Here is a 111,501-nt window from a genome sequence, read left to right as displayed (position 1 = left end):
CCGGGTGCGGAGACGAGGTCGAACTCGTCCACGAGCCGCCGCGATCCGCTCAGCCCGAGTCCCAGCCCCCCGGCGGTGCTCCAGCCCTCGGTCAGCGCCTGATCGACGTCCGGGATGCCGGGCCCGTCGTCGCTGAACACGAGTCGCAGTCCGGGCCGCCGCCCGCCTTCCAGCACCTCGATCAGCACCCGGCCGCCCCCGGCGTGGACGAGGGCGTTTCTGGCCAGTTCGCTGGCGGCGGTCACGATCTTCGTCTGATCGACCAGGGAGAGCCCTATCTCGGCCGCGAGGCTTCTGACCTGCTGACGTACGACCACGACGTCACCGTTGGTGGCGATGGGCAACTCCCGGGGCGCGCTCACCCGGCGGCGCCCCTGACATGCTCCAGCATCGCGACGCCCTTTTCCAGGTTGAGAGCCGTGCGCACACCGCCGAGCGACAGGCCCAGCTCGACCAGTGTGATCGCCACCGCGGGACGCATGCCGACCACCACGGTCTCCGCGTCGAGCATCCGGGTCATCGCCGCGATCGTGGAGAACATCCGGCCGATGAACGAGTCGACGATCTCCACGGCCGTGATGTCGATGATGACCCCCCGCGCTCCCGAGGAGACCACCATGTCTGCCAGGTCCTCCTGCAGGGCCAGCACGCTCTGGTCGTCCAGGTCGATCTGGATCGAGACGATCAGGATGTCGCCGAGCTTGAGAATCGGCACACGTTCCATCAGGCGCGCTCCGCCCTGACCGCGACCCGCGTCCGCGCGGCGCCCGTGATCTCCACCCCGCTCCGGCTCAGCGCGTACGACAGCGCGTCGGCCAGCGAGGCCTTGGTGACGATGTCGCCGAACTCGATGCCCAGCGTGACGATCGTGTGCGCGATCTGCGGGCGGATGCCGGAGATCACGCATTCCGCGCCCATCAGGCGGGCCGCGACGACGGTCTTGAGCAGGTGCTGGGCGACCTGCGTGTCGACGGCGGGCACACCGGTGATGTCGATGACCGCGTGCTCCGAGCCCGTGTCGACCAGGGTCTGGAGCAGCTTCTCCATGACGACCTGGGTGCGGGCCGAGTCGAGCGTGCCGACGAGCGGCACGGCGACGATGCCCTCCCACAGTTTCACCACGGGCGTCGAGAGCTCGAGCAGCTGCTCCGTCTGATCAATAATGATCTTCTCTCGGGCGGCGGTGTAGCTCTCGAAGGTGTACAGGCCGAGGTCGTCGACGAGCCGGGAGAACCATACGAACCCGCGCAGCGCCTCCGGGCCGCCGTCGGCCTCGGCGACCTCGTACAACGCCTCCTTGAGGGAGAACACGAGCCGCGCGGTGTCGGAGGGCGTGTGGCCCTGCCGGACGCGGGCGCGGGAGAGCTCGGCGAGCAGCCCGCGCACGTCGGCGAAGTCTCCGTCCTCGCTGCTGAGCGCGGTGCGCAACGCCTGGTAGAGGTCACGGAGTTCGCCGGGAGACGCTCCGGACAATTGGGTCCACCGCTGGAGCAGCCGCTCCTCGCTGGACAGAAAGAGATCAACTATGCGCCGCCTGGCGGCCTCCGCGGGAACGGTCACCCTCATCTCCTGACGATCGGGGTGGTGCGCCACTCGTCACGCTACCGGCAACAGGGCAAAGCTCCCAAAACGGACCAGAATAGTCAAAGGCGACATTTTCGGCAATGGCCGAAGACGGTGAGATGGCGGACGTCGGTGGCGAAGCCCAGTTCCGCGTCGAGGGTCGAGACGAGGCCGTCCACCATCTCCGGGGCCACCTCGGTGACCTCGCCGCAGCCACGGCAGACGAGGTGGACGTGGTCGGCCTCGGAGGCGAGGTGGTAGGTGGGAGCGCCGTGCCCGAGATGGGTGTGTGTGACCAGCCCCAGCTCCTCCAGGAGTTCGAGGGTCCGGTAGACGGTCGAGATGTTGACACCTCTGGCCGTCTGCTGCACGCGGGAACAGATGTCCTCGGGCGTGGCGTGTCCCAGCTCGGTGACCGCTTCCAGCACGAGCTGGCGCTGGGGGGTGATCCGGTAGCCGCGGGCCCGCAGCTCCTCGTGCCAAGTCTCGGCCATGCCCAGAGTTTAGGCCGTCCGCGGAGAGAACTCCCCGGCTGTCGCGAGAGGGCGCGAACTTCGTCGGATTAATCGTTTGCCCGCGCGTGGGGCGCTCGCATAGCGTGAAGGCACGCAGAAGGGAGGTGGTCCAAACAATGGTTGATCATTCTTGGGCTAGCGAGGTGGCTGTCCGCTAGGACTCGTCCATCTGGACCTTCCGTCTGGATGTCGGACGACGTCCTGGCGAATCCTCAACAGACACCGGAACCCCGGGCAGCCGGCGGCCGTGGACTTCCGTCCCCGGCCATGGTCCAGCCGGCCCGCCTCGTCAGGAGGCGGAGCGCGCCCGGGGTTCTTTCTTTTCCTGCTCTATCCCTCGAAGTTCTATTCGGCGACGTTCTACTCGTCGAAGTCGCCGACCCGCTTGAGCTCCGCCGAGGCGTGCGACTGCAGCGGATGCCCCATCGCCGACATGTCGTAGGCGTACATGAGGTTGCCGTTGACCAGGCCGTAGAGCCGGTGGCCCGCGTTGTACTCCTTGGCCGTCGTGGTCCGCGCGACCACGTCCGTACGCAGCTCGATCTTGTGGAAGACGACCTCCCCCACGTAGATCTCCACGATGCCGGTCGGGTGCGCGAGGCACACCTCGATCTGGCGCTCGGGCTGGATCCGCCAGAACCCCGTCTCCGTGGACAGGGGCCGGACCTTGTTGCCCTCGGCGTCGAGCAGCCACGTACGGCTCTGATAGGTCAGGAACGGCTTCCCGTTGTGCCCGAAGACGATCTCCTGGCCGAAGTTGGCGCTCTCCATGGTGGGATAGCCGATCACCCCGGCCCCCTCCCAGCGGCCCAGGAGGAAGGCGATCGGCTCGAGGTCGGGATGTACGTCCATGGAGACGAGCTTAGAGGCGCGCGGACGGCCCCTCGCACCACGCACGGCATGCGCGGAATGCCCAACTTGTACGGCATGCGCCGACACACCGGCGACCCCGGCGGACTAGGCTCGCAGCATGGCACGATCACTGGTGATCAAGGTGACGGCGGGGGCGGACGCCCCGGAGCGCTGCAACCAGGCGTTCACGGTCGCGGCGGCCGCGCTGGCGAGCGGTGTCCCGGTCTCGTTGTGGCTGACCGGCGAGTCCTCGTGGTTCGCGCTGCCCGGCCGGGCCAAGGAGTTCACCCTGGCCGAGGCCGCCCCGCTGGAGGACATGCTCGACGCCGTGCTCGCCGCGGGCAGGGTCACGCTGTGCACCCAGTGCGCCGCCCGCCGGGACATCACCGTGGACGACGTGATCGACGGCGTGCGCATCGCCGGGGCCTCCACGTTCGTCGAGGAGGCCCTGGGCGAGGGCGTGCAGGCGCTGATCTACTGACCGTCCGGGATCTGCTGAGCAGCCAGGACCTGCTGACCGATCAGCTCGGCAGCACCGCGCGCAGGCGTTCGTCGCGCAGCGCCTGATACCAGCTGTCGTCGATCGGGGGCAGCGGTCCGGTCACCCAGCTCAGCAGCAGGTCGGCCAGCGCGGGGTTGCGGGCGAGCGCCGGCCCGTGCAGGTAGGTACCGATGACGCGGCCCGCGTAGCAGCCCTCCGTGCCGTCGCCGTTGCCGGTGCCGACGAGGGTCCGCGACAGCGGGCGCACGCCGGGGCCGAGCCTGGTCACGCCCATGTGGTTCTCGAAGCCCGTCAGCGTGGGCAGCCCCAGGGCCGGATCCACCTCGGCGGCCAGCTCGCCGACGGCGCGCCGCTCGCCCCGCCCCGAGCTGATGTCCAGCAGGCCGACGCCGGGCACCGGCTGCCCTTCCTCACCGCCGAACACCGTGCCCATGATCTGGTAGCCGGCGCAGACCGCCAGCATGGCCGCGCCCCGCTGGATCGCGGCGTGCAGGCCGCCGTCGCGGCGCAGCCGCTCCGCCCCGAGGATCTGCGGCCGGTCCTCGCCGCCGCCGATCAGGTAGACGTCGCCCTGCTGCGGCACGGGGTCGGACGAGCGTACGTGGACGGTCCTGGTCGGGATGCCCCGGGCCCGGGCCCGCTGCTCCAGCACCAGGACGTTGCCCTGGTCGCCGTACGTGCTGAGAAGGTCGGGATAGATCCAGACGATGGACAATTCAGACTGCACGGCCGAACTCCGCTCGGATCTGCTGGAACGCGGTGTAGTTGGCGATCACGTCGATCTTGCCGGGCGCGAGGAGGCCCATCGCCTGCTCGAACGAGTCGCAGAGCTGGAAGGGGACGCCGGCGACGGCCAGCCGCAGCGCGAGGTCGAGGCGGCGCTCGCCGGTGACGAGGACGGGCCGGCCGCGCAGGATGCGGTAGTCGACGTCCCACAGCCAGGAGGTGTCGCGGCCGTCCGGCCCCTGCGCGTTGACCGACAGGATGATCGGCAGCGCCGGATCGGCGACGTCGAACGCCTCCAGCCAGCCGGCCGGGTTCTTGGCCAGCAGCAGCCGCAGCGACCTGCCGTCCCGCTCGACGGTCGTGTAACGCCCGGCCACGGAGGTCACCGTACGCAGCCGGGGCAGCGCCCGGCCGGGGTCGAGGCCGAGCGTCGCGGCGACCGCCAGCGCGACGGCGGCGTTCGCCCGGTTGGCCTGGCCGGGAAGCTGGATGTCCAGGCGCCAGTGCTGACCCCAGGGGTCGGTCACGTACTCCCCGTCGAGCACCCAGTTGGGCTGGGGCCGGCGGAAGGTGCACTCGCGGCACGCCCAGTTCGTGTCGGCCATCTGGGCCGGAGTGAGCCCCTGACCTCCGTTGCCGAACCCGGCGCGGTCGAGCGGGCCGCCGCACTCGGGGCAGCACCAGGAGTCCTCCCGCCAGCGCTGCCCCGCCGCCACCCAGGTGACCCCGGCCGCGGCGGACGCGGCCCAGGTGACCAGCGGGTCGTCGCAGTTGGCGATCACGTGGACGGGCCTGCCGGCGAGCGCGCGGCGCCACTTCTGGGCCAGCAGCCAGATCTCGGCCGCCCGGTCCATCTGGTCGCGGCTCAGGTTCATGAGGCAGACGATGCCGGCGTTGGTCGTGTCGAGGACCTCGGGAAGGTACTTCTCGTCGACCTCCAGCACGCCGTACGGCGCGTCCTTGTTGGAGGCGAGCGCCGACACGTGCCCGGCGGGCATGTTGGCGCCGAACGCGTTCGTCGCCACGTCGCCGAGCTCCTGCAGCGCCGAGGTGATCAGACGCGTCGTCGTGGTCTTGCCGTTCGTGGCGCTGACCAGGACGAGCTTGCGGTCGGCCGCGAGCTTGCGCAGCAGGTCGGGCTCCAGCATGAGGCCGACCCTGCCGCCGATCACCGAGCCGTCGCCACGCCCGGTGGCCCTGGACAGCGTCGCGGCCGTGCGGCCCAGGGCGCTGGCGAGCTGCGCCCGCAACGGAAGCTGACTCATGCCGCGATCCTAGTCGGCCACGCGGATGTCACGATCCGAAGGACAGCTCCGCGGGGGTGTCGCCGTCGAACGGCAGCACGAACCGGCGCGGCCAGGACAGAACCGTCTCCAGCCAGCCCGCGCTCATCGTCTGGGCCACGTATTTGACCCGCTCACGCGGCTCGACCCCGATGGCGACCGTCGTCACGTCGCGCTGGATGCCCTCGTGCTCGTCGTCGCCCAGGATGACCCGCCAGGCCAGCGCGCGGTTGCGGTCCACCTCCATCGACAGCGGGTGGTGGCGCAGCGCCTTGGCGCGGTGGCCGAGCAGCTCGGTGCGTACGCCGACCGCGACCCCGCCCTCGGCCGGCTCGGCGCCGTTGACCCCCTGGTGGGGGTACGGCCGGCCCGCGGGGTCGGTGCCGAACAGCGGATACTCCATCGCCGGGGCCGGGCTGCGCAGGTTGGGCGCGGGATGCCCGAACGGGAACAGCCGGTCCACCTCGTGCAGCCAGCGGACCTGGGGGATCACCCAGGCCGCGCCCGGCCGCTCGCCCGCCCGCATCGGCGGCTCGCTCTCCGCGCCGTCCGCCTGGCCCGCCGCGAGCAGCCCGGCGGCGACCTCGGCGGCCTTCTCGGTGAGCAGCGCGGGGTCGAACCACGTGCGCAGCGACCAGGCGCGGCGCGAGACCGACCGCTCGACCAGCGTGGCCAGCAGGCACTCGCGCCGCTTGGCCGGCAGCTCCGCCCAGATGTCGGCGAGCACGCGCGGCACGCCCGGCAGCGACCGGTTCGTCACGAACGCCAGGACGACCGTGTCGGTCCAGATGCGCAGCCACGCCCATTCCGGGGCCACCGCGAGCAGGTCGGCCTCGCGCAGCTCGACCAGCGTGCACGCCTTCCCCGTACGGCACTCGCGCCCGCAGGCGGCCGAGCGGCGCCCGCAGATGGGCGGCACCGGGCCGAGCGTCTCGCGCTCGCGGTCCTCGCCCAGCGGCACCTGGACGCGCAGCGGACGGTCCATGCCGTCGGCGAACACCGCGGCGAAGCCCGGCTGGAGCGACACCACCTGGCGCGACTGGTCCTCGCTCAGGTTCATCGCCGCGCCGACGAGCGCGCGGTCGTCCTCGGCCGGGAGCCGGTGCACGACCTTGAGCGCGGTGTTCTTCACCACGTCGGAGACGAGCTTGGTGGGAATCTGCTCGGCCACGATGATGCCCTCGCCGTACGCCCGGATCTCGGCGAGCATCCCGGCCAGCAGCTCGACGGCGTGGGTGGAGGCCCGCTGGGAGCCCCGGTCGCGCAGCAGCCGGTGGGCCTCCTCGATGACGATGACGTGCCGCAGGCCGCCGACGCCGTCCTCGGCCCGCGGTTCCGAGCGGGCGCGCATCCGCAGGTGCTCGACGATGCGGATGATGAGCGTGCCCATGAGGAACGCCTTGTCCTCGTCGTTGGCCACGTCCTCGATCGCGAGCACGACGTTGCGCTGGAGCAGCCCGCCGATGTCGGCCGGGTGACCGCCCTCGAAGAACCGGCCCGCGCTGCCGACGCGCAGGCTGCGCAGGCGCAGGCTGATGAAGCCCTCGACGTCGGCCTGGACCTCGTTGCCGTACCCGATCTCCTGGATGACCTCCAGAGCGTGCTGCTGGAGCTGCTCCAGGGTCGGTACGGCCGGCTGCACGGCGGCCCCCGGGATGCCGCCGCCGGTGACCACGTCCCAGCCGTTGGCCTCGTAGACGCGCTGCAGCGCCAGCGACATGATCTGCGGGAACGGCTCCTCAGCGTCGAAGGCCGCCATGAACAGCGCCCTGACCATGTCGATGTGGGCCTGCACCGGATAGCCGGGCTCGGGCGCGAGCGGGTTGACGCTGATCGGCACGTTGTCGGGTGCCGAGGGGTTGATGACGGTCAGCGGCGCCAGGTGCTCCACCCGGCCGGCCATCGCGGCGTACTCCGACTTGGCCGGCTCGATCGCCAGCCACGGAATGCCCGCCTTGGTGAGCTGTTCAAGCAGGTGCCGCACGGTCTGCGACTTGCCCGAGCCGGTGGCGCCCGTGACGAAGGCGTGGCGGTTCAGCGTGGCCAGCGGCACCCGGAATGTTCCGACGGCGCGGTCCTGCCCGTCGACGATCGCGCCGAGGTCCACGGTCTCCGCCGAGCCCTCGACCTCGGCCTCGCTCGTCACGTCGAAGAAGCCCGCGTCGAGCACCCGGACGCCCGGCACCTCTCGGCGCGGCAGCCCGGCGAGCGCGGCGAGAGCCCCGGCCGTCGCCGCGAACGGCGCCGCCGCGCCGTCGGCCGAGTCCTGCAGGTTGACGGCCAGCGCCTCGCTGAAGCCGTACACCGACTCGCAGGTGCCGTCGCCGCTCAGGGCGGGCAGCGACATCGCGCTGCGCAGCCGGTAGGGGTGGTGGCTCATCTCCACCGAGCCGACCAGCACCGGAGCGATCTGGCGCAGTTCGTCGGGGCCGGCCGCACCGGCGAGCACCCGGACGTTCCACAGCCCGGCCTCGCGGAAGGCGTCGAGCTCCTGCATCCTGCGCTCGGCCCGCTCGGCGTCGAAGCGCGACCGCTCCGAGGCGTCGCCATACTGGCGCAGCACGTTGAGCTGGGTGCGCAGGTGGGCCACCTCGGCGTCGAGCAGGTCGGTCGGCTCGGCGACCACCACCCACGCGAACGGCCGGGACATGAGCGTGACCAGCGTCGACTCGAACAGCGTGGGCCGCTTGGTCTCGTCCGGCTCCGGCTCGCGCCTGCCGTAGAGCGGCGGGGCCTGACGGCCGGGGCACGGCGTCCAGACGAGGTCGGCGAGGTCGGCCAGCCACTCGTCGCCGATCTCCAGGCCGCGCGCGCCGCCGGGGAACAGCAGCGGCTGCGGGCCGGTGACCGGCGGCTCCGGCGTGGTCGCCGCGCGCTTGGGCGGCTTGGGCGGCGTGAGCGGTCCCGCGTTGGTGATGAGCTCCAGCGGCGCACCCGAACCCCGCGACAGCCAGCCGATGACGAACGGCCGGTTGCGCTGCGCGGCGGACAGGACCGCGGGGAGCACCGTGACGAAGTCCCACTCCGCGGACGAACTACGCGATGGGGCGGTGATCGCCTGAATCCGGTACCACGGCCCGCTCAGGGGAAACGGCTGCATCAGACCCCTCAGTTAACGACGAACAGGGGAGAGACTCCTTCAACGATCACGCCCGCACACCCCGGTTGACGATGCCCTTACCGACAGCGGACGGTGTCATGGGCGCGTACGACGTTTCGGGAGCGGTCATGGCCGCTTGCGCCAGTCGAGGCGCGGCGGCGGCGGGCCGAGGTTCGGGGGCACGTCGGGCAGCGCGGGCTCCTCCGGCTCCGGCTCGGGCTCCGGTGGCGCGAGGGCGGCCCGGCGGATCTCCTCGAACTCCCCCAGCGTCGTCTTCGGAAAGGTGAGTATCGCCGGATTCGCGTCCGCGAGGCGCACCTGGCGTCCCTCCGCCGTCGAGTAGGTGACGATCACGGAGGTCGTGGGGAGCTGCTGGAGCTGGTGCGGCTCGACCAGGAACTCCCGCGACCGCTGCAGGACCCCGTCGGCGACCGTGGGCGCGCGCCGCCCCCACTCGGTCGACTCGGTGATGTCCTCCCGCAGGTCGCCCTCGCTCTTCTCCTCCCCCTCCGTACGGCTATCGCCGACGGTGGAGGTGTAGAAGCCGCTCGGGCCGTTGACCGCCGAGCTGAACGTCTCGGTGAGCTGGGCGAGCTCCAGGCGGTGCTCGGTGCCGACGTGCTCACTGGCCACCCGGGCGTCCTCGGCGTTGCCCAGGCGCATGAACGCGACCGCCGCGTGTCCCCGGCCGAGCCGCTCCCGCACGGTCGGGGTGAGGCTGCGGTAGGTCAGCACGAGCCCGGTGCGCGAGGTCTCGCAGGCGTCCATGAGCCGGTCGAGCACGTCGCCGCGCAGTTTGTCCGCGCCCGCCACGATGATCGTGTGATACCAGGGCCGCTCGCTCGCCGGCGACTGGCGCAGGATGTGCGTGAGCGCGGTCGCGACGTACGTCCCGAGCACCCGGTTGCCGAAGACCCCCGCCTGCCGGTCCATGCTGACGACCCGCAGCCGCGCGGGCGGCAGCCGTACGGCCTGCGAGCCGAGCGTCTCCAGCTTGCGCAGCTGCGATTCCAGCGCCCAGGCCCGCTCGATGACCACCCGGTCGGCCACGCCCCGGCCGAACAGCGTGCCGATGCGTTCGAGCTGCGACGCCGTGAGCAGGCCGCCCTTCATGTCGTCGCGCGGGTCGCCCACCTGGGCGAGCGCCCGCAGGGCGGCGGTGACCTGGCTGATCGTCGCGTTCTCGCCCAGGACCTCAAGCACGCGCTCCAGGATCGCGTTGTCGAAGCCGATGTCCCTGCTGGTCTCCTCGCTCACGCTCACCACGTGGGCGAGGACGTCGGCGAACGCCTCGGGCTTGAGCGTCGCGCCCAGGTCGAGCCGGGGCAGGTCCACCGGGAGCACCCAGACGAGCGGGTCGTCCCCGCCCCTGCGCGCCAGCTCGATCAGGTCCTTGGCGATCGCGCCCTCCGACAGGTCGAGCACGGTCAGGTGGCCGCCGCTGTAGAGGCGGGTCGCGCCGATCAGCGTGACCAGCGCCGACCAGCCGGTCAGCGTGCCCCCGGCGACGTCGACCCGGTCGATGTCGTCGGGCACCGCCACGGCATACCAGGTGATCTGCCTGTCGAAGCGGTTCTTCTTCTCGGCCCAGTCGCGGTATTTCGCGGCGTGCTCCTCCTGGGCCGTGACGATCTCCCGCTGGCGGCGCTCCTGCTCCCGCAGCGCCTTGCGGCGGCGCTCGTCGAGCCGCTCGTTCACCGTGCGGTCGCCCTGCCGGATGGCGTAGGTGCAGATGGCGGCCACACCGCCGGCGGCGACCAGGCCGAGCGCCACGAACGACCAGGTGAGCAGGCCGGTCACGCCGAGGACGAGGATCCCCGCGGCCACCACGGCCATGAACGTACGGAAGATCCGGACCGGGCGGTTGAGCAGGTCCTTCTGGAGCCGCTCCCGATGGATCCACTCGGTGTCCACCGGAGGCTCGGTGACGTCCTCCCTCGCGGGTCGCTTCGGCGGCGGCCCGGGATCCGGGTACAGCAGCGCGTACTGCCAGCCCAGGTAGATCCGGTCCGCCTGCAACTGGGCATGCTCGGGGTGCGGGTCGCCCACGGGCCCTCCATGTCCGCCTCGGTCACAGCGTAGGAGCTGGAAGCCCTGTCAGGGCGGGCTTCTCGCCATTCGGACGTATTTCCGCGCGAGGGTCAGAACCATTGCGACCAATGGGGCAACTGTGGTCGTACTACCATCGCTTGCCATGACGTCATCCCCCAATGGCGCCCGCCGACGACGCCCGGTCCTCGTCCCGGTCGCCCTCGCACTGGCCGTGGTGGGCATCGGCGTCACGGCCGCCTTCGGCGGCTTGAAGGAGGCCCCGGAGAAGCCCCCGCCCACGGTCTCGCCCGGGGACATGATCGACCAGGGGCAGTTCCACACCCAGTTCATCAAGGCGATCGACACCACCGAGAAGGGCGACTTCGGCGACACCAAGCGCTACCTGGAGCTCGTCCTCAAGGTCACCAACATGGGCGACAAGACGGCCTCGGTCGGCGTCATGCCGGATGCCGGGAAGTACTCGCCGTTCGGCTCCTTCGCCGGCTCTCTCCTGCGGACCCGTCCGGAGATCAAAACCAAGTACGGCCCCGACGTCTCCGTGCTCAGTCTCGGCGTCGAGAGCCACCAACTGCATCCCGGAATCACCACCACGGTCGTGGTGAAGTACGAGCTCGAGCCCGCCGCGACCGCGCCCCCCGAGATCAGCCTCGACGTGGGCTCGTTCGAATACGAGGAACTCGGACTGCTGAACCAGGGCCATGACTGGATGCTCGTGGGCGAACGCAAGGACGACAAGGGCCCCTTCGAGCCTGAGGTGGCCGCCCGGATCACCCTTCCCGTACGGAAGGAGAGCAGCTGATGACGCTCACCCAGGCGGACAGCCGTACAGCCCGTCGTGCCGCGAGCCGCAGGCCGCCCAGGCGCGGACTGGCGCGGCGTTTCGCCGCCGGGGTGGCGGGGATCGCTCTCGCGGCCGCCGCCGTGTACACACAGCAGAACTTCGCGATGTCCTTCGAGCAGCGTGTCTCGTACCTGACCTACAAGGGCCGGATCGGCGAGACGGTGGAGACCAAACGCTTCACCGTGAAGGTCCTGTCGGTCGCGGCCGCCCGCGCCGTGGACACCACGGACTACTCGAACAAAGTGACCAAGGTGGCCACGAGCAACCTGTTCCTCCTGGTCGACGTCTCGGCGACGAGCGCGCGCGAGCCCTTCAAGCTGAGCAGACTCAGTCCCCCCGTCCTCCTGACGGCGGACGGCCGGCGCTACCAGCCGACGGACAAGGTCAACGACGCGCTGACGCTGTTCAACAAGTACATCCAGCCCGGGTTCTGGTCCAGCGGGCTGCTCGTCTTCGAGGTGCCGCAAGACGCGGTGCCGGGTGCCGACCTCGTCTTCATCCCTCCCGTCAGCCCGTTGGTGAGCGACAACTACGCGCCCGAGGCGCAGATCGACCTGGGGCTGTCCGGTGCCGCCGCCGACCGGTTGATCTCACAGGCGAAGGACTACCACTCTCTCGTGAGCGCGAGCCGATGACCGAGACGCCCATGGACGGAACCCCGCCGAGGAACGGCCCGGACGCCCGCGACTGGTTCGCTCCCCCGGCCGAGCAGCCCTCCGACATCACCTACAGCGGCGCGCTTCCCCCGCCCATGCCGACGGCGCCGCCCTCCGTACCCATCCCCGGCACGCTGAAGCCGCCGACGGACCTGCGCGTGTGGCCGCCTCTGGAGCCCGAAGGCGAGGACAGGTCCACGCAGCCCTTCCCCGCGCTGCGGACGAACCGGCAGCCGCCTCCCGCGGCGCTCGCACCCGCTCGCCCATCCGCGGAGGCGCCCAGGGAAGCGCCCACGGAGCCGCCCGCCGAAGTGTCCGCAGAGGTCTCCGCGGAGGAGTCCAGAGCGCCCGCGCGGCGTACAGGCCTGCTCGTTGGGGGAGCCATGCTGTCCGTCGTGCTCGCCGTCGGCGCCCCCACGGTGTTCGGCTACCAGGCGTACAAGTACGGCCGCCCCGACTACACCGTCCATGTCGTGCCACCCGGCCAGGCCGGAGTCTGGCAGCACGTGTCGTGGCGGGTGACCGTGGAGAAGATCAAGGATCCCACCGGCAAACCGGAGCGGTCCGACCGCCAGTGGCTGAAGGTCGTGGCGACCAGGACCGCGCTCGACGCCGAGGGCGCCATTCGTCACGGGGAACCGGCGGAGGTCGCGTTCACCGACCGAGCCGGGCGCACGTGGCGAGTGGAGATGGTGAACAACGAGACACCGCCCGACACCAAGGACAACGTGATCGGCACGCCGTACCGGCTGGAGATGATGGGGGTGGTCCCACCCTCCGTGGCCGACGAAGTCGAGGTCAGCCTGCGGCCGAGCAGCTACCGGGACGTGCCCGGTCAGTCCGCCGAGGATTTCGTGAAGGACGCCTTCACTCGGACGGAGAGGGACGATCAGGTTCTGCGATTTCGCCGGTGACCGCTGCTCCGCCGTTCGCCCGCACCCGCGCCCGCGTCGCGGCCAGGTCGAACGTGGCGGCGATCAGGCACATCGTCACCAGGGTCACGACCAGGTCCACGACATAGACGACCGGCTCACCGGTCGCCAACCACTGGTACGGCTCCTCGCTCGCCGTGAGATAGCGGCCCGCCCTGAGGAGATAGTCGCCGCCGATGTGCAGGCCGACGTAGCAGAGGGCGAACAGCCCGAACAGCGGGGCGCCCCCGCGCACCGTCAGGCGCAGGGAGTTGAGCAGCGGGATCCACCGGGAGGTCCAGCCGGCGCTCAGCTTCGCGAGGGCGAGACGCGTCCAGTTGTGCGTGCGCTCCAGGTGCACCGCCGCCTGCTCCAGGCGGGTTCCCCTGATCGTGGTCTGGGTGTCCTCCGCGTACGCGCCGTAGACGAGGATGCCGACGGTCAGCCACGCGAGGGGGATGGCGAGGGCGTCGATGACGTGGGGCCAGACGTCGCCCAGCCACTCCGAGACCTGCTTCCACCCCGGGATGCCGTCCTCGGCGCCGGCGGCGAGATCATGCCAGGCGGCGACGGCGGACCGGTGACCGATCCAGTCGGAGCGCGCCCCCACGGCGGCGGCGATCGCGTTGAGCCCGTAGAACGCGAACGTGAGCTCCCCGAGCGTGGCGAGCATGCCGGAAAAGCGCCCCTCGCCCGCTTCGTGGCGGCGGCCGAAGTACCACTTGACCACGTAGGCGACGGCCATCGTCGCCAGGGAGACCTTCGGGTCGAGGTTGATGAGCCCGCGCATCACTCCGCTGTCGTTGCCGCTGCCGGCATCGAGCACGTACCGGTCCGGCTGCCGCATCATGTCGATGCCCGAGAACTCGCGGGCGTCCTCGGCGACGAACCCCCAGGTCGTGTAGATGCCGGCGAAGACGAGCGCGGTCCGGTTGAGGGCGTTCAGGAGGCTCTCCTTGGCCTCGCCCCCCGCGCGCCGGACCTGGGTCTCCAGCAGCGCCTCACGGACGACGTACAGCATGCCGACGGTTGTGGCGAGCGACGTCATCACGACTAGCGTGAAGAGGAACATCACCACGACGAGGCGGGCCTGGTACCACGAACCGTGCGAGATGGTCGCGGCCAGCAGGAGCAGCGCCCACCGCACGAGCCGTCCGGCGGAGAACCAGAAGATCAGCGGCAGGGCGCACTTCGCGAGGATCCGCAGAGCGTTCAGCGGCAGCGCGTACGGCGACAGCGCCCAGGAGGCCCGGCGCGGCGCGGCATCCTGGCGAGGGGCGGCAAGTGCGGACGTTCCGGACACCTGCCGCATGCTATCGGCTCCCGCTCCTCCCTACGGAGCGATGAGCTCGACTGTGGGGAAGTAAGTCCGATATCGAGCGGTGTCACGAGTGAGCAGCCGGTATTTCCGCACCGCCGCGTGCGCGCCGATGAAGAAGTCGGGCAGCGGCGACCTCTTCTCACCCCCACGTCTGCGATAGGCGAGAAATGCCTTCCCGGCTAGAAAGGCCGCCTCGAAGGGGACATCCTCGCGCTCGTAGTCCTCGGGCGGCAACGCCTCGTTCAAGCTCTCGATGCTCTCGTAGCCGACCGACACCTCGGAGTACACGACCGGATTGACGACCAGCCGTCCTTCGTCCAGCGCCCGTGCCAAGGCGTCGGCGGCCCAGGCCGCCCACTTGGGGTCATCGGTGGCGACGTCGAGCAGGACACAGGAATCGACGAGGGTGACCCGCTCACGGACGACGCGCAGGGTGTTACTCGTCACGCAGCAGTCCCATGATCTCGTCGGTCGTCATGGACGTCGTTGCACTGCCCCTGAGCCGCTGAATGGCGCGCTGACCCCGAGTGCTGCTGCTTTCCCGGCGCACGATCTGCAGGGTGTTGCCCACTTCGATCACATCGACCTCGTCACCGGGATGCAGGCCGTACTTCTCGCGCATCTCGGCGGGGATGGTGACCTGTCCCTTGCTGTTCAGCCGCATCGCGCCCGTTCCCGTCACGTATTACATGTAGCACGTAATACTAGCCGTCGACAGGAAAACCGAGAAGGCCGGTGCGTTCGCGGAACGCACCGGCCTTCTCGTGAAGCGGTGGATCAGACGGTGACCGAGAGCTGGGCGACCTCGCCGAGCTTGGCCTCGACGGGGACGTCCTTGGTGACGCCGCCGCCGGCGATGATGCGGACGGTCCACTGGCCGGGCGCGGCGAAGAAGCGGAAGATGCCCTCGTCGGAGACGACGACCTCGCCGGTGAACTCGCCGCTGTGGTCCAGCAGACGGGCGTACGCCGTGCCGGCGCCGGTGACGACGCCCTGGATCACGGCCTGGTTGGACAGGTCGATGCCGGCCGGCAGCGCGACGGTCTGCTCAGGAGCAGCGCAACCCTGGGTGGTAGTCATCAGCGGGCCTCCCCCAGCTCGATCGGCACGCCCACGAGCGAGCCGTACTCGGTCCACGAACCGTCGTAGTTCTTGACGTTGGGCTGGTCGAGCAGCTCGTGCAGCACGAACCACGTGTGCGCGGAGCGCTCGCCGATGCGGCAGTAGGCGATGGTGTCCTTGGCGAGGTCCACGCCGGCGCCCGAGTAGAGCTCGCGGAGCTCGTCGTCGGAGCGGAAGGTGCCGTCGTCGTTGGCCGCCTTCGACCACGGGATGTTGCGGGCGGTGGGCACGTGGCCGCCGCGCTGCGCCTGCTCCTGCGGGAGGTGGGCCGGGGCGAGCAGCTTGCCGGTGAACTCGTCGGGCGAGCGGACGTCCACCAGGTTCTGCTTGCCGATCGCGGCGACGACGTCGTCGCGGAAGGCGCGGATGTCGTTGTTCGGCTCCTTAGCCACGTACTGGGTGGCCGGCCGCTCCACGACGTCCTCGACCAGCTCGCGGGACTCCAGCTCCCACTTCTTACGTCCGCCGTCGAGCAGCTTGACGTTCTCGTGGCCGTAGACCTTGAAGTACCAGTAGGCGTAGGCGGCGAACCAGTTGTTGTTGCCGCCGTACAGGACGACGGTGTCGTCGTTGGCGATGCCCTTGGCCGACAGCAGGGCCTCGAAGCCGGCCTTGTCGACGAAGTCGCGGCGGACCGGGTCCTGCAGGTCGGTCCTCCAGTCGATCTTCACGGCACCGCGGATGTGACCCTTGTCGTAGGCGCTGGTGTCCTCGTCGACCTCGACGAGCACGACACCCGGCGTGTCGAGGTTGGCCTCGACCCAGTCGGCGTCCACCAGAACGGCGGAGCGGCTCATTGGATTCTCCCAGGTTGTAGACGGCGAATGAGCAGGTACATTTCGCAGCCCAGGCAGAAGCCGAACGCTGCGTTGAGGAAGGCGGCCAGCAGTGCCGCTGCTGTCGCACCCAAGGCCAGTGCGGTGATCCCCGCCGCGAACCCGATCAGTCCCACCACAGCGAACCCCAGCCCGACGGCCTGCGCGAACCGCGGCGGCGCCGCGTCCTCCGTCTCGGCCGGCGGCCCCAGCCTCGGCCGCACGAACCGGCGGAAGACCAGCCCGTACGGCGACGCGTCAGCGGCGCCGAGCGCGAAGACGATCGCCTGTGCGGCGAGCAGCCAGGGATTCTGTGTGACCAGTACGACCGCGAGGACCGCAGTGGTCACGGCCGCGCCGAAACGCGGGCCACGAGGGTCTATCTGCATCGTGGGGATGCTCCTGAAGGATTCTTGGAACGCGGCACGAAGCCGCAGGAATCACCCTCAGGCCATGCGACAGAGCGAGGTCGCGACGCGGCAGAAGTCCACCGCGCGCCGCTTCGTGAGCAGCTCTGTCGTGGGAGTCATGGCCACGACAGTACCTTCCGTCTCGGCATCTGTCACACCGTGTCCGATGGATGAGACGCCCCGTGAGACGCGCCGTCCACGGCCGCGCCGAGCGCGGCGATGACGTCGGCCTTGCGCGGCTGGCCGGACGCCCTCTTCACCACGTTGCCCGCGCCGTCGAGGACGAGCACGGTCGGGGTGCGCAGCACGTCGAAGCGCCTGACCAGGTCGAGGCGCGACTCCGCGTCGATCTCCACGTGCCGTACGCCGGGAACCATGCCGGCCACCTCGCCCAGGATCCGGCGGGTCGCCCGGCAGGGCTGGCAGAAGGCGGTCGAGAACTGCACCAGCGTGGCGCGCTCGCCGAGGTCGGCGCCGAGATCGCCGCTCGTCACCGGGGCGTGTTCCACGACCCGCATCCTTCCGTCGCGCCGTCTCACGACCAGCCCGAGGACCACGCCCAGGACGAGCGTGGCTACGAGGGTCGCGATCCCTGCCATCACCGTCTGCAACCGCAGGCCCGGTGCGGCTGATTCCCGGGGTCAGGTCACGGCGAGGTCACAGCCTGGCGGACGCCAGGACGCGACCACCCGAGTCGGCGAGCTCGATCCGGTCGATCTGGCCGGGCCGCAGCGCCGTCGAGCCTTCGAGGACCATCTTCTGCCCGCGATACTCACCTCTGCCCACGGTCCAGCTGCCGAGGGTCGAGACCGTGCCGTCCTTGGCGACCGCGCGCAGCGTGCAGACCGTGCCCGCCGGGACTCCGGCGATCCTGGCGACGACCTGCGTCCCGCCGTCGTGCGGCACGAGCCGTACGGCGATGCGTACGTCGCCGCTGCTCCCGCGTGCCTCGGACGGCACGGGCGACGCGGTGACGGTCGCTTCTGCCGCCGGCGGCTGGACCTTCCTCGCCACCGCCCCGCCGGACGACGTGGCCGACGGCGCGGACGAGGACACGGGCGGCTCGGGCGACGCCATAGTGAAGAAGGACTTATCGGGTGCTTCCGTCCCCGCCTGGCCGGCCTTGTCCGCCTGGGCCTCGAAGATCTGGCCCTGCTCCGCCTGGTCCTGGGGGGCGCTGCTCGCCTGGGCGGCGGCGGCCGACCCCACCGCCGGGCTCTCCGACGCCTTCTGCGCCGCCGACACCCACGCCGTCCCGCCCGCCGCCGCGACGACGACGGACGCGGCGAGCGCCAGCAGCACGCGGGACCGGCGCCCGCGCCGAGGGGACGACACGCCCGGGGGCGCGACCGCCGCCGAGCCCGGACCCTCGGGCGCATTGGCTGGAACATCCGCGGCCACACTCGCGAAGACATCCGCGAACACACCGTCGAGCACGGCGCGCGGCGGCGCCGCGGCGCGCTCGATGTCCTCGGCCGACACGCGGGCCAGCAGCGGCGGCAGCCCGGACAGCTCGGTTAGCTCCGCCCGGCACGCCGCGCAGGTCTCCAGGTGGGCCTCGACCTCGGCGGTCTCCTCGGCGTCGAGCGCCCCCAGCACGTACGCGCCGAGCGAGATCCGCACCTCCTCGCAGGTCATGGCGCCAGCCCCCGTTCCTCCAGGGCGAGCTTCAGCGCCCGGAGGGCGTAGTAGGTCCGCGACTTCACCGTTCCCGGCGGGATGCCGAGGATCTCCGACGCCTCCTTCACCGATCTCCCCCGGTAGTACGTCTCCAGGAGCACCTCGCGGTGCTCCGCCCTGAGCGAGGCCAGCGCCTCCGCCACCCCCCACGACTCGACGGCCCGTTCCAGCTCGTCGTCGGCGGGCAGCACGGCGAGCGCCTCGTCCCCCGTCTCCTGTGGCCTGGACTTGCGGGCCCGGTGCTGGTCGACGACGAGATTGCGGGCGACGGTGAACAGCCACGCGCGAACCGGGCGTCCCTGGAGCCCGGAGGGATGCCGCCAGGCCCGAAGCAGCGTCTCCTGCACCACGTCCTCCGCCCTGCCCGGATCACCGGTCAACCGCAGCACGTAGCCGTACAGCGGCCCTCCGTGATCCTCCCAAAGTGCGCGTATGAGCTCCTCGTCGGCGGTTCCGGCTGGACTCACATCCTCATCACGTACGCCGGGGCGCGGCGGTTCGAGGGTGTGACGATCGTCACGCGAGCCTTCATCGGAGGGGGACATCGGACGCGGTGCCCTGGACCGCGAGCCCTTCGCTCGTCGACTTCACCCGGGTGATCTTGAGGTTGAGCGGCAGGTTCTTCACCGGCACCGTGAACGAGATGAGCCGCTCGGGGTTCGGCACGGGGATGGCGCCGGCGATCTTCACGTTCGCGGGCGTGAGCCGTATCCCGCCCTGGACCACCTGGATCTTCATGTCGGCGGTGACCGGCACCTGGTTGCCGAGCACGGGCACGTTGCCCGAGACGCGGAGTTTGTCGTCGCCGGCGCCCTCGACCTTGATGCCGCGCGGCGCGTGGGCCGACAGGGTCTGCCGGGAGATGACCACGGTCCCCGTCACGCGGTCGGCCCTGATCTCGGTGGCCGCGGCGTTCTGGATCAGGTCGGAGAGCGGGGCGGTGACGCCGTACAACGTGGCGTCGATGCGCTCGAGCTGGACGCCTTCCCGCTCCACCTTCCCGATGCCGATGCTGATCTCCTCGTACCGGCCCGAGATGGCCTGGGTGAGGAACGGTATGCCCTTCACCTGCACCGACGGCGTCTGCGCCAGGTCGTACTTCGCCTCGATCTGCCGGGCGATCTCACGCTGCACCCCGACCACGGCGACCCGGTCGAGCACGACGAGCAGGATGGCCAGCAGAGCCACCGCCACGACCAACTTGCGCATCCGACCCCTCCGAAGGCGCCTTTGTGATCAGAGTAGTGCCTTGACCGGCAAGATTTGCCCGAAACGAGCGGTGTCCAGAGTGGTGCATCGCAAGGCGGAGGAGGAGCTCGTAGCCGGAGGCTACGGGCGACGACGACAACGCAGCGAGGTGCCGCTCTGGGCGACGCGAGGGGCAAAGATTGACGGGAGAGGCACTTGCGGCTCATCCCCCGGCGAAGGGGGGTAAAACCTCGACCACGGCGCCTTCGGGGAGGTCGATCGTCGCCGGATCACGCGTGCCCACCGGGGCGCCGTCGACGAGGAAGGAGCACCGGCGCAGCACGCGCTCGACGGCCGGGTTCCGCGAGATCCCCGCGAGCAGGTCCCCCAGCGTCTCGGCGTCGAACGGCTCCTCCGGCACTCCGGCGGCCTCCTTGGCCGCCGCCCAGTAGCGGATCGTTCCCCTGGCCATGACGCGCCGCTCCCCTCACTCTCACGTCACCCTTCGGAAGCTCTCCGTCACCGTCACGTTACGGCGGTAAACCACGTGACGTGTTGTTCACACGGGTGACGCACATTGGACGCAAACTTCGTGTGGGCTACCCTACGAATTAATGGACTCGGGCGATGTGGCCCCCGGGTCCTTACGTGTTTGTACGGCTGTCGCGGTTTCCAGTGCTGCAAACGGCGCCGAGCCGACATGGTGCGAGGAGGCTCATGTGAGCAATCTGCTCCTGCTGACCAACGCTCTGGAGCCGTCGGCGGAGGTGCTCCCGGCACTCGGACTGCTGCTGCACTCGATGCGGGTCGCGCCCGCCGAGGCCTCCGCGCTGATCGACACGCCCCCGGCCGACGCCATCCTGGTGGACGCGCGCCGTGAGCTCGTGCAGGCCAAGAGCCTGTGCCGGCTGCTGCGCACGACCGGCGTCACCTGCCCGCTGATGGCGATCGTGACCGAGGGCGGCCTCGCGGCGATGACGGCGGAGTGGGGTGTGGACGACGTGATCCTCGACACCGCGGGACCTGCGGAGGTCGAGGCCCGGCTGCGGATGGCGGTCGGGCGGCTGTCGCTGGCCGCCGCCGACGAGGTCCCCGACGAGATCCGCAGCGGCGACCTGTCGATCGACGAGGCGACCTACACGGCCCGGCTGCGCGGACGCGCGCTGGACCTCACCTTCAAGGAGTTCGAGCTGCTGAAGTACCTCGCCCAGCACCCGGGCCGGGTCTTCACCCGCGCCCAGTTGCTGCAGGAGGTCTGGGGCTACGACTACTTCGGCGGCACCCGCACCGTGGACGTGCACGTACGGCGCCTGCGGGCCAAGCTGGGCGCCGAATACGAGGCGCTCATCGGAACGGTCCGCAACGTCGGCTACCGCTTCGTCCCGGATCGCGGCGAACAGAACGAGGCCGAACCCGCCAGACGCTGACGGCCCGCCCCTGACGGGGCGGGCCATAGCTTTCTCCGTGGCTACCGGATGAGGTTGATCCGGCCGGTGGCCGGCGGGGCGATCGGCGAGTGCGCGCCCATGTAGGCGACGAACGCGTCGATGTCCAGCGGGCCGCTCCACAGGTTCGTGCCCTGGGTGAAGACGGTGAAGCCGTCACCGCCACCGACGAGGAAGTTGTTGGCGGCCACCCGGATCTGCTGGGCGTCGGTCACCGCGGTGCCGTTGATCTTGATGTCGGAGACCCGCGAGCCCACCGGCTTCGTCGTGTCGAAGGTGTAGGTCAGCGACGAGGACGGCTGCAGGATCCGCTGGGTGATGCCGCCCGTCGCCGGGTCGACCGTCCAGATCTGCTGCTCGAGCAGCGCCTTGAGCTGGGCCCCGGTGAGCGTGACGACCTGCATGAGGTTGTTGAACGGCTGCACCTGGAAGGCCTCGCCGTACGTCACGACGCCGTCGCCCTCGGAGCCGCTCTGGGCGTAGGTCAGGTCGGTGCGGACGCCGCCCGGGTTCATCAGCGCGATCTCCGCGTTGCCACCGGCCTTGGTCGCCTCGAGCTGCGCGTCGGCGATCAGGTCGCCGAGCGGGGTCTCGCCGACGTTGCTGCCGCGCCCGATGTTGGCCGTGATCTTGCCGATCGGCTTGTTGGCGACGGTCGAGACCCGGTCCTTCCAGGTCTGGATGTACGCCTCGGTGTCGGGGTCGGGGGCGATCGTGCGGGTCACCACGTTGTTCTTGGCGACGACGCTGGAGCGGATGACGTCCTTCGTCCTGCGGTCGACCCGGAAGTCGATCTGGGTGATCGCGCGGCCGAACGACGAGCCCTGGGTGTAGACGCGGTCCTGACCGGCCGGGTCCTTCACCTTGCAGACGTACGCCTGGTGGCTGTGGCCGCTGATGACCAGGTCGACCTGCGGGTCGAGGCCCTTGGCGATCCGCGAGCCGTTGCCGGGGACGACCGGGCACGAGCTGGGGTCCTGGTTCGGGGTGATGTTGTCGCCCTCGTGGACCAGCACGACCTGCGCCTTGACCCCGTGCTTGGCGAGGTACTTCGACACCTTGTTGGCCGCCGCGACCTCCTCGGTGAACTGCAGGCCCTTGATGCCGGCGGCGGTGACGATGTTCGGGGTGGTCTGGGTCACCAGGCCGATGAACCCGATCTTCACCCCGTTGATCTTCTTGACGTAGAAGGGCGGCAGGGCGTAGTCGCCGTTGCCCTCCTTGAGCACGTTCGCCCCGAGGTAGTCGAAGCTCGTGCCCTTCCACTCGCCCGCCGGGGAGCAGCCGTCGACCGGGTGGCAGCCGCCGTTCATGATGCGGTTGAGCTCGTCGATGCCCTCGTCGAACTCGTGGTTGCCGGCCGAGGAGGTGACCAGGCCGAGCTTGTCGAGCAGGGCGGCGGTCGGCTCGTCGTGGTAGGCGGCGGACAGCAGCGGCGACGCGCCGATGAGGTCACCCGCGCCCACCAGGAGGGTGTTGGCGTCGCGCAGCTGCTTGAGGTGGGCGGCGAGGTAGGACGCGCCGCCCGCGATCGAGTACTTCGCGCCGGCGATGCCGGTCAGCGAGCCGTCGGTGTCGGTGTTCGCGCCGTTCGGGTCGAGGATCCGGGAGCTGGACCCGGTCGGGGGCTCCAGGTTGCCGTGGAGGTCGTTGATGGTCAGCAACCGGACGGGAACGGAGGGACCGGGCTTCTGGTCGTGCTTGCCGGATTGGGGAGCGGGAGATGCGGCGGCCGTGCCCATCGTGAGGGCCGCGACGCCGACCACGGCGGCGCCGGCGACGGCCAGTCGCGTCAGGGATGCTCGGGTCATGACCCTCGACAGTAGAGCGGGGACCTAAGCAGGAAATGGCGCAAAGATAACGATTCAGGGAGGGAACCCATGGCGTCTATTGCCGAAGCCCGGTAGGGGGATCGCCGGACCTTCACCTATCGTGCCAGACATGGACGTACGCGTGGAGATCACGGAACGGCTCGATGACGAGCAGGTGGCGGCGGTGCTCGCCCTGGTGGAGGCGGCCGCCGAGGCCGATGGTGTCGCTCCGCTCAACGAGCACGTGATGCTCCAGGTGCGGCACGGCGGCGATCAGGGTGCGAGAGCCGTACTGCTGTACAAGGACGGAAACGTCGCGGGCTTCGCCCACCTGGACCCGGCGGACCCGGAGGAAGGGCCGAGCGGCGAACTCGTGGTGCATCCGGCGTTCCGCCGGCTCGGCCTGGGCCGGCGGCTGCTGGGCGACGTGCTGGAGGCGAGCGGCGGCAGGCTCCGGTTGTGGGCCCACGGCGACCTGCCCGATGCGGCCCGCCTCGCCGCGAGCGCGGGCCTGACCCGGGTGAGGTCCCTATGGCAGATGCGCCGCCCGCTGTCCGAGCCCCTGCCCGCCGCCGCCCTCCCGGAGGGCGTACGGCTGCGCACGTTCGAGCCGGGACGCGACGAGAAGGCGTGGCTGGCGCTCAACGCGCTGGCCTTCGCCACCCACCCCGAGCAGGGCTCCTGGACGGAGACCGACCTCGAACTGCGGAAGAGCGAGCCGTGGTTCGACCCCGCCGGCTTCTTCCTCGCCGTACGGGGAGACGCGCTGGCGGGCTTCCACTGGACCAAGGTGCACGGCGGCGACGAGCCGATCGGGGAGGTCTACGTGGTGGGGGTCGCGCCGGGCGAGCGCGGCACGGGCCTCGGCCGGGCGCTGACGCTCGCCGGGCTCGCGCACCTGCGCGCGCTCGGCCTCGCCCAGGTCATGCTTTACGTGGACGAGGAGAACAGCGCGGCGGTCCGGCTGTACGAGTCCCTCGGGTTCACCCGGTGGAACACCGACGTGATGTACCGGCGCTGAACGCCGACGGGCCGGTCCCCCGCAGGGGCCGGCCCGTCTCGTACAGGGATGTCCTCTATCCGAGGACGAGGTTGAGGATGAAGTAGCCGATCGCCGCGACGATGGCCGCGGCCGGGATCGTCAGGACCCACGCGGTCACGATGTTGCCGGCGATACCCCATCGCACGGCCGACAGCCGCTTGGTGGCGCCGACGCCCATGATGGCGCTGGTGATCGTGTGCGTGGTCGAGATCGGCGCGCCGAACCCGATGGCCGCCGTGTAGAGGACACCGGCCGCCGCCGCCTCGGCCGCGAAGCCCTGCGGCGGGTCGAGGTGAATGATCCTGCGGCCCAGCGTGCGCATGATGCGCCAGCCGCCGGCGTACGTGCCGAGGGAGATCGCCAGCGCCGACGCCGTGATGACCCACTCGGGGATGCTCGCGTCCTTGGGGACGTACCCTCCGACGACCAGGGCGAGGAAGATCACACCCATCGTCTTCTGCGCGTCCTGCAGGCCGTGGCCGAGGGCCATCCCGGCCGCCGACAGCGTCTGGGCGTACCGGAACCCCTTGCCCGCCTTATGAGGGTTCGCCTTGCGGAAGATCCACAAAATCGCGATCATGATGAGCGCGCCCAGGAAGAAGCCCACGACCGGCGACAGCACCATCGGGATGACGACCTTCTCGACCACCCCGTTCCATTTCACGGCCTCGGTCGCGGCCAGGGCTGAACCGATCAGGCCGCCGATGAGAGCGTGACTGGAGGACGAGGGCAGACCGAAGTACCACGTGATGAGGTTCCACACGATGGCACCGATCAGCGCGGCGCCAACGATGATCAGGCCGTGCCTGCCGTCCGGGGGAGCGATGATCCCCTTACCCACGGTCGAGGCGACCGACGTGCCCAGATGCGCGCCGATGAAGTTCATGACCGCGGCCATGAGCAGCGCCAGCCGGGGCGTGAGGGCGCGGGTCGAGACGGAGGTGGCGATGGCGTTGGCGGCGTCGTGGAAACCGTTCGTGTAGTCGAACACCAGCGCGATGACGACCACGCCGATGACAAGCGCGAGCTCCACTTAGCTTTCCTTGACCGCGATCGACTCGATCGTGTTCGCGACGTGCTCGAAGGCGTCGGCCGCGAGCTCGAGCTGCTCGATGACCTCGCGCATCTTCATCACGGTCAGCGCGTCGTACTCGCCGCTGAACAGCTTCGCCAGCAGCCTACGGTAGACCTGGTCGGCCTGGTTCTCGAGCCGGTTGATCTCGATCCAGTACTCGTTGAGGTGCTGCATCCCGCGCAGGCGCGGCATCGCGTCCGCCGTGAGCTCGGCGGCCCGTTCGAGGACCTCCACCTGGCGTACGACCTCCTTGGGCAGGTGGTCGATCTGGTAGAGGACGATCAGGTCGGCGGCGGCCTCCATGTAGTCCATCACGTCGTCGAGATTCGACGCGAGGCGGTAGATGTCCTCACGGTCGAAGGGCGTGATGAAGCTCTCATTGAGCCGGTTCATGATCGCGTGAGTGCGCTCGTCGCCCGCGTGTTCGCAGGCGCGCATCTTCTCGGCCAGACCCTCCCGGTCCGAACCGTCGCTGATGATCTCGACCAGCAGACGCGATGCGGTGACGAGGTTGTTCGCCGAGTCGGCGAACAAGTCGTAGTAGCTGTCCTCACGGGGCGTGAGACGCAGACGCACGTCGTTTCTCCAGATGTGCGGGGACGGTCCGCAGAGAAGAGTACGGGTTACCAGTGGAAATGCGAAGTTCAGGCCATGCAAGCCCGCTTGTAACCTACTCTTCCCCTTCCCGCTGCCCAGAACGTCTCTCGTAACACACTTGTTGCCCGAGACACTTCAGATCTTGGTGCGGTGGAAGTTCAGGAACGACCTGCTCGGCGTCGGCCCCCGCTGCCCCTGGTAGCGCGAGCCGTACCGGTCCGAGCCGTACGGGAACTCGGCGGGCGAGCTGAGCCGGAACATGCAGAGCTGACCGATCTTCATACCCGGCCACAGCTTGATCGGCAGCGTGGCGACGTTGGACAGTTCGAGCGTGACATGCCCCTCGAAACCGGGGTCGATGAAGCCGGCCGTCGAGTGCGTCAGCAGGCCCAGCCGGCCCAGGCTCGACTTGCCCTCCAGCCGCGAGGCGATGTCGTCGGGCAGGCTGATCACCTCGTACGTGCTGGCCAGCACGAACTCCCCCGGGTGCAGGATGAACGGCTCGTCGCCGTCCGGCTCCACCTGCCGGGTGAGGTCCGGCTGCTCCATCGCGGGGTCGATGTGCGGGTAACGGTGGTTCTCGAACACCCGGAAGTAGCGGTCCAACCGCACGTCGATGCTGGACGGCTGGATCATCGCCGGGTCGTACGGGTCGAGCTTCACCCTGCCCGACTCGATCTCGGCACGGAGGTCACGATCGGAAAGCAGCACGGGTGCAAGGCTAGTGGGCCCCCTGACCGGCGGGTATCGGGGATCTTCGCGTCGGGACTGCAGGAGCACGCCCCGGATCCGCTACAGTAGGGGCAGCGACGGGCTCCACAGCCGGTCACGCGGGTGTAGTTCAATGGCAGAACATCAGCTTCCCAAGCTGACAGCGCGGGTTCGATTCCCGTCACCCGCTCCACGTACGAAGGCCCAGGTCAGGAGCAGATTCCCGACCGGGGCCTTGATTGTTTTCGGGGTCATTTCGATCTTCCGTGCCCGTTACGTGCCCGATCCGTCTGGATCTTGCTTGCTTAGCGCCTCCGCGGCGAGCTTCCCGAGCGCGTCGGCGATGGCCCGGTCCCGCTCCATCGCGGTGTGCTGATAGATCAGCGCGGCCCGCGTGGTCGAGTGCCCCATGCGGTTCATCAGCTCCCGCAGAGTCGCGCCGGACTGCGAGGCGAACGTGTTCCCGGTGTGACGGAGATCATGGAAGTGGAAGCCGCTGAGCTTCGCGTCCTTGAGTGCCTTGCTCCATGTCCGGGTGAAGTTCGCCCTCCGGAGCTGGGCACCCTTCGGCCCGACGAAGACGAAGCCCTCATCCCCCGCTTCGGCGTACGTCTCCAGATGCGCCCGGAGGTCGGGGAGCAGCACGGCCGGGACGCTCACGATGCGCTTGCCGGCCTCCGACTTGGGCGGCCCGATGGTGACCGACCCGTCCTTGAGTTCGGTCGTGGTCCCGGTGACGCGGATCGTCCCGGCCTCTGAATCAACGTTCTTCCGCTTGAGGGCCGCGAGTTCGCCCCACCGCAGGCTCGCGAAGGTCGCCAGGAGGATCAGCATCCGGTATCGGGGATCGATCGCGTCGGCCAGGGCGAAGACCTGCTTCATGGTCAGCACCGGCCGTTCCGGCGATTCCTCCTTGCCCGCTCCCTTGATCTTGCAGGGGTTCGACTTGATCAGCCCGTCCTCTATCGCCGTGTTGAAGATCGCCTTGAGCAACCGATACGCCTTCGCCACGGTGACCGCCCCGACGCCGCCGTCCAAGAGGCTCTTGCGCCACTTGCGCACGTGCGCCTCCCGGATCTCGTTCACGGCCTGATTGCCGAAAGACGGGACCAGGTGAAGGCGAAGCAGCCCCTCGTAGAGCTGTGCCGTCTTGGGACGCAGGCCCGGCCGCTCGTCCACCCAGGCCGCGCCGTACTCCTTGAAGCTGACCTTGCCCCGGTCCGGGTTCAGCCAGTCTCCCGAGTGGATCTCGGCTTCTTTCTTGGTCAGCCAGATGTCGGCCTCACGCTTGGTGGCGAAGGTCGTGGGCGCGGGACGGTCGAGGCCATCAGGCCCGGGATAGCGCGCCTGGAACCGGCCCGAGGGGAGTTGCCGAACACGGCCGAACCGCCGCTTGCTCATGCCGCCCTCCCGGCCCTCGTGGTGATGGGCGGCACCATGCCAGCGGCGATGAATTCGTTCAGCACGGATTCGGGGATGCGCACCTTCCTTCCGAGGCGGACGAAGGTGATCCGGCGTTCCTCGATGAGCCGCCGGGGGAAACGCTCGGTCGTACCGAGCCGTTCGGCGACCTCGGCGACCGTGAGCAGGCGGTCAGCTTGTGGCCTCGCCGGGGTCTTGCTCATGCTGCCCTCCCTTCAGTTGCCGAAAGTTCTTGGCCGTCTCCGAGTGCCTGGAGTTGGTTCATGTGGTTGCGCCAGCGCTGGCGTTCGTGGACCGAGCGCAGGAGCCGGACGCCGATGGGGGCGAGGTCGGGATCACCGGGCTTGACCGGTCGCCAGACGTAGCGGTGGGGATCGACCGGCTCGTCTTCGACGCCAAGGGCTTCCAGGACCCAGGTACGGCGGTCCTGCTTGTGCTCCGTCAGGGTCTTGTTCGACCACTTCCGGGAGACGAGGACGCGTCGGCCCGCGTAGCCGAGGTGATCGGGCTTGTGCGCCTTGCCCTTGCACCGGCCCGGGGCCATCCCCGGCTTGGCGCCCTTGGGCTGCACCCCGTACCGCAGCCAGTTCGGGCAGGTCGGCGAGCACGGCTCGAACCGCAGCGCCTCCAACAGCCGTTCGGCATGCGCCTTCCGGCGTGGGTCATCGGTCCCGAGCGCGTCACCGAGGCTCTTGGTCAGGTACTTCGACAGGTACTGAATCAGTTGGTCGGCGTCCGGCGTTCCTGCGAGCACGCTCTGAATGTCGAGCTGGTCGCCGAACCGGAGCACATGCAGGGGTTGCGCGTCCTCGTCGGCGTCGAGAGCGTCGAGGGCCTGTTCCCAGGTCGGCAGGACCTCCCCGGTGTCGGGGTCGAGGTAGCCGGCCCCGTCCTCCCAGACCGGCAGGTGGTCACCCTCGAACCGCACGTCATCAGTCGAGGGCCACCACACCTGGTGATACGTAGCGGCGATGATCTGCCGCAGCTCCGCACGCGGAAGCGTGCCACGGATCGCCATATGCAGGTGTGGCGCGAGCCGCTTCTGAGGCTCGACGGTGGCGAAGTACTGCACGTCATAGCCCGCCACTCGGCGGAGGTTCTGCACGAAGCGGTCCACGAGCCTGGAGAAGTGCAGCGCATCCCGGGCCGCCCGCGCGTAGTCGTACCGGTCCGGGTCGAGCGGCGCACCCTCCAGCACCCGCCCATAGGAGGGGAGCGTGAGCGTGACGAACATCGACGGCCGGTAGGTCTTGCCGTCCGAGCCGGTGAAGGTCCGCCCGAGCGTGGTCTTGGTCATCTGCCGCCTGGGCAGATCCGGGGCGTCCTGCCGCCGCTTGGTCGAGCGCGAGCGCTTGCCGGAGGTACGGCCGACGACGTTGCCGCGCATCCCGGCCCGGTTGATCTCCTCGTCGAGTTCCACGATGGCGGCGTCCAGGTCGGTGGTGTCGCCGCCGGCCTTTTCCACCTCATCCCGCCACGCCTGGGCATCGGCCCGCAGCTCCACGAGATGCCGCTGATACTCATCGGCGTTATCGGGCAGGTTGACCGGCTCGGCTTCCAGGTGCCAGCCCTCCCGGCACTGCGCCCGCCGCAACTGGCGATTCCGCTTGGCACACGGCGGGCACTTGCTCTCCAAGGTGGCCCCGCAGGGCACGTCGATGACCTCAACCTGTCCGGTGAGGATGTCCTGCCGCCGGAGCGGGACCGGGCGGATGCACACGCCGTACTGCTTGGCGATCTCTTCCACGACCTCGCGGGCCAGCGGTTGAGCCATCCGGACGGCGCGTGGTGTGGAGCGGTCGTGCGGGTTGGTCACCGGTCACCGTCCCACGCGCTGAGGGGGTCGAGGAGGTCGGCCGGGCCGAGGCCGTCGACCATCACGGAGGCTTTCTCGCCGCACTCGTGGCACTCGACGATGCCGCGCACCGGGTCGAGCCACAGCACATCGAGAGCGCCGCAGCCCGAGCAGCGCAGGCCGTCGAGGATGTGAGCCAGGCGCATCATCGGCCCACCCCCGCGAACTCGGCGACCATCGCCCGGATATCGGCATCCGAGACGTACGCGGCACGCACCCGCACCGGATCAGGACTGGTTTCGAGCCGGACGTAGCCGACGCCCGCGCCCAGCTCCGGGACCGGTGAGATGTGGTCGGCCAGGGCTCCGCGGTCGCGTGCGCCGTCGCCGAGGACCATGTCCACCTGTTCCGACTCGTCCAATCGGAGGGCGATCTTGTCGGGGAACAGGTTGCGGATGTTCATGACCTCCTTGCGCGGGTCCTGGAGCGCGGCCATGGCCCCGACACCGACCGCGCGCCCTTGCGTGGTCAGGGTGGCCAGGGCCGCAGTGATGCGCTGCCTCAGGTGCTTGTCGGGCTGGTAGGCGGTCAGGAACGCCACCTCATCCACGAGCACCAGGACGAACGGGTCAGCGGGCGTGGGTGTGTGGGAGCGCTGGAGGCCGGCGAACCGGTCGGCCCGCTCCTGCATCACCGAGACCGCCTCATCGAGCAGGTCGGCGCACTCCTTCGGATCGGCCGCATACCGCCCGCTGAACAACGCCCGCCCGAAGGACAGCTCCATCCGCTTTGGGTCGAGCGCCCAGACCTGCACCAGCCCGGCCCGCATCGCCGGGAGGAGGCCGCGGATTGTCGACCACAGGTAGGAGCCCTTACCCGAGCCCGTGGCCCCGGCGATCAGGACATGCGTGCCGTGGACCTTGAGCCGCAAGGGTGTGCCGTCCTCGCACCGCCCTATCTCGACCGGCCCGACAGAGGCGACCTCGGGCACCGGAAGCGCGGGCAGGGGTTCGGCGAGCGGGTCACGCCGGGGGAAGGTGAGCACGAGCCGCCCGGCCCGAGCGACGGCCACACGGCAGGAGGGGGAGCCGAAGCCGTGGGCCAGGTGCTCGATACGGTCGGCCCAGTCGGTGACGGCCTGGCCGTTGAGCATCTTCACGCTCACGCGGTCGGCCCACCCGTCGCACTCCACCCGCACCAGGCGGGGCAGGTAGTCGCGGCCCCGGATGTGCCGCCCGAGGCCGGAGACGACCATCACGGGTTGCCAGTGCCGCCGGTAGACGGCGAGGAGCCGCCACCAGGCCAGCAGGGGCCAGCCGACCAGGCGCAGGAACGAGGCCCGATCCAGCAGCAGCCACGACAGGCCCGCCGAGGGCAGGAACCCGGCCATGACCAGGGCCAGGCGCCAGCCGTACAGGGTCCAGATCACCCCGAAGCCGACCGGCACGGCCACCGCGACCGGATGCCGCACGACCAGGCGGACCAGGCCCGCGAGCAGGCGCGACAGCCAGATCACGAGGGTGACGATGGCGGGGGTTCGGACGACGGCCGGGCGGAAGACCACGGCGGTGTCTGGTGTGGTGGAGACGAGATTGCGTGCCTCGTCGCCGGGAAGTTTCTTGAACATTAGGCTTGGTGTCCTCTCAGGCATTGGCGTGTGTGAGAGATCCCGGGGGCCGCTGGAATGCCAGTTCCAGCGGCCCCGCTCCTGTGTCAGGCCGCCGAGTCGGTGGCCTGGGCGTGTTCGGCGTGGAGGCGCTCGCAGTCGGCCAGGTACCGCGCGGCGGCGTTGAAGATCTCCCGGGCGATGTCCAGGTCTGCGGCGGTGACCGGCCCGGCCGCCCCGGTGGTCGAGACGGTCACGTCCGCCTCGTCGGACTCCAGGACCAGGTACGGCCGCCCGGATTCCAGCACCCGAGCACGCGCCCGAGTGATCGAGGCGTAGAACGAAATCCCGATACGGGGACGCTCACCGGGGTCGATCGACATCGATAGGTGCGTGTACGGCCGCCAGTTCACGCCGCCGCCTCCTTGCCGCCCGCGTGTCCGGACTTGGCCCCACCCGTCCGAGGCGGACGCATCTCCCGAACGCGGATGGAGTAGGCCAGGCGGCCGTTTCCGTTGACGTACGGGGTAACGGTGACGCCGTCGAACTCGACCGGCGTGAAGGGCAGGCCCGCGACCGGGGCCGGGGGCACCGGCTGGACGGGCGCGATGATCTTTACGGCGACGGTCTTCTGAGCGGGCTTGACCTGGGGGTCGGCGTCCATGACGGCGATCTGCCAGACCAGTTCGCCGCTCTGCTTGTCCCGCGCCTGCACGAATCGGCCGTTGGTAGAGGCGTCGAAGTCCTTGACCGCCTCCACCTCACCGACGAGGTAGCAGCCGTGCGGGAAGACCATGTCGAAGCTGACGGGGATCGGACCTTGTAGAGCCATCAGGCATCTTCCTCCCTCGACTGATAGTCACTTAACCTATCGAGTGCCTTGAGCATAAGAGAGCCCACTTGCTAGGTCAAGTGCCTAAGCTAAGTGGGCTCCGAAGGTGAGGCGTTCCTACCCGATGGGATAGGCATCCTCTAGCTCGTGACGGTCGGCAGGCAGCACGACGGCCAGCACGGCAAGGGGCCGGCCACCGGGGTCACGTACAGCCGCATAGACGTCGAGGACCGGCGTGTTCTTGGGCATGCCGAGCTGCTTGACCTCGTCAGGAGTAGGCATCCGTGCCGTGATCTGTTCGATGACGTGATCGAACCGGACGCCCTTACGCGCCTGGATATGCTCGCGAATGCCCTGGGCCAGCGGCTCGGCGCTCGTGAGGTTCGTCCCCTCCGACAGGTCGAGGGGCAGCCACAGCGAGACGACCTCGGAAGCCTCGTCGCCGCGTGAGACCAGTCGGCGACGGAGGAACGCCTTACTCTTGGGTGACAGGTCGAGCAGAGCGGCGATCCTGTTTGGTACGGCTACTGCGCCGACTTCCAGCAGTTCGGCCGAGGGCGTTTCGGCGCTGGTGAGGTAGGCGTGGCCGGGCCGGGGTTGTTCGAGCGAGGCGAGGGCAGGGCGGCCCCGTACGAAACGGCCCTTGCCCTGCTGAGACTCGATCCAGCCCTGTTCCCGAAGCACGCGCAGGGCCGCCACGACGGTCGGACGGGAGACGCCGAACTCATTGATGAGCTGATTCTCGCTCGGCAGGAGGGTTCCGGGAGGGTAATCCCCCGCTTCGATACGCCGCTGAAGCGTCTGCACAAGCTGTGCATACTTCGGAGGCACGGACTCTAGAGACATCACGACCGTCCAGCAGCCGACAGGTTGTTTTACCAAGTTTGAGCCTAGACCGGCTCGATGCTTCTGTCACCTCGTTTGGCTGCACTCGCAGTCCAGGAGGAGAGGTCCGGCAGGACCACACGGGGGGACACGGGGGCGAGTCACTGTGGCCCTGCCGGAGATCAAGGGCGCGACGAGGCAGGGATTGATGGCTGTCGACCGCGCCCCGCCGTCGACTCACTGCCTCGCCGCGCCCGCTCTAACGGCAGATGTAGGCGGCTATCGCCTTGGCGGCGCCCTCCAGATCGGACACCGGGTGCCGCCTGCCTGCCGAGTTCCATGAGTAGTACTGGCCGCCGTAGCCAACGAAGACCCACACGGGCATGCCCCGCCCACTTGGCGGGTTGACCATCAGCGCCGTGTTGTTGTCGCGCAGCTCAGCGTTGATGCTGAGCCGGGTCAGCGCGTCACGCAGTCGGATGAGCTTGTCCGCCTCGTCGCTTCGGTTCATGTAGGCCACCGCCGCAACCTCGATCGGGTTCATGTTCCGCTCCCTTCGGCCCGGCCGTTTCCGAGGCAGTCGAGGCACTCCCGCTCCCCACCCGAGTCGCGATCGTCACTGGTTTCGCCGCCGACGACGAGCTGACGGCGTGAATGGCACTGCTTGGTGCCACGTCCCCGACACGAAGGACAGGGTCTTGCCTCGCTGTTCTCGTCTGGCCGGGTCACCGTCGCCATCTCCTCGTTCATCCGGCGTTCCCTGTGGCGGGAAGCCGCTTGACGTACCGTGGTTAGTTGATGGCAAGTCCACCGGCAAAGCGAGCGCGATAGGACCCCCGAAAAGCCCCCCTCTTAACCCCCTGATGACCCCCCGACGGGAGGAAGACCCCGAGATGCCAGACAGCATCCCGAATGTCCAACTCCGCGCATGGCGCAACGCGCAACAGCTCACCCGCGCCGAATTCGCCGAGCGGATTAACCGGACCCCTGTGGGCATCAAGGAACGCCTCGCCGTCGATGAAGAACGCATCAGGCGATGGGAGGCCGGCGAAGTCTCCTGGCCCCGCGCCCCGTTTCGACTCGCGCTGACGCAAGCCACCGGACTACAGCCCGAAGATCTCGGCTTCTCCCCCACAAAGAGAGGCAACGGCAATAGCCGCCTCATCGAGGCACACGTCATGCCGGTCGACGCGCTGCGGGCCGAGGCCGACCTGTACGGCACGATGGAACTCGCGCAGCAGCTCCAGGCGTCCGACGTCGGAACCGGCACTCTCGAAGCCCTCGCCGAAGCCGTCGACCTGCTGTGCCGCGCCTACCCGGTTGTTCCCGCCGCGACATTGCGCGACCGGACACAAAAGCGCCTCGCCCAGGTGACCCGGCTCCTGTCAGGCAGGATCACACTCGACCAGCACCGCGAATTGCTGGTCATCACCGGATGGCTTACCGCCCTGCTCGGCTGCGTCCATTACGACCTGGGCGAGCGCGAGGAAGCCGAGACGGCCCGCCAGGCCGCCTACGAGATGGGCCGCCAGGTCGGACATGGCGAACTCATGGGCTGGGCACACGAGATGTCCGCATGGTTCGCCCTTGTCGAAGGCCGGTACGAGGACGTTGTCACCGCCGCCCGCCAGGGCCAGGCCCTTGCCGGCCAATCCAGCGCACAGGTTCAACTCACCTTGCAGGAAGCCCGCGGCTTGGCCCGAATCGGCGACCGCCGCGAAGCCGACAAGGCACTCTCACGCGGGGCCGACATCCTCGCCAAACTGCCGATCCCCGAAAACCCGGATCACCACTTCGTGTTCGACCATGCCAAGTGGGTGTTCTACGCCGCCACCGCCTATACGTGGCTGGAGGACAACGACCGGGCCGAGGAACACGCACTGGAGACGATCCAGATGCACACCCGCCCGGACGGCACATCCAACGCCCCCATGCGCGTCGCCGACGCTCACATAGATCTCGGCATCGTCCACGCCCGACGTGGAGACCTTGACGCCGCCGTCGAGCAAGGCATGGCCGCGTTCGACATCGAACGCAAGTCCCTCACCGACCTCGTCAACCGAGCCGGAGACCTCGACCGAGTCCTACGCCAGCGCTACCGACGCGAAGCCCTCGCCAACGATTTCCATGAGCGTTATGCAGCCGCTCGCCAAGCTCTCACGTCCTGTCGTCCAGACTTGCTCGACTGAGTCGGTGATAGGTGGAACTCCCACGGACATGCCATCAAGGCGACCCTCTCATTTCGCCGAATCTAACATCTCTAACGGGAAGAAGCTAGGGCTAGAAATCAGACACACAGACCCTCATCATGTCCATAAAAAGTGGAGGTCACATGCAAACCCTCGTTCCGACGCGGTTAGGCAACGTCGAGGTCTTCGTAGAGGCCGTGCCCGTCCCCGGTAGTGAACCCACATCGGCGCTCGACAATCAAATGGCGCGAACAAAAGAAATGTTCAAACGCGCCCAAGAAGTTATCGAACAAGTTGCGATTTCAGCAAGCGAATTACGGGATCGGATATCTGAACACGCACGCAAGCCTGATCAGATAGAAGTTCAGTTCGGCCTGAAATTCTCAGCCCAGGGACACATTATTGTAGCGAGCGCATCATTAGAGTCGTCCCTAACAGTGAAAATCATCTACGGGGACACTGCCTCATCGAACGACGATTAACAGCCATACCATCCTCCCGGGACAGGAGACCGCAGCTATGACTATAGCCACCGAGTCAGCTCTGAATTTTCTAGGAACAGTTAAAGGATCCCAGGGGGAATCGGTTGGCACATGTTTTCAGGTGGCGCCAGGAGTCCTAGTAACAGCGGCCCATGTAGTCCGCGATGCTGGCGGGCTTGCTATCGGTGGGACAGTCAGCTTTAGCCCCATCGACAGCGATGATGTCTCGACAGCTCGCGTGGAACGCATTGACGAGATTCACGACCTCGCGGTTCTGCGTTCCAGCACTCCTCTGCCTTCGGAAGTATCCATACTATCCTACTCCGACAATCAACTTCCCGGGAGCAACTTTCATCTGATCGGATTCGCAACCCTCAAAGAGGGCTTCACGTATGCTCCACGCAGATATCTCCCAACGATAGGAAGATGGGAAGGACGGGCTGAAGCCCCGGATGGAACCACCCTTGCCCGGGGTAAAGCCGACGGCGTAGAGCATGGAATGAGCGGCAGCCCTATCTTGAGGATCAGCGACGGAGCTGTAATAGGTGTACTAAGCCAGCGCTACACCAGTGTGGACGGCTGGTCCTCGGGCAGGATTTGGATAAGTCGCATCGAAAACCTAAAGCCTCTCCTCAAAGGCTTCGCTGATATACCTTACGAAGACCCTGCCCCCATTCAAAGAGACGAGGCCGCCTGGCTTACTGAAACACCAATTAATCGAATTAATCTTCTTCAGGACGAGTGCTTTTTCAAGCCAGACAAGTGGGACTCGCTTTGGAACACAGCGGCCACATGCATTGAGAATGGCGAGATTCTAGTGATCTCGTCCCCGCAGGGAATCGGAGCCACAACATTTGCTGAACATCTATTAGCCGAAACGGCTCCAGCAGATATGCAGCTGATGCGCTTAGATCCTGGCGACTGGGAGACCCCTACAGCTAAGGCACTCCCCCAGAAGGCGCGCCGTGCTTATATTCTAGATCTGCGAGATCCCGAGCACGATGGTCCATCCCGAGAATTCGTAGCAGATCTGAGTGCATTAGCATCTTGGTATAAATCGGTTCGCTCGCGACTAGTGATTACTGTCGCAGATCAGCTATGGCACGGGCGGTCTTCCAGGCCGATCAATAACCTTCAGGTAATCTCGCTAAAGGAAGGCCCAGATTCTCGCCAACTTGCGGAAAAATATATCAGCACCCAAAAGCCGGAGTTACTCTCCGTAGTACAGCTTCCCCAGGTACAGCGGCATCTTGAGGGGATGACAGCAGTTCAGGCTCAAAAGGCCATACAGACGATTCTTCAGGTAGCAGCTGAGAACAAAGAAAACGGCACTGACTCAAATGCCAATCTCGAAGACCTCATCGTAGCGCGACTCGACGATCACCACGATGAGCTCGATGTGTACTTCAGCGACAGCTCGCGTCCTACATTGACCCCCGGGGGTATCCCGAATCGGCGTGCAGATAACAACCAGCCGCTTTCGTTCGAGGATCGATGTCTCCTAATAACTCTCGCTTGCGAGAAGACCGCGCGTTTCAGTCAGATAGAACGCCACAGCCAAGAGCTGATCAATAAGCTCAATGGTAAGAAGTCATCAGACGTTATCTCCATACCAGCCCATAAGGCACTTGCTGGCGCGGGACTCCGAGGTCGCTTGAATGGCATCAAGGCGACAATCAGCCCCAGCGAGATAGTGACTTTCAAACGGCCCGGTTTCGCTGATGCCGCTGTTCACTATGTCTGGAACAATTATGCCTCAGTACGAAGGCCGCTGATGGCTTGGCTCCTCGACCTAGTTGTGGATGCAACTACAGATGAGGACTCGACCACAGCCTTGATTGCGGATCTCCTCTGTAGCAATCAAGATGTAGACTTCATTCGTAATGATCTAGCTAAACTCGCTGTGGAAAGAAAACAGTTTGAGCTGCTCGCGAACGTTGTCCACCATGCGGTCTTAGACGTTCACATGCGCCGGCGATGCGAACGATTATTGTATGATTGGGCCACAAGAAGCGATATGCAGGGTGTCGTAATTGAGGTATCCCGAAGGCTACTCGATACAGACCGTCGCAGCATTGCGCTACGTCGGCTCCGGCGGGTCGCCGACTCCGATCAGCAAACACCGGAAACAACAGCTGCCATTCTCCGGATTTTCTCGTTGCTGGCTAGCACCAGCAGCACGCGATCATGGTTCATAGCTCAGGTCACTGAGTGGATCCAGGCCGATAGGAGCACACCTGCAGCGAGGCTAGCGTTCATTGCGCTGATGAGTGCGGATGTCGACGGGACACCATGGGTGCTGTCGGCCGAAGCTAACGAAGAAGACGTAACCCGAATGCTCGGGGAGCTGCTCTCCAATATCGAGGGGGTGGGCAGTGCCGATAAAGCGCTAATGCAGTTGATAGAGAAGGTAGGTGCCGATACTGTCTCATACGACAGGCTAATGGATTACATAGCTTCGGCAGTCGTTGCCCATGGGGCCATCCGATCGCTTTTCAGCCTCGGCGCCCGCCTGAGTGAGATCGGACAGAGAATCAACCATGCCCCCCTGAATGATATAGAGGTACGAATGAGAATAGAAAGAGTGCCAACACATAGCAATGAAGGCTCCGCTTAGCGCTTATGTCCTGGTTTCGTCAACGCCTAGTGGAGCTTTCATTCCCAGCAGCCGATTTCCTACCTTCCGCCACCAGCGGTGTCTATTTCAAGGCTCAGATAAACGCACACTATCGCAGAACTCGAGTTTTCCATGAGGACAGAGACAGCTTCGTTAGACACGAAGTCCGCTGCTTTATGTCAGCTATCACCGAACGATGGGCAGCAGACGAGCTTTATACTGCCCAGGATGCAGTCAACGCGGCATTAGGTCGGCCCTCCAAGTGTTCCGAAGGATTCTATACCGACCTAACTGCTCACGTGCAACTCAGTATCACCCAAGACGGAGTTAAGGCCGCACGTATAGAACGAGCGGACCGGGCTCGCATAGAGAGGCTTGAGTTTCTCAAACGCACCCTCTATACCGATCCCAGCCTAATGGCTATAGAGTATTTTGAGCACCATCCAGAGTGTGTGACATCTGAAGAAATAGACATTACCAGCTTCCGCAACCTAGCGAATAATCTGCGTAGTTTTGACGAGTGGTGGTCGCCATTGATGACAGCATGGACCGAGCTATCGGCGAATACTGCGCCGCGGGAGGCGGTTGAGCAATCCATGCGTGTCTTACTGGACGCTATCCAGAGACTTGACGCGAAACTTGCTATGAAATACAAGCTTCCCACCACCAACGATCTTGGGCGCTAACAGTCGGCACACCGTCTTCGGTAGTGCGGTGAACAGCTCAGCGCTATGCCTACCTGCCGAATTGCGCTTATAGGAATCAAGGGCGGCGCTGCGCGCCGCCTCGCGGCCCGTCGCCCGCTCGGCGGCCGGGCATGCGGCCTGGGGGCCGGTCCCGGCCGCCGGCAGCTCGGGCCGCATCTCCGCCGCACACCCATGAGCCGGACGACTCGGTCATGCTCAAACCGCGGAAGTCAGCACCTCCGCTGCCACCAAGGCCACTCAGGCGACGCATGCGGATCCAGCGACGTCCTAGCGAGAAACCGCCTGTCCAGCGGGAGAACCAAGGAGTACAGGTAGGGCCTGGCCCATGGCGGCAAAGCCATGAGCGCCTGCTCAAGCCTCCAGCGTGGGGCTACTCCACAGCACTCAGGGCACATACATGTCGGTGCGATCCGGTCAGCAGATCCGGGGACCACTGCTTGTGTCCACGCGAGCAACGCCTCGGCTACCTCGCCCGGCCGCATTTTGGTGTGTTCTAGCCTGATCACCGCGGCCATGGGACGACGGCCGAGACCAGGGACCTGATGGATCGAGGCTCTGTGAGTTCCGCACACTGACCCATGTGCACGGACCTGAGAGGGGCGCCTACGAGGCATAGCCCTTTCTGATCGACGTCATAGACATGATGATCGCACCCCGGTACCCCGTCCCTCCACATGCCCAAGCGAAACAACCAACGCCTCCGGCGGGGGGCTCCGGCTCCGGGGTGACTGCCAAGTCCCGCGCATCGTCTCTGACCGTAACTGGCTGAGGTAGGGGGCCTGATCACCCCGCCCGCCATCGACCCGGGACAAGCCGAGCAGACCAAGGCCGCCGGGTCCGCTTCCCCTTCGGGCGGGTCGACGGCACACGGGGTGATCAGGAAGGCGAGGCGTACGCGGGTACGCGACACTGTGATCTCCTGTGGACACGACGAATTGATCGCCGTTGTGAACTGGAGCTGGAGCAGTCATGATTAAGCGCTCGATGGATGAACGCTCCACCCCCGAGGTTCAAATACCAGGCCCAGGAGTGACTCTCATCAGGCTCATCGAGTGCGAGCGACCACACGACGATGCCTTGATGTTCTTCTCCGCTCAGGCCGAGTCAGCCGGGCTCCAAGCCGAGGTAGCCGTGGAGACCATCATGGGAGATGGGCTCGCCGACTTCCTTGAGGAACTGGTGACGGACTTCAGAGGGTGGGCCGGAACACGGACATGGACATCTCACAGAGCTGACCTTCAGCTGGAAGCCAGCCACTCAGGTCACTTGGTGGAGCTCCTTTGGACCCTCCGCTTTCCCAATCCGAGCTACGATCCGAACGACATCTGGTCTGTCACAGTTCGCACCTCCATATCGCCTGGAGAGGACTTGACCAACCTCGCACGAGAGGTCCGCAGCTTCCTCTACGACGAGTGAGCTACGGACACTGCGGTCAGCCCCCTTGATCGTCATGCCATTAGCGTGCCATTAGCCGGAGTAACGAGGGGGCAACCACGGTCACTCATGACCGGCTCGATGCCCAGCTCAGTGCCAGCACGGGCCGTGATCCATGCAATTCCCAAGCTGACAGCGCGGGTTCGATTCCCGTCACCCGCTCCACCCACGAGTGCCCTGGTCAGGGACGGAGGGCTTGATCGTTTCCAGGACCATTTCAATCTTCCCTGCCCGTTACGTGCGCCATCCGTCTGAATCCTGCTTGCCCAGCGCCTCCTCGGCGAGCTTCCCGAGCTCGTCGGCGATTGGCCCGGTCCGTTCCATCGCGGCGTGCTTATAAATCAGCGCGGCCCGCGGTCGAGCCAGACTCGATCGACTTCTCAATCTCGTCCCATACTGTACGCATAGAGAGCACTGCCTATCGCCAAAGGTATAAAAAAGATAAGTGCATTTCCCCATGTATAGGCGGAGCCAATTACTATGTTGCCAAGGTATCCTAAAGCAGCCCCTATAAGCAGAGCTCCCAATTCGCTGAGACGCCGGAACTTACTACTCCCCGCTTTGGAGTTGAGCGCCTCACTGGCAAGCCGTATGTGATGCGCGGAGACTGTGTCCAAGTTATTGCCGCGCGCGATTGTACGGCTTGCTTCCTCCAGGCTAATCAAGTAGGCGTGACTTATCCTTGCGAACTCTCTAGCCGCTTCAGGAGAGAATCCGGATGGATTGGGTGATATCAGATTAGGAACAATCCCAGATACTGCAGCTGCAGCTGGCATCGAGTTTGGGGGCGGCAGAGGACCAGCGCTCATGCATCCGCCGCCGTCTCGTTACCCTGACGGCCGTTTGAAGCATCCCGTCTATTACTCTTCAACCGCTCAACATCAGAGGCTAGCGTCTCTTCGAGATCGGCAAGTTCGCGATAGCTATCACGTTTGTCCCGAGCTCTGAATAAAAGACCTGTAGCGGCACCAACTATCGCCGAGAATGTAGCAACGAAGGCATTGAGTAGCGCAGGAAGCTCCAGACCCCACCCATTCAGAGCGATGCCTATGATAACAGCCAGGGCGAGCGCGACCACATACAGGCCTAGAGACTTTTTGCGCGCCCTAGTCCACTCATCCTCCGTGCGAACCGCCACTTCCACTAATGACCTTCTTAAGTAAGCAGCGGCTATCAGGCCTTCATCGCCTTCATGTATCGTTTGAGACGCAGAAGGGAGTTTGTCGTCAGCACCCATTCGACCTCCACCGATTCGAGTCTTTCCACGCAAGGGCGGCCACCTGCTAGAGTATCGCCCCCAGGAGGAGCCCTCCATACATTGAGCAACAAGAGGGGCCGGAACCGACATTCAGGCCGCCCGAAATTGAGCACCTTGAGTTGCGCCTATGAGAAGACAGTCTCACGGCATTACACGAGGTGCGATCAAGTACTGGGACAGCACCGACGTCGCAAATAGGTCGCCAATAGCAGGGGCTCACGGTGCTTCGGCATGCTTCACTCGTGCCCGTTGCGTGCCCGTTCGGTTGGCGAGCACCGGGAAGCTGCGGGGACTCACGGTGACTCGACCGCCATAGGCCCAGGTCAGTGTTTGCCCAGCTCAGATGGCGTGATCTTGAAAGACTTCCCAAGCTGACAGCGCGGGTTCGATTCCCGTCACCCGCTCCACGAACGAAGGCCCAGGTCAGGGACAGATTCCCCGACCCGGGCCTTGATCATTTCTCGCACCTGTTCGATCTTCCGTGCAATTAGCGTGCAATTAGCCCACGGGGACCAGGACGGCCGCCGATCCGTCCTCGTCCTCGTCGCCGGCCCCGCTGATATGCCGGTCGATCGCATCCGTGATCGTCTTGTCGGCGCCGCGTACGGCGTGCTGATAGATCATCGCGGCCCGGACATTGTCATGACCCATCCGGGCCATGAGGTCCTTGAGCCCCGCGCCAGACTCTGCCGCCAGCATGTTTCCGGTGTGACGCAGATCATGGAAATGGAGACCAGGGAGGCCCATCTCCTTGACCACGTCCACCCAGCGCGTACGGGTGTTGAAGCCGCTCCGCCGCAGCGGGCCGCCCTTGGCACCAGGGAAGAGCAGCGCGCCCGGCTCGTCCTGCACGTAGGTAGCAAGGTGCTCCCGCAGCGCGGGGACGATCGCTTGAGGGATGCCCACGATCCGCCGTCCGGCCTTGGACTTGGGCTGGCCGAGAACCAGTTCACCGGTGGAGCGCTCAACGAAGGCGGCCCGAACGCGCACCGTCCCGGAATCCAGGTCGAGGTCACTGCGATGAAGGGCGCTCACCTCACCCCATCGCAGACTGGCGAAGGTGGCGAGCAGCACCAGGGCGCGGAAACGTCTGTCCTGGGTGCAGTCGGCCCGCCCATCCGCGCCCATCTTCCACAGCGCCCGTTCCGCCTCGCCTCGTGTGGCGAATATCTCAGGATGAGTGCGCATCTCGCCGTGCCGCTGGAACCTCAGTCGGTACGCCCCAGTCTTGAGCTTGCGGACGTTGCCGAGCGACGAGCAGCACGTGGCAGAGGCCGGCCAAGCCGCCCTTGCCGCTCTCGGCCAGGACGAGGACCAAAAGCGCGTGTCCGTCGTCTACGCCGACATCGCACAAGCACAGCTCCAGCTCGGCGACGTGACCGAGGGAATCACCTACGCCCGCCGCGCACTCGAAGCAGCCCAGCGCACCGAATCCACCTGGGGCATGCAGCACCTCGCCAAGGTGGAGAAGGCCCTTGCCGCCCGGCCAGACTATGCCGCCCGCGAACTACTCGGCGACATCCGCGCTACTCGTCTCGCTCTGGGACCGTCTCCCGCCTGATCCACTCCAAGTAGTCCGGTGTCCCCTGCACGATCGGAACCGCACGATCTCAGGCACCTCGTACGAGTGCAGCTCACGCACGCAAGCCGCAAGGTCCTCGAAGCGATCAGCAGTCGTCTTCATGAGCAACAACCACTCCTCCGCCTGCTGAACCTCACCCGCCCACCAGTAGGTAGAGGAGATCGGCGCAACGACCTGCGCACAAGCCGCCAGACGCCGAGCCACGACGGCAGAAGCAATCCGCTCGGCCTCGTCCCGGCTGTCACTTCGTCACACGAACCTCGATTGCGTTCATCGTCGCCACCTCACGATCTTCCCTGATTGATTATCTGTACCGGGAGCGCCACCGGTTCCATCTACAGTGGCGGGTCTGATTGCCGCACACAGCGGCCTGGCATACTGTCGATCATGTCGCACGATGATTTAATTCGGCGGCTTCGTCGCCGAGCTTACGATCCCGCCCGGCGCCACGACACCGTTTGGGTGCCGCTGGACTGGCTCAAGCGTGAGTACGGAGACCAGGTCAGGAAGCGGTTCGTATCTCTGCGAAGTCGGACCAAATCGGGTGATACTCGAAGCGAACTTCCACTCGCTCCAGAGCCGAACGAACGGCAGACGATCGAAACGGGGGAAGCGCCTTTCTTCCCCGACAGTCCACCCATTCTTTCCTCTGCAAACATGCAGTCAGCTGAGCCCGACGACAGCCTATGGGAGGTTCCCTTGAGAGCCGGAGCGCCAGAAGCGATAGCGTTTTTTCGCAACAGTCCACATGGGCCGCCCTATTCCCCCGCGTCGTTGGCCGACGTTGTCACTTGCGAACAACGTATCGGCCATCCCCTCCCCCTCCTTCTTAAACGCGTTTACTTGGAGGTCAGCGATGGCGGATTCGGCCCTGGCCCAGAGGACGGGCTTCTGGGGATCACTCCCCAGGGTTGCCGCCTTGGCGGAGTTGGACCAAATGCTGTAGAGGCATACGAGGAGTCGCGCGAGGTAAGCGAGGTCATGGGGTTCCCCATCGCGGGCGGTGGATGCACACTTTACTGGTACGTCTCACTTACTCATCCTGGCAACCCCGTCTCGCTCTGGGATGGTTCTGGCTGGGATTATCCGGAAGGACCCATCGAAGCTGGAATCGTTCTTACGGTTCCCACGTTGGCGGAATGGCTGAGCCGCTGGTCCAACGGACAGGACCTATATGAAGAGATAGACGACAGCCAGCAATGAGATTGCCGGCCGGTACGGTCCGCCCACCATCTGGGGAGACGCCAGCAGCCGATGCCGATGGGAAGAGCAAATCCAAGTTCTGCAGCTTCAGTGGTCTGTCTAGTCCCACGACATGATTGACAGTTCTGTCCCACCAGATGCTTGACGGGCGCCCTAGGAAACATGACCGGCCTTGCGGGGCCGGGCCGCTTTGACGCTGCGGACGGGTTGAGTGGTGGTGCGGCGGACCACGCGGGTGTCGTCGGGCAGTTCGATGGTCAATGTGGTGTCGCTGGCGGGGACGACGCGGTCGAACTCCACCGGCCCGCCCGACCACGCCCTGACCGGCTCCTCGCCGTCGACCAGGTCTGTGGGCTCGGCGAGAGCGGCCGGCGAAGTGGGATCCGGCGACGGGGACGGCTGCTGCGGGGCACACTGATCGACGGCCTGACCGTCGATTGCCTTGAGCGCGCCGGGCAGCCGCAGCGGCAGCAACTCCTCGCGGGGGTCGGCCGTGGGCGTGAACCGCTCGGCCGGGCATGCCATGCCGATCGCCTGATGCGACCGCCGGGTGTTGTACTCGATCACCCAGGCGTCCACCGCGGCCTGCGCCGCCGCCAGGTCCTCAAACGGCACCGCGTCGTCCAGCAGCTCGCGGCGCAGCGTCTGGTGAAACCGCTCGACCTTCCCCGTCGTGGTCGGCGAACGCGGCTGAGTCAGCCGATGCGTGATGCCGTTGTCGCGGCAGATCCGGTCGAACAGCACCTCCCCGCCCTTGCCGAACCGGTCGGTGAACTGCTTGCCATTGTCCGTCAGCACCTCTTCCGGCACCCCGAAGGCCCGCAGCGCCGCCGCGAAGGCCAGGCACACCGCCCGCCCCGTCGGACGAGCCACCACAGAGGCGATCACGCAGTAGCGGGAATGGTCATCGACCCCGGTGACGACCTTCGCCTCGGTGCCGTCGGCCAGGAACACCCCGCCGACGATGTCCATCTGCCACAACTGCATCGGCGCAGGCCGCTCCCACCGCAGATAGTCCTCCCGGCGTTTGCGCCGCTGCCGCGCACTCACCAGCCCGTGGCGCACCAGCGCCCGATACACCGCCATCCGCGACGGCACCGGATCCACCCCCCAGGCGCTGGGCCTCGTGCACCAGCCGGACCGGACCCCACCGCGGATGCTCGCGCCGCAGCTCACACACCACCGCCTCCACCTCCGCCGATAACTGCGACGGCGACGACTTCGGCCGGCGAGAACGGTCGGCCAACCCCGACAAACCGGATTCCCGATAGCGGCGCAGCCAGGAATGCATCGTCTGCCGCGACACCCCAACCTGGGCGGCGGTCTCGCTCACACTCGCCCCGGCGAGGACCGCCAAAACCGCCCGATAACGCTGCTCGACAACTGACAAATCGACCAGGGCCAATCCCGGCCTCCTGACGCGCGCCACCCGCAAACAACGCACGAAAGATCGACCGACACCGGCACCTGTCAAACATGTCCTGGGACTGATGTGTCAAGCATGTCGCGGGACAGGACAGCAGCTTCAGTGGTCGTACTGCCGAATTACGCTCATAGAAGTCAAGGGCGGCGCTCCGCGCTGCCTCGCGGCCCTGCGCCCGCTCGGCGGCCGGGCGTGCGGACTGGGGGCCGGTCCCGGCCGCCAGCAGCTCGGGCCGCGCGGACAGGCGTTCCCCGACCGTGCGTACTTGCCGAGCTATCTTGCCTGGCATGCAGAAAGTGGACTGGAACGAGGTCCGAGCGCGGACCATCGCTCTGTACGCGCGGCGAAGACCCGGCACGAGCAGCGATGACCTCCTGCCTCCAGCCCTTGCCGAGGCGCAGGTGCACCAGGCCGAGAAGCAGTTCGGCGTCACGTTCCCCGATGACTACCGGCAGTACCTGCTGACCGTCAGCGCAGGCGGCCGAGCCCGTACGCTGCGCCTCGGTCAAACAGGTTGGCACTGGGACGGGGACACTTCCACCCAGCATGCCAACCTGCACGTCCCTTTCCCCGATCACGACACCGCTTTGGCAGCCTGTGAAGAGATCTGGTCGAAAGAGCCGCAGTATGAGGACTACGCATCAACCGCGGCCTATCAAGCGGCCCACGACGAATGGGAGAGGGCGGCCGAAGCAGCAGGAGAGGCCCGGACCACAGGAGCGATCTTCCTTTGCGACGACGGCTGCGGCTTCTACACACTCCTCGTAGCCAGCGGACCTATGCGCGGCACCATGTGGTTCGATGGGCGCGCAACATGCGACCGTCTCAACCCACTCCTGAATGACGCCGGAAAGCCCGCGACCTTCGGGGAGTGGTATCTCGACTGGCTCAAACACGAAGAGCCGCTGGTGACGCCAGAGCAGCGCCAAGCCGCCTACCAACGCTGGCAGGCGGGGATAGACACGCCGATCTGGTTCCGCTGGTTCGACGCATAGAGCCTGGTAACGCTTCACATCCCGCTCCTTGCGAGGGCCTTACCAAGCTCTCCAAGTCCGCAGCGTGAGATCGAGGAAGTCCAACGACCAACGCCTCCGGGCGGGGGCGCTCCGACTCCGGGGTGATCGCCAAGGGCCTGCTCAGCGTTGCCGGCCGTAGGTGGAGCCTGATCACCCCGCCCGCAGCTCCATCGTGTCGGTACCCGTCGCCACCGCCGTCGAGGGCCAGGAACCGCACGACGCCGTCTGGCTTCCGGGCAATCGTACGGACGGGCGGCTGCGCCTCGCCGAACTCGCACGGCACTTCGGCCAGCAGAGGCGCGCTTGATCGCAGAGCTCGGGGTCGGCAAATTCACCGCGACGGGCGGTTGCCTGGTGTGCGGGGTCGTCGTCATCGCCGCCATAGGCGGCGGAGCCAAGTACGTCTTCACCGCTGCCGACACGGCCAAGCTCCGAACTGCGATCTGCGCCTACGCCGCCCCACCTGACGCGGTACGGCAAGTGCCCGCTGCCCGCTTCGGGCTCTCCTCGCAGCAGGTCGCGAAAGGGCTGCCCAGGCGAGCCGCCGAGGTCGCCCTCGGCACCGCGATTCAGGAAAGCAGTCTTACCAATTTAAAGACCGGCACCGGCTCGTACGGACTGTTTCAGCAGCAGCCGTCGCAAGGCTGGGGGACGAAGCAACAGGTCACCGACCCCTCCCACGCAGCTCGCTCCTTCTACACGCGCCTGGTCGAGATCCCCGGCTGGGGAGCACATGACGCTCACCCAGGCCGCAGCACTCGTCCAGCACCCCCGCGAGGACCTGCGCGACGCCTACGCCAAGCACGAACCGCGTGCCAAGGCGCTGGTCGCCCTGCCGTGGAAGAGCGGATCACCCAGGCGAGCGGCCGTGGACACCCCCACGAGCGACGACATGCGGGGCAGTATCCAAGCCGCAGCCGGGCTCGGCGTTCCGCGTGACGCGCTCGTCGCCAGTATCGCCAGGGACCTGACCGGCCAGGACTCAAGCAAGCAGCCCGACCTTGACGAGATCAGGAAACGCGCTGATGACATCGTGACCACCGTCGCGGGCCGGCTCTGCGAGGAACTGAAACTCAGGGCGAACAACCCTGCCAACGAGACGATCTCTGACGGAAACGTGCTGATCGAGAGGCCCTCTGAGCGAGGTGCGATCGCTGTCAGAGCCGCGCTTCGAATGATCGGCGTGCCCTACTCCTGGGGTGGCGGCGGGCCAGGCGGGCCGAGCTTCGGCACCGGCCGAGGCGCCAGGACCAAGGGCTTTGACTGCAGCGGCCTCACCGAGTACGCATGGAGCAAGGCAGGCGTCCGCATCGGCTCCTCCACCGGCCCCCAGTGGCACTCGGGCAAGCACGTCGACCGCTCCCAGCTCCAACCAGGCGACCTGGTCTTCTTCGCGTACAACCCCCGAAATCCCGACACGATCCACCATGTGGGCCTCTACATCGGCAAGGGGAAGATGGTCCATGCTCCGTACACCGGCAGCCACGTACGGATCGCGCCGATGTCCCGAAGCGACTACGCCGGGGCCGTACGACCGCCTTAGGGGGTGTTTGATCACGCGTGTTCCGTCTGCTTCGGGTTGTGCGCCGCGCCAGGTGGGAGTGGATTCGCCGGTGAGGCACCTGAAACCACATCAGACGGAACGGAAAGGATCAAACCTGGCTATGCCCCTCGCCGCAGCTTCGGGAGCACTGGGCCGAGATGCGGGGGCGGGGTGGGGCGCCGCGCGGATGCGATTCGCCCAGGCGGAGAGCGGCGGGGTGCCTATCACGCCCCGGGTGTGCTAGGTTGGATGTAGTTGCAGTTGTGGTACCCATGATGAACTTGTGTGCACCTGACGGTATGTAGCCCCTCAGGTGCATTTTTTTTGTTTGCCGGTCTTCTCCGGGTGGGCCTCTATCGCGGCAACGCGGAATTCGTGACAGTGCGGATTTCGGCTACACCTATCAAGAGGAGATCAACATGGCTTCTGGCACCGTGAAGTGGTTCAACGCGGAGAAGGGCTTCGGCTTCATTGCGCAGGACGGCGGCGGCGCCGACGTCTTCGCGCACTACTCCAACATCATCTCTCAGGGCGGCTACCGCGAGCTGCATGAGGGCCAGAAGGTGGCCTTCGATGTCACCCAGGGCCAGAAGGGCCCCCAGGCCGAGAACATCGTCGCCGCCTGACACTGACGCACCACGCAGCTGGGGCCCGCGCCGTAAGGTGTGGGCCCCAGCGCGTTGCTTTCGTGGTACCCGATGCGCCGTGACGGCCTCACAAACCTGTCTGTTCTTCCGCCGCACACCGGATGGACCACTAATGGCTCCGGTTCGGGCATAAGTCCGCTCCAGCTCTCTGATCGGCATCCCAGCCGCCGTTATTCTCGGCGAATGCCGACGATTTCGACACACGACGCCAGGCTGTTTTCCGTCGGCTCGGCTCGTTTTTCTTCGGCTCATGTCGCCATTCTTGCGCCGCTCATCGCGCCGAGAATCCTTGACACGTGCCGCATCGAGGAAGGTTCTGTATGAACCATGCAACTCGCAAGCACGACCGCTACTCCCCCACCCGCACGGGCGGCTCTGCCAACCCCGACAGGGGCGACCGATTCGGCTCGCCGGTTCTGGGTCGTTCAGGCACCCCCAGGCGTTCCGATGGTCACGGGCGGCGTCCCGCCGCGCTCCAAGGGGAGTTCGCACTGCCGGTCACCGTCACCCCGGCCCTGCCGGCAGCCGTGACATTCGCTGAACTGAACATGCCGCCCGCGCTGACGAAGATGCTTACCAGCCTGGGTATGAAGGCCCCGTTCCCGATCCAGGCGGCCACGCTGCCGAACTCCCTGGCAGGCCGGGATGTCCTGGGGCGGGGGCGCACCGGGTCGGGCAAGACCCTCGCCTTCGGCCTGGCCTTGCTCGTCCGCACCGCCGGGCAGCGCGCCGAGTCGCGGCGGCCGCTGGCCCTGATCCTCGTTCCCACTCGGGAGCTGGCCCAGCAGGTCACCGACGCGCTCGGCCCGTACGCCCGGTCACTGAAGCTGCGGCTGGCCACCGTCGTCGGCGGTATGCCGATCGGCCGGCAGGCCCAAGCGCTGCGCGGTGGTGCCGAGGTCGTCGTCGCGACCCCGGGACGGCTCAGGGATCTCATCGAGCGCGGCGACTGCCGCCTCGATCAGGTCGGCATCACCGTGCTGGACGAGGCCGACCAGATGGCCGACATGGGCTTCATGCCTCAGATCACCCATCTGCTCGACCAGGTGCGCCCCGGGGGCCAGCGGATGCTGTTCTCCGCCACTTTGGACCGTAACGTCGACCTGCTGGTACGCCGCTACCTGACCGACCCGGTGGTCCATTCGGTTGACCCCTCGGCGGGCGCGGTCACCACGATGGAGCACCACGTGCTGCACATTCAAGGCGCCGACAAGCAGGCCACCACTGTGGAGATCGCTGCTCGCGACGGCAGGGTGATCATGTTCCTTGACACCAAGCACGCCGTGGATCGGCTCACCGAAAAGCTACTGGACAGCGGCGTACGTGCCGCCGCGCTGCACGGGGGCAAGTCCCAGCCCCAGCGAACCCGCACCCTCGCCCAGTTCAAGAGCGGCCACGTCACGGTGCTGGTTGCGACCAACGTCGCAGCTCGCGGCATCCACGTCGACAACCTCGACCTCGTCGTCAATGTCGACCCGCCAAGCGACCACAAGGACTACCTGCACCGCGGCGGCCGCACCGCCCGCGCCGGCGAGTCCGGCAGCGTCGTCACCCTCGTCCTGCCCAACCAGCGCCGTGCCATGAGCCGCTTGATGGCCGACGCCGGTATCGTCCCGCAGACCAGTCAGGTCCGTTCGGGTGAGGCCGAACTAAGACGTATCACGGGCGCCCAGGCTCCGTCAGGGATCCCCGTGACCATCACCGCACCGGTTGTGAATCGTCGGGTGGGACGCAACGGCCGACGATTCGGGTAGCAGTTGGTGACCGCCCGGCGGAGAAGGACCTCGGAGATGTTGGGATACGCCCGGGTCCTGGGCGTATCCGGGCCTAGCCGGTGTTCCTGCGAGATTGAACGCCAGGTGCCTGTGTCAGGACCTGATGAGTCGTCGTGATCATGCCATTTCGGCTGGGTAGCCGAGAGCCTTCGGATTGCTCGTCGTCTGGCTGTGGCCGAGGATGATGTTCCATGGATGAGGAAGACGGTTCCTCCGAGCGCTTCACCGTCTCGATAGGGCTGCACGAGGACTTCATCGTCGCGCGCGCGGCTGGCGAGGTCGACTACAACTCCGCGGGCCTGCTGCACCGCCAGGTGAAGGACGCCTGGCAGACGACAAGACCGCTGGGCTGGTCCTGGACCTGAGCGGCGTGACCTTCTGCGATTCCATGGGCGTCGGCGTGCTGGTGCTGCTGCTGAAACAGAGCCGCGAACAGCAGAGCAGCTTGGTGTTGTCGAGCATTCCGCCCGTGATGGAGCGGATCTTGATGATCAGGGGATTGCGGAGCGCGTTCCGGGTGGAGCCGTCGGTGGAGGAGGCCATCCAGGTGGTGCAGGCACCGTCCCGACGGGGGACATCGGACGAGGATGTCGACTCCCCATAAACCATGGCGGAGAGGATTGGCCTGGCCCCTTGCGGCGGCCAGGCGCACAGCTCCCACATGCTGGTAACGCGATTGGAGATCAGGCGCAGGGGTGACGAAGCCGCCGGTATCAGTCTCCGGTCGTGCGGGCTTCGTTGATGCGCAGCGCCTCGGCGAGCTGGTCTTCCAAGATGATGATCCGGCAGGCGGCTTCCACAGGAGTGCCCTGATCGACGAGTTCCCGGGCGCGCGCAGCCAGGCGCAGTTGGTAGCGGGAGTAGCGTCGGTGACCGCCGCTGGAGCGTTTCGGCTCGATCAGTTTGGCGGCGCCGAGAGCCCGTAGAAACGACGGGCTGACCCCGAGCATCTCCGCGGCCGTGCCCATGCTGTAGGCGGGGTAGTCCTCATCATCGAACCGGTCTTCGGCGCTGTGCGCGGTGCTGTGTGTGGTCCTGGCAGCAGCGCGCTCGTCACCGGCTGGGTGTGTTTGATCCATAGATTCCTTTCATCATGCGAACAGGGGGCCCCGGCGTCTGTCGCGCCGGGGCCCCGAAGAGTTCAACACCATCTACCGGCCATCTGGCCGGCTCACTGTTTTCCGCATCCGCCGTACTGAGCGGCGGGGGTGCGGGGATCGCGGATGCGTGACCGTAGACCACCTTCCTATCTGTGGAGCTGCGGTACCCGAGCGGCGAGACTCAGCCGGCAACGGGCGATCCTGATGGCGTCAAACACTCCCTTCATCTCTTTTTCCGGACCACTGTCCGGCTTCACCTGCGGCAGCGCGTCCACGATCAGGGCCCCTAACCACTGCGCTGGCCCGTCACGTCCGACCTGCTGCCATCAACTTCCGACTTCATCGTGCTCCGGGCAGTTCATCGTGGTGCCAGTACTTCCGCTGCCCGGCCGAACCGTTCCTTACGATGCGAGAAACACTAGCCCCGGCAGTAACAAATGTCTACTGTCGCGAACACAGATTTTCGGTGCCGAGCGCGGCAGACCTTGTGGTGGCGCCGTCGACCAGCGCGAACGCCACCAACGTCGGCCCTCGTTCCAATCTCTCCGACCCGCCCCCTGAGAGGAGGTTTGATCCTGCCTGTTCCGTCTGATGTGGTTTCAGGTGCCTCGCCAGGTGGGGGTGGATTCGCCGGCGAGGCGGCGGGCCATGAGGTTGCTTACGCGACCTGCCCGTTCACTTCCAGGGTGACACCCGGCTTCTCGGCCCAGAAGGCGAGCCGTCCCCTGATCTGCTCGACCTGCGCGAATGGTTCCGGGTAGGACCAGACGACGTCTTCAACCGGAGCCTCGCCGGTGTCAACCGACCAGTACACCGCATCTCCCTTGTACGGGCAGTGCGACGTCGTCGTCGTCGAACGCAGCAGATCCATCTTCACATCCTCCTGCGGCAGGTAGTACCGCGGTGGGCAGTTCGTCTCGGTGAGCACAAGCGCCCGGGAGGAGGTCGCGACGACCGTGTCATTGACTCGCACCACGACGTGGTCCGACGCGTATGTGAGCTCGATGCGATGTTCCTGTGTATTCATGTGAATCCCGTCAAACATCTCCGACGGTGGCCGATGTTCACCGGCCGTGCGTCCACTGTTCGCGTATTCCACCGTAACACAAATGCATCGCCACGCGGCAAAGAATGCCATGCGTATTAGCTGAGTAATTCCAAGCCGAACGGAGAGCTGATTCAGATTCGCATGCACCGGGGAACCGCCTGAGTGGCCGGCCCGATGAAGTGTCCGATACGGCCAATGTCAGTTATGTGATCGTCACGCTCACCCAGGGTCCGCCTCAGGTACGGCAGATTTCACGACGTCGCGTCGGCTCCCCGGAACATGTCGTCTTCGCGTGGCAGCAGCCAGTCGTACTGTTTGGCGACCAGGCGGGCGCACTCGACGAAGGCTCTGACCTGAGGCGTGTTCTCGACGGCAGGTGCGATCATCATGGCCCAGCTGAACACCGGCACAGGCTGGACGAGCGGGCGGAACACCAGGTCGGCAGGCGGTTCGTTCCAGCGCGTCGTCGGTGTGACGCAGAGCCTCTCGCGCAGCACGTCCGCCGCGCCATGCGAGCCGTAAGTGACGCCCGGCCACCTGCGCACTCGGATGCCCGCCTGCCGGCAGAACTGCGCGACGAACTCGACCCACTCGACGGCCACCTCTTCGGTGGGCAGCAGCAGCTCGAAGTCGGCCAGCCGCGACACCGGCACGACCTCCAGATCCGCGAGCGGATGGTCGGCGGCCATGCCCAGCACGATCGTCTCCCGCCGGATCACCTCGGCTGGAATCTCGATCGGACAGTGAGTGGCCAGCCCGAGCAGCACGTCAAGGCGGCCCTCCTGCAGGGCGACCAGGCCGCGGGTGACACCCTCCTCGATTTGCAACACCGGAATCTGCGGGTGCAGTCGCCGGAAGTGGCGCAGCAGAACTGCCCCGGTCTGCAGGCCACTGGAGGAGATGTCGACCCGCAGCGAGCGCTGATACCCGCCGTTGCCGGCCCGCTGGGCGGTCTTGAGTGCGTCCTCGGCCGCGGCGATCGACTGCCGCGCGGGGCCGAGCATCGCCTCACCCGCGAAGGTCAGCCGCACGCTGCGGGTGGTGCGCTCGAATAGCTTGACGCCGAGCTGGTGTTCGAGCTGCTGGATGATGCGGCTCAGCGCCTGCTGCGAGACATAAAGCCGCCGGGCGGCCCTGGAGAAGCTCAGGTCCTCCGCAACGGCGACGAAATACCGGAGATGCTTGAGTTCCGGTCCCATGTCAACTGGCAACTTTACCCACAAGGGATGATCGGTGCCACCGACCTTCCCAACGGCCACGGCCACGGCCGCAGTCGCGTCGGCCCGGGAGTCGGCGCAGGTCACGGGGAGCCGCCGGGTGGACCTGGCCTTCGTCGCGCGGTCGGGGGCGGGTTGTTCCACGTAGGTGATCAGGGGCAGGGTGCTCACAGTGTCACGCGGACATGCTCGGCGCGTCCGCGTGACATCAGCATGGCTCAGATGCCTAATTTTGCTTCTGTTCTTCGGCGACCGCCTCGGGGGTGTCCATCCGGCCGAGGAGGGTGGCGATCGCGCCGAGCAGTGTGATGACGGTGCCGACGATTGCGCCGACGTGCAGGGCGGGGATGTAGTCGTTCGGGTCGGTTTTGCCGTCGAGCGAGGCGCTCACGCCTGTGGCCACCAGGGCGAGGCCGAGCCCACCGCCGACCTGGAGGGCGGTCTGCTGGATGCCGGCCGCCAGACCCTGCTGTGAGATACCGACCCCGGTCACGCCGCCGATGGCGTAGGTCGGGTAGGCGTTGCCCACGCCGAGACCCAGGCAGATGATCGATGAGGGCAGCAGCACGGTTACGTAGCCGGTGCCGGCGTCGACAAGGGCCAGCATGAGGAATCCGACCGCGACCAGGAACAGGCCGGCGAGGCTGCCGGTGATGCGCATGCCATAGCGGCGGATGAGGGCTGGCGCGATATAGCGGGATACCAGGGCGGACGCCACCGCCGCCGGCAGCAGCGCCAGACCGGTCTTCAGCGGCGAGTAGTGCAAAACCTCCTGTGTGTAGAGGGTGACCACGTAGGAGTAGCCGAACGGGGCGGCCAGCACGGCCAGCGACGAGATGTCGGCGTTGCGGAGGGTCGGCATCCGGAAGATGCCCAGGGGCAGGAGAGGATCGGGGTGCTTGGCCTCGTTGACGACGAACGCGATCAGCAGGACCACGGCGGTGACCGCGGAGGCGATGACCAAAGGCACCGGGACAGTGTGGTCGGCGATCTGCGTGACGGTGAACGCGATGAGCAGTAGGCCGGCGGTGCCGAGCACGCCGCCGAGCAGGTCGTAGCTGCGCGAGCGGTCATGGGGCTCGGCGCTGTGGGGGATGACGCGGACCGCGATGATCAGTGTGGCGGCCACGATCGGGACCTTCACGAAGAAGATCCAGCGCCAGTTGAGCAGGTCGGTGAGGACGCCGCCGAGGATCAGTCCGGCGGAGAATCCGGAGGCGGCGGCCGCGGAGAAGACGCCGAAGGCACGGTTGCGCTCGTGGCCCTCGGCGAACGTGCCGGCGATGATCGCGACGCTGGAGGGCACGGTGAGAGCGGCGCCGATGCCCTGGACGGCGCGGGCGAGGATGACCACAACCGCGTTCGGCGAGAGCCCGGCGACCAGTGACATGACGCCGAAGATGGTCAGGCCGAAGAGGAAGACGCGGCGGGCGCTCAGCAGGTCGGCGGCGCGGCCACCGAAGAGAAGGAAACCGGCGTAGGTGAGGACGTAGGCGTTGACGGTCCACTGCACGCCGGCCGTGGACAAGTCGAGGCTTCTGCGGATGTCGGGGAGCGCGACCTGAGTGATGGACAGATCCAGGGCGTCGAGCAGGATCGCCGTGGACACCACGAGCAGGACCAACGAGGGGTGTCGGCCGGCTCGCTTCTCGGAAGGAACGCCCCTGACACCGCCGCCGGCCGAGGCCGTGCCCTGGCTCATGACAGCTCCTTGTTCACGATATTCCTCGGTTCCAATTGTCGTCGATTTCAAATCTCGGTTGCTGGAAATTGTGTAAGCGAATGTGAATGTCGGGTGCGGTGCCGTGCAGTCGAGGTGAATTCGGGGCTCCTACGCTAGCGGCATGCTCGACCGAGTGCAGCAATCACATGACACGGTTTCGGAGTGAATGAACAGAGGATCATTGTTATTCGCGGGCACGGCGACGGTAGCGTGGCCGGCCGTCGGGAGCATGAAGCGCGGGCATGCCGAACGGGCGTGACCGTGTGGAATTCTGTAGCCGAGTCGCACGCTCCCAGAGCTGTTGGCAAGCAGGCAAGGCACCGGATTGGGGTCATCCGCCCGCGGGGCAACGCACCGGAGAACCCCGCCTTCCCGCGGGGTGCGATCACCATCGACCTGTGGCCCGACCCGCCCGGCCACGTGCGTCTGCCCCGCACGGACGATGAGATCATCGCGCGGGGGGTGGCGTTCCAGGCACTCGCCGGCCGGAAAGTGAGCACGTGCCAGATGCGTGCCAGAACGAGCGGCGATCAGCGGTGAATCGCGGGGACTTACGGTCACTCGGCCAGCTCTGACCTGCAACCCTGTTTTCCCAGGTCAAGGAGTAGAACCCCGCCCGGGCGTTGATTGTTTCCGGGGCGCTTTGATCTCCGCGTACCATTAGCATGCCATTCGGAGCCAGAGCATCAGACAGCCGATGGTGACGCCGGCGAGGTAGCGGCTGGCGAGCTTGTCGAAGCGGGTGGCGGTGGCCCGCCACTGCTTGAGCTTGCCGAAACAGCCCTCAACCAGGTTGCGCTGCTTGTAGGCCTCGGCATCGACTGAAATGCCGATGGGCTTCGGCCGCTGAACCTCGCGTCGACCGCCTACGCCTCAAGACCGAACACCGCGGAGACTCGCCGTCCGAGATCTTCCTCGGTGTCCCCGGAAGCCACCCTGAGCCCGTAGAGGCCCAGATTCCAGGTCTGCTTGCTGAGCCGATCGGTGAACAATGCGTCGCGCTGGAGCAGGTTCTGCAGCGCCCGCTGCGGGTCACCAGTCTTGGCGAGGAATCCCCATGCCGGTCCGCCACGGCTGTCGAACACCGCCTGGCGAAACTGGGGAGTCGGCAGCAGCCACACGGCATGGCGCAATTCGGCGAGCAGGGGTTGGACGAGCTCGGGCAGCAGCCGAAATCCCTCGGCGACCACCGGCAGGTCGGCGGGGAGGGCTAGAAGGTCTTCGACGATCAGCTTGAATCCTTCGCCGTGGAACCAGTGGAAGGTATCGAGCATCTCGCGCGGACTTCTGGCCACCCAGCGTTCGTCCATGTCCATGGCAGCGAACTTGCCCAGGTAAGGAGCTTGTTCCACGGGCATGCAGCGGGCGTGGTCGCGCATGACCGCGTCGGTATCGTACAGACGCATCCCGTACCGATCGGCGATGCGTCGGGCGATGGTGGATTTTCCGGCTCCACTCCCGCCGCCGATCCAGTAGACGTGGCGCAACCGTTCCCTCCAAACCCTGGGAGAAGCACCTTCGTGCGGTTCAGAGTGCATTCGTTAGCTCCTGTCGACTGCTGCCCGGTGAGCGTTGAGGACGAACGCCTGGTGCACAACCGGCCGGCCGTAGCTGGCTGCGGCAGGGGGCCTGGTCACCCCGCCCGCCATCGACCCGGACAAGCCGAGCAGACCAAGGCCCGCTTCCCCTTCGGGCGGGTCGATCGCAAACGGGGTGATCAGGAGGCGGAGGCGTGCGCGCCTGCACATAACATCCTGCCGTGGAGCTTCCCGACCGCGTAGCCCCCGAGGTCCTCAAGGCGTGGCATGAGCTCGCCGACTGCGTTGTTTCCAGACCTCACCGCTGCTGGCCTACCCGTGACGCTGATTCGAACATCTGACGAGCTGCGTCCAGAGGAAGGTGTCAGCGTGGAGATAGATCCATTCGGAGACGCGGCGGGAGGGGTTCGCCAGGTGGAATGCATCACCGGCGCTCACCCGAGCAGCGACAGAGGCCCTCGAACGCGCTGACCATCAAGCCCATGCGTTGCAACATCTGGGAGTAATCGTCGAGGCGATGCGCAACGCTATGAGAGCCATCTTGATCTCGGCAGGGTATGCGGTCCTCGATGAGGACGACAAACATGTTCTGGAGTCCGGATTGTCACCGGACCCATGAGCCCAACAGAGCACGCATGACCAGCACCGTAGCCTTGATCGTCGTGCCGTTAGCGTGCCATTAGGCAGGGTGACGAGGGGTCAACCACGGTCACTCATGACCGGTCTCACACGCAGGTCAGCGACTCTACGGGCCCTAATTTATGCAATTCCCAAGCTGACAGCGCGGGTTCGATTCCCGTCACCCGCTCCACGTACGAAGACTCGGCATCGGAGCGTAGGTGCAGCTCCGAACGTGGCACTGCCCAAGAGGCTAGTCCCACCAGAGATGCCAAATCCGGGAACCGAGAATGCGCTCGGCGTATTCAGGGAACGTCCAAGCACCCACCTGATAGAGGGCATCCGGGCATACCAACAGGTGCTCAAGGGCCAGATGCTCCGCTTGCTCCTTGGTCGTCGGAGGCGCGGCAACCGACACCTTCCAGCCGCCATGACAAGCCGCGATGACGCGGACACCAAAGCGGTCTTCCCAGGACCGCAGGACGGCGGCTAACGCAGCGGGTCTTGGCCCATCGAAGTACCAGCCCATTAGGGCGGGGATGTCCGCGGAACGTGGGGCGGGCACAAGCGCGACGTGCGGAGTAGCGAAGCCGGGGTCGGAGAAGATCTCTGTGGCTACCACCTCACACGCCACAAGATCGGGATCTGCATGCAGCAGGTCGGCCGATGCGAGACCCGGCCACACTGAGTACGGCGGTCCCGGATCGTCTGGGACCTCAACGCCTTCAGGAACCTCGTCGTAGGACACGGGCGTCACCCTTGCTGCCTCACGGTAAGCGCAGTAGGCCTTCCAACTGTCAATGAGGTAGTTCTCCACGTCCACGGCCTCGATGTCGCTCAGCCGTTCAGGAAGCAGTTCGTCATCGACGTACTCCAGCGCAATAGGGCGCAGTCCTGTCAGCTCGCAAGCAGCCTGCAGTCGAGCCCACTTGCCCGGTAGGTCGTCAACCGGTTGATCTGAAACCCAGCACACCGGCCCATCAGTCCACGCACCGTTGCCGCCCCACGCACCACCAGGAGTGAGCAACCGCCCGGGCGGCAGATCAGCAGGAAGATTCCGCAGCGTCATGCCCGTACGGTAACCCTCTGACGCAGCCATCCCAGGCGCCAGCAGCCCCGAATCAGGGACTGCATGCGCGAGCGCCGGCTTGATCGCGGGCCAGATGCGTGCCAGAACGGACGGCGATCAGCGGCGAATCACGGGAACTCACGGTCACTCGGATCTCCCTGACCTGCACCCCTATTTTCCCAGCTCAAGACAGCAAGATCAGTAGCCTATCCCCAAGCTGACAGCGCGGGATCGATTCCCGTCACCCGCTCCACACACGAAGTCCCAGGTCAGGGAGCACGTCCCCGCCCGAGTCATCGATAACTTGGCTCCGCTGTCAGCACCACGTACCTGCCCGCACCCTTCTGCTGCCGCAGCCCGGTGAACAGCCTCGCGTTAGAGGCATCCAACTCGGGGTTAAATCCGTCGGACGACGGATCATTAGAGGAGTGCAAGGGTTCAACGAAGATCGTCGCGGGCCATCGGCTCGACTCCATGCTCACGAAGCCCACCGACGAAGTGCTGGGCTTCCAGCCGTGGGACCTAAGACGTTCGACGACTTGGTCGAGGGCACGGCCGGCGTCCGTAGCGCCGACATCGACGACGAGGATTGCAGAGATATCGTGCTCGCCCTCCCAGTACCATTCGCTGGTGGTATCCGCCACAACCCTACCCAGCGTCCGCATCTCGGCGACGAGATCGGGGTCGACGCGTGTCGTGGTCTGCCAGAAACCGCACGAGGAAATCATTAGCGCGCTGATAGCAAGCGCCATCCCCAGTATGATCCGGGCAAGCATGCCGCTACTGTACCCGTTGCACGAGCAACCGAAGATCAGCCAGGGTTGCAGTTCGAATTAGGCCGTACACCACCACCGAGACACCAGCCAAGCTTGACGCCGACTCCGCGGCCCCCGGTGATCGTGCTGATAAGGAAGAGAAATAATCGTCGAGGCGATGCGCACCGCTATGAAAGCCATTTGGATCTCGGCGGGGTATGAGGTCCTCGATGAGGATGACATCCATGTTCTGGAGCTCCAGATTGTCGCCCGACCCGTGAGCCCAACAGAGCACCCATGACCAGCACCGCAGTCTTGATCGTCGCGCCATCAGCGTGCCATTAGGCAGGGTGACGAGGGGGAATCACGGTCACTCATGAACGACCCCAACGCCAGGTCATCGCCTGTATGGGCCGTGATCCATGCGTTTCCCAAGCTGAAAGCGCGGGTTCGATTCCCGTCACCCGCTCAAATCTCCGGGGGCGATATGCCTTGCCAGTGAATCATGAGCACTACGCCCTGAGCCTCTGGCGCGCATACCGCTGATCAGGCTCTTCGAACTCCATGCCGTTCTCATCTAGAGCGTTGTAAATCGTCACCCGGCCATGCGGGAAAAGGAACCCGACAGCCACCATGCCTTGCGCCATGTCCTCATCCATCCACGTCAGAAGGTCCACAGCCTGTAGCCTTTGCCCCTGTAATCTCGCCAGACGGTCAGGCATGCCCCCTCGCCATGCCAGCCGGAATCCCTCCCCCGCCCAATCCAGCGGCCGAGCCAGATCGACCGTGTTCCACGTGATCGAGATTTCATCGAATTTCTGGTGGACGATCTCGACCTGCTCGCCCTCGAAGTCCAACAGGACCAGGCCATCGGAGAACCAAACACCCTCGTCGAGGTCCCACACCAACAGAGCCCGCGTCAGCCTCCGCCCTTCCAGCATGGCCAGTCTCCGACCATGTGCGGCGGCGACCGCTGAACTCCCCCTCAACCATGCGGGCCTATATCCACTGATCCCGAAGTCGAACATCTGACGATCATGCCGGGAGTCGGCGTGAGAACGTCAAACCCGTACGAGCATGCTGTGGCACCGAAAGGCGAGAGCCGGCGTCCGTGCCAGATAGGTGGATCGCGGGGGCTCAGTGATCGTCCTGTCGGCACCACACCTCGCGGCCGAGTCGGACGCGGGACCCAAGGACCTCATGACCCGGATGGGCGCGACAACTCCGGGCGGCCATGATCCACCAGCACGCCGTACCGCCTACGGGTGTTGAAGCCGCTCCGCCACAGAGGACAGCCGGTGGCGCGGCGTCCTGTACTACACAAGGAGCTTCGGCAGGTCGGTCGTTCCGGGCATGGGACGCGCTCGATCTCCGAGAAGACCCACGCGGGTCACTTATCCGCGGCTTACGGGAACGATGTCCTTGCCCAGCGGCATCAGCGAGATCGGGATCATTTTGAGGTTCGCGATCCCCAGTGGGATACCGATGATCGAGATGAACAGCGGGATCGCGGTGGCGATGTGCCCGATCGCCAACCAGATCCCGGCGACGAGCAGCCAGATGACGTTGCCGAGCACCGACCACGCGCCGGCGGACGGCTTGTCGGCGACGGTCCGGCCGAACGGCCACAGAGCGTAGCCCGCGATCCGGAACGACGCGATGCCGAACGGGATGGTGACGATGAGGACGCAGCAGATGATCCCCGCCACGACGTAGCCTAATGCGAGCCACAGGCCGGCGAAGATCAACCAGATGACATTAAGGACCGTGTTCATAGTGCTCACTGTCCCACCCGGCCGGCTCAGCAGGTAGTGGACCGTCCTTACACAATCGATAGTGACCGCCTGGCGGTCAAGGGGCACTCGAAGCGCGATAAACGAACTCGATGCCTCGGCGGGGGCGCTCCTGCTCCAGGCTGATCGCCCGCGGGTCACTGCCGGCCCGTAGAGGCGAACATCTCCGCAGCGAAGGACTCCAGTTGCTGCCGGACATGAGCGAGGTGCTCGGGGTCAGGCCGGCCCGACCTGACAAAGCGCTACCAGGCGGATCCGCTCCGACGAGCCAGCCGACGCAGGAGGCGCGAGACCAACCATGCCTGGGACCATCCCGCACCCATGAGAAGCATGGTGAGCACGATCGGATTCGTCAGCTCGACCGGCAGCAGGTCCCATGCCTGCCAGATCAACCAGCCGAGGGGGAATGTGAGGTAGATGAGCGCTACCCCAGAAAGCAGAATCGGATCCCGAACCGTCAGCAGGACCACTATCGAGTAGACACCCAGGGCCAGCACAAGGGCGGAGTAGGCGAGAGCAAGGCACCCGACAGGACCGACCTTGCGGGGTTTCGGCATTTCGGCTCCATGCTTTGATCTTGACAAGAGCGCCGAGTGTACCGATCCAGACGATCCCGGACAGGCGGCTGAGCTTCTTTGGTCTCCATCTGCACTTCCGTCGGCTACTGCAACCGGTACTGCAAGACGCGCACTCAACCTCTCACGTCCGCGACCGACAACACTGGTCAGGGGCGGCTTCACATTCGCGTCAGCGCCCCTATGGGCCGTGATCCATGCAATTCTCAAGCTGGAGCCGACTATCGCTTATTCTGCGGGGAACGCTGCGCCCACTGCCGATAAAACCCGTTACGGGCGTACGACATCACGGGCCACCCGAGCGCAGAGCCCTCGATCCGATGTCGGCCAAGAGCCTCGTCGCGGTCGCTCACCCGCCGTGGCCGCGCGGCCGGCGCCGCCGTCCCGGTGACGGGCGCAGTTCGCCGATCGCGGCCACGGTGTGGGCGCCCGCGCCCATGCAGCGCCACACGGCCGCGCCCCGTACCAGTTCGGCGTGCAGGCCGAGGCCGTGGTCCGGGCAGGTGGGCCAGACGCTCCAGACGACCTCCATGACGGCGTCCTGGGTGGCGTCGGCGATCTCGGCGAGCGCCTGCCCGGGATCGCCGCCGGTGCGCGGCCAGATGGGGGGTGAGCCGTGGCAGCCGCGGAACGCCACCCGGGCGCAGCCGCTGTCGTCCCAGTCGGGGACGGTGAGTTCGAGCGAGCCATCGATCCCGGAGGCGCGCAGGTCGGCCCGGACGACGTCCACCGCCGTCTCCAGGGCCGTCCACAGTTCCGGCGCCAGGTCGAAACCCGGCTGGAAATCCAGCGCGGCGAGCAGGGCCCGTCCGAGGCGGGTGACGTCCTCGGCGGTCAGCTCCGCCACCGGGCGTTCCAGGACCTCCCGTACGGGGGGTCGGCTCAGGCCACCCTCCTCCATCAGGCAGGCGAACTCCACCACCGGACCGGCGGCGAGGTCGCCGTCGCGCAGGCCACGGTAGATCCGGGCGGCCACGCTGTCGTCGGGGTACACGGGAGGAATCATTCCCCACCGCGCTCAGGACGGCGGTGCGTCGGCCGGGAAACGTTCGTGACCCAGGACGGCGAGCAGGCGCAGCTTCTCGTGGGCCTCGGTGTGCGGCGGAGCGGTGAGGACGAGCAGCGCCTGGGACTGGTCCTCGGTGAACAGCACCTGGCAGTCCACCTCGATCGGGCCGAGTTCTGGGTGGACGAGCGTCTTGTGGTCCTCGAAACGCCGCGCGACCTCCTGCCGGTCCCACAGCTCGGCGAATTCGGGGCTCACCTTCCGCAACGCCCGGACGAGCTCGCCTGCCCGGGACTGCGGACCCATCGTGCCGTAGGCGGCGCGCAGGTTCGCGACCTGAGCACGGCTCTGCCGGGGGCGGTCGTGCTCCGGGTACCGCAGGCGCGCCGCGGGGTCGGTGAACCATCGGTAGACCTCGCTGCGGGCGAACCCGGTGTAGCCGGAGTGGTCACCGAGCAGGGCGGCGGCCATCCGGTTCTGCACCAGCGTCTCGCCCAGGTTGGACAGGATGAGCGCCGGGGTGTCGTCGAGGCGGTCGAGAACCCGCAGCAGCGCGGGGGCGACGTGCGTCGCGGCGGACGCCGGCGCCGGGGCGTTGTGCCCGGCCAGCCGGAACAGGTAGTCGCGTTCGTCGGTGGTCAGCCGCAGCGCGCGGGCGAGGGACGCGAGCATCTGCTCGCTGGGCCGGGGGCCGCGCCGCTGTTCAAGCCGGGTGTAGTAGTCGGTGGACATCGCGGCCAGCGACGCCACCTCCTCGCGCCGCAGGCCGGCGGCCCTGCGGCGGGCACCGGGCGGGAGCCCGACGTCCTCGGGCCGCAGCGCCTCACGGCGGTGGCGCAGGAAGTCGGCGAGCGCATCACGGTCCATGCCTTCGAGTATCGGCTCCGTGCGCAGGTCCGGCGGCCCGCCAAGCAGGGATCGCCGATCCCCCGATGAGCGCTCTCTGCCACCGCCGGATCCGCCGTCCCAGACTGGGTCCATGAACATCTCGGGCAACACCGTCTTCATCCCCGGCTCCACCAGCGGCATCGGCCTTGCCCTGGCGCTCGAACTGCAGGCACGGGGCAACACCGTCATCGTCGGCGGCCGGCGGGCCGACCTGCTGGAGCGGATCGCGGCCGAACACCCCGGCATCGGCACCGTACGGATCGACACGACCGACCCGGCGAGCATCGAGTCCGCCGCGAAGCAGGTGCTGGCCGCGCACCCGGACCTCAACGTCCTGGTCACGATGGCCGGCATCATGCGCGTCGAGGACTGGCACCGGCCCGGGTCGTTCCTCGCCTCCGCGGAGGAGACGGTGACGACCAACGTGCTCGGTCCGATCCGGCTGATCGCCGCGTTCGTCGAGCACCTGCAGACCCGGCCGGACGCCACGATCGTCACCGTGTCCTCGGGCCTGGCGTTCACGCCGCTCAAGGTCACGCCCAGCTACAACGCCTCGAAGGCGGCGATCCACATGCTCAGCGAGTCGCTGCGGCTGCAGCTCGCGGACACGTCCGTGAAGGTCGTGGAGCTGGTGCCGCCGGCGGTGCGCACCGCGCTGCTGCCCGGCCAGGAGACCAGCGAGTTCGCGATGCCGCTGGAGGAGTTCGTCGCGGAGGCCGTCGGGCTGCTGGAGTCGCAGCCGGACGCGAAGGAGATCCAGGTCGAACGGGTGAAGTTCCTCCGCTACGGCGAGGTCCGCGGCGACTACGACCAGGTCGTCGCGACGCTCAACGCGGCCGACCCGCACGGAAAGTAACCCCGGCGGAACGGTAGGCGGACCCACCCATTTCCGATGCCGGGTGACCGATTCGGGATTCATCGGAAGCGTCGCATCCGACGGGAACCGGTTTCCGGCTGGAGACCGCCAGTTGCGCGCCGCGCCTCCCGCTCGTGCAGGTACGTCGTGGCCGATCGGACCCGCCACCGGGCTGCTCCCCGCGGGCCCACAGTTGGGAGGCTCGCGCCGGGCGTGGAGCTGCGCGCCGTGGACCCCTCGGGTCGGGACGTCGAGCCGGGCGAGGTGGGCGAACTGCTGCTGCACGGCCCGGAGATGATGCTCGGGTACGTGCGCGAGGAGCTGAACGCGCACGCGTTCACCCCCGACGGCTGGTTCCGCACCGGGGACCTCGGCTCGCTGGCCGCCGACGGGCAGGTGCGGATCACCGGGCGGCTGAAGGACGTCATCAATCGCGATCCCGCCGAGTCGATCGCGGGGGCCCTGGCCCGGCTCGGCGGCTCCGCCGTGGTCTGAACGCCCCCTGTCCACCCCGGCCCGGGTCCGCGGCCGGACCACCGTTCGAGACGAAAGCCACCGCTTAAATGATCACTACCGCCTTCACGCGTACTGCCTGAGCGAGCCGCACGCCGGCTCCGACCCCGCCGCGCAGCGCGGCGTGATCGTCAACACCGCCTCGGTCGCCGCCTATGAGGGGCAGATCGGGCAGGCCGCGTACTCCTCGTCCAAGGGCGGCGTCGTCGGGCTGCCCCTGCCCGCGGCGCGCGACCTCGCCCAGTACGGCATCCGGGTCAACACCATCGCCCCGGGCATCGTGGAGACGCCGATGCCGGCCACGGTCTCCGCGGAGTTCCGGGAGGGTCTGGCGGCCGGCGTTCCGTTCCCGCGGAGGCCGGCCCGCCCGGACGAGTACGCCCACCTGGCGCTGACGATCATCCACCACGACTATCTCAACGGCGAGGTCATCCGGATGGACGGCGCGCTCCGGATGACACCCCGCTGACCTCGGCGCATCCGGCGTCTGCGGCGGACGACATGCGGACGGCGATGTCGATGATCATGCCCTCCTGGCCGCCCACGTAGCCGGCTGCCCCGACCTCGCGGAGGATCTCGTGGGCCGGCACGCCGTACCGCTCCTCGGCGCGCACAGCGTGCCGTCGATCTGCCCGGCGCCCTCCTGATAGGCGACCAGTGAGTTGGCGACGCCGAGGCACAGGTTCTGGTGTCCGTGCAGCCCGACCTGCGCGTCCCGGCCGAGCTCGGCGACGAGCGCGGCTACCCGTGCCCGCGTGTCGTCGGGCAACAGCGCGCCCGCGGAGTCGACCACGTACACGCACTGGCAGCCCGCGTCCGCCATGATCCGCGCCTGGCGGGCCAGCGCCTCGGGGGTGGTCATGTGCGCGAGCATCAGGAAGCCGACGGTTCCATGCCGAGGTCGCGGGCCGCGCCGAAGTGCTGCACCGAGATGTCGGCCTCGGTGCAGTGGGTGGCGATCCGCGCCACGGTCGCGCCCGCGTCGTGAGCACGACGCAGGTCGGCGACCGTGCCGAGGCCGGGCAGCAGCAGCACCGCGATCCGCGCGTCACGGGCCGCCTCCCCGGCCACCCGCACCAGCTCGACGTCGTCCACGGCGGAGAAGCCGTAGTTGAACGAGGGCCCGCCGAGGCCGTCGCCGTGCGTCACCTCGATGACCCGCACCCCCGCGGCGTCCAGGGCGCGGACCACGGCTCGCACCTGATCGGGCGTGAACCGGTGGGCCATCGCGTGGCTGCCGTCGCGCAGGGTGGTGTCGCTGATCCGGACATCCACGTGCTTGTCCTCGTCCGCTGGAGCGTTCATCGGGACACCGCCAGGAGTTCGCCCGCCCGCGCCGCGGCGGCGGTCATGATGTCCAGGTTTCCCGCCCATGGCGGGAGATGGTCGCCGTTGCCGCGCACCTCGAGGAACACCGCGACCCGCCCGCGGTCGTTCCACTCCGGCCGCGACTCGTCGAACTGCGGCTCGGCGCGCAATGTGTGTATCCGGACACGTAGCGCTGCACCTCCTTGACCATCCGGTGCACCGACTCGGTGACCGCGCCGGTGTCGGCGTCGGGGCCGATCGCGCAGAACACGGTGTCCCGCATGATCATCGGGGGCTCGGCCGGGTTGAGGATGATGATCGCCTTGCCCCGTTCCGCGGCGGCTCCGGCCGGGACAGCAGCCAGTCCACTCCCTCGGCGCTCGCCTCGACGCCGAGCGCGCGGGCCCGCGCCAGGCCGTCGGAGGCCGGGTCCACGCCGACCATGTACCGCACGTGGATCACGTCGCTGCGCAGCAGCTTGACCAGCAGGTCGGTGCCGATGTTGCCCGGCCAGACGATCGCGGCGGGCACCTTCATCGGTCCTCCCCGAACGCCGCGGTCACCGACCCCAAACCGGCGAAAGTCGCCTGGACGATGTCGCCCGCGGCCACCGGCACCGCGGCGGTGACCGAGCCCGGCAGGATCGTGTGCCCCGCCTCCAGCGTCACACCGCGTTCGCCGAGCGTGTTGGCCAGCCAGACGAGCGCGTTCAGCGGCGAGCCGAGCACTGCCGCACCCGCTCCGGTGCCGACGATCTCGCCGTTGCGCCGCAGCACGCATCCGGCCAGCCGGATGTCCAGGCCGGACAGCCGGGCCGGGGTGCCGCCCAGCACCACGCCACCGGAGGACGCGTTGTCCGCGATCGTGTCGATCAATGTGATCCGCCAGTCCCTGACCCGGGAGTCGATGATCTCCAGCGCGGGCAGCACGAAGTCCACGGCCGCCACCGCGTCGGCCGCGGTCACGCCGGGGCCGCGCAGCGGCCGGGAGAGCACGAAGGCGATCTCGGGCTCGATCCTCGGCTGCAGGAAGCGCGACACGTCGATCGGCGCGCCCTCCGGATGGAACATCGTGTCGGTGAGGTGGCCGTAGTCGGGCGCGTCCACCCCGAGCTGCCGCCGCATGGCCGCGGACGTCAGGCCGACCTTGTGGCCCTTGACGACCGCGCCGTCCGCGAGCAGGCGATCGACCTGGCCGAGCTGGATCGCGTACGCGTCGTCGATCGTGAGCCCGGCGAGCCGGTCGGTCGGCGGATCGACCGGTTTGCGGGTCCGGTAGGCATCCAGCAGCTCACCGACGAGGCTGTCACGCTCCATTGTCTCCATGCCTCGCACGGTCCCGCCCCGGTGGCGGAGTGCTCAACGCCCGGGTTCCATTGAACGAAAATCCCGAGGCAGTTTCCATACAATGGGAACCGGAATTAGGGGTTTCAGGACGCCGGTTCGCAGACTGGGGCCCGTGCTTCGACTGACCTCTGTGCTCGCGTGCTGCGCCGTGCTGGCCGCAGCCTGCGCGACCGCGAACGCCGAGCGGCCCGCCGGGGGTGCCCTCACCGCGGGGCTGGCCCAGCCGGTGAGCTGCCTCGACCCGCACCAGACCCCGCAGACACAGAATCTCAACGTGTCGCGTCAGCTCGTGGACTCGCTGACCGACCAGGACCCGCGCACAGGAGAGATCGTGCCGTGGCTCGCGACGTCATGGAAGGTCGACAAGCAGGCCGAGCGGTTCACCTTCACCCTGCGCGACGGCGTGACGTTCAGCGACGGCGCACCGCTGGACGCCGCCGCGGTCGTCGCCAACCTCGACGACATCGCCAAGCTCGGCGCGCGGTCCCCGCTCGGCTCGGGCTACCTCGCCGGGTACGCCGGGGCCTCGGCGCTCGACGCCAAGACCGTTGAGGTGCGGTTCGAGGCGCCGAGCGCGCAGTTCCTCCAGGCCACCTCGATGGTGACGCTCGGCATGCTCTCCCCGGGCACGCTGGGGAAGACCCCCGAGCAGCGCTGCGCGGGCGGGCTGGCCGGCTCCGGGCCGTACGTGCTGGACCGGGTCGCGCTCAACGAGGAGGTGCGGCTGTCCGCCCGCACCGGCTACGCCTGGCCGGGCGCGCCGGCCGCCAACCGAGGCGTCCCGCGCGTGCGCACGCTGACCTTCGCCATCGTCACCGACCCGAGCGCCAGGCACGGCAGCCTTCTGTCCGGGCAGCTCGACGCCGACCTGCAGGTGCTCCAGCAGGACCAGCGGTCCTTCGGCGAGCAAGGTCCCCGGCTGCTGTCGGCCACCCGGCCCGGCATCGTGTACACGCTGCTGCCCAACGAGTCGCGACCCGCGCTGCGCGATCCCTCCGTACGGCGGGCCATCGGCGCCGCCCTCGACCGGTCGCGGTTCGCGCCGCTGCTCGCGGCAGGCGAACGCCCGGCCACCGACGTGCTCGCCACCACTACACCCGGCTACAAAGACCGCTCGGCCGGCCTGGCGTACGCGCCCGGTGAGGCGGCCCGGCTGCTCGACGCGGCCGGGTGGCGGCGCGGCCCGGACGGCGTGCGCGTCAAGGGGTCGCAGCGGCTGTCCTTCGACCTGGTCTACTCGGCCAGCGAACCCTACGGCTCGTTGTATCAGCTCGTGGCCCAGCAGCTCGCCGAGGCCGGGATCGAGCTGCGGCCGACGCCGCTCGACGACGCCACCAACAGCGCGCGGCAGGGCTCGGGCGACTACGACTTCGTCGCCTGGGCGGTGACCAGAGGCGATCCCACGGTCCTCGCCAGCGTGTATCCGGTGAAGAGCGCGAACCCGCTGCGGCGCACCCGGCCGGACGAGGTGGACAGCACGATCGCCCGCATCGCCACGGTGCTCGATCCCGCCGAGCGCGCCCGCGCCGTCGACGCCGCCGCCGAGGCGATCCTCTCCGGCGGGCACGGCATCCCGCTCTTCGAGCAGGCCTCGTCGATCGGCCTCGCGGAGCGGGTGACAGGGGTCCGCCTCGACGCGTCGGGGCGGCCGATCTTCCAGGACGCGGAGGTACGGGCATGACATGGAACGACTTCGCCGGAGGCCGCCCGGTGGACCCGGCGACCTTCGTCGCCGCCGCGGGCACGCTGCTGGAAGCGGCGGTCGCCGCCGCGGGCGGCGGGGAGGCCACCAGGGCCGACTTCATCGCCGGGCTGGAGGCATGCCTGAGCATGTCCGGCCCCTACGCCACGCTGCGGCTGGACGCCGGGCTCGCCGACCAGGACGTCAGGGGCGAGCTGCGGGACAACGCCATCGCGGTCTCCGAGGTGGTGCTGGACCTGGTGCGGAGCACGCCCGGCACGGGCGCGCCGGGTTTGCTGGACATCCACAGCAACTGCGTGGGGTACGCCTGGATCCCCCCGGTGGTGGAACGGCTCATCGGCGAGCCCGGCCTGCACGCCGCGCGCAACCTGTACAACGAGTGGCTGTGGCAGCTCGTGCTGCTGCGGGACGCCCTCATCCCGTTCACCGACCCGTCGCGGGTGCGGGTGCTCGCCGACGCCGACGGTCTGACCCGGCTCCGGGACGCCCGCGACTGGTTCATCGTCCAGGTGATGACCCGGCGGATCGCGCACGCGGCGATCGTCCGGTTCGCCGCCGAGGCGGTGACGGGCGGGTACGCCGAGGGGGCCTACGGGTTCCAGCACGGGGGCGCGGTGGTCCTGCCGCCGGTCGCCCTCGACGGCGACCTGCTCGGCCCGGCGTATCTCCTGGCCCTGCGCGAGGGGACCCTGGTCGCCGAGGACACGGCGTACTTCGTCCAGGGGCAGGAGGACGGGGAGACCGCGAGCACGCTGTCCGTCCCGGCGCGGGCGATCGGCGACGTCGAGGTGGTCGGCCTGACCGACCGGCTGGTGCCCGGCGCCGCCGGCGGCCCCGGCGCCACCCGCACGCTCAGCCTGGTGGTGGGCTTCGACGGCCACGAATGGACGACCGACCTCGGGCGCGCGCTGCGCGGCCACCGCTACGCCGCCCGCCCGGCCGCCGCGGAGGCCACGACGGAGCCGACGGCCGCGGCCGCGGGAACCGGCGCCTGGCCGGGCTGCGCGGTGCTCCGGCAGGACGGGGAGGTGGCGGTGCCCGGCGGCGGTGTCATCCCGACCGGGGGTCAGCGCGCGCTGACCCTCGCGCTGCTCGGCAGGCTCCGGCCGGGCAACGTGGTGCTCTACGCCGGCCAGGAGGTCGGCGGGCAACGGATCCTCCTGGACATCCGGGGCTGAGATGACCCGGTTCGTGGCGCGGCGGCTCACGCAGGCGGCGGCCGTGGTGCTGGCGGCCTACACGCTCACCTTCGCCGCCTTCTACCTCCTTCCCGCCGACCCCGTGCGAATCATGATCGGCCCGGAGAACGGCGTGGACGAGGCGCGGGTGGCCGCGCTGCGCGCCGAGTACGGCCTGGACCGCCCGGCGATCGAGCGTTATCTCGACGGGCTGCTCGGTGCCCTGCACGGCGACTTCGGCACGTCGTTCCAGACCGGGCGGGGCGTCGGCTCGACGATCGCCGAGGCGGCGCCGCGCACGCTCGCGCTGGCGGGCGGCGCGCTGCTGCTGGCGATCCCGCTCGGCTTCCTGATCGCCTGGTGGGCCGCGCACACCCGGCGGGTGTGGCTGCGCCGCCTGCTCGGCGCGCTGCCCGGCCTGTCGCTGTCCGTCCCGACGTTCTGGCTCGGGCTGGTGCTGTTGCAAACGTTCTCGTTCGGGCTGCCGCTGTTTCCCGCGAGGGCCGAGGACGGGCCCGCCGGTCTGGTGCTGCCGGCTGTGACTCTGGCGGTGCCGTCGTCGGCCTTCGTGGCGCAGGTTCTCCTCGAACGGCTGACCGTGGAGATGCGGCAGCCGTACGTCGACACCGCGCGGGCCAAGGGCGCGTCGCGGGCACGGGCGGTGACGGCGCACGCGCTGCGCAACGCCGCCATGCCCGCGCTGACGATGACCGCGCTGCTGGTCGGCTGGCTGGTGTCCGGGTCGGTCGTGGTGGAGACCGTCTTCGCGCGCAACGGGCTCGGCCGGCTGGTCGAGTCGGCGGTCACGACCCGGGACCTGCCCATGCTGCAGGCCCTGGTCGTGGTGACCACGGCGGTCGTCACGCTGCTCACGCTCGCGGTGGACCTGGCGCACCCTCTGGTGGACCCCCGGTTGCGGGAGCGTGCCGCATGACGTTCGTGAGGCGGCTCGGCGTCGTGCCGTCGGCCCTCGTGCTGCTGGCGGCCACGGCCGCCGCGCTCGCGCCCGCGTTGTTCTCCCCCGCCGACCCGCTGCGCGGCGATCTCACGCAACGGCTGCTGCCTCCGGGTGCCACGCATCCGTTCGGCACGGACGAGCTGGGCAGGGACGTGTTCGCCAGAGTCGTGCACGGATCCGCCCCCTCGCTGCAGGCCGCCGTCATCGCGGTGGGCGTCGCCGTCCTCGCCGGCTCGGTGATCGGGCTGGTGGCCGGAACCGCGCGGGGGCGGTTGGACGGCCTGGTCATGCGCGCGGTGGAGGTGTTGCTCGCCGTGCCGTCGTTCCTGCTGATCCTGGTGGTCGTGGCGGTGCTCGGGCCGGGGACGCGCGAGGTGGCCCTCGCCGTCGGCGTGTCGGCCGCGGCGGTGTTCTCCCGGGTCATGCGCGCCGAGGTCGTCAGGGTCCGCGGGTCGGGGTACGTCGAGGCCGCTGCGGTGTGCGGGACCGGGCGTGCCACCGTGCTGCTGACCCACGTGCTGCCCAACGCCGCGGGACCGGTCGCCGCGCTGGCGACGCTCGAACTGGGCAACGCCGTCCTCACCGTCGCCGCCGTGAGCTTCCTCGGCTTCGGGGCCCCGCCTCCGGCGCCCGAATGGGGCTCGCTGGTCGCCGCGGGACGTCCCTTTCTCGCCTCGGCCTGGTGGCTGACGACCGTGCCCGGTCTCGTCATTGCCGCGGTGGCGCTCGCGGTCAACCACCTCGGGCACGTCCTGCGTACGCGATCGGAGACGCGATGACACCCCTGCTGGCCGTACGCGGCCTGACCGTCCGCTACGGGCCACCCGGGCGCGGCCGGCCGGCCGTGGACGGCGCCGACCTGACAATAGATGCCGGGGAGATCGTGGCAGTGGTCGGCGAGTCGGGGTCGGGCAAGTCCACGCTCGCGCACGCGCTGGCCGGCCTGCTGCCGGCCACGGCCAGGGTGACCGGGGGCGTGGTCACCTTCGGCGGCGAGCGGGTGGACGGCCTGCGGGAGCGGGCGTGGCGGCGGCTGCGCGGACGGCGGATCGCGTTCGTGCCCCAGGACCCGGGAACCGCGCTCAACCCGCTGATGACCGTGCGCGCCCAGCTCGCCGAGGCGCTGCGGCTGACCGGCACCCCCCGGCCGGGCGAGGACGCACTCGAAGAGGCGCTCGGCCGGGTGGGCATCCCCGACCCTGCGGCGGTGCTCTGCCGCTACCCGCACCAGCTCTCCGGCGGTTTCCGGCAGCGCGTGCTGCTGGGCATGGCGCTCGCCGGGCGACCCGCGCTGCTGATCGCCGACGAGCCGACCTCCGCGCTCGACACCACTGTGCAGAAGACCGTGCTCGACCTCGTCCAGAAGGTCGCGGCCAGGGACGGCACGAGCGTCCTCCTGATCACTCACGACCTCGGCGTCGCCGCGGACCGTGCGGACCGCGTGGCTGTCATGACCGAGGGCCGCGTCGTGGAAGAAGGCCCGGCGGAACAGGTGCTCGGCAGTCCGCAGGCCGCCTACACCCGGCTGCTGCTCCGCTCTGCCCCCCAGCCGCTCACCGGGCCCGCACCGGCCCCGGGAGAGCCGCTGCTCGTGGTCCGCGACCTGCGGAAGGTGTATCCGGGCGGCACGGTCGCCGTCGAGAGCGCCTCGTTCACGCTGGACCGGTCGGGCACGCTCGGGCTGGTCGGCGCGTCGGGATCGGGCAAGTCGACCATCGCCCGCGTCGTCACCGGGCTCGTCGAGCCGACGAGCGGGAGCGTGCTGCTGGACGGTGCACCCGTCAGGGCCGGCCGGGTGCAGTTCGTCGCGCAGAACCCGTACGCGTCACTCGACCCGCTGATGAGCGTGGGCCGCATCGTCGCGGAACCGCTGCGGGCACTGCGCGCGGGCACCCGGGCCGAGCGCCGGGAACGGGTGCGGCGCCTGCTGGAGGACGTCGGCCTGCCCCCCGAGGTCGCCCGGCGGCGGCCCTCGGCGCTGTCCGGCGGGCAGCGCCAGCGCGTCGCCATCGCCCGGGCGCTGGCGCCGTCACCCGACGTGATCGTGCTCGACGAGCCGGTGTCCGCCCTGGACACGGTGACGCAGGCCCAGATCCTCGCGCTGCTGCGCCGCCTTCAGGACAAGCACGGGATGGCCTATCTGCTCATCTCGCACGACCTCGCCGTGGTGGCCGCCGCCGCGGGACGGCTCGCGGTGATGCGGGACGGCAGGATCGTCGAGTCCGGCCCGACCGCCGGCGTGCTCGCCGCCCCCGAGGCGCCGTTCACCCGCGAGCTGCTCGCCGCCATCCCCGGCGGGGGGCGTGGTGGATGACGTCCGCCACCTCGGCCGGGGCGCCGGCGAAAACGGCGTGCCCCGCCTCGATGGTCGCCTGGGCGAACGCGGTCGCGGGGGCCAGCTCGTCGGCGTGCCGGATCATGACGTCCTGGAGCGCGACGGGCAGCGCGCGGTCGAGGGTGGTGCGGATGTACGTCCGGGGCACGGTCCCCCAGCGCCCGGCCGTGGCGCCGGTCGCGGTGGTGAGAAACGACATCGGCTGGTCGGGAGTGAGGGAGGCGGCCATGGCCAGAAAGCCCGGGCGGTCGAGGTCCGAGAAGTAGGCCGCGTGCAGTTCGTCCTGATAGGCGGGGTCGGTGCTGCGCGGGTCGATGCGCACGGCGCCGAGGGCGCTGGGATCGCCCAGGTACAGGCCCCCGCCGAGCGCGGTCCTCGCCTCCGGCAGGTCGAGGTAGGCGCCCGAGGAACCCAGCAGGGTGGGGACGAACGCGGCGACGTACACCAGCCCGGCCACCAGCTCGGGGGCGATCTCGGCGACCCGGGTGGCCACCGCCCCGCCCATGCTGTGCGCGGCCACGACCGGCGGGGCGGCGAACCGGCGCAGCGTGGCCACGACATCCTCCGCCACGTCGTCCAGGGGCAGGTCCGCAAGGGGGGACACCTCTGCCCGCAGCGCGGCGACGTCCCTGGTGAGGTAGCTCGCCGGGAAGCGGGCCCGGGTGCCGTGGCCCGCCAGGTCGAGCGCCAGGACGCGATGGCCCATGGCGGTCAGCTCCTTCGCGAGAGCCGCGAAGTGCCCGGCCCCGTGCCAGGCCCCGTGGATCAGCACCACGTCACTCGTGCCGGTCATACGCCTCGACCTTCTGCCACGCCTCCGTCAGCAGCCGCGCCAGCTCGGCGGGACGCTCCTCGGGCACATAGTGTCCGCATTCCTCCACCCAGCGCGCCGACACGTCCGCCACGGCCTCCTGGACCGTGTCCAGCCAGCCGAGCCCGACACCGTGCCGCGCGCCCACGACCAGCGCGGGCACCCGCAGCGGCCCGGCGGCGCACAGCTCGCGATTGTCGGCGATGTCGGCCGGCAGCGCCCGGTAGTAGCCCATCGTGGCGCGTACCGCCCCGGGGGCGGCCAGGGCACGGGTGTAGACGTCCATCGCCGCGTCGTCGATCGCGTCGGTGACGTACAGGCCCACCGTGTCGCGGCGGAACATGAACTCCAGATAGCCGCGCTCGCGGCCGGCGAGCAGGAACTCCGGCAGGTCGGGCACCATGTTGAAGCCGAAGTGCCAGGACCCGCCGGTCAGCGGATTGGCCGCCGCGAGGCTGTCGCCGAGGCCGGGGATGCCCGCCTCGACGAACGTCAGGCTGCGTACCGCCTCCGGGTACAGCGCGGCGAGCGGGTAGGCGACCTGGCCGCCGACGTCGTGGCCGACGAGGTGGTAGCGGGTCAGCCCGAGCGCCGCCATGAGCCGGGCGAGGATGCCCGCGACCGTGCGCTTGTCGTATCCGCCGGCCGGCCGCGAGCTCGCCCCGAAGCCCGGCAGATCGGGGGCCACGACGGTGTGGCGGCCGGCGAGCAGCGGCACCACATCGCGCCACGCGTGGGCGGTCTGCGGCCACCCGTGGAGGAGCAGCACCGCGGGCCCCTGCCCCGCGACCACGCAATTGATCACGTGTCCCGGGAGCCGGACGCGTGTCGAGGAGAACCCTTCCGCCATGGCGACCATGGTGCCGGACCGGCGGCCCCGTCCGGCGTGGCGCGTTTCCATCCACCGGGAACGCGTCGTTGGGTGCCGGAACCCCGCGTTCCTACGGTCGACGTGCGGGGGGTCGCGCTGCCGGGAGGTTACATGATCGACACGATGAGGGTCCTGAGTTTCTCGCACTTCGTCCAGGGGCCCGCGGCCTCGCAGTATCTGGCCGACCTCGGCGCCGACGTCGTCAAGGTCGAGCCGCCCGGCGGGTCGTGGGAGCGCAGGATCGGCAGCGGAGGAATCCGAGCCGCCGGGCGCAGTGTGACGTTCCTGGCGGTCAACAGGAACAAGCGCTCGATCGTCGTCGACCTCAAGCATCCGGACGCCCGCACCGTCCTGCGCCCGCTCATCGAGCGTGCCGACGTCCTGCTGGAGAACTACCGGGGCGGCGCCCTGGAGAAACTCGGCCTCGGGTATGACGCGGTGCGGGCGATCAAGCCCGACATCATCTACGCCTCGGCCAGCGGCTGGGGGTCGCGCGGCCCGATGGCCGGGCGGCCGGGGGTGGACCTGCTCGTGCAGGCGCGCACCGGACTGGTGGACGTCACCGGCGACCGCCCCACCGCGACGGGCACACCCGTCGTGGACCAGCACGGCGCGGCGCTGCTCGCCATGGGCGTGCTGGCCGCCTACGCGCGCAAACTGACCACCGGCGAGGGCACCCGGGTCGAGTCGAGCCTGCTCGGCGCGGGGCTCGACCTGCAGGCGGAATCGCTCGCGCTGTACTACTCCGGCCGCAGGACGGAGACGGACGTGCGACGCCCCGCCGAGCTGGCGTGCTGGTCGATCGACGCCCCCTACGGGGTGTACCGGCTGCTGGACGCGTCGATGGTGATCGCGCTGAACGGGTCGGAGGACGATCTCGGCGACGCGCTCGGCTCACCCGCGCTGGCCGGTTACGACCAGCGGGCCAGGCGGGCCAAGCGGGAGGAGTACACCGCGGCGGTGGTCCGGGTGCTCGCCGGGATGACCTACGCGGAGGCGGCCTCCCGGCTGGAGCCGCGCGGGTTCTGGTTCGAGCGAGTCGCCACCTACGACGACGTGCGTGACGACCCCCAGGTGTCCGCGGAGGAGCTGCTCGCCGAGTTCCCGGTGGGCGAGGAGCGGGCGACCGTGCTTCGGCACCCGGTCCGCTACGACGGCGAGCTGCCCGGTCTGCGCGCGGCGCCCCCCGAACTCGGCGCGCACACCGTGGAGGTGCTGCGCGAGGCGGGGTTCTCCGCGGACGAGGTGGACGGTTTCCTGTCCGCCGGCGTCGTGTTCGGGCCCGGAGGCGGGAAGTGAGCGGACGCGCGCTGGTCTGCACCCGGCTCGGCAGGCCCGAGGATCTGGAGCTGGCCGACGTGGCGACACCGCGCCCGGGACCGGGCGAGGTGGTGGTCGCGGTCAGCCACGTGGGGCTCAACTTCCACGACACACTGATCATCGCGGGCACGCACGTGGTGCGGCCGGAACCGCCGTTCTCCCCCGGCAGCGAGTACGCGGGGACGGTGCTGGCCGTCGGCGAGGGGGTCACGTCCGTACGGCCCGGCGACCGCGTGGCGGGCAACGAGGAGTACGGGTGCGCCCGCGACGCCGTGCTGGTCCGGGCGGACCGGGTCACCGTGCTGCCCGGCCACGTCACCGACCGGGACGCCGCGGCGATCCTGGTGGCCTACTCGACCGCCTATCACGCGCTCGTCCAGCGGGCCGGGCTGCGCGCGGGCGAGACGCTCGTCGTCCTCGGCGCGGCCGGCGGGGTCGGCTCCGCCGCCGTGGACGTGGGAAACCTGCTCGGCGCCCGGGTGCTCGCGGGCGCCTCCACGCCGGAGCGGGCGGAGCCGGCCCGCCGGTACGGCGCGCACGAGACCTTCTCCTACGGCGACCCGGCGGACGCGAAGGCCAGGATCAAGGAGTTGACCGGCGGAGCCGGCGCGGACGTGGTGTTCGATCCCGTGGGCGGTCCGGTGGCGGAGGCGGCGGTGCGCGCCGTCGCGTGGGGCGGCCGATACCTCGTGATCGGGTTCGCCTCCGGCGGCATCCCGCGCGTCGGGCTGAACATCCCGCTGGTCAAGGGCTCCTCCGTGGTCGGGGTGTTCTGGGGCGAGTTCGTACGGCGCGAGCGCGCCGTCCACGAGCGGAACCTTCGCCAGATCTTCGACTGGGCGGCGGCCGGACGGCTGCGCCACCGCGTCCACGACGTGCTCCCGCTCGGCCAGGGGCCGCGCGCCCTGCGCGAGCTGGCCGACGGCCGGGTCCGTGGCAAGCTGCTGCTGCGGGCCGGCGGTCCGGTGGGATGACGACCACCGTACGGCCGGCGCCCGGGACGAGGACGGCGCTCACGGCGCTGCTCTGCGGCACCCTGCTCGCGCCGCTCAACTCCTCGATGGTCGCGGTGGCGCTCGCGCCCATCCAGCGCGACCTCGGCCGGCCGCTGGCCACCACGACGTGGGTCGTCACCGTCTTCTACCTGACCGCCTGCGTCTGCCAGCCGTTGCTCGGCCGGGTGGCGGACCGCGTCGGCCCACGCAGGTTGTTCGCGGCCGGGATGGCGCTGGCGGCGCTCGCCTCCGCGGCGGCGGTCACGGCCACGTCGCTGCCGCTGCTCGTGCTGTGCCGGTGCGCGCAGGCCGCCGGCGTGTCGGCGGCGTTCCCGTGCGCGATGGTCGTCATCCGGCGCCACGGCGACGTCGCGCGGCTGTCCGCCGTCGCGACGGTCAACACGACCGCGGGGGCGGTCGGCCCGGTGCTCGGCGGGCTGCTGACCTCCTGGGCCGGGTGGCAGGCCATCTTCTGGGTCAACCTGCCCGTCATGCTGGGTGCGCTGGTGCTGGCGTGGCGCGCGATCGGCCCCGAGGAGCGGCGGCCCGCACGCGGGGGCCTGGTCCGCGCGATCGACCCTGTGGGCGTCGTCCTGTTCGCGGTGGCGATGGTCGGCCTGCTGGCCGTGATGCTCGCCCTCCCCACGGTCTCGGTTCCGGGCGCGGTCGCGGTGGTCGTCGCCGGGACCGGGTTCCTGTGGTGGGAGCGGCGTGCCGCCGAGCCGTTCGTGGACGTCCGCTCGCTCGCCGCGCCGGGCGGGCCGGTGCCGGTGCTCGGCACGTTCGTGCTGTTCAACCTGGCCTACTACGGCGCGTTCTACGGGCTGCCGCCGTGGTTGCAGACCGCGCTCGGGTTCGACGCGGCGCACGCCGGGCTGCTGATCATGCCGATCGCGGCCACGAGCGTCGTCGCGACCGTGCTCGGCGGGCCGGTCATGCGCAGGTTCGGCGTCGGGCTCACCCTGCTGGCCGGCGGCGGGCTGCTGCTGGCGGGAGTCGCCGCGATCACGACGTTCGGTGCGGCGACGCCCGTGTGGGCCGTCGTGCTCGACGGCGTGGTGCTCGGCGTTCCGTACGGACTGTGCAACCTCGGCCTGCAGAGACTGATGTACGAGCGCGCGCCCGCCGGTATGACCGGTGTGGTCGGCGGCCTGTTCCAGTCGGCCCGCTACGTCGGCGCGATCCTCGCCGTCGGGCTGGTCGGCGCGTCCGCCCCCGGCGACCCGTCCACGCCCACCGACCCGCGCGGGCTCGCGGTGGCGATGACCGCGGTCGCGGCGGCCGTGATCGTCATACTCGCCCGTGACCTGCGACGCCCTGAAAGGTAACATCGGTGAACCGGACGGCTGAATTTTCGACGACCGAAACCACGATTATCACCATGACCGCGCCACGAGACGCCCACAAGGCCGGCCGGACGGTGTCCAGCCGGGTCTTCGCCCTGCTCAACGCGTTCTCCCAGGAGCGGCCCGCCCTCCGCCTCGTGGAGCTGACCGCCGTCACCGGGCTGCCGGTCTCGACGGTGCACCGCATCGCGACCGAACTGGTCGAGCTGGGGGCGTTGAAGAAGGAGCGCGACGGGACCTACCGGATCGGGCTGCGCATGTGGGAGCTGGGCTCGCTGTGCCCGCAGCCGCGCACCCTGCGGGACGTGTCGCTGCCGTTCATCCACGACCTCTACGAGACCACGGGGGAGAACGTCCACCTCGCCGTGCTCGACGGCGACGAGGTCCTCTATGTCGAGCGTGTGTGGGGACGCCGCTCCGTCGGCGTGGTCAGCCGCGTCGGCGGGCGCTCGCCGCTGCACGCCACGGGGGTCGGCAAGGTTCTGCTGGCCCACGCGCCCCGCGAGCTGCAGCAGGCCGTGCTGGCCGCCGGGCTGAAGCGCTACACGCCGCACACGATCGTCATGCCCGGCCTGCTCATGCGGTCGCTCCAGGAGATTCGCGAGACCGGCATCGCCCGCTGCGCCGAGGAGCTGTCGCTGGGGACCGTCTCCGTGGCGGCCCCCATCCACGGGCCCGACCGCCGGGTCGTGGCCGCACTCTCCGTCGTCTCGCACACCGTCACGCACACCCGGTCGCTGGCGGCGGTGGAGCCCGCGCTACGGCTGGCGGCGATGTCGATCTCCCGCGAGCTGGCCAAGGGCTACGCGGGCGGGCCGGAGGCCGCCGGCCCGCCCGGCACCGTCACGTCGATCCGGTCAGCAGCGCGTTAGCCGTCCCCGCCCGGACGGCCGCCGCGTCCCCGGGCCCGAGCCCGAGCGCCGCGACCGTCCCGAGCGGGTCGGTGTCGGCGAGTTCGAACGGATAGTCCGTGCCGACCAGCACGTGGTCGACCCCGAAGTCCTCGACGAGCCGCCGCAACAGCGGAGCCGAGAAGGTGGCGGTGTCGTAGTAGAGGCGGCGCAGGTAGTCGCTCGGCGGGAGCGGCGTGGTGCGGGCGACCGGCTTGCGCGACCAGCCGAGGTCCAGCCTGCCGGACAGGGACGGCAGGCACCCCCCGCCGTGCGCCAGGCACAGCCGCAGGTCGTGCCGTTCCAGGACGCCGCCGAACACGAGCCGCGAGACGGCGAGCGCGGTCTCCATCGGGAAGCCCGCGAGCTGGGACAACCAGTAGTCGGCGAGCCGGGGGCCGCCGGGAACGCTGTTGGGGTGGAGGAAGACGAACGTGCGGCGGTCCGCGAGGAGCTCCCACAGCGGCTCGTGCACGGGATCGTCCAGTTCCCTGCCGAGGCCGCGGGTGCCGATGGCGATGCCCGCGCACCCCAGCTCGTCCAGGCAGCGGCGGGCCTCGTCCGGCGCGGCCGGCGTGCCGAGGGGCACGTACCCGAGCGGGTCGAGCACCCCGCGATGCCCGGCGAGCAACTCGGCGAGCGCGTCGTTGCCCCGGCGGACCACGGCGAGGACGTCCCCCTCGTCGACGGCGTCCGCGCACGTCACGAACGGCGGCACCGACACGAGCTGGCGGGTGACGCCCATGCGGCGCATGTCCTCCAGCCGCTCGGCGACGTCGTACTGGGCGGGCGGCAGCGGGATCGGCGCGCCCTTCGGTATCCCGGACACCAGGGGGTCGATCCTGACCACGCCCTCGGCGAGGCCGGACAGGTCGGCGAGGCCGCGGCCGGCCAGCCAGGTCAGCAACGGTGTCGGCAGCGCGTGGGCGTGCACGTCGGTCACCGGTCCCGGCGCCGGCGGAACGCCGCTCATCGGACCGCCTCGGCGAGCCGGGCGCGGTCGAGCCGTCCCATGAAGTCGCGCAGCAGCCGCTCGGCCGGGACGACCGCGTCGATCGAGACAGGCACGTCACGCAGCGCGGCGCGCACTGCTTCGTCCACGGTCTCGTCCACGCTCTCGCCCTCGACGAGGACGGCGACGCTCCCGGGACCGGTCGGCACGACCGCCGCCGGATGCCCGGTTCGCCGTGACACGGCCGCCTCCAGGTCGCTCGGGCACACGTACGCGTCCGCGATCCGCAGCACGTCCTGGACGCGGTTCACGTAGTGAAGGCGGCCGTCGGCGTCGCGCCGGCAGACGTCGCCGGTGCGCAGCCACCCGTCCACGACCGGCGTGCCCCCGGGGAAGGCGTAGGCGTGCGCGATGGTCGCGCCGCGCACCCACAGCTCCCCCGCCTGCCCCGCCGGGAGGTCACGGCCGCCGGGGCCGCACACGCGGACCTCGGTGCCGGGGAACGGCAGGCCGAGCGAGGAGCGCAGGCGCGGGTCCAGGTGGTCGGCCGGGTGGGTCCACGCGATCGTCTTGGGCGCCTCGACCTGGCCGAACACCCCGCACAGCACCTCGCCGAACAGCGCGTGCGCGCGGTCGACCTCCTCGTCGGTCAGCGAGGCCCCGCTGTAGATCACCAGTGCCAGGGACGACCAGTCGTGTGAGGCGGCGTCCGGGTGGGCCAGCAGGGCGCGCAGCGCGGGCGGCATCGCCATCAGCACGGACGGTCGGTGCCGGGCGGCGGCCTCCAGCAGCCCGTCAGGGCCCGGCCGCTCCGGGATGACGAACGTCCCGCCCAGCATCAGCGTCGGCAGCACCATGTTGCCGAAGCCGCCGGACACCGACTCCGGGCACAGCACGATCGGCCGCTCCGGCCACGGAAGCGTGTCGCGCAGCGTCGTCGCCACCGCGCCCAGCGCGCCGCCGGACAGCTCGACCCCCTTGACCGGCCCGGTGGCGCCCGAGGTGAACGCCAGCCGCACCACCGTGCCCGCGGACGGAGCCGGACGTACGGCCGGCCCCGGCTCCCGCGCGGCGGTCAGGTCACGATCGGTCAGCACGCGGACCCCCGGATGGGCCCGCAGCCACGCGTCCAGATCCGGGTCGCCCGGCTCGGCGAGCACGGCGTCGGGCGCGACGAGGTCCAGCCGCTCGGCCAGTGCCGCGCCGCGCAGGGCACCGGGCGGCAGGGCCGCCGACCGGTGGCCCGCGACGTAGCAGGCCGCGTTCACCAGCCACTGCAGCGGGTCGTTGGGCCGGGCCTGCAGCACCGTGTGACCCGGCCGCAGGCCGGACTCGGCCAGCGCGTCCGCCACGCCAAGCACCAGCCGCTCCGCCTCGCCGTAGGTCAGCTCGGCGCTTCCGTGCCGGAACGCGACGTGTCCGGGGTGGGCGCGCAGCGCGCCGAGCACCAGCTCGCCGATCGCCGTCACAGCCGCTCGTCCGGCATGACCGTGCCGCAGGACTTGCACGTCCTCGCGTCGAGATTGCCGTAGAACCGCTGGTAGGCGCCCGCCACCGGATCGGTGCGGTAGTCGCTGACGTGGACGGCCTCCTCGTGCAGGAACTCATCGCAGGCAGGACAGAACCAGCGGAAGCGGTCCAGTTCGCCCGGCCGCCGGAGCCGTTCGATGACCAGCACGAACGCGTCCGGCGCGAACCGGGGCGAATGGGCGATGCCGGTCGGTGTGAAGATGGTCCCGCCCTCGGGGATCACCGCGATGTCCGAGCCGCCCTCCGGCTTGCGGTAGTGGAGGTTCATGGAGCCCCGCACCATGAACATCACCTCGTCGCTCGGGTTGAGGTGGAACTCGCTGCGGTATTCGCGCCCACGGGCGAGGAAGGCGAGTGACTCGCTCTCCTGCCACAGCACCTTGACCCGCCTGCCGCTCTCCTGTAGCTCGTCGGCCGCCTTCCGCAACTCGACGATGGGCATCTGGCTGGGGTGCATCGTTACCTCCTGGTGTGCTGCTCAGCCGAGCAGGCCGGTGTCGTACACGATCTGGCCGTCGACGACCGTCATCAGGACCTCGATCGCGCGGAGCTCGTCGTCGGACGCGGTGAGCGGGTCGGCGTCGAGCACGACCAGGTCGGCGAGCGCGCCCGCGGTCAGCCGGCCCTTCACCCCCTGCTCACCGGTGTGCGCGGCGCCGGACGTCGTGTAGAGGCGCAGCGCCTCCGTCCGGGTGACCGCCTGCCCGCCGCCCACGACGTCGCCCGCCGCGTCGCGCCTGGTCGTCATGGCGTAGATGTTCTGGAACGGGTCGAGGGCGTTGATCGGATAGTCGGTGCCTGCCGCGACGCCGTCGAGCCCGAGGCCGTCCACGAGGTCGCGCAGGGGCACGGCGGCCTCGGTGCGGGCATCCCCGAGGTGACCGGCGATGGCCACCCGGTTGCGCCACAGGAACGGGATCTGCGCGGCCACCTGGACGCCCAGCGCGCGGGCGCGGGCGATCTGGTCACGCTGGATCAGGCTGGCGTGGATGAGCACGTCCGGCGGGAGGCCCCGGTGCCGGGTGGCCTCGTAGACGTCGAGGGCGAGGTCGATCGCGGCGTCGCCCACCACGTGGGTGCCGACCGCCCAGCCCGCGCGGTGCGCCGCGCCGACCAGCTCGGCCAGCCGGTCCTTGCCGGCGAACACCTCGCCGTGGTAGCCGGGATCGGCGCGGTACGGCTCGCGCGTGGCCGCCGTGCCGAGCGTCATGCCGCCGTCCACCTGGAGCTTCACGCCCCGGGTGAGGTAACGCCTGCCGACGGGCGCGGGCGGGCCGGAGGCCAGCAGCGCCTCCCAGTCCGCGAGCGTGACGGACGGGTTGAGCTCGCCGGTGGGCGTGATCATCGCGGCCACGCGGAGGGTGGACCGTCCGGCCTCGGCCAGCTCTCGTAGCACCTCGACGTCTGCCGGCGGCAGGGCGCCCGCCACGACCGAGGTGATCCCGCGCCGGTTGAGCGCCCGCATGGCGGCGGTGAGCTGGGCGGCCCGCTCCTCGCGGGTCCATTGCGGCACCACGCGGGCGACGGCGTGCGCCGCGCCCTCGATCAGCCTGCCGTCGTGACCGCCGGGGTCGATGCCGGCGAGCTCCAGCGCGGCGGTGCTGGCCGTCGCGGCGTGGCCCTCCGGCAGGTACACCGGACGGCCGCCCGCCGCGCGGTCCAGCTCGTGCCGGTCGGGCCCGCGGCCTTCGGCGAGCTGGAGCGCAGGGTTCCACGGTTGTCCCAGCACCCACGCGCCGGGCTCGCGGCCGGCGGCCAGCGCGGCGATCCGGTCGAGCGCGGCGTCGAGCGTGCGGACACCCGCGAACGACACGGTGTGCCCGTCCATGCCCGCGTTCTCGAAGTGGCAGTGCGAATCGATCAGCCCGGGGATCACGGTCCGGCCCGCCAGCCGCACCACCCTGGTGGAGGGGCCGGCCAGGCGTGCGATCTCGGCGTCGGAGCCGACCGCGGTCACCCGGCCACCGGTCACCGCGACCGCCTCGGCGACCGTGCCGCCCGCGTCCAGCGTGTGCACCCGGCCGCCGAGCAGGACCAGGTCGGTCATGGCCGGATCACGGCGGCGACGCACTCGACCTCGACCTGCACCCCGGCGCGGTGGGGGGTCGCGATGACCGTGGTCCGCGCGGGGAAGTGCGGGTTTCCCTGGAAGAACTCGCGGTAGACGGCGTTGAACACCGGGAAGTTGGCCACGTCGCGCACGAAGCAGGTGCACTTGAGAATGGTCTCCCGGCTGCCGCCCGCCGCCTCCACGACCGCGACCAGATTCGTGAGCGTCTGCCTGACCTGCTCGGCGAAGTCGTCGGAGACGATGGTGCGGGTCTGCGGGTCCAGCGGCCCGGTGCCCGAGCAGTAGATGGTGTCGCCGTGCACGATCGCCTGGGAGAGCGGCGCTGCCGTCCCCGTGGAGAAGCCCACTGTGGGTGCGTTGCGGGTGCTGACGGGTCGGATGTCGGTCATGATGTGCTCCTTGCCGGTCGGACGTGCGGCCGCGGTGCGGCGACCCCCGTCACGAGATCTCCATGATGACGGCCTTGGGTTCGGTGAAGAACTCCCGGCTGTACGTTCCGCCCTCACGGCCGACGCCGGAGTCCTTCGCACCGCCGAAGGGTGCGCGCAGGTCCCTGACGAAGAAGCAGTTCGTCCACACCGTGCCGACCCGCAGCGCGCGTGCCACCCGGTGGGCGCGGGAGAGGTCCTGGGTGAACAGCATGGCGTTCAGGCCGTACGGCGTGTCGTTGGCCGCCGCCACCGCGTCCGCCTCGTCGTCGAACGGGAGCACGACCACGACCGGCCCGAAGATCTCCTCCTGGGTGACCCGGTCGCGCTGCCCCGCGCCGACCACCACGGTCGGCCGTACGGTCCACCCCTCGCCCACGCCGCCCGTGTGCAGTCGTGCGCCTGCCGCCGTCGCGATGTCGAGATAGCCGGCCACCTTCGTGAAGTGCTCCCGGGAGGACAGCGGGCCGATCTGCGTCGCCGGGTCCTTCGGGTCGCCGATCACCAGCGCCTCGGCGGCGGCGGTGAACCTGGCCAGGAACTCGTCGTACACCTGGCGCTGCACGTACAGCCGGCTTCCGGCCAGGCAGACCTGCCCGCTGTTGCTGAAGACCGCCTGGATCGACCAGCCGACCGCCTGGTCGAGGTCGGCGTCGGCAAAGACGATGTTCGCGCCCTTGCCGCCCAGCTCCAGGCTCACCGGGGTCAGGTTGGCCGCCGCGGCCCTGGAGATCAGCCGGCCGGTGGCCGACTCGCCGGTGAAGGTGATCCGGTCGACCAGTGGCGACTCGGTCAGTGCCTGGCCCACCGAGCTCGGCCCGAACCCGTGGACGACGTTGAGCACGCCGGGCGGCAGGCCGGCCTCGATCGCCAGCCGGGCCAGGATGGTGGCCGAGGCGGGCGACTGCTCGGCGGGCTTGAGCACGACCGTGTTCCCCCATGCCAGCGCGGGCGCGACCTTCCAGCTCGCCATCATGAGCGGGAAGTTCCACGGCGCGATGGCGGCCACGACGCCCGCCGGGTCGTACTCGGTGTAGGCGTGGTGCCCCGTCGGCATCGGGAACGTCTCGGCAGGAGTGAGCTGCGCGTGGTCGGCGAAGAATCGGAAGTTCCGCGCCGCGCGGGGGACGTCGTGGCCCCTGGTCTGAGTGATCGGCTTGCCCATGTCCGTGGTGTCGGCCGCCGCCAGGTCGTCGGTGTGCTTGTCCAGCAGGTCGGCGAGGCGGTGCAGGATCGCACCGCGCTCGGTGAAGCTCATCCGCGGCCACGGACCCTCGTCGAAGGCCGACCGCGCGGCGCGTACGGCGCGTTCCGCGTCGCCGGCCGAGCCGAGCGCCACCGTGGCCCACGGCTCCCGCGTCCACGGGTCCACGGACTCGAACGCCGTCCCGTCGGCGGAGGCGACCTCCTCGCCCGCGATGACGTGTCCGAACGATTCCACGCTGGTCCTCCTCTTTATCGCTGTGCCGTAACTCTCCGCGCGCGACCGGCGTGCGCTCAACGACCGGTTTCCATTCGCCGGGAAGAGCTGCCGCGCACCGCGCGCGACCACTCCGCCCACCGCCGCCCGAACTCCGGAGAGTTCACCGCCCGGATCTGCTCGGCGACCTCCCGGTCCACCGCCTCCGCCAGCCCGCCGCCGGCCGCCGCGGCGATCAGGCGCTTGGTCGCCCTCGCCGCCTCGGGGGGCGCCGCCGCGAGCGTCTCGGCGCGGCCGAGCGCCTGCGCGAGGGGGTCGTCCGCGACGACGTCGAGCAGGCCGATCCGTACGGCCTCCTCCGCCGCCACCTTCCGCCCGGACAGCGCCAGCTCCGTCGCTCGCGCCGCGCCGACCGCCCGCGTGAGCAGCCACGTCACGCCGAAGTCGGGGACCAGCGCCATCTTGATGAACGGGCTGGCGAACACCGCGCCGGGCGAGCCGATCCGTAGGTCACACGCGAGGGCGAAAGCCATCCCGGCGCCGACGGCCGCGCCGTCCACGGCGGCGATGGTCGGCGCGTGGAAGTCCAGCAGCAGCCCGGCGGCGGAAAACTCGCGCGTCATGCGCTCCCGGGCATCTCGCGGCGCCTCGTTCCCCATGTCGCCGATCGCGTCCAGGTCGCCGCCCGCGCAGAACGCGCCGCCGCGCCCGGTCACCACCAGGGCCCGTACGGCGCAGTCGCCGTCCAGCTCGCGCAGCACCGTGGGCAGTCCGTCGAGCAGCGCGCGGTCCAGCGCGTTACGGCGGTGCGGCCGGTCCAGTTCCAGCAGCGCGACCCCATCGGAGGGGAACGTCACCCGCAGTCCACGTACGTCCATGGTCCGAAACTGACCTGACGCGTGCTCCGGCCACCAGGACCGGTTCTCATTGAGCGGAAGCCCGCAGGTGGCCGGGCATCGAGCCACCGCGCATCATCGGAGCGCATGGCATCGAGGTTCGGGAGGACATTCGTGAACGGGCAGCTGCGCGGTAAGACGGCGATCGTCACCGGGGCGGCGTCGGGCATCGGACGCGCGACCGCCGCGCTGTTCGCCGCCCGCGGCGCGGCGGTGCTCGCCGTGGACCGCGACGAGAAGGGCCTGCTGGGACTGCGAGACGAGGTGGCGGCGGCCGGTGACGAGCTGGCCGTGCTGGCCGTCGACCTCACCTCGGCGGGCGCGGCCGAGCGGGTCTTCGACCACTGCGCCGAGGTCGTGGGCACGCCGGACGTGCTCGCCAACATCGCGGGCAGGGCCGGGGACCGCCCGGCGGCCGACACCACGGACGAGGACTTCGAGTTCTTCCTGCGGACCAACCTCGGCACGACGTTCGCGCTCAGCCGCCGCGCGGTGATCGCGTTCGGCGACGCGGGCGGGGCGATCGTCAACACGTCCTCGACGTTCGCGCTGACCGGGGTCGCGGGGTCCGCGCCTTACTCGGCGGCCAAGGGCGCGGTCTCAAGTCTCACCCGCCAGATGGCGGCCGAGTATGGCCGGCGCGGCATCCGGGTCAACGCCGTGGCGCCGGGCCTGATCGAGACCCCGGCGACCCGCGCGAAGATCGCCGCCGGTGTCTTCGACGACCTGGTGACCCGGTCGCGCCCACTGCCGAGAGTCGGGCAGCCGATCGACGTCGCGCGGGTCGTCGCGTTCCTGGCGTCGGACGAGGCGGCGTTCGTCACCGGCCTCACCATCCCGGTGGACGGCGGCTGGAGCAGCACGCACTTCCGCGGCTGACGGCGACGTGAGACGGGCCGGGGCCGACGTCGGCCCCGGCCCGTCCCGGCTTCCTAGGAGCGCGCCCTGCGCTCGGCGATCGTCTCGCCGCCCGCGGCCCAGTGGGTCGGCGGCAGCTCACGCACCAGGATCCGCACCGACTCGGGCGGGACCCCGAGGCTGCGCACGACCGCGTCGTGGACGGCCGAGATCATCTCGCGCAGCTCGGACTCGGTACGGCCGGCCAGCAGTGAGACGTCGATGATCGGCATGAAGCCTTACCTTTCTGGATGCGGTTCCGGGACGGATGCGACGATCAGCCGGCCTGGCGTACGACGGGCTCCACGGCCTCGTCGCCGGCCAGGCGCACATCGGCGAGATCCACACCCTTGGTCTCCGGCAGAGTGAACACCAGGATCAACAGACCCAGCGCCATGGCCCCGACCGGGTACCACAGTGCGGTGGTGGTGCTGCCCACTTCGGCCCCGATGGCGACCATCGTCGCCGGCAGGAGACCGCCGAACACGCCGACGCCGAGCTGGTAGGGGATCGAGAGCGCCGTGGCCCGGACGCGGGTCGGGAACACCTCCGCCATCGCCGTCGCGGCCGGTCCCTGGGCCATCTGCGCGAACGCGACCAGCACGAGGAGCAGCAGCGCGACCGCGAGGACGGGCCCGTCGAAGAGGTCCCCGAACCCGGCGATCTTGATCGTGCCGCCCGATCCGCCGACCGGATATCCGGCCGTCCTGAGCGCCGACAGCAGTTCGTCCGTCATCCGCGGGCCACCGGAGACCTGGGTGTCGTTCACGAGGACCCTGGTAGGACCGGTGGCGTCCTGCCGCTCGAAGGTGACCGAGTTGGCCTGGAGCACATTCCGTGCCCGGTCGCAGTCGGAGGTGAAGGTGGCGGTGCCCGCGGGGTTGAACTGGAAGGAACACTCGGCCGGGTCGGCCTGGATGACGACCGACACGTTCTCCTGAGCCCGGGCGAGATCCGGGTTCGTGGTCGAGACGATGGCGCCGGTGATCGGGAACACGAGCAGCGCGGCCAGCCCGAGCCCCGCGAACAGCACCGGCCGGCGCCCGATCCGGTCGGACACCCGGCAGGCGAGGACGCACAGGAAGAACCCGATCAACATGATCACCATGAAGATCGCGTTGACCGTGAACGAGTCGGCCTTGAGGTAGGTCTTCATCGTGGTCACCATGTACACGGTGGACAGGTAGCCGATGAACGACTGCGTCGCGGCCATCACGAACACGATCGCCACCATCCGCACCCGCGCCCGCGAACCGAACGCCTCGCGCAGCGGCGCCTTGGTCTGGGTGCCCCCCTCCTTCATCTTGAGGAACATCGGGCTCTCGTTCAGCTTGGTGCGGATCCACACGGAAAGCGCGAGCGGCACGACGGAGATGACGAACGGCACCCGCCAGCCCCACTCCTCGAACGCGTCCGCGCCCACGACGGCCTGCACCAGCAGTTGCACGCCCAGCGACAGACTGAAGGCGAGAGCCGTGGTGCCGGTGAGCCAGCCGACGAAGTACGCGCGCTGCCGCGCGGGGGCGTACTCCGAGACGTAGGTGACCGCCGCGCCGAACTCGCCGCTGACCGCGAGTCCCTGCAGGATGCGGCAGGTCACCAGCAGGATCGGGGCCAGGATGCCGATCTCGTCCGCGGTGGGCAGCAACCCGACCGCGACCGTCGAGGCGCCCATCAGCACGAGCGTCATCAGGAACACGATCTTGCGGCCGACCAGGTCGGTGATCCGGGCGAACACCAGCGCGCCGATCGGGCGGACGATGAACCCGGCGGCGAAGGTCAACAGCGCGAACACGGTCTGCGCCGCCGTGCCGTAGTCGCTGAAGAACCTGCTGCCGATCACGGGGACGAGCGCGCCGTAGAGGAAGAAGTCGTACCACTCGAACGCCGTGCCGACGGCCGACGCGCCGACGACCTTGAGTTCCTGTCTGTTCATCGACGGATTCCTCCAGCCTGGGATGTTTCCCCCGCCTCAAGGCACGACGGCGGGTTGGAGTGACCGTAGGACCGATAGTGACGGACGCAACTATCCGGATTTCCGGTATGCGGGAACGCCAGGTGGAAGCCGCGGCCGCCCCGGTCCACCTTGGCCACCATGACGGCGAACACATGGACGGTCGATCGGGCCGTCGAGGAGCTGCGCGCGGCGGAGTCGACCCGTACGGCGCGCCACCCCATCACAGAGGACTGGCCCGGCCTGGACCTCGGCACCGCCTACCAGGTGCAGTCGGAGCTGGTGGCGGCCAGGGTCGCCGGAGGCGAGAGGATCGTCGGCGTGAAGCTGGGCCTCACTTCGCGCGCCAAGCAGCGGCGGATGGGCGTGGACGCCCCGCTGACCGGCTGGCTCACCGACGGCATGATGCTCGACGCCGGCGCGCACGTGCGGACCGAGCGCCTCATCCATCCGCGGGTGGAGCCCGAGATCGTCTTCACGCTCGGTCGGCGGTTGGAGGGCCCCGGGGTCACCCCGGCCTCGGCGATGGCGGCGGTGCGGAGCGTGTCCGCGGGCCTCGAAGTGATCGACAGCCGCTACCGCGACTTCCGGTTCACCCTCCCCGACGTGGTCGCCGACAACGCGTCGTCGGCCCAGTTCGTAGTGGGTGACGTGGAAGTGGACCCGGCCGGCCTCGACCTCGCGCTCGAGGCGTGCGTGCTGAGTGTGGCGGGGACGGTGGTGGACACCGCGACGGGCGCGGCCGTGCAGGGCCATCCGGCGCGGGCGCTCGCGCTCGCCGCGAACTCCCTCGCCGAGCGAGGGCTGGCCCTGGAGGAGGGTTGGATCGTCCTCACCGGCGGGATGACCGACGCGGTCCCGCTGGAACCGGGCCGCCCGGTCACCGCCGAGTTCGCCCACCTGGGCACGCTCACGGTGTCCTGCGGCTGACCGGTTCGCGCCGCCACGCCATCAGCGGTCCGGATGTATCACTCGGGCCAGCGGTAGCGACGGCGGCTCGTCCGGTCGGGTGCAGCCCGTCAGCGCGAGCGGACCGAGGCACGTGAGCATCGAGACGACGACAAGCGCTCGGCGGACCGGCCGGGCGCGGATGGGCGGTGGCGACTGGAGTATCAAGCCGTCCGTGCCCACAGCCGCAGCTTCTCCGGATTGCGGACCGCCCAGATCCGGGTGACGCGGCCGTCGGCGACATCGAACGAGGCTACGGTCACGACGACGCCGGCACGCTGGGCCACCAGGCCCGGCACACCGTTGACCGACCGCTCCAGGAGTTCGAGCCCCGGAGCCTTGTCGGCGATGGAGACCATGTACCGGGCGATGCGCGCGCCGCCTTCTATCGGGCGCAGGACGGTATCGACCATGCCACCGCCGTCGGCGGTCATCACGGCGGCCGGGTCGAGGAGGTCGACGAGGGCCGCGATGTCCTTCGTCTCCCATGCCTTCTTGACATGCCGCACCACGTCGGCCTGCCCGGCCGCCGGCACCGGGGCGCGTGCGTCGCCGACCCGCCGCCGGGCGGAGGCCGCCAGTTGCTTGCAGGCCGCAGCGGTACGGCCGAGGACGCCGGCGATCTCGGCGAAGGGGTAACGGAAGACGTCGTGCAGGACGAACGCCACCCGCTCGGCGGGCGTCATCGTCTCCAGGACGACGAGGAAGGCCATGGTCACCGATTCGTCCAGGACCATCTGGTCAGCGGGGTCGGTGCCATGCCCGTGGGCCCACTCGGCGCGCCCCGGCAGCGACTCGGGCAGCGGCTCGGGCAGCCACGCGCCGACATAGCGTTCACGCCGCGCCCGCGCCGAGCCGAGCACGTCCAGGCAGATGCGGCCGGTCACCGTCGTCAGCCAGGCGCCAGGGGACACGATCTCCTTCCGCCGACTCGGTGGCAGCGCGTACCAGCGCGCGTAGGCCTCCTGTACGGCGTCCTCGGCCTCGGCCAGTGAACCGAGCAACCGGTAGGCGACATTGATCAGTTGGCGCCGCTCACCAGCTATCTCATCGGTGCTCGTCCCAGCCATCCCCGTGCTCCCGACCGCTTCCGCACCTTACCTTTCGCAGGCCCGCGTCGTCGGGCTGGTGAGACCTTACCGATCTACTGCCCCCGGGGGCGGAATGGGGGACCGTGACATGGCCACCCAGGCGACGGCGCGGCGCAGCTTCTCGTTTCTGCGGATCGCGATCACCTTGCAGACCCTGACCATCTTCCTTCAAGCGGTCTCCGCCGGACTGCTGCTGACCTCGTCGTACGGGGGGACGCTGCACAGTGTGGGAGCCCGCGTGATGTACGGGGCGTCGATGCTGTACGTGCTCGCGGCGGTGCTGGCGTGGAAGCCGGGCGGCGGCTCGCCCCGGCCCGTCTGGCACGCGTCCGGCTTCCTTGTCCTCGCCTCCGTCCAGGTCGTGCTCGGCATCGCGCACGTACCGTCGGTCCATCTCCCCCTGGGCGTCCTGATGTTCGGGCTGAGCGTGCTGGCGCTGGCGCGGCGCTGAGATCCGGTATCGGCCAAAGGTGAGAAACGGGTGGAAGGCTCGGTGAAGCCTAGACTTGCGCCATGCCGATCCACCTGAGCCTGCTCGACGGTGTGCGGTGGCGAGGGCAGCCGGTGGTCGGTGAGAGGGCTCAGGCGCTGCTCGCAGCCCTCGCGCTCGCCTGCCGGACCGTGAACGCGGACCAGCTCGTCGCGGAGGTGTGGGGGGACAGCGAACCGGCCAATCCGGCGAAGGCGCTGCAGGTCCTGGTATCCCGGACCAGGTCCGTCGTGGGGCCGGAGGCGCTGGTCACGGAAGGGGGCGGCTACCGGCTCGAGGTCCCGCCCGACCGGGTCGACGCCGCCCGGCTGCACGGTCTGGCGGACCGGGCGCGGGCGCTGCTCGCCGAGAATCCGGCCGCGGCGGCCGCGGCGGCGGAGGAGGCGCTCGCGCTTGGCGTCGGGGCGCTGCCGCCCGAGGGCGAGGGCCCGCTGGCCGAGGTGCGCCGGCGCGCGGAACGCGACCTGGCGTCCGCGCGGGTCGTGCTCGCCCGGGCCCGGAGCCGGAGCGGCGACCATGGCCCCGCCCTGCCCGAGCTCGAGGAGGCCGTACGCGTCCACCCCGAGGACGAAGGGCTGCTCGCCGACCTCCTGCACAGCGAGGCGGCGGTGCGCGGAACGGGCGCCGCGCTGGACCGCTTCGAGCGCTACCGCTCGGCCCTGCGCGACCGGATCGGCGCCGACGTCGGCCCTGAGCTGCGGCGGGTCCATCGTGAGCTGCTGGCGCTCGACAGCCCCGTACGCTCCGGCGTGCGGTTCGACACGACCCCGCTGCTCGGCCGCGACGACGACCTGCGACGAGTGCGGGCACTGCTCGCCACCTCCCGGGTGGTCTCGATCCTCGGCCCGGGCGGGCTCGGCAAGACCCGGCTCGCCCACGCCGTCGCCCGCGAGGCTCCGCAGCCGGTGGTGCACTTCGTCGAGCTGGTCGGCGTGACCGCGCCCGAGGACCTGATCGGCGAGGTCGGGTCGGCGCTCGGCGTCCGCGAGTCGGTGACCGGACGCCGCACGCTCACCCCGCAGCAGCGCGCCGACGTCCGGGCCAGGATCGCCCAGCAGCTCGATCTGGCCCCGACGCTGCTGGTGCTCGACAACTGCGAGCATCTGGTGGAGGCGGTCGCCGACCTGGTCGCCTATCTGACCGCGACCACACGGGAGCTGCGCGTTCTCACCACGACCCGCTCGCCGCTGGCGATCGCCGCCGAACGCGCCTATCCGCTGCCCCAGCTGGGAATCGGTGACGCCGTCGAGCTGTTCTGCGACCGCGCGACCGCGGCCCGGCCCGGTGTGCACCTCGACGAGGACGACGTACGCGCCGTCGTGGCCCGCCTGGACGGCCTGCCGCTCGCGATCGAACTGGCCGCCGCCAAGGTGAGGGTGATGTCACCGGTCGAGATCGCCCGGCGGCTGGATGACAGGTTCTCGCTGCTGCGCGGCGGTGACCGGAGCGCCCCCTCCCGGCACCAGACGCTGCTGGCGGTGATCGACTGGTCCTGGAACCTGCTGGGCGAGCGGGAGCGCCGGGCCCTGCGCCGTCTCTCGGCCTTCCCGGACGGCTTCGCCCTCGACGCGGCGGAGGAGGTGCTCGGCGACGACGCTCTCGGCGACGTCGAGGAGCTCGTGGAGCAGTCCCTGCTCACCGTCGTGGAGACGGCCGACGGCGTCCGCTACCGCATGCTGGAGACGGTGCGCGAGTTCGGCCGGGTGCGGCTGGACTCGGCCGGCGAGACCGCCGAGGCGCGGGCCGCCGTACGCGCATGGGCCGTCGGTTACGCCGAGCGGCACGGCGCCCGGCTGTACTCGCCGGAGCAGGTCGAGGCGATGGGCCGGCTGCGTGCCGAGGAGACGAACCTCGCCGACATCCTGCGCGATGCCCTGGCCGATCCCGATCCGGAAGCGGTCGTGGTGCTGTTCTCCGCGCTGGGCGGCTACTGGACGATCCGCGGGGACCACACGCGCGGCATCGTCCTCACTCCCGCCATCGCCGCCGCCCTGAGCGGCTGGACGCCGCCGCCCGGGCTCCTCGACCGGACCCGGGTGGCCCTGAGCATGGTCCTGTTCCACAGCATGATGATCTCCTCAGAGGAGATCGGAGGGCCGGCGGAGATGCTGTCCGCGCTGGGCGCCGACTCGGCGAACCCCGCCGTCCGGGCGCTGGTGACCGCACTGCTCACCACCATGGCGGAACCCGAGAGCGGCTTCGACATGCTGATCGCCGATCCCGACCCGCTGATCCGCCAGATCGCGCTGCACTGGCTGAGTCACGGCCGGGAGAACTCCGGCGACCCGGTCGGCGCGATCGAAGCGGCCCGGGCCTCCCTCGAGCTCGTCGATGACGACGACGTCCCCTGGCGCCGGGCGGTGCTGCACACCCAGCTGGCCGGCCTGTACGCGCACCTCGGTGACTCCGCGTCGGCATCCAGGCATGCCACCGAGGCGCTCCCGGTGCTCGAACGCCTCGGGGCGATGGACGACGCCGTCCAGCTCCGCGCCGCCCTCGCCATGGGGGCGCTGACCGAGGGGCGCCGCGACGAGGCGGCGCGGATGGTCGGCGACCTGGAGGCGCTGTCCACCCAGGGCACCTACAGCGAGGTCCTGTCGGTCGCCACCGCCAAAGCCGAGCTGGCCCTCGCCGACGGGGACGTCGCCGAGGGACTGCGGCGGCACCGCGAGACCGCCGAGGTGCTCCGGAACCTGCGCGTCCCCGGCGCGCCTGACGGCTCCACGCTGTGGGCCATCCTGGGCGAGGTCATCGCGCTCTCGGCGTTCGCGCAGTACGGCGAGGGCGACGACGGCGCGGACCTCTTCGAGTCGCTGCGGGCCAAGGTCCTGGTCGGGTTCGATCCGGACCACATGTTCAGGGACTACCCGGTGATGGGGATGGTGCTCGCCGGGCTGGGCATCTGGGGCCTGCTGAAGGGGGCGCTGCCCGCCGAGGAGGCGGTGCGGCTGCTCGTGCTCGCCGACCGGTTCGCCTACAACCGGTTCACCCCGACGATGCAGTGGTCGGTGCTGTCCGCGCACGCCGAACGCATCGCCCCCGGTGTCCTGTCCCGGGTCGAGGCCGAATACGGCGAACGGCGCGGCCCCGACCTGCTGGCCGAGGCCCGCGCCGTCCTGGAGCGGGTGCTCTGACACCGGCTACATCTTGCGGGAGTACGAGCGGACCGCCAGCGGGGCGAAGACCGCGACGACGATCGCGCAGCCGATGACCGCCCAGCCGACCTCGGCCGTCACGGCCCCGTCGTTGAGCAGGTCGCGCACCGCGGAGACGACGTGCGACACCGGGTTGACCTTCACGAACGCCTCCAGCCAGCCGGGCAGCGTGTCAGCGGGGACGAAGGCGTTGGACAGGAAGGTGAGCGGAAACATGATCATCATCGAGATGCCCTGGACGCTCTGCGCCGAACGCGCCATCGTGCCCAGCCAGGTGAAGATCCACGCCAGCGACCAGCCCGCGATCACGGTGAGCGCGACACCGCCGACGCAGCCGAGCACGCCGCCGCCGGGGCGGTACCCGATGAGCAGCCCGGTGACGACCGTCAGCACCGACGCGATGCCGTACCTGATCAGGTCGGCGATCATCGGGCCGGCCAGCGGAGCGATCCTCGCGATCGGCAGGGACTTGAAGCGGTCGAAGACCCCCTTGTCCATGTCTTCGCGCAGCTGCACGCCCGTCGCCATGCAGACGGTCAGGGCCGTCTGGGCGAGGATGCCGGGGATCAGCACCGGGAGGTAGTTCGACACGCTGCCGGAGATCGCGCCACCGAAGATGAACGCGAACATCGCCGTGAACAGCAAGGGCTGGATGAGGACGTCGAAGAACTGCTCGGGCTTGCGGCGCATCTTCTTCAGGGCTCGCCATGCCATCGCCAGGACCTGGACCCAGGTCGCCTGAAGTGAGCTGCGGGACGTGGTGCGGGCGACCGCGGCGGACGGGTCGATGCGCTGGGGGGCGCGGGTGGTCGGGGTCGCGGTGGTCGAGGTCGCAGTGCTCGTGGTCATCGGGCCGCCTCCATCTGGGGTTCGTCGGCGCCGTGGCCGGTCAGCGCCAGGAAGACCTCGTCCAGCGTCGGCTTGGCGACGCTCACCGAGGAGATGCCGAGGCCTGCTTCCCGCAGGCCGATCAGGACGTCCGCGGCCCGGTCGGGGTCGGGGAGGGGGATGTTCATGCGTCCCGATTCCGGGGTCAGGACCGGGTCCTCACCCAGCAGCCGGCGGACGACGTCCGCGGCCAGGGCGGTGTCGGCGCCGTCCGCGAGCCTGAGCTGCAGGGTTGAGTCTCCGACCTGGGTCTTCAGGGCGTCGGGGGTGTCTTCGGCGACCTTCCGGCCTCGGTCGATCACAGCCACGCGGCCGGCCAGCTGGTCGGCCTCGTCCAGGTATTGGGTGGTGAGAAGGATCGTGGAGCCGTCGGTGACCAGCTCACGGATCGTGTCCCACATCTGGCCTCGGGTCCTCGGGTCGAGGCCGGTCGTGGGCTCGTCCAGGAAGATCAGGGGTGGGCGGGTGATCAGGCTCGACGCCAGGTCCAGGCGGCGGCGCATGCCTCCGCTGAACTGGGACAGGGGACGGTTGGCCGCCTCCTGGAGACCGAAGCGTTCGAGCAGGTCACCGGCGATCGTCTTGGCTCGGGTGCTGGTCAGGCCCTGGAGGCGGGCGAACAGCCAGAGGTTCTCCCGGGCGGTCAGGTCCTCGTCCACCGAGGCGTACTGGCCGGTGACGCCTACCAGCTGCCGGATGCGGTGGGGTTCCCGCCGGACGTCGACGCCGAAGATCTCCGCATGGCCGCCGTCGATCGGGAGCAGGGTGGCGAGCATCCGGAGCATGGTGGTCTTGCCTGCTCCGTTGGGGCCCAGGACCCCGAAGATCTCGCCTTGCCGTACGTGAAGGTCGATGCCGTCCACGGCCCGGAAGTCGCCGAAGTTCTTGACCAGACTGTCGGCCCGGACGGCACTGAGGTCCGCCATGACGCGTCTCCTCTCTCCGCCGGGTACCTCCCGGCGTACGAGAAGAGCTTCCGCGTCGCCGGCTTCATCGCGGCTTCACGCTGGTTTCACCTCTGACCTGGCGGTTTCATCGCTCCGGCGGGACCTGGCCGGTGACGGTGCCAATAAGGGGGAAGGTCGGGCCGGACTGCGCATGCGGCGCACGTCACTCCCCGCCACTTTCACTGTATAGCAGACGCGCGGGCCTCATGAGGCGCCGGAAAGTGGTTCATACTTGCCCGTTGCGAACCGGCCCGACGAACGATGGAGCAGCGAATTGCGCTACGTGCTGGGATTCGAGGACATCGACTCGACGAATGCCGCAGACGTCGGCGGAAAGGGGGTGCACCTGGGCGAGCTCTCGCGAATCGATGGCATCCGCGTCCCGGACGGCTTCTGCGTCACGACGGACGCCTTCCAGCGGGTCGTGGCCGAGGTGCCGTCGATCGACGCTCAGCTTGACCTGCTGTCGCGCGTGAAACCGGACGACCGGGCGGCGATCCGCACCCTGAGCGCGGATATCCGCCGCGCCGTCGAGGGCGCCGCGATGCCTGACGATCTCGTGGCGGCGATCGGTGAATCGCTCGCCCGGCTCGGGGAGCACGCCTCCTACGCGGTGCGTTCCAGCGCGACGGCCGAGGACCTGCCGACCGCGTCCTTCGCCGGCCAGCAGGACTCGTACCTGAACGTCGTGGGCCTGGCGGCGATCCTTCGGCACGTCCAGCGGTGCTGGGCCTCGCTGTTCACGGAGCGGGCGGTGACCTACCGGCACCACAACGGCTTCGACCACCGGAAGGTGCGGATGGCCGTGGTCGTACAGCGGATGGTGTTCCCGGACGCGGCCGGGGTCCTGTTCACCGCGGATCCCGTGACGTCGAACCGGAAGATCGCCACCGTGGAGGCCGGTTGGGGGCTCGGCGAAGCGCTCGTCTCCGGTCTGGTCACCGGGGACGTCTACACGGTGCGCGACGACCAGGTCGTCACCAGAGCGGTCGCCACCAAGCCGCGGTCCGTCCAGGCGTCGCCGGGAGGCGGCACTCAGGACGTGCCGATCGAGCCGCAGCGGCAGACGCGGCCGGCTCTGACGGATGCACAGGTCGTGCGCCTGGTGCGGCTGGGCCGGCGGATCGAAGCGCACTTTGGCCGGCCCCAGGACATCGAATGGTGCCTGGTCGGCGACGACTTCCACATCGTCCAGAGCCGGCCGATCACCACCCTGTTCCCCGTCCCCGCGACCGATGACCAGGAGAACCACGTCTACGTCTCCGTCGGTCACCAGCAGATGATGACCGACGCGATGAAGCCGCTGGGACTCTCCCTGTGGCAGCTGACGACCCCACGGCCGATGCACGAGGCGGGCGGACGGTTGTTCGTCGACGTAGCCCCCGTCCTGGCGACATCCGCGGGCCGCGCGCGCCTCCTCGGGACCTTCGGAAACTCCGACCCGCTGGTTCGGGACGCGCTGCAGACCGTCCTCGACCGCGGTTTCGTCCGCGCGCTTCCTGACGAAGGTTCCGGCCCCGCACCCGCCGGCGACACGCCCGCCCCGATCGAGACCGATCCGGCCGTCGTCACGGAGTTGATCCGACACAGCGAGGCGTCCGTCGCCACCCTGCGGCGGGAGATCCAGGGTCTGTCCGGGCCGGCGCTGCTCGACTTCATCCTGGCCGACATCGCGGAGCTGAAGCGCATCCTGTTCGATCCGCGGAGCTCCCAGGTGATCATGGCGGGGATGGAGGCGACCTGGTGGCTCAACGACCACCTCGATGCGTGGCTGGGCGAGAAGAACGCGGCCGACGTGCTCACGCAATCCGTCCCCCACAACGTCACGTCGGAGATGGGGCTGGCGCTCCTCGACGTCGCGGACACGATCCGGCCGTACGGGGACGTCGTGGCGTTCTTGCAGCGCGTCGCGGACGAAGGCCGGGAGGGCGACGGTTTCCTGGACGAGCTGGCCGGGCTGGCCGGCGGAGGGGAAGCGCGTGACGCGATCCGGGGCTACCTCGACCAGTACGGCATGCGCTGCGCGGGCGAGATCGACATCACCAGAACGCGCTGGAGCGAGCAACCCGCCACGCTCGTGCCCACCATCCTCGGCAACATCAGGAACTTCGAGCCGGGCGCCGGCAAGCGACGCTTCGAACAAGGACGCCAAGAGTCGCAACGGAAGGAACAGGAACTGCTGACGCGCCTGCGCGCCCTGCCCGACGGGGAGCAGAAGGCCGCGGAGACCAAGCGGATGATCGACCGCGTCCGCGCCTTCGCCGGATACCGGGAGTACCCCAAGTACGGCATGATCAGCCGCTACTTCGTGTACAAGCAGGCGTTGCTACGGGAAGCCGATCGCCTCGTCCAGTCCGGCGTCCTGCGCGAGAGGGAAGACATCTTCTTCCTCCGGCTCGAGGAGTTGCAGGAGGTCGTGCGCACCAACGAGGTGGACGCCGAACTCATCCGGGAAAGGCGGGAGGCGTTCCGGTCGTACGAGGCGCTCACACCGCCCCGGGTCCTCACGTCGGACGGCGAGGTCATCACCAGCCGGTATCGGCGTGACGACGCCCCACCCGGCGCGCTGGCCGGCCTCCCGGTCTCGGCCGGGACCGTCGAGGGCCGTGCCCGTGTCGTCATGGACATGGCACAGGCCGACCTTGAGGCGGGCGACATCCTGGTCACCGCCTACACCGACCCCAGCTGGACGCCCCTGTTCGTCGCCGCCGCCGGACTGGTGACGGAGGTAGGCGGCCTCATGACGCACGGGGCGGTGATCGCACGGGAGTACGGCCTGCCGGCCGTCGTGGGTGTGGAGCAGGCCACCCGGCTGATCCGGGACGGGCAGCGGATCCGCGTTAACGGAACCGACGGGTACGTCGAGATCCTCACCTGAACCGTCACATCGAAGAGGCGCGGCGGCTATCTCAGGAACTCCCGGGCGCCGCGCAGCCTGGTCCTCAGGCGCCGCTGAGTCAGGCCGCAGTCCAACCGCACATCGAGCGGCCCAGGCAGGTCGGTGTCAGCGCGCCGGCCGTACGGCAGCCGAACCGGATCGATGCCGTCACGCTGCGCGACAAGACATCCAAGCTCATATCGGCTCACCGCGTCTGCGCCGGCCACGTGGTGGATCCCCGTGCGATCAGAGGCCGCCAGTTCCAAGAGAGCCGCTGCCAGGTCGCGGACATGCACGGGGCAGCGCACGTCGTCGGTGAACAGCACCCCGTGCATGCCGCCCGCGGCCAGCGCGTGCACCAAGTCTTCGTGCGGAGAGCCGCCGTCTCCGATGATCAGAGAGGTACGGGCGATCACCGCCGTCGGGGTGATCGCCTGCACGGCCACCTCTGCGGCCGCCTTCGCCGCTCCGTACGGAGTGACCGGATCGGGAACGCTGTCCTCGGCGTAGGTGATCGCCCTACCGGAGAAGACCGCATCGCTCGACACGTGCACCAGGCGCCCGCCGTTCCCGGAGGTTGCGATGGCCACGTGCGCGGCTCCGACGGCCGTCGTCACCCAGTCCGGCTGACGGTAGGCCGCGTTGACGACGACGTCAGGGCGGAACGCGCCGATCAGGTCGACCACGGCGGTACGGTCACGGACATCGAGCGGCACCCAGTCGGCTCCCGCGGCCGTGCCTGGCCGGGTCAGGTAGGTCGCGGCCACGACATGGCCATCCGCCGCGGACTGCCCCACGAGTTCGTCGCCGAGAAAGCCGCTGCCGCCCACGATGAGGATCCTCATGAGCTGTGACCGTACTTCAGCGAGGTGGCCGCCTCCGGGTCGCTGTCCTCGCCGAGCGCGCTGACATCGCTCTGGAAGCGCGTCATGCCGCGGAGGAGAAGAGTGGCCAGCGGCACGGCGAACCCGGCGACCGCGCCGATCGCCAGCAGTGCCGGGCGGCCGATCGCGGCGCCGGCCGGACCGGTGAGCGTCAGACCGAGGGGCGTCATGACCGAGGCGGCCAGCCAGTCCACGGAGGTGACCCGGGCGAGCCGTTCCGGAGGGATCTCCCTCTGGAGGTTCACCACCCACTGCACGGCGAAGATCTCCAGCCCCAGACCCGCGGCGATGTAGCAGGCGTACACGAATCCCGGCGACACCGGCCAGGTGAGCGCGAGCGGCACGACGCCGTAGAGGGCGAGCCCGCCGATCGCGGCCAGTCCCGGCCGGTCGGGCTGCCATCTCATGCTGACGAGCCCGCCCGCCAGGCCGCCGACCGACAGCAGGGCGAGGGCGGTTCCGTACACGGCGTCGCCGCCGAAGGTCTCGCGGGAGACGAGAGGCAGCAGGACCTGCGCCGGCGCGATCGTGAGCATCTGCTGGAGCGCGACGGCGACGATCACCCCCAGGACCCACCGCCGCCGTACGACTTCGGAGAGACCGTCGGCGATCTCCCGTACGGCGGACGCCCGCCGCCCCGGTGTGACGACGGGCTCACGCAACGGCAGGAGAAGGACGAGACCGAGCAGATAGGCCGTCAGCACGGCGAGAAATCCGATCCCGGCGGACCACGCCGTCACCACGTACGCGCCGAGACCGGGCCCGATGATGGCGCCCAACCGCCAGGAGACGGCCGTCAGCGCCGCACCGGCCGGACGCTGGGCGGGGGTGAGGACCGACGACAAGCAGGCCTGGTACGCGGGCCGGTGGAAGGCCTCCGCCCCTCCCACGAGGAAGACCAGGAGCGCGAGAAGCCACGGGGAGGCATTACCGCACAACCCGACGGCGGCCACGCAGCACTGGAAACCCAGCGAGGCGACCATCACCGTACGGCGTGGCAGCCGGTCCGCCCACAGCCCGCCGAGCAACGCGAACACGATCATCGCGATCCACCGGCAGGTGAAGATCGCGCCGACGGTCGAGGCGGTGCCACCCGCGTTGAGGGCCGCGATGGTGACCGTGACCGGGAAGATCTGGTCGGCCGCCACCGACATCGTGAAGCTGAGCCACAGCAAGCGGAATTCGCGATTTCGCGCCAGAGAGCCACCCGCGGAATCAGTCAGAACGCGCATGCTACGCAATGAATCCCGATCAGGCGGAAGGCGCAAGGAAAACGACCCCTCACCGCCTCGCCTGTTCGAGTTGATCTACTGGCGGGCTACGACGAGGGGTAGGCGGGGTCAACGGGCCTGAGCGGCGGATTCGAGTATGTGCTTCAAACGGGCGAGGTCGGCCTGGACGAGGCCCGCGTCGCGGGCGAAGTCCTCGTCGTTCACACCCGGAAGGCGGCGCAGGGTGAAGACCACCTCGCAGGCGTCGCCGTCGGGGATGACCCGCATCGGGTTGTGGACGACCTGCCCGGAGGGCAGCGTGACGTCGTGGTCGAGCACGCCGTACTCGTTGCGCTTCGCGAAGGCCAAGCCGGCCCGGCCCGACGGGGTCTCCACGTACCACTGGCCGTCGACGTTCTCCACCGAGGTGCCGAGCCCCGGAGCCCATTCCGGGAGGTTGGCCGGGTTCGACGCGTATTCGTAGACGTCGGCCGCGTGCCGGTCGATCCATACGCTGACGTGCCTGGATTCGAGAGCCATGCACGCCATCATGCCGGAGATCAGGGCTCCAAGGCCGCCAGGCCGGATCGCACCGCTTCGGCTTCGCGGTCGAGCAGGCTTCGCTCCCTGGTGCCCCAGTCGGCCTCTATCCGGAAGGCGTCCCCCTTGAACCGGGGGAACACATGTAGATGGAAATGGAAGACCTCCTGGAAAGCGGCCTTGCCGTCCGCCAGGAAAACGTTCACGCCCTCGCAGCGAAGCCCCGAGCGTCGCAGAGCCCGCCCCATGCGGTGGCCGATCCTCCACACATGTGTGCTCGTCTCCTCGTCCAGGTCTTCGAGGCCGACGGCGTGGACGCGGGGAATCACGAGAAGATGGCCGGGTGTCACCGCCCCGATGTCCATGATCACCATGACGCGGTCGTCCTCGTAGGGGATGCTCGCCTCGGCCTCCCCGCGGAGGATCGCGCAGAAGACGCAGCCCGGTCCCTCATGCTCTCCCATACGTCCATGGTGCGGTCCCAGTCTCCGCGTGGCCGCCTCAAATTGCCGCTCCGTCCAGGCGCAGTAGCGGCCGGGTGCAGACTGGTCCGTATGGCGACGGGCGGAATGACGGGAGAGTTCGGCAAGGCGGTGCGCCGCTGGCGTGACCGGGTCGCGCCCGAGACCGCCGGACTGCCCGCGGCGGGACAGCGGCGCGCGGCCGGACTGCGCCGTGAGGAACTGGCCCTGCTGGCCGGGATCTCCGTCGACTACGTCACCCGGCTCGAACAGGGCCGCGCGTCCCACCCGTCGGCCCAGGTCGTCGAGGCCCTGGCCCGGGCCCTGCGGCTGTCGGGCACCGAGCGCGCACACCTGTTCCGGCTGGCCGGGCTGGCGCCGCCGGAACCGGAGACGGTGCCGACGCACATCACCCCCAGCGTCCTGCGGTTGCTGGACCGGCTGACCGGCACGCCCGTCGCGGTCTTCGACGCGTGCTGGACGCTGCTCCTGGCCAACCCTCCGTACGCCGCGTTGATGGGCGACCCGTCGGAGGAGCCGCGCGGCGACCAGCGCAACGCGGTGTGGCGGCATTTCCTCGGTTCCGGCACCCGGGCCCGGCACACCGCGGAGTCCCTGCGGGCGTTCGAGACGGTCCTGGTCTCCGACCTGCGCGCGGCCGCCGCTCGCTATCCGGGCGACCGGCGGCTGCGGCGGCTGGTCGCGGATCTGCGCGCGAACAGCGAGCGGTTCGCCGAGCTGTGGGATTCCGGCGCCGTCGGACGGCACGACGCCGCCCGCAAGATCATCGACCATCCCGACGTCGGCCCCCTGACGCTGGACTGCGACGTGCTCACCGTGGCGGGCGTCGATCTGCGCATCATGGTCTACACGGCCGAGCCCGGCACCGAGGATGCAGAACGCCTCGCATCGCTCACCGCGCTCGGTACGCCGACACTCGCCGGATAAACCGGTTTCCGAAAGTTTTCGCAGTTGGTATCAGTACGAACTTGGTAACTGTCTGAAATTATTCGGCGAATCGCCGAAACATTCAGAGCCATACGCACACCTCGACGTTAGACTGCGGCTTGTGACCGTTGTCGACGAGCCGTCCGCATCCGTCCCCGAGCCGCTGACCCTCGCGCAGCTCGCCGAACTCGCCGGAGTATCCAAGGCGACGGTCTCCAAGGTGGTGAACGGCCGCTCCGCGGTGGCGCCGGAGACCCGTGCCCTGATCGAGGGCCTCATCCGGGAGCACGGCTTCCGCAGGCAGCGGCGGCGCTCCAGCCCGGCCGCCGTGCTGGAGCTGGTCTTCCACGAACTGGCGGGCGACTACCCGACGGAGATCGCCCGGGGGGTGGGGCAGGTCGCGCGCGAGCACCACATGGCCGTGGCCATCTCCGAGTTACAGGGCAACCACGTCCCCGGCGCCGACTGGCTGGAGGACGTGCTCGGCCGTCGTCCCGCCGGCGTCATCGCGGTCTTCTCCAACCTGACCGACGTCCAGCGTGATCGGCTCGCCACTCACAAGATCCCCCTCGTCCTCCTGGACCCGACCGGCGACCCGGGACACCGCGTCCCCTCGGTGGGCGCGGGCAACTGGAACGGCGGGCTCACCGCCACCCGCCACCTCCTGGAGCTGGGCCACCGGCGGATCGCCATCATCACCGGGCCGTCGCACGCGTTGTCCAGCCGCGCCCGTCTCGACGGCTACCGCGCCGCGCTCGACACGGCCGGGGTGCCCGTCGACCCGGACCTGATCTGCCAGGGCGACTACCAGATCGAGGACGGCCTGACGCACACGCACCGGCTGCTGCGCCTGTCCGACCCGCCCACGGCCGTTTTCGCCTCCAACGACGGCCAGGCCATCGGGGTCTACCACGCGGCTCACCAGATGGGGGTGCGCATCCCGGAGGACCTCAGCGTCATCGGCTTCGACGACATGCCCCCGGTGCGATGGGCCATTCCGCCGCTGACCACGATCCACCAGCCGCTGACCGAGATGGCGGGGGCGGCGGCCGCCATGCTGGTGACGCTCGCCAGGGGCGAGCCCCTCCCCCACTACCGCAAGGAGTTCGCCACGACCCTCGTCGTACGCGAGAGCACCGCTCCTCCGAAGCGCTAGAGGCGAGACCTCCGGCGCGACGGGGGTCCGCCGCACCGGAGGTCAGCTTCCCCGGGGAAGGATCGGGGAAGGACGGCTCAGCAGGTGGAGTTGGTCTGCGTGAGCAGGCCCAGCCGCCACGGCAGGGAGTTGTAGTCCCCGCCGGAGTTGGGGTCTCGGCCCTGGTACAGGTACTGCATCTTGCACGGGCTGATGGTCAGCGTCTGGTCCACCTGGGTGCGGACCATCTCGCCGTGGCTGATGTCGTTGGTCCACGCGCCGCCGGGGAAGGTCACGTTGCTCGATCCGGCGAACGGGCTGGACTCACTGGCCGCCAGCGGCGTCCACGACCCGGCGATGCTGTTCGACGTCCAGGACCGGAAGTAGCGCCGGCCGCTCGACCCGATCGCCTCGACGATCAGCAGGTAGCGGTTGTCTCCCTGCACCTTGTAGACGTTGCTCGCCTCGAACACGTTGTTCCGGTTGGAGTCCTGCAGCGCGATCACCGTGTTGCCGAACCCGTTGGGGAAGTTCGCGAGCGTCGTCTGCGACCGGTACAGGTGCCCGTTGTCGTCCGAGGAGAACAGATAGCAGTTGGCGTTGTCGCAGATCACCCACATGTCGACCCAGTAGCCGTTGCCGATGTTCTGCCGGATGATGTCGGGCATCCCCGAGTAGAAGTTCTTCGGCGCGCTCCACCCGTTGGGGTTGCCGATGTCCGGGTTGGTGGAGTACGAGGCGTTGCCGGTCTGGTACACGAGATACCACAGCTTCTGCGGCGCGAAGTAGAACACCTCGGGCGCCGCCCGGTAGCCCGAGCCGATCGGGGTGCGGTCCAGGTAGTAGTGCGTCGCCGAGCCCGCCTGTGACCAGTCGGAGAAGCTCAGGTACACCAGGTTGTAGCCCGAGGCCTGGGCCGTGCTGGCGAACACGTGGTACTTGCCGTTGTAGTACACCACCGTCGGGTCCTTGATGCCCGCGATGTTGTGCGACGAGTCCGGCTTCGGCGCGATCAGCGCACCGCTCGAGCTCCACCGGAAGCTCGACGGCAGCGTCCCGCCGCCACCCGTCGGACTCGCCGACGGGCTCGGGGTCGGACTGGACGTCGGACTCGGGGTCGGGCTGGACGTCGGACTCGGGCTGGGCGACCCCGGATTTCCGGTGCAGGGCACGCCGTTCAGGGAGAACGAGGCAGGCACCGGGTTGGAGCCGTTCCAGGAGCCGTTGAACCCGAAGGTGACGCTGCCGCCCGAGGGGATGGTGGCGTTGTAGCCGACGTTCGTCGCCGTCACCGACGACCCCGACTGGGTGTGGGTGGCGTTCCAGATCTGGGTGATCTGCTGGCCGGCCCCGAACGTCCAGGACAACTGCCAGCCGTTCACGGCGTCGCCCAGGTTGTCGACCACCACGTTGGCGCTGAAGCCACCGCCCCACTGTGAGGCGACGGTGTAGTCGACGCGGCAGGCCACGGCGGCCTCCGCGCTGTGGGCGTTCAGCAGCCCGGTCGCCGCCAACAGGAGCGGCATCGCCGTCATCGCCAGCTTCCGGCGCAGGGACACCCCAGGCGGCGCCGCCGGTTCGGCGGAGCGGCGCGGCGGCCGCGCTCGCCAGGGTAGGCGCATCAGTGTCTCCTCATGTCACGGGCTGGTGCAGGTCGCGGTGGGGGTGGCGGCGCTGCCGTTGGCGGTGAAGCCGAAGGTGGTGGACGAGCCGGCCGCGATGGAGCCGTTGTAGGGGGCGTTGCTGACGGTCACGCTGGAGCCGGACCCGCTCTGCGTGCCGTTCCACAGGCTGCTGATGCTCTGCCCGCTCGGCCAGGTCCACTTCACGGTCCAGCCGTTGACCGCCGAACTGCCCGCCCGTACGGTCACCGTCGACTGGAACCCGCCCGGCCAGCTGTTGGTCGTCTCGATGGTCGCCGAGCACGCCCCGCCCACCGGCGGCGTCGGGGACGGGCTGGTGTTCGGGGACGGACTGGTGTTCGGGCTGGTTGTCGGGGATGGGCTGGTGTTCGGGCTGGTGGTCGGAGACGGGCTCGTGTTCGGGGTCGCGGCGTTGAGCGCGTCGAGGACGGCCGTGTACGCCTGCTTCTTGTTGAAGTTGCCGTCGAACAGCAGCGGGGTGTCGCCGCTACGCCAGGAGTACTTGTCGGTGATGCCCCACACGGTGATGCCGGTGCAGCGGGGCACCGCCGTGCAGGCCTGGGTGACACGGCGGTAGGCGTCGGCCTGGGCGGAGCCCGAGCCGCCGATGTCGAGCTCGGTGATCTGGACGTCGACGCCGAGCGCGGCGAACTGGGCGATGTTCTGCTGGTAGTTGGACGGCACCGATCCCGACGACAGGTGCGACTGCAGCCCGACGCAGTCGATCGGCACGCCGCGCGCCTTGAAGTCCTTGATCATGTTGTAGACGCCGCGGGTCTTGTTCGCGTTGGCGTCGTCGATGTTGTAGTCGTTGTAGCAGAGCTTGGCGTTCGGGTCGGCCGCCCGCGCGGCGCGGAATGCCTCCTCGATGAAGCCGTTGCCGAGCTTCTGGGTGAACACCGAGCTGCGCAGCGTGCCGACCGCGCCGCCGTCGGCGAAGGCCTCGTTGACCACGTCCCAGGCGTAGATCTTGCCCTTGTAGTGGCCCATCACGTTGTTGATGTGGTTGGTCATCGCGCTGCGCAGGTCACTGGCCGACAGGCCGCCGACCCAGCTCGGCAGCTGGTTGTGCCAGACCAGCGTGTGTCCGCGGATCTTCATGCCCTTGCTCTGGGCGTGGCTGACGATCTGGTCGGCGGAGGTGAAGCGGAACGAGCCGCGCGAGGGCTCGGTGGCGTCCCACTTCATCTCGTTCTCGGGGGTGACGGCGTTGAACTCCCGGTCCCAGGTGGCCACGTAGGTCGAGTCGTTCATGTGACCGGCCGCGATCGCGGCGCCGTAGTAGCGGCCGCTCTGGGCGGCCGCCGCGCCCAGCGTGCCGGCGGCGGCGCCGGCGGGGACGGACGCCGCGAGTGCGGTGGCCGTGCCGAGTACGCCGAGGGCGCCGGCGACCAGCAGCCGGCGGGTGCCGACGAGCCGTCGTCCGCCGTCGGCGGGTAAGGGATTTTCGCCCATGCCTGAGCCTCCACTGCGGAATCGATGAGGGAAACGCGGATAGACGCCCGCGGGAACAGCACGCGAGCCGTCGTCGCGTCGAAACTGCGGCCCCTGCCGCTCACCACCGACCCCGGCAGGAGGAGCCGCCTCGGGGAGTCAGTCTGGAAATCATCCCGAAACGTGTCAAGGGCGTTCCCAGAAAGTTTCGATGCCCGCTTGGGCCTCTACGGCTGCACGCTGCATTGATGCCGTCAACCCGGCATGTAATTTTCCTGGCACTTCTGTCAGTGGCCCTCGATGCGCGGGTCTCGATGAACGTTTCATCACCGCGCCTCCCCTCGGTGGTGCGTTCGCGTCTCATCGCGGCAGTTGAGACGCATAGGCCGGGCGGAAGGGCGGGACGGGGGCGGGAGCCGGAGCTTGACGGGGGCTCGTCACGTCGTATTTGCTCCGGCGCACCACCACCCCCGGTCATCCGAGGAGAGGAGCGATCGACTCGTTGAGCCGATGTTAGCGCTAACAATGATGTCTACAAGCGCTACCGGAGCCCGGCCCCGGCTATGTGCGGGGTCGGCCACAGCGGGAACCCGCCCACCCACCTCACCCTTGCCCGAAAGGGGTTGACCACCAGCGATGTTAACGCTCACAAACCGGCGCGGATGGAGACGGTGGAGACGCCGGCTGACCACCGCGCTCCTGGTCGCGACCGTCGTGGCGACGGCGCCCGCCGTCGCCCGCGCCGAGTCCAACGGCGGAGTACGGGTGATGCCGCTGGGCGACTCGATCACCGAGGGCACGCAGGTGCCGGGCGGTTACCGGATCGGGTTGTGGCAGCGCCTGGCCGCGGGCCGTTACACGATCGACTTCGTCGGGTCGCAGTACAACGGGCCGGCCAGTCTGGGCGACCACGACCACGAGGGGCACCCCGGGTGGCGGATCGACCAGATCGACGCGAACATCGCCGGCTGGCTGCGTACCTCTGCCCCGCGCACGGTGCTGCTGCACATCGGCACCAACGACGTGCTGCAGAACTACAACCTGTCCGGCGCGCCGCAGCGGCTGTCCACGCTGATCGACCACATCACCGCCGCCGCGCCGAACGCCGAGGTGTTCGTCGCGACGATCATTCCGCTGTCGAACTCCGGCCAGGAGGCCGCCGCCCGCACCTTCAACGCGGCCATCCCCGGCATCGTGCAGTCCAAGGTCGGCAGCGGCAAGCACGTCCACCTGGTCGACATGCACAGCAAGCTGACCACCGCCGACCTGATCGACGGCATCCACCCGACCGCGACCGGTTACGACAAGATGGCCGCCGCCTGGTACGCGGCGCTCCAGTCGGTGCCCGGCAGCATCGGGCAGGGCCCCGGCACCAGCCCGTCGCCCAGCCCGTCAGCCAGCCCGTCAGCCAGCCCGTCGCCCAGTCCGTCAGCCAGCCCGTCGCCCAGTCCGTCAGCCAGCCCGTCGCCGAGCCCGTCTCCGGGCGGCGCGGGGTGCTCGGCCGCGTACGCCGTCGCCGGGCAGTGGGACGGCGGCTTCCAGGCGACGGTGACCGTCACCGCGGGCAGCTCGACCATCTCCTCGTGGACCGTCGGCTGGCGGTTCGGCAACGGCCAGACGGTCACCCAGTCGTGGAACGCCACGATCAGCAGCAGCGGCGACCAGGTCACCGCTCGCAACGTCGGCTACAACGGCGCGCTCGGCGCGGGCGCGAGCACCCAGTTCGGCTTCCTCGGCACCTGGAACGGCGCCAACGGCGTGCCCACGCTGACCTGCACCGCGAGCTGACTCCAGACATGAAAGTCGCCGTCAACTATCCCTGGAGATTCTCGTGCGCTTCACTCGACATCGGCGCTGGCTCGCGGCCGGGATGGCCGCGGCGCTGAGCGTCCTCGGAATCGTGACCGCCGGCTCCGCCCGGGCCGCCGCCGGCTGCCGGGTCACCTACACCGTCACCAACCAGTGGCAGGACGGCTTCGGTGCCAACGTGGACGTGGTCAACCTGGGTGACCCGATCGACGGCTGGCGCCTCACCTGGTCGTTCCCCGCCGGGCAGACGATCAGCCAGCTGTGGAACGGCAGCTACACGCAGTCGGGCGCCCAGGTCACCGTGACCAACGCCTCCTACAACGGCGCCATCCCGACCGGCGGCAGTGCGTCGTTCGGCTTCAACGGCTCCTGGACCTCGTCCAACCCGGTGCCGGCGAGCTTCGCGCTGAACGGCACCACCTGCAGTGGAACCGTCACCAGCCCCAGTGCCAGTCCCAGTCCCAGCCCCTCGGCGAGCCCGAGCAGCAGCCCCAGCCCTACCCCGTCACCCTCACCATCACCGTCACCCTCACCGTCGCCGTCGCCGTCGCCGTCGGT

112 protein-coding genes, 1 tRNA gene and 2 pseudogenes (1 of these 115 only partly in view) are annotated in these 111,501 nt (G+C 69.1%); 39 read left to right on the top strand and 76 right to left on the bottom strand.

Annotated elements, in window-relative coordinates; translation table 11 throughout:
• The 5 genes from Msi02_RS31040 to Msi02_RS31020 all read right to left on the bottom strand — a co-directional run.
• Positions 1-362: the 5' portion of an anti-sigma regulatory factor gene (locus tag Msi02_RS31040; RefSeq protein ID WP_079320953.1), read on the bottom strand. The gene continues 40 nt to the left of window position 1, outside the view; the window shows 362 of its 402 coding nt (coding positions 1-362); its start codon is at positions 360-362; its stop codon lies beyond the left edge, outside the window.
• Positions 359-724: an STAS domain-containing protein gene (locus tag Msi02_RS31035; protein WP_179155589.1), complete on the bottom strand. Its 366-nt coding sequence runs from the start codon at positions 722-724 to the stop codon at positions 359-361. The genes Msi02_RS31040 and Msi02_RS31035 overlap by 4 nt, the downstream gene beginning before the upstream one ends.
• Complete coding sequence (locus Msi02_RS31030; protein WP_204051500.1) at positions 724-1,566, bottom strand: STAS domain-containing protein; 843 nt, start codon at positions 1,564-1,566, stop codon at positions 724-726. The genes Msi02_RS31035 and Msi02_RS31030 overlap by 1 nt, the downstream gene beginning before the upstream one ends.
• Positions 1,567-1,643: 77 nt before the next feature.
• Complete coding sequence (locus Msi02_RS31025) at positions 1,644-2,057, bottom strand: Fur family transcriptional regulator (RefSeq protein WP_079320954.1); 414 nt, start codon at positions 2,055-2,057, stop codon at positions 1,644-1,646.
• Between the two features lie 381 nt (positions 2,058-2,438).
• On the bottom strand, positions 2,439-2,930 hold the full coding sequence (locus tag Msi02_RS31020; protein ID WP_193207524.1) for a heme-binding beta-barrel domain-containing protein: 492 nt from the start codon (positions 2,928-2,930) through the stop codon (positions 2,439-2,441).
• Between the two features lie 118 nt (positions 2,931-3,048).
• Here Msi02_RS31020 and Msi02_RS31015 point away from each other — a divergent pair, with 118 nt between their 5' ends.
• The gene (locus tag Msi02_RS31015; RefSeq protein ID WP_079315429.1) at positions 3,049-3,411 is read left to right on the top strand and encodes a DsrE family protein; all 363 of its coding nucleotides are present in this window, start codon (positions 3,049-3,051) and stop codon (positions 3,409-3,411) included.
• A gap of 40 nt (positions 3,412-3,451) precedes the next feature.
• Here the strand turns inward: Msi02_RS31015 and Msi02_RS31010 are convergent, their stop codons facing one another.
• The 4 genes from Msi02_RS31010 to Msi02_RS30995 all read right to left on the bottom strand — a co-directional run bounded on the left by Msi02_RS31010 (position 3,452) and on the right by Msi02_RS30995 (position 10,590).
• Positions 3,452-4,159, bottom strand: coding sequence for a type 1 glutamine amidotransferase (locus tag Msi02_RS31010; protein WP_079315428.1), 708 nt, complete (start codon positions 4,157-4,159; stop codon positions 3,452-3,454).
• On the bottom strand, positions 4,149-5,423 hold the full coding sequence (locus tag Msi02_RS31005; RefSeq protein ID WP_079315427.1) for a DUF1727 domain-containing protein: 1,275 nt from the start codon (positions 5,421-5,423) through the stop codon (positions 4,149-4,151). Before Msi02_RS31005 ends, Msi02_RS31010 begins: the two co-directional genes overlap by 11 nt.
• Before the next feature lie 28 nt (positions 5,424-5,451).
• Positions 5,452-8,541, bottom strand: coding sequence for an ATP-binding protein (locus Msi02_RS31000; protein ID WP_204051499.1), 3,090 nt, complete (start codon positions 8,539-8,541; stop codon positions 5,452-5,454).
• Positions 8,542-8,667: 126 nt separating this feature from the next.
• Complete coding sequence (locus Msi02_RS30995; RefSeq protein WP_204051498.1) at positions 8,668-10,590, bottom strand: hypothetical protein; 1,923 nt, start codon at positions 10,588-10,590, stop codon at positions 8,668-8,670.
• 145 nt (positions 10,591-10,735) lie between these two features.
• Here Msi02_RS30995 and Msi02_RS30990 point away from each other — a divergent pair, with 145 nt between their 5' ends.
• From Msi02_RS30990 to Msi02_RS30980, 3 genes are read left to right on the top strand one after another with little or no spacing between them, the layout of a single operon-like run.
• Positions 10,736-11,392, top strand: coding sequence for a hypothetical protein (locus Msi02_RS30990; RefSeq protein ID WP_204051497.1), 657 nt, complete (start codon positions 10,736-10,738; stop codon positions 11,390-11,392).
• Positions 11,392-12,069, top strand: coding sequence for a DUF4352 domain-containing protein (locus Msi02_RS30985; protein WP_204051496.1), 678 nt, complete (start codon positions 11,392-11,394; stop codon positions 12,067-12,069). The genes Msi02_RS30990 and Msi02_RS30985 overlap by 1 nt, the downstream gene beginning before the upstream one ends.
• Entirely contained in the window at positions 12,066-13,004 is a 939-nt protein-coding gene (locus Msi02_RS30980) for a hypothetical protein (protein WP_204051495.1), read from the top strand. Before Msi02_RS30985 ends, Msi02_RS30980 begins: the two co-directional genes overlap by 4 nt.
• Here the strand turns inward: Msi02_RS30980 and Msi02_RS30975 are convergent.
• The 11 genes from Msi02_RS30975 to Msi02_RS30925 form a co-directional block, all read right to left on the bottom strand.
• On the bottom strand, positions 12,958-14,304 hold the full coding sequence (locus Msi02_RS30975; protein WP_204051494.1) for a hypothetical protein: 1,347 nt from the start codon (positions 14,302-14,304) through the stop codon (positions 12,958-12,960). The genes Msi02_RS30980 and Msi02_RS30975 overlap by 47 nt on opposite strands.
• A 30-nt stretch (positions 14,305-14,334) precedes the next feature.
• Positions 14,335-14,769 (bottom strand): type II toxin-antitoxin system VapC family toxin, encoded by a 435-nt coding sequence (locus Msi02_RS30970; RefSeq protein WP_204051493.1) that lies wholly within the window; start codon positions 14,767-14,769, stop codon positions 14,335-14,337.
• Entirely contained in the window at positions 14,759-15,004 is a 246-nt protein-coding gene (locus Msi02_RS30965) for an AbrB/MazE/SpoVT family DNA-binding domain-containing protein (protein ID WP_204051492.1), read from the bottom strand. Before Msi02_RS30965 ends, Msi02_RS30970 begins: the two co-directional genes overlap by 11 nt.
• 95 nt (positions 15,005-15,099) lie before the next feature.
• Positions 15,100-15,402 carry a DUF1416 domain-containing protein gene (locus Msi02_RS30960; protein WP_079315418.1) on the bottom strand — a complete coding sequence of 101 codons (303 nt, stop codon included), beginning with the start codon at positions 15,400-15,402 and terminating at the stop codon, positions 15,100-15,102.
• The gene (locus Msi02_RS30955) at positions 15,402-16,241 is read right to left on the bottom strand and encodes a sulfurtransferase (protein WP_079315417.1); all 840 of its coding nucleotides are present in this window, start codon (positions 16,239-16,241) and stop codon (positions 15,402-15,404) included. Before Msi02_RS30955 ends, Msi02_RS30960 begins: the two co-directional genes overlap by 1 nt.
• On the bottom strand, positions 16,238-16,648 hold the full coding sequence (locus tag Msi02_RS30950) for a DUF4395 domain-containing protein (protein ID WP_193207513.1): 411 nt from the start codon (positions 16,646-16,648) through the stop codon (positions 16,238-16,240). Before Msi02_RS30950 ends, Msi02_RS30955 begins: the two co-directional genes overlap by 4 nt.
• Before the next feature lie 173 nt (positions 16,649-16,821).
• Entirely contained in the window at positions 16,822-17,187 is a 366-nt protein-coding gene (locus tag Msi02_RS30945) for a TlpA family protein disulfide reductase (protein ID WP_239108841.1), read from the bottom strand.
• Positions 17,188-17,326: 139 nt separating this feature from the next.
• On the bottom strand, positions 17,327-18,307 hold the full coding sequence (locus Msi02_RS43560) for an anti-sigma factor family protein (protein ID WP_239108834.1): 981 nt from the start codon (positions 18,305-18,307) through the stop codon (positions 17,327-17,329).
• A complete protein-coding gene (locus Msi02_RS30935) occupies positions 18,304-18,816 on the bottom strand; it encodes a sigma-70 family RNA polymerase sigma factor (protein ID WP_256862628.1) in 513 nt (170 codons plus the stop codon). The genes Msi02_RS43560 and Msi02_RS30935 overlap by 4 nt, the downstream gene beginning before the upstream one ends.
• Positions 18,817-18,877: 61 nt before the next feature.
• Positions 18,878-19,558: an LmeA family phospholipid-binding protein gene (locus Msi02_RS30930; protein ID WP_079315412.1), complete on the bottom strand. Its 681-nt coding sequence runs from the start codon at positions 19,556-19,558 to the stop codon at positions 18,878-18,880.
• 202 nt (positions 19,559-19,760) lie between these two features.
• Positions 19,761-20,009 (bottom strand): MoaD/ThiS family protein, encoded by a 249-nt coding sequence (locus tag Msi02_RS30925; protein ID WP_079315411.1) that lies wholly within the window; start codon positions 20,007-20,009, stop codon positions 19,761-19,763.
• A 247-nt stretch (positions 20,010-20,256) separates the two neighbouring features.
• On the opposite strand from Msi02_RS30925, the gene Msi02_RS30920 reads away from it, so the two are divergent.
• Positions 20,257-20,964: a winged helix-turn-helix transcriptional regulator gene (locus Msi02_RS30920; RefSeq protein WP_204051489.1), complete on the top strand. Its 708-nt coding sequence runs from the start codon at positions 20,257-20,259 to the stop codon at positions 20,962-20,964.
• A gap of 41 nt (positions 20,965-21,005) precedes the next feature.
• On the opposite strand, the gene Msi02_RS30915 is transcribed toward Msi02_RS30920, so the two are convergent.
• On the bottom strand, positions 21,006-22,793 hold the full coding sequence (locus tag Msi02_RS30915; RefSeq protein ID WP_204051488.1) for a bifunctional metallophosphatase/5'-nucleotidase: 1,788 nt from the start codon (positions 22,791-22,793) through the stop codon (positions 21,006-21,008).
• A 130-nt stretch (positions 22,794-22,923) separates the two neighbouring features.
• Between Msi02_RS30915 and mshD the strand changes: the two genes are divergently transcribed.
• Complete coding sequence (gene mshD / locus Msi02_RS30910) at positions 22,924-23,814, top strand: mycothiol synthase (RefSeq protein ID WP_079315408.1); 891 nt, start codon at positions 22,924-22,926, stop codon at positions 23,812-23,814.
• A 55-nt stretch (positions 23,815-23,869) separates the two neighbouring features.
• Here the strand turns inward: mshD and Msi02_RS30905 are convergent, their stop codons facing one another.
• The 3 genes from Msi02_RS30905 to dcd form a co-directional block, all read right to left on the bottom strand.
• Positions 23,870-24,868, bottom strand: coding sequence for an inorganic phosphate transporter (locus tag Msi02_RS30905; RefSeq protein ID WP_204051487.1), 999 nt, complete (start codon positions 24,866-24,868; stop codon positions 23,870-23,872).
• Positions 24,869-25,486 carry a DUF47 domain-containing protein gene (locus Msi02_RS30900; RefSeq protein WP_079315406.1) on the bottom strand — a complete coding sequence of 206 codons (618 nt, stop codon included), beginning with the start codon at positions 25,484-25,486 and terminating at the stop codon, positions 24,869-24,871. It abuts the gene before it with no gap.
• Positions 25,487-25,642: 156 nt separating this feature from the next.
• Positions 25,643-26,218 carry a dCTP deaminase gene (dcd, locus tag Msi02_RS30895; RefSeq protein ID WP_079315405.1) on the bottom strand — a complete coding sequence of 192 codons (576 nt, stop codon included), beginning with the start codon at positions 26,216-26,218 and terminating at the stop codon, positions 25,643-25,645.
• A gap of 119 nt (positions 26,219-26,337) precedes the next feature.
• On the opposite strand from dcd, the gene Msi02_RS30890 reads away from it, so the two are divergent.
• Positions 26,338-26,411, top strand: a tRNA-Gly gene (locus Msi02_RS30890).
• A gap of 80 nt (positions 26,412-26,491) precedes the next feature.
• On the opposite strand, the gene Msi02_RS30885 is transcribed toward Msi02_RS30890, so the two are convergent.
• The 9 genes from Msi02_RS30885 to Msi02_RS30845 all read right to left on the bottom strand — a co-directional run bounded on the left by Msi02_RS30885 (position 26,492) and on the right by Msi02_RS30845 (position 33,242).
• Positions 26,492-27,619, bottom strand: coding sequence for a tyrosine-type recombinase/integrase (locus Msi02_RS30885; RefSeq protein WP_204051486.1), 1,128 nt, complete (start codon positions 27,617-27,619; stop codon positions 26,492-26,494).
• Positions 27,616-27,843, bottom strand: a complete 228-nt coding sequence (locus tag Msi02_RS30880; protein WP_204051485.1) for an excisionase family DNA-binding protein — start codon at positions 27,841-27,843, stop codon at positions 27,616-27,618. Before Msi02_RS30880 ends, Msi02_RS30885 begins: the two co-directional genes overlap by 4 nt.
• Positions 27,840-29,456, bottom strand: a complete 1,617-nt coding sequence (locus tag Msi02_RS30875; protein ID WP_204051484.1) for a replication initiator — start codon at positions 29,454-29,456, stop codon at positions 27,840-27,842. The genes Msi02_RS30880 and Msi02_RS30875 overlap by 4 nt, the downstream gene beginning before the upstream one ends.
• Complete coding sequence (locus Msi02_RS30870; protein ID WP_204051483.1) at positions 29,453-29,644, bottom strand: hypothetical protein; 192 nt, start codon at positions 29,642-29,644, stop codon at positions 29,453-29,455. Before Msi02_RS30870 ends, Msi02_RS30875 begins: the two co-directional genes overlap by 4 nt.
• Positions 29,641-31,062, bottom strand: a complete 1,422-nt coding sequence (locus Msi02_RS30865; protein WP_204051482.1) for an FtsK/SpoIIIE domain-containing protein — start codon at positions 31,060-31,062, stop codon at positions 29,641-29,643. Before Msi02_RS30865 ends, Msi02_RS30870 begins: the two co-directional genes overlap by 4 nt.
• A gap of 86 nt (positions 31,063-31,148) precedes the next feature.
• Positions 31,149-31,454 carry a hypothetical protein gene (locus Msi02_RS30860; RefSeq protein ID WP_204051481.1) on the bottom strand — a complete coding sequence of 102 codons (306 nt, stop codon included), beginning with the start codon at positions 31,452-31,454 and terminating at the stop codon, positions 31,149-31,151.
• The gene (locus Msi02_RS30855) at positions 31,451-31,873 is read right to left on the bottom strand and encodes a plasmid replication, integration and excision activator (RefSeq protein WP_079315400.1); all 423 of its coding nucleotides are present in this window, start codon (positions 31,871-31,873) and stop codon (positions 31,451-31,453) included. The genes Msi02_RS30860 and Msi02_RS30855 overlap by 4 nt, the downstream gene beginning before the upstream one ends.
• Positions 31,874-31,990: 117 nt before the next feature.
• The gene (locus tag Msi02_RS30850; protein WP_204051480.1) at positions 31,991-32,680 is read right to left on the bottom strand and encodes a GntR family transcriptional regulator; all 690 of its coding nucleotides are present in this window, start codon (positions 32,678-32,680) and stop codon (positions 31,991-31,993) included.
• A gap of 277 nt (positions 32,681-32,957) precedes the next feature.
• A complete protein-coding gene (locus Msi02_RS30845; RefSeq protein WP_079315398.1) occupies positions 32,958-33,242 on the bottom strand; it encodes a hypothetical protein in 285 nt (94 codons plus the stop codon).
• A gap of 349 nt (positions 33,243-33,591) precedes the next feature.
• On the opposite strand from Msi02_RS30845, the gene Msi02_RS30840 reads away from it, so the two are divergent.
• The 4 genes from Msi02_RS30840 to Msi02_RS30825 all read left to right on the top strand — a co-directional run bounded on the left by Msi02_RS30840 (position 33,592) and on the right by Msi02_RS30825 (position 40,109).
• Positions 33,592-34,887, top strand: a complete 1,296-nt coding sequence (locus Msi02_RS30840) for an NsdA family TPR-like regulatory protein (RefSeq protein WP_204051479.1) — start codon at positions 33,592-33,594, stop codon at positions 34,885-34,887.
• A gap of 143 nt (positions 34,888-35,030) precedes the next feature.
• The gene (locus Msi02_RS30835; RefSeq protein ID WP_204051478.1) at positions 35,031-35,369 is read left to right on the top strand and encodes a CU044_2847 family protein; all 339 of its coding nucleotides are present in this window, start codon (positions 35,031-35,033) and stop codon (positions 35,367-35,369) included.
• A gap of 37 nt (positions 35,370-35,406) precedes the next feature.
• The gene (locus Msi02_RS30830) at positions 35,407-37,986 is read left to right on the top strand and encodes a trypsin-like serine peptidase (RefSeq protein ID WP_204051477.1); all 2,580 of its coding nucleotides are present in this window, start codon (positions 35,407-35,409) and stop codon (positions 37,984-37,986) included.
• A 1,676-nt stretch (positions 37,987-39,662) separates the two neighbouring features.
• Positions 39,663-40,109: a DUF6228 family protein gene (locus Msi02_RS30825; RefSeq protein ID WP_204051476.1), complete on the top strand. Its 447-nt coding sequence runs from the start codon at positions 39,663-39,665 to the stop codon at positions 40,107-40,109.
• 823 nt (positions 40,110-40,932) lie between these two features.
• On the opposite strand, the gene Msi02_RS30820 is transcribed toward Msi02_RS30825, so the two are convergent.
• Both Msi02_RS30820 and Msi02_RS30815 read right to left on the bottom strand, forming a co-directional pair.
• Positions 40,933-41,364, bottom strand: a complete 432-nt coding sequence (locus Msi02_RS30820) for a hypothetical protein (RefSeq protein ID WP_204051475.1) — start codon at positions 41,362-41,364, stop codon at positions 40,933-40,935.
• A 519-nt stretch (positions 41,365-41,883) separates the two neighbouring features.
• Complete coding sequence (locus Msi02_RS30815) at positions 41,884-42,513, bottom strand: tyrosine-type recombinase/integrase (protein WP_204051474.1); 630 nt, start codon at positions 42,511-42,513, stop codon at positions 41,884-41,886.
• A 115-nt stretch (positions 42,514-42,628) separates the two neighbouring features.
• Between Msi02_RS30815 and Msi02_RS30810 the strand changes: the two genes are divergently transcribed.
• Positions 42,629-42,946: a hypothetical protein gene (locus tag Msi02_RS30810; protein ID WP_204051473.1), complete on the top strand. Its 318-nt coding sequence runs from the start codon at positions 42,629-42,631 to the stop codon at positions 42,944-42,946.
• Here Msi02_RS30810 and cutA read toward each other — a convergent pair.
• Complete coding sequence (gene cutA / locus Msi02_RS30805; protein WP_308441841.1) at positions 42,893-43,171, bottom strand: divalent-cation tolerance protein CutA; 279 nt, start codon at positions 43,169-43,171, stop codon at positions 42,893-42,895. The two genes, Msi02_RS30810 and cutA, sit on opposite strands and share 54 nt — an antisense overlap.
• Positions 43,172-44,500: 1,329 nt before the next feature.
• Positions 44,501-45,560: pseudogene (locus tag Msi02_RS43555) on the bottom strand (IS481 family transposase); the annotation flags it as partial.
• 320 nt (positions 45,561-45,880) lie between these two features.
• On the opposite strand from Msi02_RS43555, the gene Msi02_RS30790 reads away from it, so the two are divergent.
• The 6 genes from Msi02_RS30790 (at position 45,881) to Msi02_RS30765 (ending at position 51,178) form a co-directional block, all read left to right on the top strand.
• The gene (locus Msi02_RS30790) at positions 45,881-46,588 is read left to right on the top strand and encodes an SMI1/KNR4 family protein (RefSeq protein WP_204051470.1); all 708 of its coding nucleotides are present in this window, start codon (positions 45,881-45,883) and stop codon (positions 46,586-46,588) included.
• A gap of 754 nt (positions 46,589-47,342) precedes the next feature.
• Positions 47,343-48,152 carry a C40 family peptidase gene (locus Msi02_RS30785; RefSeq protein ID WP_204051469.1) on the top strand — a complete coding sequence of 270 codons (810 nt, stop codon included), beginning with the start codon at positions 47,343-47,345 and terminating at the stop codon, positions 48,150-48,152.
• Positions 48,153-48,571: 419 nt separating this feature from the next.
• Positions 48,572-48,778 carry a cold-shock protein gene (locus Msi02_RS30780; protein ID WP_030507808.1) on the top strand — a complete coding sequence of 69 codons (207 nt, stop codon included), beginning with the start codon at positions 48,572-48,574 and terminating at the stop codon, positions 48,776-48,778.
• Between the two features lie 341 nt (positions 48,779-49,119).
• Complete coding sequence (locus Msi02_RS30775) at positions 49,120-50,553, top strand: DEAD/DEAH box helicase (protein WP_239108833.1); 1,434 nt, start codon at positions 49,120-49,122, stop codon at positions 50,551-50,553.
• Positions 50,554-50,765: 212 nt separating this feature from the next.
• Positions 50,766-50,939, top strand: coding sequence for a hypothetical protein (locus Msi02_RS30770; RefSeq protein WP_204051468.1), 174 nt, complete (start codon positions 50,766-50,768; stop codon positions 50,937-50,939).
• Positions 50,940-50,944: 5 nt separating this feature from the next.
• Positions 50,945-51,178, top strand: coding sequence for an STAS domain-containing protein (locus tag Msi02_RS30765; protein ID WP_239108832.1), 234 nt, complete (start codon positions 50,945-50,947; stop codon positions 51,176-51,178).
• Between the two features lie 109 nt (positions 51,179-51,287).
• On the opposite strand, the gene Msi02_RS30760 is transcribed toward Msi02_RS30765, so the two are convergent.
• The 12 genes from Msi02_RS30760 to Msi02_RS30700 form a co-directional block, all read right to left on the bottom strand.
• Positions 51,288-51,542, bottom strand: coding sequence for a helix-turn-helix domain-containing protein (locus Msi02_RS30760; protein WP_239108837.1), 255 nt, complete (start codon positions 51,540-51,542; stop codon positions 51,288-51,290).
• Between the two features lie 790 nt (positions 51,543-52,332).
• Positions 52,333-52,812, bottom strand: coding sequence for a DUF427 domain-containing protein (locus Msi02_RS30755; RefSeq protein ID WP_204051466.1), 480 nt, complete (start codon positions 52,810-52,812; stop codon positions 52,333-52,335).
• Between the two features lie 161 nt (positions 52,813-52,973).
• Entirely contained in the window at positions 52,974-54,110 is a 1,137-nt protein-coding gene (locus tag Msi02_RS30750; RefSeq protein WP_204051465.1) for a LysR family transcriptional regulator, read from the bottom strand.
• 55 nt (positions 54,111-54,165) lie between these two features.
• A complete protein-coding gene (locus Msi02_RS30745) occupies positions 54,166-55,641 on the bottom strand; it encodes an MFS transporter (protein ID WP_204051464.1) in 1,476 nt (491 codons plus the stop codon).
• Between the two features lie 887 nt (positions 55,642-56,528).
• The gene (locus Msi02_RS30735; RefSeq protein WP_204051463.1) at positions 56,529-57,149 is read right to left on the bottom strand and encodes a shikimate kinase; all 621 of its coding nucleotides are present in this window, start codon (positions 57,147-57,149) and stop codon (positions 56,529-56,531) included.
• 922 nt (positions 57,150-58,071) lie between these two features.
• Entirely contained in the window at positions 58,072-58,887 is an 816-nt protein-coding gene (locus Msi02_RS30730; protein WP_204051462.1) for a DUF4253 domain-containing protein, read from the bottom strand.
• 293 nt (positions 58,888-59,180) lie between these two features.
• Positions 59,181-59,663: a hypothetical protein gene (locus Msi02_RS30725; RefSeq protein WP_204051461.1), complete on the bottom strand. Its 483-nt coding sequence runs from the start codon at positions 59,661-59,663 to the stop codon at positions 59,181-59,183.
• A 491-nt stretch (positions 59,664-60,154) separates the two neighbouring features.
• The gene (locus Msi02_RS30720) at positions 60,155-60,583 is read right to left on the bottom strand and encodes a hypothetical protein (protein WP_204051460.1); all 429 of its coding nucleotides are present in this window, start codon (positions 60,581-60,583) and stop codon (positions 60,155-60,157) included.
• A 453-nt stretch (positions 60,584-61,036) separates the two neighbouring features.
• Positions 61,037-61,417, bottom strand: coding sequence for a YccF domain-containing protein (locus tag Msi02_RS30715; protein ID WP_204051504.1), 381 nt, complete (start codon positions 61,415-61,417; stop codon positions 61,037-61,039).
• A gap of 260 nt (positions 61,418-61,677) precedes the next feature.
• Positions 61,678-61,992 (bottom strand): SCO4225 family membrane protein, encoded by a 315-nt coding sequence (locus tag Msi02_RS30710; protein ID WP_079315391.1) that lies wholly within the window; start codon positions 61,990-61,992, stop codon positions 61,678-61,680.
• A gap of 367 nt (positions 61,993-62,359) precedes the next feature.
• Positions 62,360-63,004 carry a helix-turn-helix domain-containing protein gene (locus Msi02_RS30705; protein ID WP_204051459.1) on the bottom strand — a complete coding sequence of 215 codons (645 nt, stop codon included), beginning with the start codon at positions 63,002-63,004 and terminating at the stop codon, positions 62,360-62,362.
• Positions 63,005-63,028: 24 nt separating this feature from the next.
• Positions 63,029-63,883: a helix-turn-helix transcriptional regulator gene (locus Msi02_RS30700; protein ID WP_204051458.1), complete on the bottom strand. Its 855-nt coding sequence runs from the start codon at positions 63,881-63,883 to the stop codon at positions 63,029-63,031.
• 112 nt (positions 63,884-63,995) lie between these two features.
• On the opposite strand from Msi02_RS30700, the gene Msi02_RS30695 reads away from it, so the two are divergent.
• Genes Msi02_RS30695 through Msi02_RS44635 form a run of 3 tightly spaced genes read left to right on the top strand, consistent with a single transcriptional unit; the run spans position 63,996 to position 65,742 of the window.
• Positions 63,996-64,760: an SDR family oxidoreductase gene (locus Msi02_RS30695; RefSeq protein ID WP_204051457.1), complete on the top strand. Its 765-nt coding sequence runs from the start codon at positions 63,996-63,998 to the stop codon at positions 64,758-64,760.
• A 36-nt stretch (positions 64,761-64,796) separates the two neighbouring features.
• On the top strand, positions 64,797-65,255 hold the full coding sequence (locus Msi02_RS44090) for an AMP-binding protein (protein WP_275414191.1): 459 nt from the start codon (positions 64,797-64,799) through the stop codon (positions 65,253-65,255).
• Entirely contained in the window at positions 65,191-65,742 is a 552-nt protein-coding gene (locus Msi02_RS44635; RefSeq protein ID WP_373308323.1) for an SDR family NAD(P)-dependent oxidoreductase, read from the top strand. Before Msi02_RS44090 ends, Msi02_RS44635 begins: the two co-directional genes overlap by 65 nt.
• Here Msi02_RS44635 and Msi02_RS43550 read toward each other — a convergent pair.
• The 7 genes and pseudogenes from Msi02_RS43550 to Msi02_RS30670 form a co-directional block, all read right to left on the bottom strand.
• On the bottom strand, positions 65,702-65,863 hold the full coding sequence (locus Msi02_RS43550; RefSeq protein ID WP_239108828.1) for a 4-hydroxy-2-oxovalerate aldolase family protein: 162 nt from the start codon (positions 65,861-65,863) through the stop codon (positions 65,702-65,704). The genes Msi02_RS44635 and Msi02_RS43550 overlap by 41 nt on opposite strands.
• Positions 65,797-66,135, bottom strand: a complete 339-nt coding sequence (locus Msi02_RS44085; protein ID WP_275414190.1) for a hydroxymethylglutaryl-CoA lyase-like TIM-barrel protein — start codon at positions 66,133-66,135, stop codon at positions 65,797-65,799. The genes Msi02_RS43550 and Msi02_RS44085 overlap by 67 nt, the downstream gene beginning before the upstream one ends.
• 11 nt (positions 66,136-66,146) lie before the next feature.
• A complete protein-coding gene (locus tag Msi02_RS44080; protein ID WP_275414189.1) occupies positions 66,147-66,578 on the bottom strand; it encodes a hydroxymethylglutaryl-CoA lyase-like TIM-barrel protein in 432 nt (143 codons plus the stop codon).
• Positions 66,575-66,751, bottom strand: coding sequence for a hypothetical protein (locus Msi02_RS44825; RefSeq protein WP_275414188.1), 177 nt, complete (start codon positions 66,749-66,751; stop codon positions 66,575-66,577). The genes Msi02_RS44080 and Msi02_RS44825 overlap by 4 nt, the downstream gene beginning before the upstream one ends.
• 53 nt (positions 66,752-66,804) lie before the next feature.
• Positions 66,805-66,894 (bottom strand): annotated as a pseudogene (locus tag Msi02_RS44820) (acetaldehyde dehydrogenase (acetylating)); the annotation flags it as partial.
• A complete protein-coding gene (locus Msi02_RS44815; protein ID WP_275414187.1) occupies positions 66,867-67,118 on the bottom strand; it encodes a hypothetical protein in 252 nt (83 codons plus the stop codon). The gene Msi02_RS44815 and the pseudogene Msi02_RS44820, both read right to left, overlap by 28 nt.
• Positions 67,115-67,906, bottom strand: coding sequence for a 2-keto-4-pentenoate hydratase (locus Msi02_RS30670; protein ID WP_239108827.1), 792 nt, complete (start codon positions 67,904-67,906; stop codon positions 67,115-67,117). Before Msi02_RS30670 ends, Msi02_RS44815 begins: the two co-directional genes overlap by 4 nt.
• A gap of 133 nt (positions 67,907-68,039) precedes the next feature.
• On the opposite strand from Msi02_RS30670, the gene Msi02_RS30665 reads away from it, so the two are divergent.
• From Msi02_RS30665 to Msi02_RS30645, 5 genes are read left to right on the top strand one after another with little or no spacing between them, the layout of a single operon-like run.
• A complete protein-coding gene (locus Msi02_RS30665; protein ID WP_204051456.1) occupies positions 68,040-69,608 on the top strand; it encodes an ABC transporter substrate-binding protein in 1,569 nt (522 codons plus the stop codon).
• Entirely contained in the window at positions 69,605-70,807 is a 1,203-nt protein-coding gene (locus tag Msi02_RS30660) for a hypothetical protein (protein ID WP_204051455.1), read from the top strand. Before Msi02_RS30665 ends, Msi02_RS30660 begins: the two co-directional genes overlap by 4 nt.
• 1 nt (position 70,808) lies before the next feature.
• Positions 70,809-71,741: an ABC transporter permease gene (locus Msi02_RS30655; RefSeq protein WP_204051454.1), complete on the top strand. Its 933-nt coding sequence runs from the start codon at positions 70,809-70,811 to the stop codon at positions 71,739-71,741.
• On the top strand, positions 71,738-72,544 hold the full coding sequence (locus Msi02_RS30650) for an ABC transporter permease (protein ID WP_079315383.1): 807 nt from the start codon (positions 71,738-71,740) through the stop codon (positions 72,542-72,544). The genes Msi02_RS30655 and Msi02_RS30650 overlap by 4 nt, the downstream gene beginning before the upstream one ends.
• Entirely contained in the window at positions 72,541-74,079 is a 1,539-nt protein-coding gene (locus tag Msi02_RS30645; RefSeq protein WP_204051453.1) for an ATP-binding cassette domain-containing protein, read from the top strand. The genes Msi02_RS30650 and Msi02_RS30645 overlap by 4 nt, the downstream gene beginning before the upstream one ends.
• On the opposite strand, the gene Msi02_RS30640 is transcribed toward Msi02_RS30645, so the two are convergent.
• Together Msi02_RS30640 and Msi02_RS30635 are read right to left on the bottom strand one after the other, a co-directional pair.
• A complete protein-coding gene (locus Msi02_RS30640) occupies positions 74,030-74,893 on the bottom strand; it encodes an alpha/beta hydrolase (RefSeq protein ID WP_204051452.1) in 864 nt (287 codons plus the stop codon). The two genes, Msi02_RS30645 and Msi02_RS30640, sit on opposite strands and share 50 nt — an antisense overlap.
• Entirely contained in the window at positions 74,877-75,761 is an 885-nt protein-coding gene (locus tag Msi02_RS30635; RefSeq protein WP_204051451.1) for an alpha/beta fold hydrolase, read from the bottom strand. Before Msi02_RS30635 ends, Msi02_RS30640 begins: the two co-directional genes overlap by 17 nt.
• 144 nt (positions 75,762-75,905) lie before the next feature.
• Here Msi02_RS30635 and Msi02_RS30630 point away from each other — a divergent pair, with 144 nt between their 5' ends.
• Genes Msi02_RS30630 through Msi02_RS30615 form a run of 4 tightly spaced genes read left to right on the top strand, consistent with a single transcriptional unit; the run spans position 75,906 to position 80,315 of the window.
• Positions 75,906-77,081 carry a CaiB/BaiF CoA transferase family protein gene (locus Msi02_RS30630; protein ID WP_204051450.1) on the top strand — a complete coding sequence of 392 codons (1,176 nt, stop codon included), beginning with the start codon at positions 75,906-75,908 and terminating at the stop codon, positions 77,079-77,081.
• A complete protein-coding gene (locus tag Msi02_RS30625) occupies positions 77,078-78,076 on the top strand; it encodes an NADPH:quinone oxidoreductase family protein (protein WP_204051449.1) in 999 nt (332 codons plus the stop codon). Before Msi02_RS30630 ends, Msi02_RS30625 begins: the two co-directional genes overlap by 4 nt.
• Positions 78,073-79,425 carry an MFS transporter gene (locus Msi02_RS30620; RefSeq protein ID WP_204051448.1) on the top strand — a complete coding sequence of 451 codons (1,353 nt, stop codon included), beginning with the start codon at positions 78,073-78,075 and terminating at the stop codon, positions 79,423-79,425. Before Msi02_RS30625 ends, Msi02_RS30620 begins: the two co-directional genes overlap by 4 nt.
• A 53-nt stretch (positions 79,426-79,478) precedes the next feature.
• Entirely contained in the window at positions 79,479-80,315 is an 837-nt protein-coding gene (locus Msi02_RS30615) for an IclR family transcriptional regulator (protein WP_204051447.1), read from the top strand.
• On the opposite strand, the gene Msi02_RS30610 is transcribed toward Msi02_RS30615, so the two are convergent.
• The 7 genes from Msi02_RS30610 to Msi02_RS30580 are packed head-to-tail and all read right to left on the bottom strand — an operon-like array spanning position 80,287 to position 87,612.
• The gene (locus Msi02_RS30610; protein ID WP_204051446.1) at positions 80,287-81,306 is read right to left on the bottom strand and encodes an amidohydrolase family protein; all 1,020 of its coding nucleotides are present in this window, start codon (positions 81,304-81,306) and stop codon (positions 80,287-80,289) included. The two genes, Msi02_RS30615 and Msi02_RS30610, sit on opposite strands and share 29 nt — an antisense overlap.
• Complete coding sequence (locus tag Msi02_RS30605; RefSeq protein WP_204051445.1) at positions 81,303-82,754, bottom strand: class I adenylate-forming enzyme family protein; 1,452 nt, start codon at positions 82,752-82,754, stop codon at positions 81,303-81,305. The genes Msi02_RS30610 and Msi02_RS30605 overlap by 4 nt, the downstream gene beginning before the upstream one ends.
• Positions 82,751-83,272 carry a 3-hydroxyanthranilate 3,4-dioxygenase gene (locus Msi02_RS30600; RefSeq protein ID WP_204051444.1) on the bottom strand — a complete coding sequence of 174 codons (522 nt, stop codon included), beginning with the start codon at positions 83,270-83,272 and terminating at the stop codon, positions 82,751-82,753. Before Msi02_RS30600 ends, Msi02_RS30605 begins: the two co-directional genes overlap by 4 nt.
• 21 nt (positions 83,273-83,293) lie before the next feature.
• Positions 83,294-84,862 carry an amidohydrolase gene (locus Msi02_RS30595; protein WP_204051443.1) on the bottom strand — a complete coding sequence of 523 codons (1,569 nt, stop codon included), beginning with the start codon at positions 84,860-84,862 and terminating at the stop codon, positions 83,294-83,296.
• Positions 84,859-85,275 carry a RidA family protein gene (locus Msi02_RS30590; RefSeq protein WP_204051442.1) on the bottom strand — a complete coding sequence of 139 codons (417 nt, stop codon included), beginning with the start codon at positions 85,273-85,275 and terminating at the stop codon, positions 84,859-84,861. The genes Msi02_RS30595 and Msi02_RS30590 overlap by 4 nt, the downstream gene beginning before the upstream one ends.
• 49 nt (positions 85,276-85,324) lie before the next feature.
• Positions 85,325-86,755 (bottom strand): aldehyde dehydrogenase, encoded by a 1,431-nt coding sequence (locus tag Msi02_RS30585; protein WP_079315372.1) that lies wholly within the window; start codon positions 86,753-86,755, stop codon positions 85,325-85,327.
• A gap of 56 nt (positions 86,756-86,811) precedes the next feature.
• Positions 86,812-87,612 (bottom strand): enoyl-CoA hydratase/isomerase family protein, encoded by an 801-nt coding sequence (locus Msi02_RS30580; protein WP_079315371.1) that lies wholly within the window; start codon positions 87,610-87,612, stop codon positions 86,812-86,814.
• A gap of 132 nt (positions 87,613-87,744) precedes the next feature.
• Here Msi02_RS30580 and Msi02_RS30575 point away from each other — a divergent pair, with 132 nt between their 5' ends.
• Positions 87,745-88,509, top strand: a complete 765-nt coding sequence (locus Msi02_RS30575; RefSeq protein ID WP_204051441.1) for an SDR family NAD(P)-dependent oxidoreductase — start codon at positions 87,745-87,747, stop codon at positions 88,507-88,509.
• Between the two features lie 53 nt (positions 88,510-88,562).
• Here Msi02_RS30575 and Msi02_RS30570 read toward each other — a convergent pair whose 3' ends face one another.
• Positions 88,563-88,760, bottom strand: coding sequence for a tautomerase family protein (locus Msi02_RS30570; protein WP_079315370.1), 198 nt, complete (start codon positions 88,758-88,760; stop codon positions 88,563-88,565).
• A 44-nt stretch (positions 88,761-88,804) separates the two neighbouring features.
• Positions 88,805-90,463 (bottom strand): MFS transporter, encoded by a 1,659-nt coding sequence (locus tag Msi02_RS30565; RefSeq protein WP_204051440.1) that lies wholly within the window; start codon positions 90,461-90,463, stop codon positions 88,805-88,807.
• Between the two features lie 159 nt (positions 90,464-90,622).
• Here Msi02_RS30565 and Msi02_RS30560 point away from each other — a divergent pair, with 159 nt between their 5' ends.
• On the top strand, positions 90,623-91,411 hold the full coding sequence (locus Msi02_RS30560; protein WP_204051439.1) for a 2-keto-4-pentenoate hydratase: 789 nt from the start codon (positions 90,623-90,625) through the stop codon (positions 91,409-91,411).
• Between the two features lie 182 nt (positions 91,412-91,593).
• Here the strand turns inward: Msi02_RS30560 and sigJ are convergent, their stop codons facing one another.
• Complete coding sequence (sigJ, locus tag Msi02_RS30555) at positions 91,594-92,499, bottom strand: RNA polymerase sigma factor SigJ (RefSeq protein WP_204051438.1); 906 nt, start codon at positions 92,497-92,499, stop codon at positions 91,594-91,596.
• A gap of 109 nt (positions 92,500-92,608) precedes the next feature.
• On the opposite strand from sigJ, the gene Msi02_RS30550 reads away from it, so the two are divergent.
• Positions 92,609-92,971 (top strand): hypothetical protein, encoded by a 363-nt coding sequence (locus Msi02_RS30550; RefSeq protein WP_079315431.1) that lies wholly within the window; start codon positions 92,609-92,611, stop codon positions 92,969-92,971.
• A 62-nt stretch (positions 92,972-93,033) separates the two neighbouring features.
• Positions 93,034-96,144, top strand: a complete 3,111-nt coding sequence (locus Msi02_RS30545; protein ID WP_204051437.1) for an AfsR/SARP family transcriptional regulator — start codon at positions 93,034-93,036, stop codon at positions 96,142-96,144.
• Positions 96,145-96,150: 6 nt separating this feature from the next.
• Here Msi02_RS30545 and Msi02_RS30540 read toward each other — a convergent pair whose 3' ends face one another.
• Complete coding sequence (locus tag Msi02_RS30540; protein WP_079315365.1) at positions 96,151-97,014, bottom strand: ABC transporter permease; 864 nt, start codon at positions 97,012-97,014, stop codon at positions 96,151-96,153.
• Positions 97,011-97,979 carry an ATP-binding cassette domain-containing protein gene (locus tag Msi02_RS30535; protein ID WP_204051436.1) on the bottom strand — a complete coding sequence of 323 codons (969 nt, stop codon included), beginning with the start codon at positions 97,977-97,979 and terminating at the stop codon, positions 97,011-97,013. Before Msi02_RS30535 ends, Msi02_RS30540 begins: the two co-directional genes overlap by 4 nt.
• A 304-nt stretch (positions 97,980-98,283) precedes the next feature.
• Between Msi02_RS30535 and rph the strand changes: the two genes are divergently transcribed.
• The gene (gene rph, locus Msi02_RS30530) at positions 98,284-100,878 is read left to right on the top strand and encodes a rifamycin-inactivating phosphotransferase (RefSeq protein ID WP_239108836.1); all 2,595 of its coding nucleotides are present in this window, start codon (positions 98,284-98,286) and stop codon (positions 100,876-100,878) included.
• 26 nt (positions 100,879-100,904) lie between these two features.
• Here the strand turns inward: rph and Msi02_RS30525 are convergent, their stop codons facing one another.
• The 4 genes from Msi02_RS30525 to Msi02_RS30510 form a co-directional block, all read right to left on the bottom strand.
• Positions 100,905-101,708, bottom strand: coding sequence for a sugar nucleotide-binding protein (locus tag Msi02_RS30525; protein ID WP_308441840.1), 804 nt, complete (start codon positions 101,706-101,708; stop codon positions 100,905-100,907).
• 11 nt (positions 101,709-101,719) lie between these two features.
• Complete coding sequence (locus Msi02_RS30520) at positions 101,720-102,994, bottom strand: MFS transporter (RefSeq protein ID WP_275414186.1); 1,275 nt, start codon at positions 102,992-102,994, stop codon at positions 101,720-101,722.
• 108 nt (positions 102,995-103,102) lie between these two features.
• Positions 103,103-103,513: an SRPBCC family protein gene (locus Msi02_RS30515; RefSeq protein WP_204051432.1), complete on the bottom strand. Its 411-nt coding sequence runs from the start codon at positions 103,511-103,513 to the stop codon at positions 103,103-103,105.
• Positions 103,514-103,533: 20 nt separating this feature from the next.
• Positions 103,534-103,977 (bottom strand): HIT family protein, encoded by a 444-nt coding sequence (locus tag Msi02_RS30510; RefSeq protein ID WP_079315357.1) that lies wholly within the window; start codon positions 103,975-103,977, stop codon positions 103,534-103,536.
• A gap of 90 nt (positions 103,978-104,067) precedes the next feature.
• On the opposite strand from Msi02_RS30510, the gene Msi02_RS30505 reads away from it, so the two are divergent.
• Positions 104,068-104,922, top strand: a complete 855-nt coding sequence (locus Msi02_RS30505) for a helix-turn-helix transcriptional regulator (RefSeq protein WP_204051431.1) — start codon at positions 104,068-104,070, stop codon at positions 104,920-104,922.
• Positions 104,923-105,043: 121 nt separating this feature from the next.
• Positions 105,044-106,078 carry a LacI family DNA-binding transcriptional regulator gene (locus Msi02_RS30500; RefSeq protein ID WP_239108826.1) on the top strand — a complete coding sequence of 345 codons (1,035 nt, stop codon included), beginning with the start codon at positions 105,044-105,046 and terminating at the stop codon, positions 106,076-106,078.
• Positions 106,079-106,155: 77 nt separating this feature from the next.
• Here Msi02_RS30500 and Msi02_RS30495 read toward each other — a convergent pair whose 3' ends face one another.
• On the bottom strand, positions 106,156-107,679 hold the full coding sequence (locus Msi02_RS30495; RefSeq protein WP_204051429.1) for a glycoside hydrolase family 62 protein: 1,524 nt from the start codon (positions 107,677-107,679) through the stop codon (positions 106,156-106,158).
• A gap of 15 nt (positions 107,680-107,694) precedes the next feature.
• Positions 107,695-109,155, bottom strand: coding sequence for a glycoside hydrolase family 10 protein (locus Msi02_RS30490; RefSeq protein ID WP_204051428.1), 1,461 nt, complete (start codon positions 109,153-109,155; stop codon positions 107,695-107,697).
• Between the two features lie 615 nt (positions 109,156-109,770).
• Here Msi02_RS30490 and Msi02_RS30485 point away from each other — a divergent pair.
• Positions 109,771-110,922 (top strand): cellulose binding domain-containing protein, encoded by a 1,152-nt coding sequence (locus Msi02_RS30485; protein ID WP_204051427.1) that lies wholly within the window; start codon positions 109,771-109,773, stop codon positions 110,920-110,922.
• Positions 110,923-110,965: 43 nt separating this feature from the next.
• Positions 110,966-111,501: cellulose-binding domain-containing protein (locus Msi02_RS30480; protein WP_204051426.1), on the top strand; the 536-nt coding region annotated here is incomplete at its 3' end.

This window comes from Microbispora siamensis (assembly GCF_016863095.1).
In the GTDB taxonomy this organism is placed as follows: Bacteria; Actinomycetota; Actinomycetes; order Streptosporangiales; family Streptosporangiaceae; genus Microbispora; species Microbispora siamensis.
This window is presented reverse-complemented; position numbering and strand designations above follow the sequence as displayed.

Excerpts from the sequence above, each read along its gene's own strand:
- Msi02_RS31035 (WP_179155589.1), bottom strand. The coding sequence starts at position 724 with ATGGAACGTGTGCCGATTCTCAAGCTCGGCGACATCCTGATCGTCTCG.
- Msi02_RS31030 (WP_204051500.1), bottom strand. The coding sequence starts at position 1,566 with ATGAGGGTGACCGTTCCCGCGGAGGCCGCCAGGCGGCGCATAGTTGAT.
- Msi02_RS31025 (WP_079320954.1), bottom strand. The coding sequence starts at position 2,057 with ATGGCCGAGACTTGGCACGAGGAGCTGCGGGCCCGCGGCTACCGGATC.
- Msi02_RS31020 (WP_193207524.1), bottom strand. The coding sequence starts at position 2,930 with ATGGACGTACATCCCGACCTCGAGCCGATCGCCTTCCTCCTGGGCCGC.
- Msi02_RS31015 (WP_079315429.1), top strand. The coding sequence starts at position 3,049 with ATGGCACGATCACTGGTGATCAAGGTGACGGCGGGGGCGGACGCCCCG.
- Msi02_RS31005 (WP_079315427.1), bottom strand. The coding sequence starts at position 5,423 with ATGAGTCAGCTTCCGTTGCGGGCGCAGCTCGCCAGCGCCCTGGGCCGC.
- Msi02_RS31000 (WP_204051499.1), bottom strand. The coding sequence starts at position 8,541 with ATGCAGCCGTTTCCCCTGAGCGGGCCGTGGTACCGGATTCAGGCGATC.
- Msi02_RS30990 (WP_204051497.1), top strand. The coding sequence starts at position 10,736 with ATGACGTCATCCCCCAATGGCGCCCGCCGACGACGCCCGGTCCTCGTC.
- Msi02_RS30985 (WP_204051496.1), top strand. The coding sequence starts at position 11,392 with ATGACGCTCACCCAGGCGGACAGCCGTACAGCCCGTCGTGCCGCGAGC.
- Msi02_RS30980 (WP_204051495.1), top strand. The coding sequence starts at position 12,066 with ATGACCGAGACGCCCATGGACGGAACCCCGCCGAGGAACGGCCCGGAC.
- Msi02_RS30960 (WP_079315418.1), bottom strand. The coding sequence starts at position 15,402 with ATGACTACCACCCAGGGTTGCGCTGCTCCTGAGCAGACCGTCGCGCTG.
- Msi02_RS30955 (WP_079315417.1), bottom strand. The coding sequence starts at position 16,241 with ATGAGCCGCTCCGCCGTTCTGGTGGACGCCGACTGGGTCGAGGCCAAC.
- Msi02_RS30950 (WP_193207513.1), bottom strand. The coding sequence starts at position 16,648 with ATGCAGATAGACCCTCGTGGCCCGCGTTTCGGCGCGGCCGTGACCACT.
- Msi02_RS30945 (WP_239108841.1), bottom strand. The coding sequence starts at position 17,187 with ATGCGGGTCGTGGAACACGCCCCGGTGACGAGCGGCGATCTCGGCGCC.
- Msi02_RS43560 (WP_239108834.1), bottom strand. The coding sequence starts at position 18,307 with ATGACCTGCGAGGAGGTGCGGATCTCGCTCGGCGCGTACGTGCTGGGG.
- Msi02_RS30930 (WP_079315412.1), bottom strand. The coding sequence starts at position 19,558 with ATGCGCAAGTTGGTCGTGGCGGTGGCTCTGCTGGCCATCCTGCTCGTC.
- Msi02_RS30925 (WP_079315411.1), bottom strand. The coding sequence starts at position 20,009 with ATGGCCAGGGGAACGATCCGCTACTGGGCGGCGGCCAAGGAGGCCGCC.
- Msi02_RS30915 (WP_204051488.1), bottom strand. The coding sequence starts at position 22,793 with ATGACCCGAGCATCCCTGACGCGACTGGCCGTCGCCGGCGCCGCCGTG.
- mshD (WP_079315408.1), top strand. The coding sequence starts at position 22,924 with ATGGACGTACGCGTGGAGATCACGGAACGGCTCGATGACGAGCAGGTG.
- Msi02_RS30885 (WP_204051486.1), bottom strand. The coding sequence starts at position 27,619 with ATGAGCAAGCGGCGGTTCGGCCGTGTTCGGCAACTCCCCTCGGGCCGG.
- Msi02_RS30880 (WP_204051485.1), bottom strand. The coding sequence starts at position 27,843 with ATGAGCAAGACCCCGGCGAGGCCACAAGCTGACCGCCTGCTCACGGTC.
- Msi02_RS30870 (WP_204051483.1), bottom strand. The coding sequence starts at position 29,644 with ATGATGCGCCTGGCTCACATCCTCGACGGCCTGCGCTGCTCGGGCTGC.
- Msi02_RS30865 (WP_204051482.1), bottom strand. The coding sequence starts at position 31,062 with ATGTTCAAGAAACTTCCCGGCGACGAGGCACGCAATCTCGTCTCCACC.
- Msi02_RS30855 (WP_079315400.1), bottom strand. The coding sequence starts at position 31,873 with ATGGCTCTACAAGGTCCGATCCCCGTCAGCTTCGACATGGTCTTCCCG.
- Msi02_RS30845 (WP_079315398.1), bottom strand. The coding sequence starts at position 33,242 with ATGAACCCGATCGAGGTTGCGGCGGTGGCCTACATGAACCGAAGCGAC.
- Msi02_RS30840 (WP_204051479.1), top strand. The coding sequence starts at position 33,592 with ATGCCAGACAGCATCCCGAATGTCCAACTCCGCGCATGGCGCAACGCG.
- Msi02_RS30835 (WP_204051478.1), top strand. The coding sequence starts at position 35,031 with ATGCAAACCCTCGTTCCGACGCGGTTAGGCAACGTCGAGGTCTTCGTA.
- Msi02_RS30830 (WP_204051477.1), top strand. The coding sequence starts at position 35,407 with ATGACTATAGCCACCGAGTCAGCTCTGAATTTTCTAGGAACAGTTAAA.
- Msi02_RS30825 (WP_204051476.1), top strand. The coding sequence starts at position 39,663 with ATGATTAAGCGCTCGATGGATGAACGCTCCACCCCCGAGGTTCAAATA.
- Msi02_RS30820 (WP_204051475.1), bottom strand. The coding sequence starts at position 41,364 with ATGGGTGCTGACGACAAACTCCCTTCTGCGTCTCAAACGATACATGAA.
- Msi02_RS30815 (WP_204051474.1), bottom strand. The coding sequence starts at position 42,513 with ATGGGCGCGGATGGGCGGGCCGACTGCACCCAGGACAGACGTTTCCGC.
- Msi02_RS30790 (WP_204051470.1), top strand. The coding sequence starts at position 45,881 with ATGCAGAAAGTGGACTGGAACGAGGTCCGAGCGCGGACCATCGCTCTG.
- Msi02_RS30785 (WP_204051469.1), top strand. The coding sequence starts at position 47,343 with ATGACGCTCACCCAGGCCGCAGCACTCGTCCAGCACCCCCGCGAGGAC.
- Msi02_RS30780 (WP_030507808.1), top strand. The coding sequence starts at position 48,572 with ATGGCTTCTGGCACCGTGAAGTGGTTCAACGCGGAGAAGGGCTTCGGC.
- Msi02_RS30775 (WP_239108833.1), top strand. The coding sequence starts at position 49,120 with ATGAACCATGCAACTCGCAAGCACGACCGCTACTCCCCCACCCGCACG.
- Msi02_RS30770 (WP_204051468.1), top strand. The coding sequence starts at position 50,766 with ATGGATGAGGAAGACGGTTCCTCCGAGCGCTTCACCGTCTCGATAGGG.
- Msi02_RS30760 (WP_239108837.1), bottom strand. The coding sequence starts at position 51,542 with ATGGGCACGGCCGCGGAGATGCTCGGGGTCAGCCCGTCGTTTCTACGG.
- Msi02_RS30755 (WP_204051466.1), bottom strand. The coding sequence starts at position 52,812 with ATGGCATTCTTTGCCGCGTGGCGATGCATTTGTGTTACGGTGGAATAC.
- Msi02_RS30745 (WP_204051464.1), bottom strand. The coding sequence starts at position 55,641 with ATGAGCCAGGGCACGGCCTCGGCCGGCGGCGGTGTCAGGGGCGTTCCT.
- Msi02_RS30730 (WP_204051462.1), bottom strand. The coding sequence starts at position 58,887 with ATGACGCTGCGGAATCTTCCTGCTGATCTGCCGCCCGGGCGGTTGCTC.
- Msi02_RS30725 (WP_204051461.1), bottom strand. The coding sequence starts at position 59,663 with ATGCTTGCCCGGATCATACTGGGGATGGCGCTTGCTATCAGCGCGCTA.
- Msi02_RS30720 (WP_204051460.1), bottom strand. The coding sequence starts at position 60,583 with ATGCTGGAAGGGCGGAGGCTGACGCGGGCTCTGTTGGTGTGGGACCTC.
- Msi02_RS30715 (WP_204051504.1), bottom strand. The coding sequence starts at position 61,417 with ATGAACACGGTCCTTAATGTCATCTGGTTGATCTTCGCCGGCCTGTGG.
- Msi02_RS30710 (WP_079315391.1), bottom strand. The coding sequence starts at position 61,992 with ATGCCGAAACCCCGCAAGGTCGGTCCTGTCGGGTGCCTTGCTCTCGCC.
- Msi02_RS30700 (WP_204051458.1), bottom strand. The coding sequence starts at position 63,883 with ATGGACCGTGATGCGCTCGCCGACTTCCTGCGCCACCGCCGTGAGGCG.
- Msi02_RS30695 (WP_204051457.1), top strand. The coding sequence starts at position 63,996 with ATGAACATCTCGGGCAACACCGTCTTCATCCCCGGCTCCACCAGCGGC.
- Msi02_RS44090 (WP_275414191.1), top strand. The coding sequence starts at position 64,797 with ATGCCGGGTGACCGATTCGGGATTCATCGGAAGCGTCGCATCCGACGG.
- Msi02_RS44085 (WP_275414190.1), bottom strand. The coding sequence starts at position 66,135 with ATGACCACCCCCGAGGCGCTGGCCCGCCAGGCGCGGATCATGGCGGAC.
- Msi02_RS44080 (WP_275414189.1), bottom strand. The coding sequence starts at position 66,578 with ATGAACGCTCCAGCGGACGAGGACAAGCACGTGGATGTCCGGATCAGC.
- Msi02_RS44815 (WP_275414187.1), bottom strand. The coding sequence starts at position 67,118 with ATGAAGGTGCCCGCCGCGATCGTCTGGCCGGGCAACATCGGCACCGAC.
- Msi02_RS30670 (WP_239108827.1), bottom strand. The coding sequence starts at position 67,906 with ATGGAGACAATGGAGCGTGACAGCCTCGTCGGTGAGCTGCTGGATGCC.
- Msi02_RS30660 (WP_204051455.1), top strand. The coding sequence starts at position 69,605 with ATGACATGGAACGACTTCGCCGGAGGCCGCCCGGTGGACCCGGCGACC.
- Msi02_RS30655 (WP_204051454.1), top strand. The coding sequence starts at position 70,809 with ATGACCCGGTTCGTGGCGCGGCGGCTCACGCAGGCGGCGGCCGTGGTG.
- Msi02_RS30650 (WP_079315383.1), top strand. The coding sequence starts at position 71,738 with ATGACGTTCGTGAGGCGGCTCGGCGTCGTGCCGTCGGCCCTCGTGCTG.
- Msi02_RS30645 (WP_204051453.1), top strand. The coding sequence starts at position 72,541 with ATGACACCCCTGCTGGCCGTACGCGGCCTGACCGTCCGCTACGGGCCA.
- Msi02_RS30640 (WP_204051452.1), bottom strand. The coding sequence starts at position 74,893 with ATGACCGGCACGAGTGACGTGGTGCTGATCCACGGGGCCTGGCACGGG.
- Msi02_RS30635 (WP_204051451.1), bottom strand. The coding sequence starts at position 75,761 with ATGGCGGAAGGGTTCTCCTCGACACGCGTCCGGCTCCCGGGACACGTG.
- Msi02_RS30630 (WP_204051450.1), top strand. The coding sequence starts at position 75,906 with ATGAGGGTCCTGAGTTTCTCGCACTTCGTCCAGGGGCCCGCGGCCTCG.
- Msi02_RS30620 (WP_204051448.1), top strand. The coding sequence starts at position 78,073 with ATGACGACCACCGTACGGCCGGCGCCCGGGACGAGGACGGCGCTCACG.
- Msi02_RS30615 (WP_204051447.1), top strand. The coding sequence starts at position 79,479 with ATGACCGCGCCACGAGACGCCCACAAGGCCGGCCGGACGGTGTCCAGC.
- Msi02_RS30610 (WP_204051446.1), bottom strand. The coding sequence starts at position 81,306 with ATGAGCGGCGTTCCGCCGGCGCCGGGACCGGTGACCGACGTGCACGCC.
- Msi02_RS30600 (WP_204051444.1), bottom strand. The coding sequence starts at position 83,272 with ATGCACCCCAGCCAGATGCCCATCGTCGAGTTGCGGAAGGCGGCCGAC.
- Msi02_RS30595 (WP_204051443.1), bottom strand. The coding sequence starts at position 84,862 with ATGACCGACCTGGTCCTGCTCGGCGGCCGGGTGCACACGCTGGACGCG.
- Msi02_RS30590 (WP_204051442.1), bottom strand. The coding sequence starts at position 85,275 with ATGACCGACATCCGACCCGTCAGCACCCGCAACGCACCCACAGTGGGC.
- Msi02_RS30580 (WP_079315371.1), bottom strand. The coding sequence starts at position 87,612 with ATGGACGTACGTGGACTGCGGGTGACGTTCCCCTCCGATGGGGTCGCG.
- Msi02_RS30570 (WP_079315370.1), bottom strand. The coding sequence starts at position 88,760 with ATGCCGATCATCGACGTCTCACTGCTGGCCGGCCGTACCGAGTCCGAG.
- Msi02_RS30565 (WP_204051440.1), bottom strand. The coding sequence starts at position 90,463 with ATGAACAGACAGGAACTCAAGGTCGTCGGCGCGTCGGCCGTCGGCACG.
- Msi02_RS30560 (WP_204051439.1), top strand. The coding sequence starts at position 90,623 with ATGACGGCGAACACATGGACGGTCGATCGGGCCGTCGAGGAGCTGCGC.
- sigJ (WP_204051438.1), bottom strand. The coding sequence starts at position 92,499 with ATGGCTGGGACGAGCACCGATGAGATAGCTGGTGAGCGGCGCCAACTG.
- Msi02_RS30550 (WP_079315431.1), top strand. The coding sequence starts at position 92,609 with ATGGCCACCCAGGCGACGGCGCGGCGCAGCTTCTCGTTTCTGCGGATC.
- Msi02_RS30545 (WP_204051437.1), top strand. The coding sequence starts at position 93,034 with ATGCCGATCCACCTGAGCCTGCTCGACGGTGTGCGGTGGCGAGGGCAG.
- Msi02_RS30540 (WP_079315365.1), bottom strand. The coding sequence starts at position 97,014 with ATGACCACGAGCACTGCGACCTCGACCACCGCGACCCCGACCACCCGC.
- Msi02_RS30535 (WP_204051436.1), bottom strand. The coding sequence starts at position 97,979 with ATGGCGGACCTCAGTGCCGTCCGGGCCGACAGTCTGGTCAAGAACTTC.
- Msi02_RS30520 (WP_275414186.1), bottom strand. The coding sequence starts at position 102,994 with ATGCGCGTTCTGACTGATTCCGCGGGTGGCTCTCTGGCGCGAAATCGC.
- Msi02_RS30515 (WP_204051432.1), bottom strand. The coding sequence starts at position 103,513 with ATGGCTCTCGAATCCAGGCACGTCAGCGTATGGATCGACCGGCACGCG.
- Msi02_RS30510 (WP_079315357.1), bottom strand. The coding sequence starts at position 103,977 with ATGGGAGAGCATGAGGGACCGGGCTGCGTCTTCTGCGCGATCCTCCGC.
- Msi02_RS30505 (WP_204051431.1), top strand. The coding sequence starts at position 104,068 with ATGGCGACGGGCGGAATGACGGGAGAGTTCGGCAAGGCGGTGCGCCGC.
- Msi02_RS30495 (WP_204051429.1), bottom strand. The coding sequence starts at position 107,679 with ATGCGCCTACCCTGGCGAGCGCGGCCGCCGCGCCGCTCCGCCGAACCG.
- Msi02_RS30490 (WP_204051428.1), bottom strand. The coding sequence starts at position 109,155 with ATGGGCGAAAATCCCTTACCCGCCGACGGCGGACGACGGCTCGTCGGC.
- Msi02_RS30485 (WP_204051427.1), top strand. The coding sequence starts at position 109,771 with ATGTTAACGCTCACAAACCGGCGCGGATGGAGACGGTGGAGACGCCGG.